Here is a 114,033-nt window from a genome sequence, read left to right on the forward strand (position 1 = left end):
GATGCGGAGCGTGTGGTGAAACCTGAAATCCGGCAGCGGCATCGGGAGACATTCCGGCAATCCGGGCGTTGATGCAACGCTGATAAACGTAGATGTGAGTTTGCCGCACACGCGGCGCGGGTAAAAAATACCGAAGGGAAAGGAGGGCCATCATGCACGACCGGCGGATCGGCGTGCTGCTGGAACGCCAGCGCGAGGCATTTCTGCGCGACGGCGCGCCCAGCCTCGAGGAGCGCCGCGAGCATCTGAAGGCGCTGGAGGATCTGGTGCGCACGCACCATCCGCGCATGGCGGAGGTTCTCAACGAGGATTTCGGGCAGCGCAGCGCGCACGAGACCATGATGGCCGAGGCGCTGGGCAGCATGCTGCTCATCAAGCACACGCGCAAGCATCTCGCCGGCTGGATGAAGCCGCGCCGCCAGCCGCTCAACCGGCTGCAGCATCCTTTCGCCAAGGCCTATGTGCAGTACCAGCCGCTCGGCGTGATCGGGGTGATGGCGCCGTGGAACTATCCGTACAAGCTGTGCCTGGTGCCGCTGGCGCAGGCGCTCGCCGCCGGCAACCGGGTCATGCTGAAACCGTCCGAGCTGACGCCCGGGGCCTCGGCGCTGATCCGCGAGCTGCTGGCGCAGGTGTTCGACGAGGACCGGGTCGCGGTGGTGACCGGCGGGCCGGACGTGGCCGCGGCGTTCAGCCGCCAGAAGTTCGATCATCTCATGTTCACCGGCTCGACGGCGACCGGGCGCCAGGTGATGAAGGCCGCCGCCGAGAATCTGGTGCCGGTCACGCTGGAGCTGGGCGGCAAGTCGCCGGCGATCATCGGCGCCGGCTGCGAGCTGTCCGAGGCGGCCGGCTCCATCGCCTTCGGCAAGCTCATCAATGCGGGCCAGACCTGCATCGCGCCCGATTACGGCTTCCTCCCAGAAGGCCGGATGGACAATTTCGCCACCGCCTTCGCCAGCCACGTCAACGCCATGTATCCGACCCTGGGGTCCAATGGCGATTATTCCTCGATGGTGTCCGACGGTCATTACGCGCGGGTGCGCGGGCTGATCACGGACGCGCAGGCCAAGGGCGCCGACATCATCGAGATCAATACCGCCCGCGAAGCCCTGGGCAACCGGCGCAAGATCGCGCCGACCCTGGTGCTGAACGCCACCGACGACATGGCGATCATGCAGGAGGAGGTGTTCGGTCCGGTGCTGCCGCTGCGGTCGTACCGGTCCATCGACGAGGTCATAACCTATATCAATGCGCGGCCGCGGCCGCTGGCGCTCTATCACTTCACCAATGACAACGAGGAAAAGCAGAAGGTGCTGTCGCGCACCCTGTCGGGCGGCGTCACCATCAACGACACCATGATGCACGTGGCGATCGAGGACCTGCCTTTCGGCGGCGTCGGCGCGAGCGGCATGGGCGCCTATCACGGCGAGGCCGGATTCCGCACCTTCAGCCATGCCCGCTCGGTCATGGAGCAGGGGCGCATTCACTTCACCCGCAACGCCCGTCCGCCCTTCGGCGCGCGAATCGAGCGAATCGGCCGCTTCCTCATCGGCGGCTGAGGCGCGCCGCGATCTGTCGCACGGATCAGTGACAGCCGGGGTAAAACCGGTATTATCGGGTCACTTACCGGCAGATTCGGAGTGCTTCATGCTGCGGAAAATCGGCCTAGCGGCCACCGCGTTCGCCATGGTCGCGGCGCAAACCACGCCTTCGCTGGCGCAGGAATGGCGCCATATCTACGCGCCGCAGGACAATACGCTGGCGGGCGTGCTGGACGACGACGCCGTGGCGGGCATGGCCTATCTGAAGATTCCGTTCGGCGGTCCGGCGCATCTGCGCAAGAACGACGTGAAGTACGGCGTGGCCCTGGCCGCCCGCATGCCCGACAATTTCAACGGCTCGTATGTGGAGACCCAGCGCAACCTGATGTCGCTGGTCGACCTGAAGTTCTCGCCGGACGGGTTCAACGACCTGAACATCAACGGCCTGAGCAGCCGCCAGGCCTTCGACCGCATCGCCTATCGCAGCGAGGGCGAGCCCTCGGCGTGGTGGACCTATGGCCTGATGGCGCTGGCGCTGGGCACCGCCGCGCTGATCGCCGTGGCCGCCACCAGCGACGGCGCGGCGCAGGAAGCCCCGACGAGCGGGCAGTGACCGAAACGGGCCGGAAAACGCCCTTTCGTGTGTTGACAACGCCAAATGTGGCCCATATGGTCCGCGCCTCAATTCAGCCGCGAGCGCGGTCCGGAGCAGAACAATGAAGATCAAGAACTCACTGAAGTCGCTGAAGGCGCGCCACCGCGATTGCCGCGTGATCCGTCGCAAGGGCCGGGTCTACGTCATCAACAAGACGCAGAAGCGCTACAAGGCACGCCAGGGCTGATCCCAGCCGCAGGCGAAGGTTTCAAAGGGCCGTGTCCGCAAGGACGCGGCCCTTTCCTTTTTTCCGGCCGCGTACCGGCCAGACGCGCAAAACCTTCATCTGCGCGTAAAACGTGTTGTCTCCTAAACCAGCAATGTTGTTTATTGTCTTTATAAATCATGACCTTAGGTTTTTGCATGCCTCGCTTGCATGCAAAATTGATTTGACGGTTTTTACAGGGGTGCTGCTCCCCTAGGTTGCGCCGGTCAAAAAATAAGCGCCGCAGAATAAGGCGCGTGGACGCAACAAAACCGAAGGGACTCCCATGAATCATCGCCACGGCGAAAGCCGTCGTCGTTTCAGACTCCGTCACCTGCTGTGCGCGGCCGCTCCGGTCGCGCTGATCGGCGCCGCCTCGCCGGCGCTGGCCCAGATCGACGAGATCGTCGTCCAGGCCCGCGGCCAGGAAGAATCGGTGCGCGACATTCCGGTCGCCATCACCGCCGTCGGCCAGGAGCAGATGGAGAAGTTCAGCCTGACCAGCCTGCAGGACGTGGCCGCCAACACGCCGCAGCTCTCGATCGTGCGCGGCAGCAGCGGCAGCGGCGCCAGCATCAGCATCCGCGGCGTCGGTTCGACCTACACCAGCATCGGCATCGAACAGTCGGTCGCGGTGATCCTGGACGGCGTCTACTATCCGCAGGGCCGCGTCATCGATGAAGGCATGTTCGACGTCAGCCAGGTCGCGATCCTGAAGGGTCCGCAGGCGCTGTATTTCGGCAAGAACGCCACCGCCGGCGCGCTGGCCATCACCACCAACGATCCGGGCAACGAGTTCGAGGCGCTGGCGCGCGTCGGCTACGAGTTCGAGCAGCAGCGCCTGGTCGGCGAGGCCATGGTCTCGGTGCCGGTCACCGACAAGGTCGGCGTCCGCCTCGCCCTGCGCGGCACCAAGATGTTCGGCGGCTACATCGAGAACAACGCGGCCGACACCACCTACACCACCCGCGACCGCGCCAACGGCAATCTGGCGACCGTGCACCAGAACCCGGCCTCGTCCGAGAAGCAGTATCCGGGCACCGAGTCGCTGTATGGCCGCCTGACCGTGAAGGGCACGCCCAGCGACCGCTTCACCTATACCCTCAAGGGCTCGTTCGCCGACGTCTACAACAACTCGCCGACCGGCCATTTCGAGCGCTGGCGCTGCCCGACCCTGAACGGCGTGCCGCACCTCAACGTGGGCGGCGTTCCCGTGCCGAACGCGCAGGCCGAGTGCAAGGGCGACTGGAAGCACGCCAACAACCCGATCCCGGGCACGCTGGCCGCCTCCAACCCGCTGCTGGGCCGTTTCGGCGGCGAGCTGGGCGACAAGTACAAGTCGTACGGCATTACCGGCAATTTCAACCTGGACATGGACTATGTGGACCTCACGGCCATCGTGAACTACCACAACCAGAAGAACGCCTGGGTCGGCGATCATGATGGCGGCGGCTCCACCACCACCATGGCGGCCGAGCGCAACTCGTTCGAGAACATCTCGACCGAAGTGCGCGCGGTGACCAAGCTGGACGAGCCGCTGAACTTCGTGCTCGGCTTCTACTACCAGAACACCACCCGCAACTTCCTGCAGGACGTCATCTTCGCCGGCGCCGAGGACAGCTCGGTCGCGCCGGAATACCGCTACACGGCCTACCGCAAGCTGTCGGCCACCGATGGCGAGACCGCGTCGGTCTATGCGGAAATGATCTGGGACATCACGGACGAGTGGCAGCTGACGGGCGGCGCGCGCTACCTGCACGAGACCAAGCGCTCGTTCTTCGAGCAGCCCTATGTGAACGGCAACCTGGTCGGCATCTTCGAGCCGAACACGCGCCTGAACTCGGACCTGGCGTTCAACGACGTCTCGCCGGAAGCGACGCTGCGCTGGCAGCCGACCTCGGATCTGACCCTGTACGTGGCCTACAAGCAGGGCTTCAAGTCGGGCGGCTTCTCCAATTCGGGCATCTACAGCGCCAGCTCGATCGACCCGCGCGAGGATTTCGAGTTCCAGCCGGAAGGCGTCGAGGGCTTCGAGGGCGGCGTGAAGACCTCGTTCTTCAACGGCAGCCTCGATTTCGAACTGGAAGGTTACTACTACAAGTTCAAGAACCTGCAGCTCGACTTCTTCAACTCGCCGACCTTCGCCTACCAGACCGAGAACGCCGGCAGCGCCAAGACCACCGGCGCGGAAATGCAGGCGACCTGGCGTCCGGACGGCATCGACGGCCTGACGTTCAGCGGCTCGCTGGCCTACAACATCGGCAAGTACATCGACTTCGAGGCGCCCTGCTACGCCGGCCAGACTCCGGCCCAGGGCTGCAACATCTTCGCCGGCTATGCGCTGCCGACGAAGCAGGAGCTGGGCGGTCACCCGCGCTCGTCCGCGCCGAAATGGTCGGGCTCGCTGATGGCCGACTATGAAACCCCGGTCGGCAACGGCCTGGTGCTGGGCGTCTCGGGCAACGTGCAGTTCAAGAGCAAGTATTTCCTCAGCGCGTTCGGCAATCCGTTCGACGTGCAGAAGAGCTACGCCACGCTCGACGCCGCCATCCGCCTGGGCACCGAGGACGGCGCCTGGCAGCTGGCCGTCATCGGCAAGAACCTGACCAACAAGTACGCCATGCTGGTCTCCAGCGAAGTACCGGGCACGGGCGGCCTCACCGGCACCCCGGGCGGCTTCGTCGCCGACCGTTACGGCGTCTCCACCCTGCCACGCACCATCGAGATCCAGCTGACCTGGCGCTACTAAGCCACCAGCTAGGTTAGGAAAATGGGGTCGGGTCCGCGTGTCGGGCCCGGCCTTTTTCTTTGGGGATGGGGGCGTCTGATCGGCTTCGCCTGCCCTGCCAGCAATTTTGTAAGTTGGTCCCGAAATCCAACTATTTGGCGTTCCAGTCAATCAACCAGCGAGACTCTACGAGATAATCTTCAACAACGCTCATATCCTCAGCCCAGTCATCATATCCTTCGTTATTGTCCGGGCCTAGACTTCGGACAGTTAGTATCAGATAGCCGCCAGTGTTCTCGCTATCATCCTGGATCATTAGATACCATCCCTTTTTATTCCCTGAAAGGATTCGTCCCCAAGTGTTAATGGGAATACTCATTTATTTCTCCTTATTATTGTCTAGTCTCCGACCATATGGCGTCCACAGAGCAATCTCTGGACTGGGGCACAAGTCGTTAGTTCCATGCGTTTTTAGATCGCATGCTGGGCAGCAGGGGCTCTATCAGATCAGCTGTCTGGCAGCCTGAAATTTTCAGTATGCATCGGTCATTGGTTCACGTCGGGGTATGGTTTAGGCCAGAAGACCCCAAGGATGCATTCATCCGTGCGTACGGCGATCTGGACGTGCGTTTGGTTATAAAAGCCGCTACCGGGATAAACACGGTTACCCTCAGTGAAAATTCCGCGCACCGTATCATAGGGTGGCGCCTTTGGATCGCCGGCCTCAACCAAGCCGGCATGCAAATGTCGGAATACGGCGCAATCGAGAAACCGCTGCGTCAGATCCTTCTCTGGTCGGCCGCTGGCCGGGAGGTTTTGCGGAATTTCGAGTCCAGATTCCTTCTGGACGGCTATGAAAGATTCATAGGCGCTTTCGAGCATGACTATATTTTCGCGGGCAGCGAGGTCGAGGCAATGCCGAAGATCAATCACCGCACCGATCACCGCCGCTTCCGCATAGGATCCCTGGCGGACCTTCCAATTCGCCCACTCCAGAGCGCGGAGCGGATCTCCCTCCCAGAAATAAACGCCCGCACCAAGCCAATCGCGAGATGTGTCACTCCATAAGAGCGTCAGTTCTCCCGCGATTGCCCTTTCAGCAGTCTCGCGCGAGCATCCATGGTAGCCGAGTACGAAAGAGGGAGATCGTGTCACCTGGGCTCGGAGCGGCCTAATTTTGTGATAGCCAGTACGCGATCTAACAAGCTCCGGCGCTTTGTCCGTATTCCCCGTGATCCCGTAAATTCAGGCAACGGCTTTCCGCCTCTGACCATGATATGTTGCGCCGGAGCTCTGCCGCCGAATTCGACCGTCAGTTCTCCAGTTGGAGAATAAATACCCTCGTCGATCAACATCTTACGAGCAGCTTCCGTGCTCTTGGTGCCTTCGATCGCCCGCCTTTTCATGATTGCGACAACTGCGTCGCGGCGCTCAGCGTCATTCCTCATTGCTGCCGATCCTTTGCTCTAACGAGCCAACTTGTAACATATGGTTACCATTTTTTGCGGGGCCACGCACGTCCCGTGAGTTCTTAGGGGCGCGATCCGGCTGGTGTTGGTGCCAGTAATCGTTTCAGAAAATAAAGCGCCCTGGGGATTCCCTCAATCCTCCTCGCGGACTTCGGCGATGCGCAGGACGTTGGTGCGGCCGGGGGTGCCGAAGGGGTCGCCGGCGGTGACGACGATGAAGTCGCCGGTGCGGGCGAAGCCGGTCTGCTTGGCGATGCGCCGGGCCTTTTCCACCATGTCGCTGAAATTGTTCGCGTCCTCGCCGATGAAGCCGTGCAGGCCCCAGCCGATGGTGAGGCGGCGCGCGGTCTCGATGCGGGGCGTCAGCACGAGGATCGGCGCGGTGGGGCGCTCGCGGGCGGCGCGCAGGGCGGTTGAGCCCGAGGTGGTGTAGGTGACGATGGCGGCGGCATCGAGGGTCTCGGCCACCTGGCGGGCGGCCTTGGTGATGGCGTCGGCGCCGGTCGCCTCGGGCATGGGGCGGATGCTGTCGATGTAGCTGCGGTAGTGGGGGTCGGTCTCGACCTTGGCGCCGACCCGGTCCATGACGGTGACGGCCTCGACCGGAAACTCGCCCGCCGCCGATTCCGCCGACAGCATCACCGCGTCGGCGCCCTCGAACACGGCGTTGGCCACGTCGGAGACCTCGGCGCGGGTCGGCACGGGCGACTTCACCATGGAATCCAGCATCTGGGTGGCGACGACCACCAGCTTGCCGCGCCGGCGGGCGGCGTCGATGATCTTCTTCTGCGCGCCGGGCACGTCCTCCACCGGCATTTCCACGCCCAGATCGCCGCGCGCCACCATCAGGGCGTCGGCGATGTCGGCGATGGCGTCGATGTCGCGCAGGGCCTGGGGCTTTTCGATCTTGGCGATCAGCCCGGCGCGGCCGTCGACGGCGTCGCGGGCGGCGGCCACGTCGGCGGCGCTCTGCACGAAGGACTGGGCGATCCAGTCGACGCCCAGATCCAGCGCGAAGGCGAGGTCGCGGCGGTCCTTGTCGGTCAGCGGCGGCAGCGCCAGCAGCGCCTCGGGCACGTTCACGCCCTTGCGGTCGGACAGGGCGCCGCCGACCATCACCACGGTTTCGGCATAGCCATCACCGATGTCCTGCACGCGCAGCCGGATCTTGCCATCATCGAGCAGCAGCCGCTGGCCGGGCGTCAGCGCGGCGAGAATTTCGGGGTGCGGCAGGCTGGCACGCCGCTGGGTGCCGGGCGCGTTGTCGAGGTCGAGCCGGAACAGGTCGCCCTCGTGCAGCACGACCCTGCCCTCGGCGAAGGCGCCGACGCGGAACTTGGGGCCCTGCAGGTCGGCGAGGATGCCGATCGGCCGGCCGGCCGCGTCCTCGACGCCGCGCACCGCCTGATAGAGCGCGGCGATCTGGCCGTGATCGCCATGGCTCATGTTGAGGCGGAACGCGTCGGCGCCGGCCTCGTACAGGGCGCGGATCATGGCGGGCGTGCTGCTGGCGGGGCCCAGGGTCGCGAGGATGCGGATGCTGCGGGAAAGGCGCATGGCAGGGTCTCCGGAGATTTGGCGCCCCGGCTTAGCACAGCGGCGCGGCGCGGGACAGGGCGGGCGGCGCGAAGACACGGCCACGCGCCTTGCAATCCCGGCCTGAGCCGCTAAGTTTCCCGCAACACAGGAACACACAGATACAGGGAGCGTTTCATGGCCGATGTCGGCGGTATCGCGGCGGGTCAACTCAAGTCCATCGTCGAGCGCATCGAGCGGCTCGAGGAAGAAAAGAAGGGCCTGCAGGAAGATATCAAGGACATCTATGCCGAGGCCAAGGGCAACGGATTCGACCCCAAGATCGTCCGTCAGGTGATTCGCCTGCGCAAGATGGAGCGGGCGGACCGTCAGGAACTGGAAGCCCTGGTCGAACTCTATCTCGCAGCCGTCGAGGGATAACATGGCCCAGCCCGCACGCTCCAACACCACCCTGCCCGAATGGGATCTGACCGATCTCTATCCCGGGCCCGAGTCGCCCGAACTGGCGGCGGCGCTGAAGGAACTGGAGCAGCGGGCGAAGGACTTCGAGGCGTCCTATCAGGGCAAGATCACCAGCCTGAGCGGCGACGCGCTCGGCGAGGCGGTCACCATCTATGAACAGATCGAGGAGCTGGCCGGACGCATCGGCAGCTATTCGGGCCTGTACTACGTCACCCGGCTCGACGATTCCGAGACCGCGCGCTTCGCGCAGGGCATCCAGGAGACGCTGACCGATATCAGCGCGCACCTGCTGTTCTTCACGCTGGAGATCAACCGGATCGAGGACGCGGCGTTCGAGACCATGCTGGAGAGCGACGCGCTGAACCACTACCGGCCGTGGCTGGACGAGGTGCGGCTGTTCCGCGAACACCAGCTGTCGGACGAGGCCGAGCATCTGCTGCACGACAAATCGGTGGCGGGCCGGTCGTCCTGGACGCGCCTGTTCGACGAGACCATCGCCGGCCTGCGCTTCACCGTCGACGGCGAGACGCTGACCGAGGAACAGGCGCTCAGTCTGCTGTCGGACAAGGACCCGGAAAAGCGCCGCAAGGCGGCCGAGGCGCTGACCGAGGTGTTCGGCAAGAACATCCGCCTGTTCGCGCTGATCATGAACACGCTGGTCAAGGACAAGGAAGTCGAGGACCGCTGGCGCAAGTACAAGACGCCGGCGGCGTCGCGCCATCTGGCCAACCAGGTCGAGCCGGAAGTGGTCGATGCGCTGGTCAGCGCCGCGCGCGAGGCCTATCCCAAGTTGGCGCACCGCTATTATGCGCTGAAGGCCAAGTGGCTCGGCATGGACACGCTGAACTTCTGGGACCGCAACGCGCCGCTGCCCGAGCAGGACGACGCGCATATTCCGTGGGAGCAGGCGACCTCGACGGTGATCGAGGCCTACCGCGCCTTCTCGCCCAAGCTGGCCGATGTGGGCAGCCAGTTCTTCAGTAACAACTGGATCGACGCGCCGGTGAAGGCCGGCAAGCAGGGCGGCGCCTTCGCGCATCCGACCGTGCCGTCGGCCCATCCCTATCTGCTGCTGAACTATCAGGGCAAGACCCGCGACGTGACCACCTTGGCGCACGAGCTGGGTCATGGCGTGCATCAGGTGCTGTCCGGTCCGCGCGGCGCGCTGATGGCCGGCACGCCGCTGACCCTGGCGGAAACCGCCAGCGTGTTCGGCGAGATGCTGACCTTCCAGGCGCTGCTCGCCCAGACCACGGACCCGGCCGCGCGCAAGGCGATGCTGGCCGGCAAGGTCGAGGACATGATCAACACGGTGGTACGCCAGACCGCGTTCCACACCTTCGAGGAGCGGGTCCACGCCGAGCGCCGCAGCGGCGAGCTGACGCCGACCCGGCTGGGCGAGATCTGGATGGAGGTCCAGGGCAACAGCCTGGGGCCGGCGATCACGCTGACCGAGGGGTACCGGGACTACTGGTGCTACATCCCGCACTTCATCCACACGCCGTTCTACGTCTACGCCTATGCCTTCGGCGATTGCCTGGTGAACTCGCTCTACGCGGTCTATCAGCGCACGCCCGAGGGGTTCGAGGACAAGTATCTCGACATGCTGCGGGCCGGCGGCACCAAGCGGCACAAGGAACTGCTCGAGCCGTTCGGCCTCGATGCGTCCGATCCGGCGTTCTGGCAACAGGGCCTCTCGGTGATCTCGGGCATGATCGACGAGCTGGAGCGGCTCTAACCTTTACGGAGGCTCCCGTGGACTGGCTGTTCCGCCTGCGCCAGCGCCTGTTGCCGACGCCCTGGGCGGCGGCGCGGCGGGCGCGGCAGGACGGCAAGGCCGAGTTCGAGTTCACCGGGATGCTGCGTCCGGCGCTGGTCCAGGCCAGCGCCGTCTATCTGTCCCTGCTCGAGCACATGGCGATCTCGCCCGACGCGCCGCCCGACGACGTGCTGGCGGACGCGGCGCGGCGCGGCGGCGACATCGGCCGCGCCCTCGCAACCCTGGCCGCGCCGGCGCTCGGCAATCCGCGCCGGGCCGCCTATCTGGCCCGCGTTCTCGATTATGCCCATGCCCTGCCCGGCGCGATCGAGCGGCAGATTTCGGTGTGCCGGCAATTGTGGCTCGCCCGGCAGGCGGGCGACGCGGACACGCAATTGCTGCTGCACGGCGCGCAGGACCGGCTGTTGATCGGGCTGCTGGAGCATGAGCGCGTGTTCCAGCAGGCGTCGGCGGCGGCGGCGCCGGCGTATCACCCGCAGCACTGGATCGCCCTGGCGCGCGCCACGCTCAACGCGGCCATGGTCCGCCTGCTCGATCACGCCAGCGATCCGGGGCGGGCGAGGAGCTGGGGCCGCGACCGGGCCGACGCCCTGCGCGGGCTCGACGCGGCGGAAGCCATGCTGCGGCGCGCCGGCGAGCTGGCGCCGCGCTACACCAGGGCGCTGACGCGGCGCTCGTCGGAAACGGGCGGCGCGCCCATGGAAACGGCGCTGCGGGCCTTGCGCGACGGTCTCGAGCACAGCATCGCGACGGAGCAGGCCATCGCCGGCGACGTCCGGCGGCTGGTGATGGGCCTCGACGCGCCGCCCATGGCCGTGACACGGGGCACCGCCGCCTATCAGGGACAGGCGCCACTCGCCATCGCGGGGCTGGTGGCGCGGCGCCTCTCGCCCCGCGCGTCAGCGGAAGAGGCCGTGCGCAAACCGTAAAGTCACGTGCGCTTGTACACAGCACTGATTGTTGCGGCGCATGGTTCGTCTGCTATAGTCCCGGCCAACGATAAACACGCCTGCAAAAACGGCATAACGGGACTTTTTCATGAAAATCGCTGTACCCAAGGAACGGCGACCGCACGAACGCCGTGTCGCGGTCTCGCCGGAAACCGTCAAGAAGCTGAAGGCCCTGGGCTTCGACGTTGTCGTCGAAACCGGCGCCGGCGAAGCCGCCGCCATGCCGGACCGCCTCTTCGCGGAAGCGGGCGCGACCATTGCCCCGGACGCGGCCTCGGCCTACGCGGACGCCGATATCGTCTTCAAGATCCAGCGCCCGCTGCGTGCCGGCGAAGGCGATCTGGACGAAATGAGCCTGATCAAGCGCGGCGCGTATCTGATCGCCTCGCTCAGCCCGTATCAGGATATGGAGGGTGTCGCCGCCTATGCAAGCGCCGGCATCAACGCCATGGCCATGGAACTGATGCCGCGCATCAGCCGCGCCCAGTCCATGGACATCCTGTCGTCGCAGAACAACCTCGCCGGCTACAAGGCGGTGATCGAGGCGGCGGACCATTACAACCGCGCCATGCCCATGATGATGACGTCGGCGGGCACCGTCGCCCCGGCCAAGGTCATGGTCTTCGGCGCCGGTGTTTCGGGCCTGCAGGCGATCGCGACGGCCAAGCGCCTGGGCGCCATCGTGTCGGCGACCGACGTGCGTCCGGCCACCAAGGAGCAGGTGGAATCGCTGGGCGGCAAGTTCCTGATGGTCGAGGACGAGGAGTCCAAGGCCGCCGAGACCGCCGCCGGCTATGCCAAGGAAATGAGCGACGCCTACAAGGCCAAGCAGGCCAAGCTGATCGCCGACACCATCGCCAAGCAGGACATCGCCATCACCACGGCGCTGATCCCGGGCCGTCCCGCGCCCAAGCTGATCGACGAGGCCATGGTCCAGTCCATGAAGCCGGGTTCGGTGATCTACGATCTGGCGGCGGAAACCGGCGGCAACTGCACGCTGACCGTGCCGGGCGAGGTCGTGGTGCGCCATGACGTGACCATCATCGGCCATTTCAACGTGCCCAGCCGCGTGCCGGTGGACGCGTCCAATTTGTTCGCCAAGAACCTGCTGAACTTCGTGTCACCGCACGTCAAGGACGGCGTCCTGTCCTTCACCTGGGACGACGAGACCGTCGCCGGCATCCTGCTGACCCGCGACGGCCAGATCGTCCACCCGCAATTCTCCGGCCAGGGAGCCTGACCATGGAACACCTCGTTGTTAGCCCCGTCGTCTTCCAGCTGGCGATCTTCGTGCTGGCGATCTTCGTCGGTTATTATGTGGTCTGGAGCGTCACGCCCGCCCTGCACACGCCGCTGATGGCCGTGACCAACGCCATTTCGTCGGTGATCGTGGTCGGCGCGCTGATCGCGGTCGGCGTGCAGATCCCCGAAATGGCCGACATCAACGTCGAGAAGATGACCTGGACGTCGAAAATCCTGGGCTTCCTGGCGCTCATCATGGCGTCCGTCAACATCTTCGGCGGCTTCCTGGTCACCCAGCGCATGCTGGCCATGTACAAGAAAAAAGAAAAGTAAGGGGCCGGGGAAATGTCCGCGAATCTCACCGCCATTCTCTACCTGATCTCCGGCGTCCTGTTCATCCTGGCGCTGCGCGGCCTGTCGTCGCCGGTCACCTCGCGCCGGGGCAACACGATGGGCATGATCGGCATGGCAATCGCCATCGGCACCACGCTGGCGAACATCGCCGGGCACGGGGTCGATCCGGCCACCATCGGGCTCATCGTCGGCGGCCTCGCCATCGGCGGCGGCATCGGCGCCGTGATCGCGCGCAAGGTCGCCATGACGGCCATGCCGCAGCTGGTCGCCGCGTTCCACAGCCTCGTCGGCCTCGCCGCCGTGATGGTGGCCGCCAGCGCCTTCTATTCGCCGGAAGCCTTCAACATCGGCGTGCCGGGCGCCATCCACACCGCCAGCCTGGTCGAGATGTCGCTGGGCATCGCCATCGGCGCGGTGACGTTCACCGGTTCGGTCATCGCCTTCACCAAGCTGCAGGGCCTGGTGTCGGGCGCGCCGGTCGTGTTCCCGGGCCAGCACCTGTTGAACGCGCTGCTCGGCATCATCCTGGTGCTGCTGATCGTCTATTTCTGCATCGCCCAGGAAGCCTGGGTGCTGTGGACCATCGCCGTGCTGTCGCTGGTCATCGGCATCACCCTGATCATCCCGATCGGCGGCGCCGACATGCCGGTCGTCGTGTCCATGCTGAACTCCTATTCGGGCTGGGCGGCCGCCGGTATCGGCTTCACCCTGTCCAACACCGCGCTGATCATCACCGGCGCGCTGGTCGGCTCCTCGGGCGCGATCCTGTCCTACATCATGTGCAAGGCCATGAACCGCTCGTTCTTCAGCGTCATTCTCGGCGGCTTCGGCGGCGATTCGACGGCTGCGGCGGCCGGGGCGGTCGAAACCCGCCCGGTGAAGCGCGGCTCGGCCGAGGACGCGGCCTTCATCATGAAGAACGCCGGTTCGGTGATCATCGTCCCGGGTTACGGCATGGCCGTCGCCCAGGCGCAGCACGCGCTGAAGGAAATGGCCGAGGAGCTGAAGAAGGAAGGCGTCACCGTGAAGTACGCCATCCATCCGGTCGCCGGCCGCATGCCTGGCCACATGAACGTGCTGCTGGCCGAAGCCAACGTGCCCTATGACGAGGTCTTCGAGCTGGAGGACATCAACTCGTCGTTCAGCCAGACCGACGTGGCCTTCGTCATCGGCGCCAACGACGTGACCAACCCGGCGGCCAAGACCGACAAGACCAGCCCGATCTACGGCATGCCGGTGCTCGACGTGGAAAACGCCAAGACCGTGCTGTTCATCAAGCGCGGCATGGCGGCCGGTTACGCCGGCGTGGAGAACGAGCTGTTCTTCCGCGACAACACCATGATGCTGTTCGGCGACGCCAAGAAGATGGTCGAAGAGATCGTCAAGTCGCTGTAAGGCAGGGTTCATCCCGACGACAAAGGGGCTGCTTCGGCAGCCCCTTTTTTGTGGCCGGCGCCTTATTCCGCCGGTTCGGCGACCCGCTGCAGCGCCAGATAGCGCGCGGCGTCATCGGCGGTCGCCGGGTCGTGCCGAACGTCGCCGGGCGCGCCCATGGGCCGCGTCCAGGCCGCGAATTCCAGCTGGATGCCGTCCGGGTCGAGGAAGTAGATCGAGCGCACGAAGGTGGAGGGGGTGAGTTCCAGGCTGGCCTGGCGCTCGGACTCGTCATGGTTGATGACGGGCGTGATCTCGATGCCCGCCGCTTCCAGCCTGCGGCGGTACTCGTCGATCCTGTCAGCGGGTACGTTGAACGCCAGATGGTTGAGCGAGGCGTGCGCCGTGGTGATCGATCCGCGCCCGACCAGATGGGCCGGATGGGTCACGCCGGGCACCGCCTCGGGCGCGTCGGGGAACCAGAAGAAGGCGAGCGAGTCGCCATTGCCGATATCGAAGAAGAAATGCTGGCCCATGCCGTTGGGCAGATCGATGGTCTTGGTGAGCGGCATGCCGAGCAGGCCGGAATAGAACGCCACCGTGCGCTTCATGTCCTTGCACACCAGCGCGAGGTGGTTCACGCCCATGATCTCGAACTTCTCGTTCTTCGGCGCCGTCATCCCGTCTCTCCCCATGGCTGAAGCCGTCGGTGAATTTTATACGCTCATACAAATTTTTCATCCGCTTTTCAGCGGCCGCGTCACGGCGCCGCCGCACGCCCCGGCTGCATTGCTGCCATGCGGCGCGCGATAGGGCGAAGCCGGCGACCGTTGATCGCGATCAAGGCTCCGGAGGCGTGCCCGGACGAAGGTCGGCGGTGCGGGCGCTCCACCCAGGCCATGACCGGCCGCGGCGCCGCCCGGCAGCCGAAAGGACAACCTGGCATGGACGATATCGGACCCAAGGCGCTGACGGGCGCGGCCCTGGCCGCCGCGATGATGGTGGCCGCGCCGGGCGCGCGGGCGGAGCCGCTGCGCTACATCCCGCCGGTCAGCAATCCCCTGTTCAACGAGAGCCCGCTGATCACCACCGAGGTGCGGCCGGTCTTCATTCACCACGACATTCCGAAAGGCTTCCTGACCGGCGGCGGCAACGTGGACGTGGCGGCGGTGCAGGCGCGCGTCGCGATCACCGACAGGCTGGCGATCATCGCCACCAAGGACGGCTATGCCGACGTGCATTTCGCCGGGGTGCTGCCGGACGACAACGGGTTCGCCAACATCGCCGCCGGCTTGAAATATGCGCTGGTGCTGACCGACGACGCGGCGCTGACGGTCGGCTTGCGCTACGAGGCGCCGCTGGGCAGCCTCAAGACGGCGGGCATCAGCCTGCAGGGCCATGGCGACGGCTTCATCAACGTCTTCGCGACGGCGGTGAAGCAGTTCGACAGGCTGCAGGTGCAGGCCAGCGTCAACGCCAACATGGCGCTCGATTCCGACGCGGACAGCTCGCTGCTGGTCGGCTCGCTGCATGCCAACTACGCCGTGACCGACTGGTTCTACCCGCTGGTCGAGTTCAACGTGTTTTCGGTCATCGACCATGGCGCGCGCATGAACGTGCCGTTCGAGGGCTTCGACCTGGTCAATTTCGGCGCCACCGATGGCGGCACCGTCGCGACCGTGGCCGCCGGCGCGCGCTTCCGGATCGCCTCCAACGTGCTGCTCGGCGCCGCCTACGAGGCGCCGGTCACCAGCCGCAAGGACATCACCAGCTGGCGCGTCTACGCCGACGCCGTCATCAGCTTCTGAGGATCACGGGCATGGGTGCGGGACTCTACCATGTGGTCATGGGGTTGGTGGCGATGCTGGCGATCCTCGCCGCCGGGCTGACCCATGACCCGAATTTCGCGGTGCACGCGTGGATCGTCGCGCTCGCGGCGGGCGTCGCCATCATCGCCGGCCTTCAGATCTTCGATCCGGAAGGCAAGCCGAAGCCGGTGACGGAGAAGTACCTGGACGGGGTCGTCCGGGCCGGCGTCGTCGCCACGGTGTTCTGGGGCCTCGCCGGGTTCCTTGTCGGCCTCGTCATCGCGCTGCAGCTGACCTTCCCGCAGCTCAACCTGGATCTGGCCTATACCAGTTTCGGGCGGCTGCGGCCGCTGCATACGTCGGCGGTGGTGTTCGCCTTCGGCGGCAACGCACTGATCGCCACCAGCTTCTACGTGGTCCAGCGCACGACGGGCGCGCGGCTGGCGCTGGGCAACACGGCCTGGTTCGTGTTCTGGGGCTATCAGCTGTTCATCGTGCTGGCGGCGACCGGCTATCTGCTCGGCATCACCCAGAGCAAGGAGTACGCCGAGCCCGAATGGTACGTGGATCTGTGGCTCACCGTCGTGTGGGTGGCGTATCTGGCGGTGTTCCTCGGGACGTTGTTCAAGCGCAAGGAACCGCACATCTACGTGGCCAACTGGTTCTATCTGGCGTTCATCGTCACCATCGCCATGCTGCACGTGGTGAACAATCTGGCCATGCCGGTCTCGCTGCTGGGGGCCAAGAGCTATTCGCTGTTCTCGGGCGTGCAGGATGCGCTGACCCAGTGGTGGTACGGCCACAACGCCGTCGGCTTCTTCCTGACCGCCGGCTTCCTGGGGATGATGTACTATTTCGTGCCCAAGCAGGCGAACCGGCCGATCTATTCCTACCGGCTGTCGATCATCCATTTCTGGGCCCTGATCTTCCTCTACATCTGGGCCGGGCCGCATCATCTGCACTACACGGCGCTGCCCGACTGGGCGCAGACGCTGGGCATGGTGTTCTCGATCATGCTGTGGATGCCGAGCTGGGGCGGCATGATCAACGGCCTGATGACGCTGTCCGGCGCCTGGGACAAGCTGCGCACCGATCCGGTGCTGCGCATGATGGTCATGGCCATCGCCTTCTACGGCATGAGCACCTTCGAGGGCCCGATGATGTCCATCAAGGCCGTCAACTCGCTCAGCCACTACACCGACTGGACCATCGGCCACGTGCATTCCGGCGCGCTGGGCTGGGTCGGCATGATCAGTTTCGGCGCGATCTATTTCCTGACGCCGAAACTGTGGGGGCGTCCGGCGCTCTACAGCGCGCGGCTGGTCAACTGGCACTTCTGGCTGGCGACCATCGGCATCGTGCTTTACGCGGCGTCCATGTGGGTCAGCGGCATCATGCAGGGCCTGATGTGGCGCGCCTACGACCAGCTCGGCTTCCTGCAATACAGCTTCGCCGAGACGGTGGCCGCCATGCATCCCTTCTACCTGATCCGCGCCGCGGGCGGCGGCCTGTACCTGCTGGGCGGGTTCATCATGGCCTACAACGTGGCGCGGACGATCCAGGGCCGCAGCCGGCGCGAGGCGCCCATGGGCTTCGCCGTCCCCGCCGCGCAGGGAGCGTGACATGAAGTTCAGTCACGCCATCATCGAGAAGAACGCGACGCTGCTGCTGGTGCTCAGCTTCATCGTGGTCAGCATCGGCGGCATCGTCGAGATCGCGCCGCTGTTCTACCTGCAGAACACCATCGAGAAGGTGCAGGGCATGCGGCCCTACACGCCGCTGGAGCTGGCGGGACGCGGCATCTACATCCGCGAGGGCTGCTACACCTGCCACAGCCAGATGATCCGGCCGTTCCGTGACGAGGTCGAACGCTACGGTCATTACAGCCTTGCGGCCGAGAGCATGTACGACCATCCGTTCCAGTGGGGCTCGAAGCGGACCGGGCCGGACCTGGCGCGGGTGGGCGGCAAGTACTCCGACGAGTGGCACGTCCAGCATCTGAAGGCGCCGCGTTCGGTGGTGCCGGAATCGGTGATGCCCGGCTATGCGTTCCTGGCCGAGACGCCGCTGCGCACCGACGACATCGCCGATCATCTGCGGGCGAACCATCAGGTGGGCGTGCCCTATTCGGAGGCCATGCTGGAGAACGCGCTGGCCGATCTGGCCGCCCAGACGGAGCCGGACGGCAAGGGCGCGGACGCGTTGCGGCAACGCTATCCCGGCGCGGTCATCCGCGATTTCGACGGCGATCCCAGGCTCGTCAGCGAGATGGACGCGGTCGTCGCCTACCTCCAGATGCTCGGCACGCTGGTGGATTTCAACGCCTATGACGAAGAAGCCAACCGGCGCTAGGGGATCATCATGGATTACAACGACCTTCGCCATCTCGCCGACAGCTGGGGCCTGGTCTACTTGCTGGTCATCTTCGTCGCCGTTGTCGCCTTCGTGTTCCGGCCGGGCGCGCGGCAGGCCTATGAGCGCATTGCCCGCATCCCGCTGGACGAGGACTGAGCCATGACCGACAAGGAACGGGACGCGCTGAGCGGTGTCGAGACCACGGGGCATGAGTGGGACGGCATCAAGGAACTGAACAACCCGTTGCCGCGCTGGTGGCTGTGGACGTTCTATGCCTGCATCGTCTGGGCGCTGATCTACACGGTGTTCTATCCGGCGTGGCCGCTGATCGACGGCGCGACCAGGGGCGTGCTCGGCTTCTCAAGCCGGGCGAACCTGACCGCCTCGGTGAGCGAGGCGCGCGCGGCGCAGTCGCGGTACCTGGCGCAGATCGAGGCTTTGCCGCTGGAGCGCATCCGGCACGATCCGGCGCTGTTCGATTTCGCCGTGGCCGGCGGGCGCTCGGCCTTCGCGGTGAACTGCGTCCAGTGCCATGGCGGCGGCGGCGCGGGCGCCAAGGGCTATCCCAACCTCAATGATGACGACTGGCTGTGGGGCGGCACGCTGGAGGAGCTCCACTTCACCCTTCGGCACGGCATCCGGTCGGAGAACGATGCGCAGACCCGCATGTCGCTGATGCCGGCGTTCGGGCGCGACGGCATTCTCGACCGCAAGCAGATCGCGGACACGGCGGACTACGTCCTGTCCCTGTCCGGGCAGGACCATGATCCGTCGGCGGCGGCGCGTGGCGCGGTGGTGTTCGCCGATCAGTGCGCCGCCTGCCACGGCGCCGACGGGGGCGGCGACCGGGCGCAGGGCGCGCCTTCGCTGAAGGACGGCATCTGGCTGTATGGCGGCGACCGGGCGACGGTCATTGAAAGCATCACCAACGCCCGGCGCGGCGTGATGCCGGCCTGGGGCGGCAAGCTGGACGAGGCGACGCTGAAACAGGTGGTGATCTACGTTCATTCGCTGGGCGGCGGCGAGCCTTCGGTAGCGGCGCCCTGACATGACGACGCCGCCCGACATCGAGCGGGTCGAGGTCGCGCCGGTCAACCGGCGCGAGCCCCAGTCCCTGTTCAAGGCGCGGGAGAAGATCTTTCCCAAGCGAGCGACGGGCTTCTTCCGCACCCTGAAATGGCAGGTCATGGCCGTCACCCTGGCCATCTATTACCTGACCCCGTGGATCCGCTGGGACCGGGGGCCGGGCGCGCCGGACCAGGCGGTGCTGATCGACATGCCGGTACGGCGGTTCTACTTTTTCTTCATCGAGATCTGGCCGCAGGAGTTCTTCTATGTGGCCGGCCTGCTGATCCTCGCCGGTATCGGCCTGTTCCTGCTCACCTCGACCGTGGGCCGCGCCTGGTGCGGCTACACCTGCCCGCAGACGGTGTGGGTCGACCTGTTCCTGGTGGTCGAGCGCTGGATCGAGGGCGACCGCGGCGCGCGCATCAAGCTGGAACAGGCGCCGTGGAGCGTCTCCAAGCTGCGCAAGCGGATCGGCAAGCATACGCTGTGGATCCTGATCGGCATGGCAACCGGCGGTGCGTGGGTATTCTACTTCGCCGACGCGCCGACACTCGCCGCGCGGCTGGCCGATTTCAGCGCGCCGCCCATCGCCTGGATCACCATCGCCATCCTGACGGCGACCACCTACGTGTTCGGCGGGCTGATGCGCGAGCAGGTCTGCACCTACATGTGTCCGTGGCCGCGGATCCAGGCGGCCATGCTCGACGAGGACTCGCTGGTCGTGACCTACAATGACTGGCGCGGCGAGCCTCGCGCCCGCCACCAGAAGACCCAGCAGGCTGGCGCGGGGGATTGCATCGACTGCAACCAGTGCGTCGTGGTCTGCCCCATGGGGATCGACATCCGCGACGGCCAGCAGCTGGAATGCATCACCTGCGCCCTGTGCATCGATGCCTGCGACGCGGTCATGGACAAGGTCGGCCGGCCGCGCGGCCTGATCTCCTACGCGACCCTGAAGGACTACAACGCCAGCACGCGCGAGCGGCCGGTGCATACCACGCTGCGCTCGCTGATCCGCCCGCGCACCATCCTCTATATCGTGCTGTGGACGGCGGTGGCGGCGGGCATGCTGTATGCCCTGCTGACCCGCGACCGGCTCGACCTCAATGTCCTGCACGACCGCAACCCGGTGGCGGTCCGCCTGTCGGACGGATCGATCCGCAACGGCTATACGGTGAAGATTCTCAACATGGCGCCGGAGGGCAGAACGTTCACGCTGACGACGGATGGCGTGCTGGGCGCTTCGCTCGTGCGCGCGGGCGCCGACGATCCGCCCGCCGCGATCCTGTCGCTGCCCGTGGCGGGCGATGCGGTCCGGAGCATGAAAATCTACGTCACGGCACCCGCCGCCTCGGTGGACGAGGCGGAGACGCCGCTGCGCTTCACGCTCCGGGATACCGGCGGCGCGGAGACGGCGGTCTACGACTCCCATTTCGCCCGGCCATGAAGGAGCGCTCCATGAAGGCTGTTCCAACACCGCATTTCTTCACGGGACGTCACATGCTGGCGGTCGTGCTGGGCTTCTTCGCCGTGGTGATCGCCGTCAACCTGACCCTGGCCTTCTTCGCCACGCGCAGCTGGACCGGGCTCGTCGTCGAGAACAGCTACGTGGCCAGCCAGCATTACAACGAGGAACTGGCCCAGGCACACCGGCAGCGGGCGCTCGGCTGGCATGGCGGATTGAGCTATGAGGGCGGAAGGCTGGTCTTTCGTCTGCGCGATGCCGCCGGCGCGCCGCTCCCGGGGATGCAGGTCAGCGCCACGGTGCGGCGCCCCACTCATGAGGGCGAGGACCGGGAACTGTTCCTCTCGCCCAGCGCGGCGGGCGTCTATGCCGTCCCTGTCGCCCTCATGCCGGGGACGTGGGCGGTCGAGGTGCATGCGCTGGGCCGAGATGGCCGGCCCTACCGCCGCGACTATCGTCTCTGGGTGGCCGAGGAGACCCGGCCATGACCACGCCCGCCGATGCGCGCGTCCGTGAGAGTGGCGCCGGACTGCTCCATATGGATATGCTCGCCCCGGGCATTCATTGCGGCGGCTGCGTCAGCCGTATCGAACGGTCGTTGATGGCGCATCCGGCGGTGACCGGCGCACGGGTCAATCTAAGTACCCGGCGGATCGCGGTGGACTGGCGCCCCGGCGCCGCCACGGCCGACGACATCATCGGCATCGTGGCCGGGTTGGGCTTCGAGGCCCAGCCGATCACGGCGGAGGTGGTCGCCGATGCCGGCAAGGTCAGCGGCGGCGCGGGTCTGTTGCGGGCCATGGCCGTGGCGGGATTTGCCGCCAGCAACGTGATGTTGCTGTCCGTCTCGGTCTGGTCGGGCGCCGACGAGGCGACCCGGACCCTGTTCCACTGGATTTCGGCGCTGATCGCGCTGCCCGCCGTGACCTATGCCGGCCAGCCCTTCTTCCGCTCGGCCTACGCGGCCCTGAAGGCGCGGGCGATGAACATGGACGTGCCGATCTCGCTGGCGGTCATTCTCGCCACGGCGCTCAGCGTGGTCCAGACTGTCCGCCATGCCGAGCATGCGTTCTTCGATGCCGCGGTCATGCTGTTGTTCTTCCTGCTCGTCGGCCGCTATCTCGACCACATGATGCGCGACCGCGCGCGCTCGGCCGTGACCCAGCTCCTGTCCCTGTCCGCCAGGACGGCCACGGTCATCCGCGAGGACGGGAGCCGAGAGCACGTGTCCGTCGGCGCCATCGAGACGGGCATGCTCGTCGCCGTGCCGGCGGGCGAGCGGGTGCCGGTGGACGGTGTGATCGCCGAAGGGACGAGCGAGGTCGACCGGTCGATGGTGACCGGCGAATCCGTGCCCGAGGCGGTCGGCGCCGGCGACATGGTCCATTCGGGCACCATGAACCTGTCCGGCGCGCTCAAGGTGCGGGTCACGGCCACCGGCGAGGACACGCTTCTGGCCGACGTGGTGCGCATGATGGAAGCGGCCGAACAGGGCAAGGCGCGCTACGTCCGTCTCGCGGACAGGGTGGCGCGGCTGTATGCGCCCGCCGTGCATGTCCTGGCGGGCCTGACCTTCACGGGCTGGCTGGCGGCGACTGGCGGCGATGCGTACGCGGCGATCATGGCCGCCATCGCCGTGCTGATCATCACCTGCCCCTGCGCCCTGGCGCTGGCGGTGCCAGCGGTGCAGATCGTCGCCAGCGGCCTGTTGTTCCGGCGCGGCATATTGCTCAAGGATGGCGCGGGGCTGGAGAAGCTGGCGGCCATCGACACGGTCGTGTTCGACAAGACCGGCACGCTGACGCTGGGGCGGCCCGTCCTTGTCGAACCGGTGGCGATCAGCACCGGCATGCTCGCCATCGCCGCGGGGCTGGCGCGCGAGAGCCGCCATCCGCTGTCGCGGGCCGTCGCGCAGGCGGCGCGCGAGCGCGGCATCGCGGCCGAGGCCGTGCATGCCGTCAGGGAAGTGGCGGGAGAAGGCCTGCAAGGCACGTCGGTCGAGGGCGAACTGGTGCGCCTGGGCAGCCGTCGCTGGTGCGGCGTGCTCCAGGGCGCCGCTCCGGGGGGCGATGCCCTGGAGCTGTTTCTCAAGATCGGCATTCGCGACGCCGTGGCGCTGCGGTTCAGCGACCGGCTGCGGCCGGAGGCGGCCGAGGTGGTGGCGGGCCTGCGCCAGCGGGGCATCGACACGGAAATCCTGTCCGGCGACCGGGAAGAAGCCGTCGAGGCGGTGGCCGACGCGGTCGGCATCTTCCGGTATGAGGGCGGGCAGACGCCGCAGGCCAAGCTGGCCCACATCAACCGGCTGGCGGCCCAGGGCCGTAAGGTGCTGATGGTGGGCGACGGCATCAACGACGCGCCTGCACTCGCCGCGGGACACGCGTCGATGGCGCCCTCCTCGGCGTCGGATATCGGCCGCACGGCGGCGGACTTCGTTTTTACCAGCGAGTCTCTCACCGCGGTGCTGGACGCCGTGGACATTGCCCGTCGGACGCGGCGGATGGTCACCCAGAACTTCCTGCTCGCCATCGGGTACAACATCGTCGCCGTCCCCGTCGCCATGGCAGGCCTGGTCACCCCGCTGATCGCGGCGCTGGCCATGTCCTCATCGTCGCTGATCGTGACCGGCAACGCGCTGCGCCTGAGGTTGATGCATCTCGGCCCGGCGTCGCCGAACGCCGCCGCACAGGAGACGGACAGCGCCGATGCGGGATCGCGCCCGCTCCGGAGCGCCGCATGACCAATCTGCTGGTTCTGATACCCTGTGCCCTGTTCCTCGGCGGGCTGGGGCTGGCGGCATTCCTGTGGTCGCTGCGCGCCGGCCAGTACGATGACCTGGACGGCGCGGCGGCACGCATCCTGGACGATGAGGACGACGCTTAGTCGCCCATGGCCTCGGCCAGTTCCTCGAGGGCGTCCTCGTCGACGATCACCACGTGGTTGGCGCCTTCCAGCCGGATGACGCCGTCATTGCGCAGTCTGGTGAAGGTGCGGCTGACGGTTTCGATGGTCAGGCCCAGATAATCGGCGATGTCGATGCGGCCCATCCCCAGATCGATCTGGTTGACCGCGCCGCCGCAGCGCATGTTCTCGCGGTGCAGCCGCCACAGGAACGACGCGACCTTCTCCACCGGCGATTTGCGGCCCAGCAGCAGCATCTGCTCCTGCGCCTCGCTCAACTCGTCGGCGGCGATGTCCAGCAGACGGGATTTCAGGTTGGGAAATTCGTTCAGCAGCTCCAGCAGCTTTTCCCGCGGGAACCGGCACAGCCTGACCGGACCGATGGCCTCGGCGGAGCAGGTATAGGCGCCGTGGCTGGCAAGGCCCAGCATGTCGCCCGGAAACACGAAGCCGACGATCTGGCGGCGCCCGTTCGGCAGCAGCTTGACCAGCCGGATCATGCCTTCGGTCAGATTGTAGATGAAGCGCGGCTCGTCGCCGCCTTCGAACACCGTCTGGCCGGGTTCGTAGTCCTTCGAGACGGTGATGGCCTCGAGCCGGGCCAATTCCGTATCGTCCAGCGAGCCGCAGGCCGCGACGCTGCGGACCTGGCACTTGTCGCACAGGCCACCCCTCGGCACGAGCCGAAGAGGCGAAGGGCGGCTGGTCGAGGTCTGCACGGGTGGACTCCTATTGCTGCGACGCCGAATAGGTGCCGAAGGCCATGGCGCCCATCAGATCGCCTTCAACGCTCAGCGCGCCGCTCATGAAGGCCTGCTGACCCTGGAGCTCGCCGCTGCGCAACTTTTCGAAATTGGCCAGCGAGATCGACATGGTGGTGTCCGCCTCGCGGTCTTCGTTGGACACCGAGTTCGGGGCGGATTTGGCGTCGATGAACACGACGCCGTCGGCGCCGAAATCCAGTTTCAGGGTCCGGTCGAGACCACTGTCCTTGCCCTCGAAAAGGCCGCGCATGGCCTGCGTTGCTTCATCCAGCGTCATGGCGCCTGTCTCCTGCAGCTTCCGTGCGCCCAAGTATGGCCCCCGACACTCTCTTGGCAAAGGATTTCGGCGCAGGACCGTTCTCAGGCGCCGGTGAACCGCGGCTTGCGTTTCTCGACGAAGGAGCGCACGGCCTCGGCATGGTCCTCGCCCAGCTGGGTGGTCAGCTCGTAGCTGATCCCGGCGTCGAAGGCGGCGTGCGCCAGCTGCTTGAGGGCGATATTGGCCGAGACCTTGGTCCAGCGGATGGCCTTGGTGGCGCCATTGACCAGTTTGTGCGCCAGCTTGTCGACGGCCGCATCGAGCTCCGCTTCCGGCACGGCCTGATTGATCAGTCCCATGCGCGCGGCCTCCGGCGCCTCGATCAGGTCGCCGGTCATCAGATATTGCTTGGCGCGGGCGAAGCCGATCAGCTGCGGCCAGATCACGGCGCCGCCATCGCCGGCCACCAGGCCCGCGCGGACGTGAGGGTCGCCGATGCGGGCATGATCGGCGGCTATGATCATGTCGCAGTACAGAGCGACCGTGGCGCCCAGGCCGATGGCGTCGCCGTTCATGCGGCAGATCACCGGCTTCTCGCAGTCCAGCAGGTTGAAGACGACGCGCTTGGCTTCGTAGCTGGACAGGCTGCCGACGGTCCGAGTCTCGAGGCCTTCAAGCAGCCAGGGATAATCGCCGCCGGCCGAAAAGGCGCGGCCGGCGCCGGTAAGCACGACCACGTCCGTGTCGTCGTCATACATGACGTCGTCCCAGATGTGCGCGAGCTCGTAATGCAGCCGGGCATTCACCGCGTTCAGCACGTCGGGCCGGTTCAGGGTGACCCGCAGCACGCGACCGTCCCGCGCGATCTCCATATGCTCGTAGGCGGTGTAGTCCATCCCATGCCCCTTGAGTTCCCGAACCACTGTCCCACGGTCAGTGTCCGCCGGTTTGAGTCGCCTGTCATGCAGTGTTGGGGTAAAACAGATAAAAGTCATCCTTGCCTAAAGAAATCCGCGCCGCCCTGTTGCGGCCGCTGAATGAACGTGACAAATTTTCAGGCGCCCGCGAATTGGCTAGACTCGGCGGGGCGTTTGACCAAGATATTCGAAATATGGAACGCGTTCAGCCTGAAGCGGCGGACGTGGCGAGCCGGGAAACGAGGAGAAGACCGCCATGAACATCGAAGATCCCAAGACGCTGAAGCCAGGCGAGGCGCGCTCGGAAGCGATTTCCGTGCAGGAGCTGCTGGATCGCGAACGGGTCGCCGTGCCGCCGGTGCTGCGCAAGAACTTCAACGTTCACATGGGCTCCGACCGGCTGCCGACCACGCGCTGGACCAGCCCGGAATTCGCCCGGCAGGAAATGGACAAGATGTGGTCCAAGGTCTGGCAGTTCGCCTGCCGCGAGGAACACATCCCGGACGTGGGCGACTACATCACCTATGAGATCGGCGAGTACTCGTTCCTGGTGGTGCGCACGGCGGAAGAGACCATCAAGGCCTATTACAATGCCTGCCTGCATCGCGGCAACCAGCTTAAGCCGGAAGGCACCCAGGGCAACGCCTCGGAGCTGCGCTGCACGTTCCATGGCTTCACCTGGACCATCGATGGCGAACTGGCCGACATTCCTTGCCGCTGGGACTTCCCGCATGTGGAGGACGCCGAATACAAATTGCCGCAGGTGAAGGTCGGCACGTGGGGCGGCTTCGTCTTCATCAACATGGATGACGACGCCGAGAGCCTGGAATCCTATCTGGGCGACCTGATCCCCGAGTTCGACCGCTGGGACTTCAAGAACAAGTACATCATGAACCACATCGCCAAGCGCGTGGACATGAACTGGAAGGTCGGCATCGAGGCCTTCGCCGAGAGCTACCACGTGGTCGCGACCCATCCGCAGATCATGCCGTCCACCGCCGACGCCAATACCCAGTACGACGTGGATCCGGACCGCAACTACAACCGCATGATCACGGCGATGGGCGTGCCCAGCCCGCACATCACCGGCGTGACCGAACAGGCCATCGTCGAGGCGATGACGCCGCGTTCGTACCGCATGGGCGTGAACATGGACGACTTCAAGGTGCCGGAGGGCGTGACCGCGCGCGAATTCGTCGCCGAGATGCGCCGCAAGTCGGTGGGCGCCATGTACAATCACGACTATTCGTCGGCCACGGACAGCGAGATGCTGGACGCCATCCAGTACTGGGTGTTCCCGAACTTCTTCCCCTGGGGCGGCTTCGGCACCAACATCGTCTACCGCTTCCGTCCCGATGGGTTGAACCCCAACTCGGCGTTGATGGAGGTGTTCATCCTCAGCGATTACGACCTCACCAAGCCGCGCCCCGATCCGGCGCCCATGCGCCTTCTGGGCGAGGACCAGGAATGGATCGTCGCCGAGGACGAGATCGGCGGCCTAGCCGGCGTGTTCCAGCAGGACATGGTCAACATGCCGCAGGTCCAGAAGGGCATGAAGTCGCTGAAGCGCGGCGTCACCCTGGCCAACTACCAGGAAAGCCGGCTGCGCCACCTGCACTGGAAGATCGACGAATACATCAACGCCGAATAGGCGGCGACCGAACCCCGGCCCAGCGCCGGGGTTTTTCGTTTTTTGCCCAACCCCGGCCCAGCGCCGGGGTTTTTCGTTTTTGCCCAACCCCGGCCCCGCGCCGGGGTTTTTCGTTCAGGTGAGTGCGGTAGCGCATCGCGTCCGCCGCCGCTAAGGTGCCTGCTCCCGCCCGACAGGAGCACGCCGTTTTGGATATCGCACCCCCGACACAGCCCGCGCCGTCGCACACGCAGGGCCGCTGGACCATCGTCGGCCTGCTGCTGGTGGTGCAGATCTTCGCCAACATCGACCGTCAGGTACTCAACGTGCTGGTCGAGCCCGTGCAGGCCGAGTTCGGCCTGTCCAACACGGTGATGGGCCTGCTGACGGGCGCGGCCTTCTCGGTCTTCTACGCCGTGCTGGGCGTGCCGCTCGCCATGCTGGCGGACCGCGCCAACCGCCGGAACATGATCGCCGCCGCCATCGCGGTCTGGAGCGCCATGACCGTGCTGTGCGGCATGGCCCAGAGCGCGGCGCATCTGATCCTGGCCCGGATCGGCGTCGCGGTCGGCGAGGCGGGCGCGGGGCCGGCGTCCCATTCCATCGTCTCGGATCTGTTCGCGCCCAAGGAGCGGGCGACGCCCATGGCCGTGCTGGCCATGGGACCGAATTTCGGCATCCTGTTCGGCTTCATCCTGGGCGGCCTGATCAGCGCGGCGTTCGGCTGGCGCGCGGCTTTCATCGCGGTGGGCGTTCCCGGGCTGCTGGTGGCGCTGATCGTCGTGCTGGGCATGCGCGAGCCCAAGCGCGGCATGGCCGACGACATCCTGGTCGACACGGACGCGCCGTCGCTGGGCCTGGGCGACCTGATGCGCACCATCGCCGCCAAGCCGTCGCTGTTGTTCATCATCATGGGCTTCTCGTGCGCCGGCATGTTCGGCTATGGCACCATTGCCTGGATCACGCCGTTCTTTCACCGTTCCTACGGCCTGTCGGAAGGCGAGATCGGGCCGCTGATCGGCCTGATCGTCGGCATCGCCGGCGCGGTCGGCACTTTCGCCGGGGGCTTCCTGGCCGACCGGCTCGGCAGGCGCGACGTGCGCTGGCGGCTGTGGATCATCTGTATCGTCGGGCTTGGCTCGGTGCCGCTCGCGGTGGCTGCCTATCTGGCGCAGAATCAGTGGCTGACGCTGGCGCTGATGGTTCTCCCCGCGTCCATCGCCGTGTTTCACGCGGGACCCAGCTTCGCGCTGCTGCAGGGGCTGGTCCATGTCCGGCTACGGGCAGTGGGGGCCGCGTTCCTGCTGTTCTGCCTCAATGTGGTCGGCGGCGGCCTCGGGCCGCTCTATGTAGGGATCATGACCGATCTGCTCGAGCCCAGCCTGGGGCTGGAGGCGCTGCGCTACGCGCTGCTCAGCCTCGCGGTGCCCATGCTGTTCAGCGGCCTGTTCTATTTCCTCGCGACCCGCACGCTGGTGCGCGACCTCGCCGCGCCGCATCCCGAGACGTAGACGTCAGATCTGCTGCGGCGCCGACGGCCGCGCCGAGGGCATGGAGAAGACTGGCGATTCGATGTTGAGGCCATGCAGCCGCAACTGCCCGTCCTCGCGCCGCAGGGTCATTTTCAGCAGGGCCGGTCCCCGTTCGAAGCGCGCGGCGACCTCGACGCTGATCTGGGTGCCCTGGCCGGTCGAGCTGGACCAGCCCACCGTCCTCGGCGGCTCGAAGCTGGCGAGGTCGCCCAGTCTGGAGAAGACCGTCATCATCCGTGCCTGGCCGGGCTCCGCCAATGTGCGGTTGAACGCCTCGGTGCCGTAGGGCGCCAGTGCCTCGCCGCGCCATTCGGCGATGACGGGCATGATGTCGACGACGAAATTCTCCACATCCTCGCTGGAAGGGCCGATCACGCCGCACGCCGTGACGAACAGGATCATGGCGGCGGCGAGGAGCGATCTCGCGAGGGACGGTGCGAAAGAGGGTGTGATGGCGCGACCTGCGGCTTGGCTGGGTGAGACGCCAGTGTCGGCGGCGGCGCCGTGGAAGGCAAGCCCAACCCCGGGTGTAAAATTCAAGCTTCGCCGCTGAATTATTTGTCGCGGGAAAATCGGGCGGTCTATAGTGCGGGTCTCAACGGAGGAATTGCCCCATGGCCGAGAATTACGACGACGTCACCCAGTACACGCTCGACCCGGAACGGGAACAGGAGTTGCTGGAAACCCAGCATGAATGCACCTTCATCTGGGCCAACAAGGAAGGCCATCCGATCGGCGTCATCATGGCCTATGTGCCGAAGGACGGAAAAATCTGGCTGACCGCCGCGCGCCACCGCGCCCGCGTCCCGGCAATCCGGCGCGATGCGCGTTCATCCGTGGTCATCACGTCCGTCGGCACCCGGATGGGCGGCGGCAAGACCATCACCTACAAGGGCACGACCATCGTCCATGACGACAATCCGGAGGTGAAGGCCTGGTTCTACCCCAAGCTGGCCGCCGCCATGGCCGCGCCGGCCGATGCCGCCAACGCGGGTGATTTCAACCGGGGCCTGGTGCCCGACCTGTTCGTGAAGTTCCTCGACACGCCCGAGCGCGTGATCCTGGAATTCACGCCCGAGATGAGCATTCCCTTCGACGGCGACAAGATGGCCAAGGGCACGGCCAAGGCTTATGCCGAGTTCGCCGCCCAGCACGCCAAGGGCTGAGCCCTAGGCGAGCCGCTCGATCAGGGCCATGGCGGCCGCCGGGTTGGCGACCTTGTGGCCGCTGATGACATAGAGATAGACATCGCGCGCCGCCGGCGGCCTGGCTTCCGGCGGCGCGACGCTCTCCAGGTCGGCGGGCGTGCCGCCCGCGGCATAGGTGCGCGCCCGTTCGGCCCAGGCGTCGAGGGCCTGCTTCGAATATCCCGCCGCCTCGCCTTCCGCCGTGCCCATGATCCGGGCATAGACGAAGGGCGCGGTCGGGTCGGCGATCTGGGGATATCTGGAATCGCCGGCCATGACGATGGCGATGCCGGCCGCGCGGGCCATGTCGATGAACTCCGGCGTGCGAAAGCTGTCGTGGCGGACTTCCAGCGCATGGCGCAGCGGTCTTCCATCCAGCGCGTCCGGCAACAGGGCGATGAAGGCGGCCATGTCCTCGGGATCGAATTTCTTGGTCGGCGGCAGCTGCCAGTTGATGGCGCCGAGCGTCTCGCCGAGCGGGGCGACGCTGGCGAGGAACCGCTCGATGGACTCGCCGGCCTCGGCCAGGACGCGGCGGTTGGTGGCGAAGCGCGGTCCCTTCAGCGAAAACACGAACCCGTCGGGCGCCTCGTCGCGCCATTTGGCGAAGGTCTCGGGCTTCTGCGCGCCGTAGAAGGTGCCGTTGACCTCGATGGACGTCAGCTTGCGGCTGGCATATTCCAACTCGCGCTTTTGGGTCAGGTCGTCCGGATAGAACACGCCGCGCCAGGGCGCGAACGTCCAGCCGCCGATACCGATCCGGATCGAGGACGTCGTCTTGGGCATGATCGGCTCCATGGTCTCGGCAGTGATTGCGCTTACGGGAATCTCGGCGCGGGCAGACCGGATTGCAACCGGCATGTCGGACAGCGGCCGGCCAGCCGCGGCGGGCCAGATTTGTCTTGCCGCCCCACGCCGGGTCGGCGGAAGCTTCTAGTTCCCCAACGCTGAAGGAGGACAGCATGCCCCGGTTGAGACAGGTGCCGCGCGCCGAGGCGGCGCCCGAGGTGCTGAAATATTACGACGCGCTGTTTCCTGGCCGGGATCCCGTCACCGAGCCCGGCACCGCGACGGGGACGCCCGGCAACTGGTGGACCGTCTTCGCGCTGCGGCCCTATATCTTCAGCCATGCGACGGCGCATTTCGGGATGTTCGGCATGTTCGCCAACGCCTCGGTCAGCCAGCTCGATCCGGCGATTCGCGAAATCGCCATCCTGCGCGCGGGCTATGTGGCCGGCAGCCAGTTCGTCTTCTCGCAGCACTGCAAGGCGGGACGCAAGAACGGCCTGGCCGAAGAGAAGATCGCCGCCATTCCTCATTGGGCCGTGGCCGATGTCTGGACGCCCCTGGAACGGGCCGTGCTGGCCTGGACCGATGGCCTGATCCAGGATCGGGGCCGGGTCGCCGACGGCGTGTTCGAGGCGCTGAGCGCGCTGATGTCGGACGAGGACATTCTGGAACTGACCTATCACGTCTGCGGCTACAACACCCATGCCGTGATGTGCCGGGCCCTGCGCCTCGAATATGACGACGTGCCCGAGCGGATCGAGGAAGTTCCCATGCCGGACGGGCCGGGCGTGCAGGACTGGGCGGGCCGCGCATGGTCCAAGCCGGCGTGAAGGCGGTCCTGCAATACCGGGCGAGCGCGGGGTTTCGCGCCCAGCTGGAGGCGGCGCGCCCGTCCTGGCTCTCGCTCGCCATCGTCGAGGAGACGGACCGGGACGGCTTCGCGCGGGAGATGCGGGACGCGGAGGTGCTTTTGCATGTGCTGGAGCCGGTCACCGGGACGGTCATGGCGTCGGCGCCGCGGCTGCGGCTGATCCAGAAAATCGGCGTCGGCGTCAACACCATCGACGTGGACACCGCCAAGGCCCGCGGGATCGCCGTGTGCAACATGCCCGGCAGCAACAGCCAGGCGGTGGCGGAAGCGACCCTGCTGCTGATGCTGGCGACCCTGCGGCGCCTGACGGTGCTGGATGCCATGACCCGCGCGGGCGCGGGCTGGCAGCTGCCGATGGACAGTTTCGACGGAATGGGCGAGATCGGCGGCCGCACGGTGGGCCTGGTCGGTTATGGCGACGTGCCCCGGCGCCTGGCGCCGGCGCTGCGCGCGCTGGGCGCCGACATCGTCTATACGGCCCGTTCGGAAAAGCCGGACGCGGTGGGCCGCTGGCGCTCGCTGGACGCGCTGCTGTCGATGTCGGACATCGTCTCGCTGCATGTGCCGCTGACTCCCGAAACCGCCGGGCTGCTGTCGCCGGCGCGACTCGCCGCGATGAAGCCGGGAGCGGTCCTGGTCAACACGGCGCGCGGCGGGCTCGTCGACGAGCCCGCGCTGGTCGAGGCGCTGCGCGGCGGACACCTGCGCGGGGCGGGACTCGACGTCTTCGCGGCGGAGCCGACCGGCGCCGGAAACCCGCTGTTCGGGATGGACAACGTGGTCGTCGCGCCTCACGTGGCCTGGCTGACGCCGGAGACGCTGGCCCGCAGCATTCATGTCGCCATGGACAATTGCGCCCGGCTGCGGTCAGGCGAGGCGCTGGTGCACCGGGTCGCCTGACGTCACGGCCCCATGTTCAGCGGGCCGTAGTCCGGCAGCCCGTCATCCTGTGGCTCGGTCTGCGGTGTCTCCGGGAGCTTGAGGCGCTTGCCGTCGCGCCATTCCCAGGGCGTGATGTGCTCGCTGGACCACAGACCTTCATTGTTCACCCGCGCCGCGTCTTCGGCGGCGGCGTAGTCGCCGCCGGTCGCGCGGTCGGCGAAGGCCCAGCCGCTCCCGACCATCCATGCGGCCAGATCCTCGCCATTCAGGTCGCAGACGGCCAGGATGTAGCCACTCACGTTGCGGATGGTCTGGCACCGCACCGGCTGGCCGCCGATGAAGGAGGACAGCGAATTGCGTGATTCTTCCCCGCATGGCCAGGGCCGGTTGCCGTTCAGGCAGATCTGGTCGGGCTCGAGGGCATCGATCCCGAACAGTTTCACCATCTGCCCCTGCATTTCCAGGGTTTCGCCGTCGATCACGTTCACGGGACTGGTCGTGTCGGCCATCGCCAGCGATGGAACAACGGCGAGGCCGCAGGTCACAATTGCGTGTTTGAAAAGTGTCCGGATAGCCATGCGACGGCGCAACCCCCTGGCCTGTATGTACGATCGCACAAGATATAGATCATTCGCCGGTCATTGGCGACACAGGCAGGGACCACGGGCTTTAGCGGTGCATATGCTCCGCGTAGCACGCTTCGGGCACCGGTAAGACTCCGTAACTATCCTTGCCGCGCCTTGCCGCGTCCGTGGTACTATCGGGTGCGGAGCCATGGCGGCGGACAAAAACTCAAGTGATAATCCCGCGTTAGGTGGCCGCCAGAGCCAGCTGTCCCGAAAAATTCCGTTGCCGCTCAAGGCCCGCGATGGTATGGCTTCTGGCAGGTAACCGAAGCCTTTGTGGGTTTGGAGGGGGTATTATGAAGAGTGCCAACAAGTTGATGGCGGCTGCCGTCTGCTCGGCAGTCAGTGTCGTCATGGGCGCGTCGGCCGCGCTCGGCAATGGCTTCCTCGAGAATCGTCCGTGGCAGTTTGACACCGCCAACGACAAGATCGCCAAGGCGTCCATCGCCGATCTTCGCGAGAAGAAGAAGGGCGGGTATTACGACGGTTTCGACACGACCATCAACAACAGCTATGCCACCAACATCGCGGGCGATCAGATCAACTGTAATCTAACGGCGTCCGCGATCGGCAATACGGCGTCCAACGGCGTCACCAGCAACGCATCGTCGCCCACCGTGGATACGCCCGGTTCGATCGGCGCGGATGCGACCGGTAATATCAGCACCACCTCGACGAACGGCACCAAGCCGACCAACGGGGCGAACAGCTCGGCGACGAGCAGTTCGACGGGCCAGTCGTCGGCCGTGGGACAGGCGGGTCAGCTGAGCAACACCTCGCAGGGCAATACGGGAAGCCCGCAGACCGCGAGCGTGGATAATTCGACGATTTCGAGCAGTGTCGACAACATGAACACGTCCGGGGGGACTTCGGAAGTCGCGCTCAACTCGAATATGGGCAATGAAGACAGCCCGCAGACCGCCAGCGTGGCGGACAGCCAGGCATGTGGGTTTAGTGAGTCGGCGTCCGCGCCGCTCAACTAGACGCGAAGTCGGTGGCCGGGAGCTTGACTTCCGGCGCCGTGGGGCAGGAGGGGGAATACCGTGATCGTTAGCTGGTCTAAGAAGATCGTCACATGTGGTGCCATCGTGGCGCTGACTGCCTGTACGGCGTCGGTTGACCACTACAAGCGGCACTCCGATGAGGCGCCAACCGTGCAGGGTCCGCCCGTCACCGATAATACGACGCCGCTCGAAGGCTCTTATCAGTGCATGGCCGAGAAGATCCGCGAGACAGGCCGGAACAAGATCCGTGTCGCTGTCGGCAACATCAAGGATTACACGGGCAAGTTCAGCGAATCGGAAGGCGGTAACCCGATCACCCAGGGCGGCGCCCTGATGGTGATGTCGGCGCTCGGCAAGCTGGGCGACGCGGTGCGCCTGCAGGAACGCTTCGACACCCAGGTGACGGAACTGGAATTGCGCTACCTGGACCGGCGCTATCTGGGCGACGGTTCGGTGCATGAAGTCCGCGGCAAGACCGGCGGTTCGCAGAAGGTTCCGTGGAAGCCCTATTACGGCGGCACGGTCATCGAATCCGACTACTTCATCGTCGGCGGCATCACCGAGCTGAACTACAACGTGCATTCCGGCGGTCTCGAAGTCGTCGTCGACGGCATCGGGGGCAAGGGCCGCGTCTTCACCGTCAACGTGGCCGTCGATCTGCGTATCGTCGATACCTCGTCGCTGGAAGTGCTCAAGACGGTCAGCCTGCAGAAGCAGATCACCGGCTATGAAGTCGGCGTGAACGTGTTCGAGTTCTTCAAGAACACGCTGGTCGACGTGAGCGGTGGCCTGAAGAGCCAGGAGCCCCTGCAGCTCGGCGTGCGCACCACGCTCGAACTCGGCGTTCTGGAACTGATCGGTTCGGTCGCCGGCGTCGACGAAAAGCCGCTGGTCAATTTCGACGGCGTCAACCCGTGCCCGACCGTGGGCGGCGTACCCGCCGCCGTCGTGCCGACGCCGGTCGCCGAGGTTCCGCCTCCGGTCGAGGCGCCGGCCCCGGCTCAGTCGAGCAATTTCACGGTCTACTTCGCCACCGGCAGCGCCGAGCTGACGCCCGAAGCGCTCAAGACCATCAAGGATGCCGCCGCCGCCGCCAAGGCCGGTCAGGCCGCCAACCTGCTGCTCGAAGGCCATACGGACACCCAGGGTGGCGAGCTTTACAACCTGGATCTCTCGCGCCGCCGTGCCGTGGTGGTTCAGGGCGCGCTTGTCCAGGAAGGCATCGTGAAGAACCGCATCTCGCTGGTGTGGTATGGCGAGAGCCAGCCGGCGGTGAAGACGGCCGATGGTGTGGCCGAGCCGCTGAATCGCCGCGTCGTCATCCAGATCCTGGAAGATACCGCGCTGTTGAAGTAGGTCCCGATACGAACCACAGGAGGTTGCTGTGACACTGACGTGGTTCGGTACGGGTTTGTTGATTGCCGGGGTGTCCGCGTTGGTCTCAGCGCCTGTCGCGGCCCAGCCACTCAACATTGCCTCGCCCCAGGAAGCAGCGCCGGTCGATGCCGGCCTGCCCCTGGGCGGTGAGGAAGAGACGGATCAGTCTCCTTCATTCGTGACCAGGCCTCCTGCGTCCGCCTCCCAGACACCTGCTCCGGGTACATACGGCGTGGAGTGGGCGGATCATGTCTCGCCCTCGTTCCGGCGCTGGGTTCAGGGCGGCGATGTGGTTGCCGCCCCGCCCGCCGATCCGGCGATTCGCAACCGGCCGGACGCGGAGCAGACGGCCAGCGATCTGAATACGGTCGAGAACGCTCGGGAAAGAGTAAAGACCGCTTCGGCGGGCGTCCCCGCCTCGGCCGCCGCAACGCGGTTTCTCAAGAGGATCAGCCGCTCGCATGCCCGCGCGATCGTGGGACCCGAGGGCGCCCTGATGGGCGCGGAACTGGCGGACGGTATCCAGATGACGCCGCTCACCCGCAGCCGCAGCAAGGGGACCCTGTTCGACCGGTCGTTGCCCGACGCCGGTGCGCCGCCCAAATTGGCCCAGGCGCCGTTACCCGGCCCGGGACCGTTGCAGGACATGCCGGCGCCGGAGACCTATGACGGCGCGCCCCTGTTCGGCATGGAGGGCGATCAGCCGCGGGAAAAAGGGTATACGCTCGCGGTCCGCGATGGCGCGGTCATCGGCATGGAACTGGGCGATCACGTCAGCGTGGTCCATGTCTCCCGTTTCGCCAAGGGCGAGGCGCCGGACTCGGGCGAGGTGGCCATCTATCCCCGGTCGCGCTACCGGCCCTTCGGTCCGATCAATTCCTTCGAACATCTGGATCCGTTTCTCGCGATCAATGTGGAGCCGCTCCAGACCGCGGCCGATCCCAGCGATCCCGCCCCTGTCGCGCGCAGCGCCTACGCCATCGGGTTCTGGGACCTGCCAGGCGACGTGCCCATGCCGCTGTCCGACAAATCCATGTACGAATTCCGCGACCGTCTGATCGCCGATCAGCGTGATCCGCGCAATTGTTGCGGTCCGACGCGGATCACGGTGATGCACAATCCGCTCGCCATCGCCATCCTGCCGAACTCGTTCAATTCCATGCCGGGCCAGACGGCGCAGGTCGTGCCGCTAGCGCCGGGCATGCCGGCCTGGTAATCGGGCGCGGCCGGGCCTGACGCGCCCATCTCCTTACGAATATTACGGTTTCAAAACACCCAGTCTGGGTAGAGCCGCCCTTTTCCTCTGGCCCTTCGTTGCGGCTTTGGGTTAGCATATCGTTACGGCTGCGAGAGGGGCTGCCGTTCCGCGTGCTTTTGTCGGCTAACCAAGGCATGCGGGAAATGTGGGCTATTATGGGGGCTACCAAATGAAGATGAATCGCGTACTGGCGACGGTGAGTGTCGTTGCCTTGACCACGGCTGCCGGCATGACTGGCGCCCGGGCCGACAACGTGCTCTATGATCTGAGCGCCATTCCGCCGACCATCACGGCCGCGGCGGCCAGCGCTTCGGTGATCACCAGCAACCAGCTGGACAGCGTAACCTCCATCACCGCCACCAACTCGGTCACCCTGATCGGCGCGCCGCTCGTCGGCACCCACGACCTTGAAGGCGGCACCGATTCGGTCTTCGTCGACATCAACGACATCTTCGCCGAAGCCACGGGCAACACGAAGACCAACAGCGTCGACCTCAACACCGCTACCGGCGCGCCGACCCTGAACGCGGCCACCGCCGCGACGCTGCAGGTCAATTTCGGCGGCGGCACCGCGACGCTGGATGCGGCCGTCACGACCGCGACCATCCGCGCCGACTTCGAGGATGCCGGCACGGGCAGCAATCTCGTCGTTGACGCCAACACGGTGCGTGCCGACGCGGTGGTGAACGAGGCCACGAACACGGTCGCCGGCGACATCAACCAGCTGCTGACCAGCACGGAAGCCGGTGGCTCCGTGGTCTCTCTGCCGGGCACCCCGAACGAACTGACGGCCGGCGCGACGGTGCTGACGGCGAACGCCCAGCTGATCGACAATCTCGCTTCCCCGATGGCCAGCGTCGATGAGACGCGCATTGGTCTCGGCGCCACGGTCGACGGCACGCCGGCCTCGCTGGTCGGTGTCAATCTGGACGTCACCGACAACCTGGTGCGGGCCCGCTTCAACGGCAACGACGCCACCAACCGGGTCGCGGTCGCCGATGGCGGCGCGGTCACGCTCAATGGCACGGCCGGCGTCGCCAATCTACAGAGCGCGGCAGGCGTGGACGCCTTCGCCGCAAGCATCACGAACACGGTGATCGAACTAGGCGACACGTCACCCGTCACCGACGAAGCGATCGCCGACCTGACCGGCAGCACGGCCGAGTTCACCGGCAACGACATTCTCGGCGCGGTCGCGTCCAACAGTTCGGTCAACTCGGTCGCGCTGGCGGACACGGTCAGCCAGAACCCGGTCAACGGCACCCAGGTCAACGCGGTCGATTTCACCGGCGGCACCCTCCTGCAGGTTGGCGCCGATCTGTTCGTCCAGAACGTCCAGTATGCCGAGGTGGACGCCAACGCCAACGTGAATGGCGATCTCAACGTTCTGATCGAGGACGTGTCCGGCTCGACGGTGCTCGCGGATGGCAACAGCGTCGGCGCGACCGCGACGGGAAATGCGACCGTCAATGCCATCGGCGTGGGCGATGCGACCACCTTCTCGTCCATCACCGCCGTGCAGTCGGTGCAGTATGCGGAAGGGGCGCAAATCGCCAATTCGGGCGCGAGCATTAACGGCTCCAACCTCAGTGTCTCCATTGCCAGCCTCAACGCCAATGGCGATATCGTCTCGACCGCGGTATCGACCACGGACAACCGCCTGTATACCGAGGCGATGGGCAACACCCATGACAGCAGCATCGCCATCGACGGCACCACGCTCAATTCCGTGGGGGGCCTCAATGGCGCGGGCGTCGACAGAAGTCTGTCCGAATCCTCCATTGCCGCCGATACCAGCCTCCTGACTGGTCAGGTGCTGGATGGCGGCGGCGCGCAGGCGACGACCATCTCGCGCATCCGCGTCGATGCCTCGCTGGCCGGCACGCCGACGTCCGACATCACCTCGTCGACCATCGATACGTCGGAGAACGAGATTTCGGCGCTGGCGATCGGCAACCTGTCCACCGAAGCCAGCATCGCCCTCGACGCGACCAGCGTGGGGTCGGGCGCGGCGGTGGTGAGCGTGCAGACGGTCGAGGACGGCGCGTCGCTGAGCGCTCGGACCGACTCGCCCATCGGCAATCAGAGCCAGGTCGAAGTGTGGGGCTTCCCCGCGCAGATCGTCGACTCGTCCATCAACACCGACGGCAACGTGTTCAGCGCGCGGGTTTTCGGCAATCTGGTCGACGGCACGGGTAACTCGCTGGATGTCGATGCGACCACGATCACCAGCAACAATCTGGTTCCTGGCAACGGGTCGGCGAACAATCGTAGCCTGCCGGGCAACACCGCATTCGCCGACATGCTCGTGATCAACGACCAGTCGGTCGAGGATCTGGAAGGCTCGGTCGTCACGGCGGTCAACGGCCAGGCGGCCGATGCCGGCCAGGGGGATTTGGTGTTCGTGCGGATCGGCCTCAGCGATCAGTTCGCGCTGAGCAACACGGATTTCACCATCAACGACAATCAGGGCGTGGTCGCCGCCACGCTCAACCAGGCGGTGTCCTCGGCCACGGTCGCTGCCGTGACGAACAACGCGGGAACGGCTCTGCTCAACGTGCAGTCGGTGCGCGACGAAGACGGCAATGGCAGCTCGGCCGGCCTCGTCGCCAACCAGTATGACGCGGACATGACGCTGAGCATCGGCGCCAATGCGGACGGCGCGCCCCTATCCATCGCCGATGGCAATTTCGAGATCGTCAGCAATGATCTGCTGGCGTCGGGCCGTGTCAATCTGGCGACCAACACGGTCGCGGTCTCCGGCCAGAGCCAGACCATCGTCGGCAAGCAGACCGCCGGCCAGGAAACCGCGGTGCTGGACGTGCAGGTGGAGACGTTCGGCGTGACGTCGCTGTTGAACGACCAGTCCTTCGTCGATCTGTCGCCCACGGGAATCGGCAGCGGCGTGGGCGTGGTGAACGACAATTCCGACTTCAGCATGGTGATCGCGACGGACGGCGCTTTCGCCAACAGCGTCGCACAGATCGATGACAACACCATGCGCGTCCAGGCCCTGGGCAACGATGCCAGCAACAGCCTGACCGTGGCGATCGACACGTTCGACCTGTCGCAGGCGGCGGTCGGTGCGACTCCGCTCAACCTCTCCCTCGGCAGCCTCGTCTCGCGTCAGGAAGGTATCACGGACACCGCGGCCGATGGCGAGATGCTGGCCAACGCCATCAGCGTGCGCGCAATTCTGGACATGAGCGACGTGACCGGCTCCATCTCCGGCGCCGACATCACCACCGATGGCAACAGCATGCGCACCATCGCGCGGACCAACAACGTCACCAACGTGCTGACCGCCACGGGCACCACCCTGCCGGACGTGGAAGGCGTGACCGCGCCGTCGGCGGCCGTGCTCGACGACACGAGCGGCGTCGCCATCGTGTACACGGACGCGGTATTCGGGGTCGCCTCCCAGCAGACCAATGGCATCGACATCACGTCGGTGATCGAAGGCTCGGGCGGCGGCACGCCGTCAGGCATGCGCATCGTCGCCGATGGCGCCGCCACCATCGACGGCACCGATCTGTCGGCCAGCGGCAACGCCATCGTGGCGGAAGCGCGCGGCAACGACTCGGGCAACGGCGCGTCGCTGAATTACACCAGCAACAGCGCGCAGGTCTTCGTCACCAACGTTCAGCAGGTCACCGACTACGATCCGTTCATCGAGGCGCGCGTGTTCGATGCCGAGATTCTCGTCGACGTGGATGGCGACACGATCGGCATCGCGCCGGTGATCAACGCGTCCAGTGTCGTGCTGGACGGCAACGCCATCGCCGCGCTGGCCTCGTCCAACCGCACCACCAACAGCGTCAGCGTCAGCGGCACCAACGTGCTCAGCGGATCGGACGCGGCGTCGCGAGGCGTGGTCATTGATAACGGCCTGTCGCCGCTGATCGGCGTCACCGGCGACATCGCCCTGATCAATGCGCAGGGCGCGACCGCGTTCACCTCGCCCGACCAGGACGAGGAACTGCTGGCGGTGGTCGATACCGCGAACATCGTGGCGGACGTCGCGACCCTCAACACCGGGTCGGTGAGCATCGACAACAACGTGGTGCTCAGCCAGGGCATCGTCCAGAACGCCAGCAACACGCTGGCGCTGAACGCCTCGGCCAATGTGGGCGCGGTGGGCGATACCCCGAACGCGCTCCTGATGTCCTACCAGGCCTTCGCGGATGATTCCGAGGTCAACACCGATACGTTCGACGTGACGATCGGCGTCATCGACGCGGCCAACACGGGCGCCGTCGAGGGCATCGCGGACATGGCGGATCTGGGCAGCGCCTCGGCGTCTGTCGCCGGCAACTCCGTCTCCGGCGTCGCCATGGGCGGCACCGCGACCAACCGTCTGACGGTGACGGCCGGCGCCGAAATCGTCGGCGGCACGGCCGCGCCGGTCCTGACGGTGGGCAACCCGGAGAATGATCCGGTCACGTTCCAGAATGCCGATTACACGGTGGTCAACCTTCAGGTCGGTCTGACTGACGGCAGCGACATCGAAGCCGACGTCGACAACACCCTGATCGGTGTCAGCATCGCTTCCGACATCGCCAATGACAGCCTGACGGTCGACAACAATCTGGTGCAGGCGCAGGTCCGCGGCTTCGCCTCGACCAACACGCTGGCGTTGACCGCCGGCTCGTCGAGCGACGCGACGGCACAGGTCGGCAACCTGCAGTTCGTCGACGGCTTCGACGATATCCAGGGCGAGATCACCGACACCACGATCATCGCCACGGTCGATGGCGGCGCGCTGAACAGCGGCGTCAGTGTCTCGGACAATCTGGTGTCCGCCTCCACCGCGGGCAACACGGCGCTCAACGCCCTGTCGACCACGGCGCAGGCGACCCTTCAGGAATCCAGCGGCGCGGGCTCGGTGCTCACACCGGGCGGCGCGGTCGAAATCGCGGTGACCGGCACCGATTACGCGGTCCTCAACCGCCAGTCGGTGAGCGATGTGGGTGAAATCGACTCGACCATTGGCAACGCGGCGGTCGGCATCGACGACCTGTCTGGTGCCGGCGGTGTCGACGCCACGGCGCTCGACGTGAATGGCAACACCCTGCTCGCATCGGCGACGGCCAATGACGCGGTCAACTCGCTGGTCCTGAACACGGGTACGTTCCAGCACCCGTCCTCGTCCATCGCCAGCCTGCAGACCACCAGCGATACCACCGTCAGCGCCTCGGCGAGCAATGTGAGTGTCGGTGTCGGCCTGGGCGGCGGCCTGCTCTCGGGCACCAGCAGCAACAGCAGCGTGACCGTTCGCGGCAACGTGGTGGGCGCCACGGCCATCGGCAACAGCGCGGTCAGCGCCATCAGCGGCAACTGATCCGCCAGAACTGGAAATGTCGCGGGCCGGCGTGCGAACGCCGGCCCGTTTCTTTTCCGCGAGGCTTCTATGGGAAGCCGGTCCACGATCTGTATGATGTGGCCGCGATTCATCCACGGTGAAGGAGAGCGCCCATGCGCATCGGCATTCTGACGGGTGGCGGCGACGTTCCCGGTCTCAACCCCTGCATCAAGGCGGTGGCCGGCAGCGCCGCCGAACTGGGCTGGGAGACCATCGGCTTTCGCCGGGGCTGGTCCGGTCCCCTCGAAATCGATCCGGACGATCCCGAATCCGTGGATGCTCACACCATCATCCTGGACCGGGGCCGCGTGCGCGGCATCGATCGTACCGGCGGCACGATCCTGCACACCTCGCGCACCAATCCGGGCCGGGTCGCCGTGAAGGACCTGCCGCCCTTCATCGAGGCACCTTACGCCGTCGATGACAATGCGCGCATCGATTGCACCGACCACGTGCTCGAGGTGATCGACCGTCTGGGCATCCAGGCGCTGATCGCGATCGGCGGCGACGACACTCTGTCCTATGCGGCGCGGCTGCATCAGGAGGGCGTGAAGGTCATGGCGTGTCCGAAGACCATGGACAATGACGTCTATGGCACCGATTACTGCATCGGCTTCGGCACCGCCGTCAGCCGCAGCGTCGACGCCATCGACGCGCTGCGCACGCCGACCGGCAGTCACGAACGGATCGCCGTCATCGAGCTGTTCGGCCGCAACAGCGGTGAGACCGCGCTGATCTCGGGCTATCTGGCGGCGGCCGACCGGGTGCTGATCAGCGAAGTGCCCTTCGACGTCGAGAAGGTCGCCGAACTGATCATGCAGGACAAGGCGGCCAATCCCGCCGGCTACGCCATGATCGTGATTTCCGAGGGCGCCACCATCCGCGGCGGCCGCACCGTGGAAAGCGGCGAGGAAGACCCGTACGGCCACCGCAAGCTCGGCGGCATCGGCAATATCCTGGGCGAGGAAATCAAGCGGCTGACCGGTCAGGGCATCGTCAACCAGTCGCTGGCCTATCTGATGCGCGCCGGTGCGCCGGACGCGCTGGACCGCATGGTCGCCTCGGCCTATGGCACCATGGCGGTGCAGAAGCTGGCGGCGGGCGAAAGCGGCCTGATGATGGCGATCCGCGACGGCAACTACGAGACCGTGCCCATCGACACCTGCATCCAGGGCAAGAAGCGCGTCGACGTGGCCCAGCTCTATGATGCCGACGCCTACCGCCCGGTGATCCGCCAGGTGCAGGGCAAACCCATGTTCCTGTACTGACGCGCCTCAGGGGCGCATGTGGAACAACGTCTTCCCGGCGGTCCTCAGCGGGGCCGCCAGGTTGGCGAACTCGCACAGCAGTGGCCGCGTCTCGCGCGGGTCGATGATGTCCTCGATCAGGAACGCCTCGGCGGTCCGGAATGGCGACCGCACCCGGTTGAGCCGTTCCTCGATATCCCGGCGCATGGCGGCCGGGTCCTCGGCCTCGCTCAATTCCTGGGTGTAGGCGGCCTCGATGCCGCCTTCGATGGGCAGCGAGCCCCAGTCGCCGGACGGCCAGGCATAGCGGTAATGCAGCCGTTCATGATTGGTGTGGGCCGATCCCGCGACGCCGAACGCCTTGCGGATGACCACGGAACACCAGGGCACCGTGGCCTGATAGACCGCCGCCAGGGCGCGCGAGCCGTGGCGGATGGTCGCCGCCATCTCGTGCTGCACGCCGACCGCGAAGCCCGGATTGTCGACCAAGTGGACCACCGGCAGATGGAACGTCTCGGCCATGTCGACGAAGCGGATACATTTGTGCGAGGCATCGGCGGTCCAGCCGCCGCCATAATGATACGGGTCGCTGGCCAGCACGGCGACGGGCCAGCCGTCGAGGCGGGCCAGGCCGGTGATGAGGGGGCGGCCGTTGAACTTGCCGATCTCCATGAACGAGCCCTTGTCGAACACAGCGTCCAAAATCTTGCGCATCTTGTAGACCTTGCGCCGGTCGCGCGGGACGACGGAAATCAGCGATTCCTCGCGCCGGTTGACGTCATCCTCCTGGGGGCCGCGCGGCGGCAGCTCGTGCACGCTCGGCGGCAGATAGGACAGGAAACGCCGGGCGCAGGCCAGCGCGTCGTCCTCGCTGGCGACCTCGTCATCGACCGAGCCGTTGCGGGTGTGCATCCAGCTGCCGCCCAGCTCCTCCTTGGTGACGTCCTCGCCCACATGCCGCGCGACGGGCGGGCCGGCGACGAAGACCTGGCTCATGTCCTTCACCATCACCGAATAATGGCTGGTGACCAGACGCGCCGCGCCGAGGCCCGCGACCGGGCCGAGCGCCAGGCCGACGACGGGAACCTGGGCCATGTTCGCCACCACATAGTCCCAGCCGGGATTGCGGGGCAGATAGGTTCTTCCGTCCTTCTCCAGCGTCTTGACCGATCCACCGCCGCCGGTGCCGTCGATCAGCCGGACCAGCGGCAGACGCAGCTCCAGCGCCATCTGTTCGGCCATGGCCTGCTTGGCCCAGATCGCCGCGTCCGAGGCGCCGCCCCGAACGGTGAAGTCGTCGCCCTGCACCACCACGGTGCGACCGTCGATGCGGCCGCGTCCCATGACCGTGTTGGCCGGCATGAAGTCGACGAGATTGCCGTCCTCGTCATACTGCGCCTTGCCGGCGATACCGCCGACCTCGCGGAACGAGCCGGGATCGAGCAGCTTGTCGATGCGCTCGCGCACCGTAAGCTTGCCGCGTGATTTCTGTTTGAGAACCTTGTCCTCGCCGCCCATTTTCAGGGCCATGGCCTCGCGCCGGCGCAGTTCTGCGACGTCAGCTTCCCAGCTCATCCGTGTCTCCCCATGTGACGGAGGACCATTCTCACGGATAACGCCGGGGCATGCAATTGGGCAGCTGCTACCGGATTTTCCTTACCCGGTCACCCCGGCGTTGTTCCGGGACCTGCCGATATGCCAGGCGCGATGATGATGCAGGTCTGCCGGCGTCAACGCGCGCTCACACACGATCATTTCCGGACAGGCGCAGGCCCGGAACGAGTCCGGGGTGACGGCAGAGGCCGCTAGAGCGGCTTCGGCTGCTCCAGCGGTTGATCCTCGCCGTCGAGCGGAATGTCACCGGGATGACGCAGGGCGTGCACGAGGTGCTGTATCGTATGGGTGGCGCCGTCGCCGGCCCGGTCCGCCGCCGCGACCGTGTCGAGCGCTTCCCTCATCTGGGCCTCGGTCACCACGCCACTGCGCAGTAGCGCGATCCAGATGGCCGCGATCTGCCGGTCGGCGTTGGTGCCTGGTGGGGTTCCGGTATTCATGATGTCTCCTGAAAGGTGGGCGTGCGCGGCGCGGCGAAAGGTCCGCCGGCTACTGCACGAGCTTGGCGGCGGTCGCCAGCGTGTCCTCGGTCTGCGCGGTCGCCTGGTCGAGCGTATCCGCGACCAGTTCGCTCGCTCCGGTCGCGGCGGTTCGGGTCTGGCCGCTCAGGGCGCCCCATAACTCCGCCTGCGCCTTGCGCCCGATTTCCGCCAGTTCGCCCATGTTCTGGATGATCAGCATGGTGTTGGCGCGTGTCGCCTCCATGGACTGCTCGATCACGTCGCTCGGCTTGCCGGTCGCCATGGCCGCGGTCCGCATGTTGTTCAGCGCCGCGAGCGCGATGCCCTGCTGTTGCTGCATGACCTCGCGGGCGGTGTTGGCGCCGATGCGCGCCATTTCGCCCATGGCCTGAAGCGGCCCGCCCGTGGACAGGCCGCTCATGGGCTTGAACGCGTCGAAGAAGTTGGGAAAGGGGGTCGCAACCATGGGATTCTCCTCAATCGAGCCTGGCCGCGTGCGCGGCGTCCTCTGAGAGGAACACGCGCCGGCTCCAATCGATCCTGAACCGCCACCGATTTCATAAAAAATCCCCGCGACTCCGGTCGCGGGGATCGTGTCTCCACCAGCCTCGGGGCCGGGATTACTTCTTGCCCAGGTTCTTTTCGAACTGGGTGCTCAGGACCGACCAGATATCGGTCTGGGCCTTGCGGGCGATTTCCGACAGATCGCCGAAATTCTTTGCGGCGGTCTCCGCGTTGGCGCGGAAGGTGTCCAGCGACTGGGCCATGACGGCCTGGGCTTCGCCCTTGGCGAGCTTGCCGGCGGTCTGCTGCCACTCGGCGACGGCCTGGGTGGCGATCGCCTGCTGCTGCTGGACGATCTCCTGCAGCGCGTTGGCGGCGATCCGCGCCACTTCGCTCATGGCCTGCATGTTGCCCTGGCCCGCCTGGGTCAGCGACTGCATGTCGAAAGTGGGGAGGCCGCCGCCGGCGGTCATCTTCTGGACGGTCTCATACCATTCGGCGAACGGGTTCGTGGTCTTTGCCATCATCGGCTCCTGTGTGTCGCCTTGCGGCGGTTGACCCCGAGTTCAGCGATCGGAAACGCGCCCAAGACGGCCGGGGCTGCCGTTTGTGCTGCACTGCAACATAATGGCGATTTTCTTCATTGCAAGAGCGAAATCGCCCCGAGCGCCGCTACGGCTTGGGCGGTAGCTGCGCGACATTCTCGTCGAACACCTCGTAGATCTCGATCACGTTGCCGAACGGGTCGCGTCCATAGGTCGCGGCGGCGGACCCCATGTTCTGCGGCGGACAATGGAAGGTCATGCCGCCGGCCAGCAGACGTTGGTATTCGTTGTCGATGTCGGTGACCTGCAGGCAGAAATGGGTGTAGCCGTGATGGTTGACCGGATAGTTGGGATCCTTGGGGTCGCCGCGCGGCGTCTCGTACTCGAACAGCTCGATATAGGCGTTCGACCCCTTGAGCATGCGGCCCTTCGCACCCGAGTTGCGAATGCCGACGATGGCGTCATTGACCGGATTGCCCGGTTCCCAGCGGCCGCCTCCCAGATCCTGAAAGCCCAGGACGTCGCAATAGAAGCGGACGGCGGAGTCCATGTCCGGCACGGAAATGGCGGTGTGATGAATACCGACGATCATGGCGCTCTTCCTCTCGTCAGGTGAATGAAGGCAGCCGGTAGACCCGGCTGGCGGTTCCGGAAAACAGGGCGGTCTTCTCGCCGGGCGTGAAATCCGCGGCGATCCGCTTGAAGGAATTCCACAGCACGCCGTAGGAACAGGACAGCTTGTCGACCGGGAAGTTGCTCTCGAACATGCAGCGCTCCGGCCCGAACACATCGATCATGTGGAGATACCAGTCGCGGGTGGCCGCGGTCAGTTGCGCCGAGGTCGGCGGCTTGTCCAGCTTGTGCCAGCCATAGCCGTTGACCGCCATGTTGATGCCGCCGAGCTTGGCGTGGACGTTGGGGCATCGGGCCAGCTCGGCCACGTCCTTTTTCCAGCGGACGAAAATCTCGTCGCGCTTGCCCTCGTAGGGACCGATGCCGAGCGGTCCGCCGAAATGATCGAAGATCACCGGAATGTCCGGAAACGCCCGGGCCAGGTCGGTCAGCTCGGGAATCTGCGGGTGATAGAGCCAGGAATCGAAGCTCATGCCGTAGCGCCCGAGCTGCGCGTAGCCGCGCCGGAACACTGGATCGAGAAGCATGCCCTCGCGCGGGTTGGTGTGCGAGCGCCGGACGCGGTCGTCCTTGTCCCAGCCCGCCGCGTGGCGGATGCCGCGGAAGCGGTCGGGGGCGGCGGCCTGATGCGCCTCCAGCACCTCGGCGACCTCTTCGCCCAGGGTCAGGTCCGCGAAGCCGACGATGCCGGCGCAGGCGCGGGTCCGGCCATAAATGCCGCTGGCGCTCATGGCGGCGATGCCGTTGACGAACTCGGTCTCGCCGACCGGCCGCAGCCGCACGGGTCCATCGGCGCGGTACATGGCGGCGCATTCCATGAAGACGGTGGCGACGATATTATGGCCGCTGCCGGTGTCGGCGAGCAATTCGTCGAGCAGATAGCGCGAGCCGGGGTGATCCCACAGATGGTGATGGGGGTCGACAATCGGCAGATCCGGCTCCAGAGCCGCTTCCTCCACCAGCGCCAGCCACGCCGCGTCTCCCGCCATCGCTCTCCCCTTTTCCGGTTCCCCAACCGTTCGAGCCTACTCCATGCAGCGGTGCAGAAAAAAGAGCCTAATCCGCTTCGGCGCAGGGTTCCGCGCGCGCGAGACCGCCAAACAGATCCAGCATGCGCTGGCGCCAGGCCTCGACGGGGTCGGCCGGATCGAGGAGGCCGCCAACGGTCATCCGTGCCCACATGAAGCCGCCGAAGGCGCAGTAATCCGCATAGGCGGGGGCGTCGCCGGACAGGAAATCGCGCTCACGCAATGTCAGCCGCAGGGGCTCGATCGCCGCGCGCAGCTTCTTCACGCTGCCTGCCTCGGCCATCTGCTCGATGCTCATGCCGGTCCAGTCGAAGCGGCTCTGGCGAAAGTAGGGCTGGTCCGCTTCGGGCGTCAGGGCATAGGTCGCGGGCGTGCACAGCAGGAACAGGGCCGACAGTTGCTGACTGTCGCACCAGTGATTGACGAGGCGGGCGAGCGCGCGGCCGCCGTCGCCGCCGAACAGGCTGGGACGGTCGGGATAGGTCTCTTCCAGATGACAGGCGATGCGCCACGAATCGCTTACGGCGGTCTCGCCATCGACCAGGACGGGCACCCGGTCCTGTCCGGAAAAGGCGATGACATGCTTGCCGCCATAGCCGATGCCGATCCGCTCGGGCGTCAGGCCCTTATGCGCCAGCGCCATCCGGGCGCGCCAGACGAACGGACTGACCGAGCGCCCCTGGTTCAGCACGAGTTCGTAGAGCCGCACGTCCATCTCCCCGGTTCGCGTGTGCGCCGGCGCCATCACGCCCGAGGAGAACTCAATAGTCCAGCTTGTACTGCACCCGGAACTTCTGGTTGCCGGTGCTGGTCGCCTCCGTCCCCACGCTCAGGTTCTTGGTGAGATCGATCTCGACCGACGCGGAGGTCGCGTCCTCCTCTTCGGTGGCGCTGCCGAATTCCACATAGATGTCCTTGGTGATGTATTTGCCGCCGCGAATGACGGGGGAGCCGGCCTCGTCCTCGTCATCGGCGCCGGGACGGTCGAGCGTTCCCACGGTCAGTCGGTCGAGGCTCAGCGCGCCGCGCAGCTTGCCGATCACGTCGAAGCCCGAGCCCGATGAACCCAGCGAGGCCACGGCGGTCGCCAGCTGGGCGGCCTCGAAGGTCGACAGGTTCGCCTTGCCGGTGCCGAACAGAACCCGGGAGATGATTTCGTCCTGGGGCATTTCCGGATTGGACGACAGCTTGATCTGCGGGTTGGAGGCACGGCCGCTCAGGGCGATCTCGGCGCTCAGCGAGGGGACGGTGTAAACCGCCCGCGCGTTGATGACCGGGTCGAGGTCGCCGCCGCCCACCAGTTCGATCCGCGATCCGTCCTGCAGCACGAAGGTGCGGCCCGCGAAATCGAATTCACCCTTCACCAGCTCGATGCGGCCCTGAAGCGCCAGATTGTCCGTCGTGCCGCGCACCCGCACCTGGCCCTGCCATTCGGAGTCCAGGCCGCGGCCGCGCACGAACAGTCGGTTCTCGGCGCTGACGTTGATCCGCAAACGGGTCTTGAAGGGAGTCTCGGCGGGCTTTTCCGGCAGGGTGATCAGCCCGGGCGGCCGGTTCAGCTCGACCACGTAGAGTTTGATCACATCATCCGAGGCCCGCGCGTTCAGCGTGTATTCGGCTTCGTTGACGCGCGCATCGCCGGTGATCTCGGCATATTCGGCCGTCTGGACATAGCGGATCTTGCCGGTCGCTCGCGCGGTCATGTCCCGCAGCTTCAGCACGCGCGCCCTGTCGAAGGCGGCGTTCAGGTCGGCTTCCATGCCGCCGGGCGCCAGGGGCTTGATCCAGCCGGACAGGGTGATGACGCCCTTGCCGCCGTCGCTGGCTGCGGTGGACGGAATTTCCAGGAGATTGTCGCGCAGGACGAAGCGCATCTCGGGCGTCTGGGCGCGGAAACCCGTCGACAGGTTGCGATAGGTCATATTGGTGATGCCGAACTGGCCGTTGAGCGTCGGCGCGGCGATGCTGCCCGAGACGGTGGCGTCCACCCGGGCGGTGCCGCCCAGAATATGCTCGTAGGCGCCGGTCAGCGGCCAGATATAGGCCAGTTCCGCGTTGCCCTTCACGGCGGCCTGCAACGGCGCGTTCTCGTTCACGGTCAGGGCGAACGGGCCGTCGCCGCGGCTGACCGGTACTTCCGCGGTGGCCTCCAGCGCCCGTTGGCCGCCGGTGTCGATGGTCAGCGTGCCGCTTGCCCGGCTGCCACCCAGGCGTCCATTGGCCGCGATGGTGACGGGCCGCCGGTCCAGGCTGTCGGCGACCAGAAGATCATCGACCCGCAGGCTGAAGGTGCCTTGCGGCGCGCCGCTCAGGTCGATCCGGCCATCAAGGCTCAGCTTGCCGGTCATGTCGACGCCGCCGAGCATCTTGGACAGGGCGGCGACATCCAGATCACTGGCGCGAAGCCGCGCGGTGCCGCCCTGTTCACGAATGCTCGCCTGCGCTTCGACGGGCGAGCCGTTGTACGACAGGCGAATCGGGCCGACCTCGGTGCCGGCTTCGGCCAGCACCACGGTCGCGGGGGAAGAGAGGGTCACCTTCTGGCCCACGATGGTGCCGTTCAGCGCCTCCAGCGTGATGGTGTTCGGCGCCGCCAGAACCGGCCGGTCGGCACGGCCTTCCAGTGTCACCGACAACGGCCCGTCGTAATCGCCGGTGATCGTGGCGTTCAGCGCCAGGCCGGTCCCGCTCGGCGTGACCGTCGCGGCGACCTGGTCCAGCTTGGCGCGGTCCCAGACGATGTCCGTGCCTTTCAGGCTGAGCGTGCGGATGTCGAGCGCCTCGCCCGCCAGCAGGTCACCCTGCAGCCGCGCCTGGGCCATGGTGATCTCGTTCTCGCCAGATGGCGAGAGAGCGGCGTCGCGCGCGCTCATGTCGATGCGGATCCGCTGGGCATCGCCTTCGGGGGCGAAGGCGACGGTGCCGTCGAAGTTACCCGATGCCGGCATCCCGGCCAGCGCCGTCGGCACGTCCTTGCCGGCGACGCGCAGCTCGAGCGTGCCGCTCATGGGCGATGCCAGACTGTCGGCGGCAAGCGCGCCCGACAGCGAGAGCGACTGGCCGGTGACGGCGATCGGGTCGGCGCGCCATGCGCCATCCTCGCCCATGGCGAAGGGGACCGCGACCTGGATGGGCTCGCCATTCAGGCCGAAATTCGCGTCCAGCCTGCCTTCGGGGGCGGCGACCACATCGCGGAACGCGGCGCTCAGCGAGACGTCGGTCAGGTTGAGCCCCGACACGGTGGCGGCGGCGATCCCGGTGCGCATCGTCACGTCTGGCGAGGCGGTCTCGCCGGTGATGGTGCCGGTCACCGCCAGCGGGCCGCTCGCGGTCACCGCGTCGCCGGCAAGGTCGGCCACGTCGGCGAAGCGGGCTTCATAGGTCGCATCGATGGTATCGCCGATCCGCCCGTTGATCCCCGCGGTCACGCGCGCGCCCTTGATCGTGCCGTTCAGATCGCCCTGTCCCGCGCCGGCGGGATCGTCCAGCGTCAGGCTGAAGCGGGGCGAGGCGCCGATCAGGGCGGACAGGCGGGCGTCCTGCAGCGCGAGCGCCGCCGCCTCGCCGGTCGCCTTGACCAGCAGACGTCCGGCATCCGGCCGCCAATCGACGTTGGCGGATGCGTTCAGGCGGCCCGCGGCGCCCAGCGCCGGCACGCGCCGCAGATCGTTCAGCGCGATCCTGGCCTCGCCCTTCACCGACAGGGGCGACAGCACGACATCGCCGCTCGCCGTCAGCGACGATCCGGCATCCGAGAGGGATGCCTCGGCGATGGCGATCCGTCCCGCCGCCGTGTCATAGGTGGCATTCACGGCCCAATCGGCTCGAAGCGTCTGGCCCGAGGTTGCGACGTCCTCGAGCGCGCCCTTGCCCTCGATGCCGTAGGTCTCGCCATCTCCGGCGGTGGCGACGATCTCGCCGCTGACCTGCCGCGCGGTGAGGTCGGGGCCGCTGAGTCGATCCAGCGTGACGGTGGCCGCCATGCTGGTGCGCGCGCCGTCGCGGGTCACCGAGCCGTCGGCCGCCAGCGTTCCATAGCGCCAGTCGCCCAGCAGCGCCGCGAACCACTCGGCGTTGCGCGAGCGCAGGGAAAAACGCGGCGACATCATCTCGTCGCCGCCCGTCAGCGTCCCTTCGAGGCGAATCTCGGCGCCCGGATTGATCAGCGTCGCGCCGTAGCTCTCGGGCAGGCCATCCTCGAACGCGATGTCGATGGTCACGGCCGGCGCGCCGATCAACGCCGTGGTCTCGTTTTTCGGCAGGAACGGACGCGGGTCCATCACCCCGGCGATCCGCAGCCGGTCCGTGAAGAGGATGGTCAGGTCGGCGATGGTCTTGCCGCTCCGGGTTCCGTCCAGCCGGCCGCGCCAGTTGTTCACCGAGCCCTGGCCGCCGAGCGTCATCTCGATATCGCCATCCTCGCCGGGGAACAGGAAGCCGCCCAGCCCGCCGCCTGCCTTGCTGACCAGCTTGCCGTCCAGCGCCAGCCGGTCCCGGGCCGGTTCGTAATCGGCCACGAGCCGGATGGATTCGCCGCGCGCGTCCTGCGGGGCCAGCGCCAGCCTGATCTCGATGGCGGGCGACCTGGTCCAGCGGAGCGCGCCCATCAGGGTGAACGGCGTCTCCTCGCCTTCGAACAGGACCTCATCGACCTTCAGCCGGTCCAGCCTGAGATCGACGGGCAGGTTCGGCAGGGCGAGGGGTTCGGTGGTCTCGGTGGGCGGCGCCTGCGCCAGCGTCAGCCGCGCCGCGCTCAGGCTCTCCACGTGCACGGTGCCGGCCAGCAGCCCCAGATGCCGCCAGCGGACGGCGACGCGCTCCGCCATGACCACGGTCTTGCCTTGCTGGGTCAGGGTGAAACGGCCGATGGTGAGGTCGGACAGCGGGTCGCCGCTCAGATCCGTGATGACGGCGACACTTTGCGTGGCCGGGTCGCCGATGGCGTCCTCGGCGATGCCGGCGATCAGGCCGTTGAACGCGCCCGCGCGCAGCAGCACGTAGAGCATCAGCACGATCCCGACGACCAAGGCGGGGGTCCAGGCGCGTTTCAAGGTCCACCAGGGACGCGAGGTCTGTTCCATGTCCTGTGTCATCAGAAGGCCTGCCCGATGCTGACATAGATCTGGAAGTCGTCATCCGCGGGGGTGCCGTTGATGGGGAACGCCACGTCCAGTCGCACGGGACCGAAGCCCGTGTAATAGCGCACGCCGATGCCGGCGCCCCAGCGCAACTTCTGCGAGAAATCCGGCAGCGCGCTGTCGAACACGCTGCCGCCCTCGAAGAAGGGAACGACGCCCCATGTATCGGTGACCTTGATGCGCACCTCCGCGCCGACCTCGAACAGCGATTTGCCGCCGATGGGTTCGCCGGCCGGATCGACGGGACCGATGGCCTGATAGCCATAGCCCCTGATCGAGTTGCCGCCGCCAGAGTAGAACCGCTTGCTGGCCGGGATGTTCCGGATGTCGTTGGCGCCGAACAGCGCGCCCAGCTTCACGCGCCCGGCGACGACGTATTTGCCGGCGTCGTCGAGCCGCAGATAGGCGCTCGCCGTCCCTTCCATGGTGACGAAGTTCTTGGCGTCGCCGAACACCAGATAGGGCGCAGCCTTGAGGCCCAGACGGAAGCCGGTGGTCGGGTCCAGAAGATCATCGGAGCGGTCGTAGGCGACCAGGGCCGGGAGCCCGAGCAGGATCGATTTGGTCGGCGCGAAGGCGTCGCGCGTATCGAGATAGGACGCCTCGGTCCCCAGGCGCACCCGCAGACGCTTGGTGACTTCCCGTTCGACGCCGGCGCGCAGCACGCCGCGATATTCCAGGAACGCGTCCGTGTCCTCGCGGGCCACCTCGGCGCCGATCAGCAGCTTCTGGTCGTTGCGCAGGAAGCGCGGCTTGGTGAGGTCGCCGGTGAACTGCTGCAACTTTTGGTCCGCCTCGGCTTCCACGATCAGCCGTTCGCCGGCGCCGAAGATGTTGCGGTGTTCCCAGAACACCGAGCCGCCGAAGCCGTTGACGGTGGAGTAGGAGGCGGTGGCGCCGATCGACCGGTGGTCGCGCTCGCGCAGGCGAACCTTCATGGGCTGCTCGTCGCCGTCCACCAGCGGATCGTCCGAGTCGATCCGGATGGTGGAGAACAGGTTCATGGCGGTCAGTTCCTCGCGGAACTTGGCGACCTTGCGGCTGTCATATTGCTCGCCTTCCTCCCAGGTGATCACCTTGAGCACGGCGTTCTTCTTGACCGTCTCGAGGCCGTCGACGGTGGTGGCGCCGAATCGGATCCGGGGGCCGGTCTCGATGCGGACCTTGGCCGTCAGCTTGCCGTCGAGGTGGTTCGCCTTGAAATCCTGGTCGGCCAGCTTGGCGCGCGGATACCCCAGCTGAGGCAGCTCCTGCATGACCTTGCCGAAGGCCGCGACCACGATCTCGCTGCGGGCGGGCTGCCCGACCTGCTCGGTGGCGACCTTGTCGGCCATTGCCTGAACCTCGGGCGGCAGCGAGGCCGGCCCGACCAGTTGCATGGAATAGGCGCCGATGGTGAAACGGTCACCGGGCGTGATCGTGATCGTCACCGCGATGGGTTTGCGGTCCCGGGCGACGGTGTAGTTGATGCGCGCCCCGTAATATCCCTCGGCGCGCAGCACGTCGGCGAAGCCGTTGATATCGCGCCGTATGCGGGCACGAAGATCCCAGATCGAGGCGGGATCCTCCTTGCGCAGCCGGACCAGGTCGGAACGGTCCTTCAGGCTGGATTCGAGGCCGGTCCCCTTGAGGCCCTCGATATCGACATCGTAAGCGTAGGAGGGAATGCCGGCCGCCCGACGCGCCGCTTCCTCGGCCTCCTCCTCCTGCGCGCGGAGTTTTTCCTCCTCCTTGCGCGCGGCCTTGTCGGCCTTGCGGGCCTTTTTCTCGGCCTTGCGCTGGGCTTTCTCGGCCTGACGTTCCGCCTTGGTCAGAGGCGGGCGCTCGGCCTCTCCTCCCCATTCGTCGGCGGATACCGGATCGACCTGCGCCGACGCCGGAGCGGTAAGTACCAGCGTCAGGACAAACAGGGTGGTGACGATGCTCAAGGCCGGCCGGATCGCCGCTCTCCCATGCTCGGCGGCACAGGCCGCCATGCCGCCCGACAGAGGCGGCCACTTCGTGGACAACGCGCGGACGCTCCATAAGTTTCACGCCGCGTGCAAGCCCGGCGGCGACAGCCAAGTGTGGCACGGGATGGCCGTCCGCGCCAAGCGTCCACGCCCGTCCATGACGGGCAACCAAGGCCCGATGAACCCTTCGTGAACGCCACTTTGCGCTGTTGTAAGCATAACGGGCGTGAGGTAGTATCTCGATTGAGGTGGGCGAGCGCTACGAGAGGGTGTGGTGTGTCGTCTGCGTTCGGACGGAGGGCTTATGGCCGTCTGGGCGCGTGAGCCAACAGCTTTTTTTAGGGGGGCTACCAATGCGTAAGAGTCAGGTACTGGCTACGGTCAGTGTAATCGCGCTTGCTTCGGCTGGCATCACGAGCGCGGCATTCGCCGTGGATCAGTTCAACGCGACGGTCAACTGGGTCACGGAAGTGCCGACCGTCGTCGCGGGCTCGAGCTCGGTCGACATCAACAACAATCAGAACAACACCAATACCGACCCGACCGCCAACATCACCAACGTGATCATGGGCGTGCCGGCGGTTCTGGGCACCCAGGATTACAACGGCCTCGATTCCGTGATCGTGGAAGAGAACATCGTCTCGGCCATCGCGGTGCTGAACACCTCGGTCGATTACGACAATGTCTCCCCCACCTATGTGGATCCGCTGCAGCTGGACCCGATCGCGTGGAACAGCATCGACCTGTGGACGGCGACCGGATCGGGCGCCAGCGCCGCGGCGACGCTGGTTTCGCTGCAGAGCAGTGATGGCGGTTCCATCCTGACGGCCTCGGTCTCGAACGTGGACGTTCAGGCCGATTCGTCCGACCTGTTCGCGGGCAGCTCGCAGCTGGTCAACGACAACACGGTCCGCGCGCAGGCGATGGGCAACGAGACCATCAACACGATCTCCGGCGACATCAACCCGCTGCTGAGCAGCACGGAAATCGGCCACGCGGGCATCAGCGGCGGCCCGAACCTGGCCGGTAACGCCGGCACGGGCTCCGGCCTGGGCGCCAGCGCCACCGTTCTGGTCGCGTCGGCGCAGGAAAACGACAATCTGGGCGCGTCTTCCGCGACGGTCGACAACACCCGCATCGGCTCGCTCGCCGTCGAACTCGACACCACCACGACCATCGAAGGCATTCCGCTGGAAGTGACGGGCAACGACATCGGCGCCGTCTTCATCGGCAACAGCGCGACCAACCAGGTCAACCTGGACGATGATCTGGACCTGGCCAACACCAGCGCCGTCACCCTGGACGGCACCGCCGGCGTCGCCAACGCGCAGCGCAACACCACGGTGGGCATGACCTTCCTGGCGCAGGTGACCGAATCGCAGATCGAGGCCGGTGAGAGCGGCGCTGTCGCCACCCCGATCAGCAACCTGACCGGCAGCTCCATCGATTTCTCGGCCAACACCATCACCGCCCAGGGCACCGGCAACGGGGCCGACAATCTGGTGCGTCTGGGTGACGGCATCAGCCAGTCGGGCAACTTCCCGGGCGGCGGCATCATCAATCCCCTGGCCTCGACGGCCCTCGTCAATGGCGGCGGTCCGGACGGCAACGCCAACGCGGTCGGCGACCTGTTCATCGCCAACCACCAGTTCGGCGAAGTGGCGATCAGCGCCCTGGTCGGCGGCGCGACCGCCGCCGATGACGGCGACATGAACGTCCTCGTCGAGAGCGTGCTCGATTCGAGCGTCGATGCCGTCGGCAACCTGATCGGCGCCAGCGCGCTGGGCAACGATGTCGGCAACGCCATCGTCGTCGAGGGTGCCGCCACCTTCGACAGCCTGGTCAGCATCGCCAGCGCCCAGATCCTGAACAATGGCAGCAGCTCCACCGCGACGACCAATGGCGACATCACCGTCAGCGTCGCGACCCTCGGCACCGTGAACGGCGATATCGCCACCAGCTCGGTCACCGTCGACCGTAACAGCCTGTCCAGCCAGGCGAGCGGCAATGTCGGCTCGAACACGATCGATATCGAAGGCACCAACATCAATGGCGTCGGCGTCGATCCGGACGCCAATTTCGCGCTGAGCAGCCACACCAACATCGCCCCGCGTGTCGCGGCGGACTTCGGTATCGTCAGCGGCCAGTTCACCCGCGAGGCCGAATACACCGCCACCACCACCGGCAGCGTGCTCGTCGACGCGGCCGATGTGAGCGGCGCGGTTGGCTCCTCCATCCTCGATTCCGACATCAGCGCCTCGACCAACAATGTCAGCGCGCTCGCCGTCGCGAACCGCATCACCGAGAACAGCTTCATCGTCGGCGACGAAGGCCCGACCGCCAGCTTCACCGGCACGGTCGGCGTCATCAACGCCCAGCTCGCCCAGGGGTCCGGCAACACCGCGACCGATCACCTGAGCATGTCGGCCACCGTCGCGCCGAGCAACGACGGCGGCGCTCCGGCCATCATCAACGTCGATGCCACCGCGCTCGCGACCGACCAGTCGGACATCAGCGCCGATTCGAACAGCATCAGCGCCCGGATCTTCGGCAACCTGGTCGACGCCAACACCAACTCCATCGACATCAGCGCGGTCACCGTCGGTGACGGCGTGGTCGCCGGCGTTCAGGCGTCCAACCCGACGGCGGTCGTCTACCGCTCGGTCGCCGATGCGTCCATCGGCAACGGCACGCCGGATGGCCTGCCCGACACCGTGGTCCAGGGCGGCTTCGTGCTGATCAACGACCAGAGCGTCGAGGACATTTCGGCCAACGCGCTCGGCGACGTGCCGTGGGTGGCCAACGTGACCGGCAATTTCGTCGACGTGCAGGTGGGCAGCACCAATGCCGCCGCCACGATCACCGCAACCGACGTCAGCACCAGCCTCAACGCGGTGACCGGCTCGATCACCGGCAACCAGGGCAGCAACGCCCTGTCCATCGACGCCGTGACGCTCGATGGCACGTCCACCCTGGTCAACACCCAGACCTTCGCCAACGAAACCACCGGCTTCACGAGCTTCTCGGGCAGCATGGACGTGAACGTCGCCGGCGACATCCTGAACACGGTGTCGGCGGGCGCGACGACCATCTCCGACGTCAATGTCGAGGCCAACAGCAACACGGTGATGGGCTCGGCGCGCGTCAACAACGCCTCGAACACAGTTTCCGTCGCGGCGCAGACCCAGGTCGTGACCGATATCGTCACCGGCAACGACGTGAACTCGGTCGAGATGAGCTACGGCACCGCCGGCACGCACACGGTCAGCAACGTGCTGCTCCGCTCCGAAACCGGTCTGCTCAACAGCCAGGAATTCGGCTCGCTGCGTCCGTCCGGGCTCGACGTGCTCCTCAGCGACACGGATGTGCTCGTCACCGTCAACACGGCTGACGGCGCGCTGGCCGACAGCGTCGTCGCGGCCGACCTGAACAGCTTCACGGCCCAGTCGCTCGGCAATGACGCGGGCAACCTGCTGACGCTCGAAGTCGGCACCTTCGACCTGACCGATGCCGGCTCCGCCACGGCGACCAATGGCCCGCTCGGCATCATCGCCAACCAGCAGCGCGGCAGCGACGCCGACAACACCGGTTCGGTCTCTTCGCTGACCGGCGGCGTGAACGTGACCGTCGATGTCAGCGGGATCGATACCTCGATCACCGGTACGGACGTGACGGCCGATGGCAACAGCATCCGCTCGCTGTCCCGCATCAACAACGCGGTGAACGTGCTGGACGCGTCGGGCACCACCTATGAGAACGCCGTCACGGCCGCCTCTTCGGTGGAAATCCTCGACGTCGCCGAGATCGTCAGCACCTCGGCGGCCAGCGTCGAGATGACGGTCGAGGATCTGGCCTTCGGCATCGCCTCGTTCCAGGTCAACGCCATCGACGTGAACAGCACCGTCACCGGCGGCGGCATTCTGGTCAACGCCGACAACGTGGACGCGATTTCCGACTCGTCCCTTTCGGTCAGCGGCAACCTGCAGGTCGCCGAAGCGCGCGGCAGTGACGTGACCAGCGTCGCCACGCTGGACTTCGGCACCAACCACGTCTCTGGCTTCGTCGCCAATCTGCAGCAGACCGACGCGGGCGGCGCCACTCTGACGTCCAACGCGACGGGCAACGTTGTTGTCCTCGAGGCCGATACCGCGACCCAGACGCTGACCGACAGCAGCTTCGCCGCGGACAGCAACGCCATCGCGGCGATCACCTCGGCCAACCGCGCCACCAACAGCGCCTCGGCTCTCGGCACCAACCTCTACAGCGGCACCGGCCAGACCACGCCCAGCGGCGTGATCAATCCGGCGGTCACGTCCGACATCACCGTCAGCGCCGATCTCAGCGTCGTCAACGTGCAGGGCGCCGAAGCGGTCGTGTCCACCCAGGACGACATTCTGACGGCCAATACGGCCGGCAACACCGTCGTGGCGGTTCTCGACGATCTCGACAGCGGTTCGGTCAGTGTCGACAACAACCTGGTCCTCAGCCAGGGCACCATCCACAGCGCCACCAATGCGGGCCGGCTGGATGCGGCCGCCAACGTCGGCACGACGGGTGACACCGTCAGCGCCATCGTCCTGTCGCAGCAGATCGTCACCAGCGGCAGCAGCGTCACCACCACCACCGCCGGCAACGCGGTCCTTGGCCTCGTCGATGACATGTCCGATGCGGGTTCGGCCTCGCTGTCGGTTTCCGGTAACGATATCCTCAGCCAAGCGGCTGGCGGCACGGCGTCCAACCGTCTCGACGTCCTGGCCGATGCGGCCATCGTCGGTGGCGCGCCGGCGGCCACCCCCAGCTTCGTCAGCGCCATCCTGACGGTCAACGCCGACTTCTCGGTGCTGAACGCCCAGTTCGGTGAAACCGACATCAGCGCGACCACCACCGGCACCGGCATCGCCGGCGACGTCGGGACGGTCGACACCACGCCGCTCAACAACGACGCGGTCGATGTCAACGCCAACCTGGTCTCGGCCTCGTCGACGGGCTTCTCGGCCGCCAACATCCTGGTGCTCGACGCGGGCTCGTCCAGCGATGCCACCGGCCAGGTCGGTAACCGCCAGTCCATCGTGACCGGCTCGACTCTCAGCTCCACCACCACGGGCACGGGCGTCGGTGCCGACATCGCCGGCGGCGCGCTGAACAGCAGCATCGAAGTCTCGGGCAACGAGGTTTCGGCTGTCACCACCGGCAGCACGGCGCTCAACGCCCTGCAGACCAGCGCCGACTCCACCCTGCAGGAGAGCAGCGGTGCCGGCGGCGCGATCGATCCGGCGACCGGCATCACGGTCAGCGGTGCGGATTACGCGGTGCTGAACTGGCAGTCGGCGGCGGGCAGCAGCTTCGGCTCGACGGTCGCGGGCACGTCCATCGGTGTCGACGATCTGGCCGGCGGCCAGGGCGTGGACAACAGCTCGGTCGAGGTGAACGGCAACGCGGTCATCGCGTCGACCGTCGCCAACAACTCGGTGAACAGCCTGGTGCTGAACACCGGTACCTTCCAGCACCCGAGCGCGTCGGTCTCCAACCTGCAGACCACGTCCGACTCCACCGTCAGCGCCAGCGTCAGCGGCACTTCGGTCGGTATCGGCCTGGGTGGCGGTCTGATCAACAACGCCAGCAGCAACAGCTCGTTCACCGTCCGCGGCAACTCGGTCGGCTCGAGCGCCATCGGCAACGGCGCGATCAGCAGCATCTCGGGCAACTGATCTCTCGCCTTCTCGTAACGGGATCGAAGGGCCGGAACGCAAGTTCCGGCCCTTCTTCTTTGGGCGACAGTGCCGACCTGCTTCCGGCGAGGGGCCGCGATGATATTCCGCCAGCTGTTCGATCCGCAGTCGTCCACCTACACCTGTCTGCTCGCCGACGCCGCGAGCCGGGACGCTGTGCTGATCGATCCGGTTTTCGAGCAGGTTCGGCGTGTGGCCGCTATGGTCGGGGAACTGGGCGCGCGGCTGGTGCCGCTGGGCGACCTGAAAAAGCGCACATGCCGCGGATCGACAGGGACCGGCCGGTCGTGACCGTCTGCCGGTCCGGCGCCCGGTCGGCGCAGGCCGCTCTCATGCTGGAGAAGGAAGGCTTTGGCCGGGTGGCCAATCTGGCGGGCGGCATGCTGCGCTGGCGGGCGCAGCGCCTGCCGGTCGAAGGGCTCGACGCCTGACCGGCAGGCCGCGTCGGATCAGCCGCGCTTGCCGGCTTCGCGCAGGATGGTCGGCTCCTGGCTGTGGAATGCCGGATTGCCCGCGCCGGTGGTCGCGCCGGCGTCGACGGCCAGCGTCTGTCCGGTGACATAGCGGGCCTCGTCGCTGGCCAGATAGAGCAGCGCGTTGGCGATATCGACCGGATAGGCGGCGATGCCCAGCGGCGAGGAGGCCTTGAACGCCGCGGCGGTCTTTTCCTCGTCGTTGACGTCACCGGTGACGGCGCTCGCGGTCATTGGCGTGACGGTGCCGGCCGGCGCCACGGCGTTGACCCTGATCCCGTGCTGGGCCAGCTCCGACGCGACCGATTTGGTCAGACCGACCACGCCATGCTTGGCGGCGGTGTAGGCATGCGGGCCAAGACCGCCCAGGATGCCGGCGGTGCTGGCGAGGGACAGGATGACGCCGCTGCGGCGCGGCTGCATCACCCGGGCGCCGTGTTTCATGCCGAGGAAGACACCGCGCAGCAGCACGGCGATGGTGCTGTCCCACGCGTCGACCGACGTCTTCGCGATGGGCCCGATGGCGCCGACGATGCCGGCATTGTTGACCATGATGTCGAGCTGGCCGAATTCGGCCACGGCCAGATCGACGGCGGCGGCGACATCGACCTCGCTGGTCACGTCGGTGCGGATGAACCGCGCCCGGTCGCCGAACTCCTCGGCCGCCTTGCGGCCGATGTCGGCCTGCAGGTCCGCCAGCACGAGGCGCGCGCCTTCCTCGGCGAAGCGCCGCGCCGTGCCCAGTCCGATGCCGCTCGCGCCGCCGGTGATGACGGCAATCTTGCCTTCCAGTCTCGCCATGTTCTTTCCCCTGTTTGGTGGTTCCGCGTGATCCTAGAGGCGATCGTTCGGCGAGGGAATCGGAGAACGATTTTTTCAGCGGTGGCGGCGCGCGGCGTCCCGCACTGCAAGAAAAGCACTGGATTTCCCTTCGCGTCCGCGTCAGAAAACTCCCGCGCCGGAGTCCCCTTCACCGGCCTGCGAGGAATGCCATGAGCCCGATCAAGGCTGAAGATTTTCTGGGGCTGCGCCCCACCCACAATCCGCACCGCTGGATATTGCCAGTGACCGAGGCGGTGTCGACGCCCGGCAACTTCCTGTTCGGGGGCTGCGGCCTCGCCGCGGCGATTTCGGCCATGGAGCAGACCTGCGGCCGCCCCACCGTCTGGGCCACGGCGCAATATCTGTCCTATGCCCGGCCACCATCCATCATGGATCTGGACGTCATCGTGCCGGTCAGCGGCAAGCAGAATACCCAGGCGCGCGTTGTGGCCCATGTGGGGGATACGGAAATCCTCACCGTGAACGCGGCGCTGGGCGCGCGCGCCATGGATATCAGCGGTCAATGGACGCAGCGTCCCGACGTCGCGCGGCCCGAGGACTGCGAAGTGGTGCCGCGCTGGTCGAAGAAGGAGGGCTACATCGACGGCCGTGTGGAATTTCGCGCCGCCAAGGGGCGCTGGGGCCAGCACGACAATGGCGAGCCCGGCGATGGGCGTTCCATCCTGTGGGCCCGGATTTCCGAAGGCGCCGAAATAAGCGCCGCCATGCTGGCCGTGATCGCCGACTGGATGCCCTCGGGCATCAGCGGCGCGCTTGGGCGCCGGGGCGGCGGCAACAGCCTGGACAACACCATCCGGGTGCACAAGCTGGTCCCCACCGAATGGGTGCTGTGCGACATCCAGGTGCACGGGGTGCATGGCGGGCATGGGCATGGGCGCATGCATTTGTGGAGCCAGGACGGGGTGTTGCTGGCGACGGCGAGCCAGTCCGTGATCCTGCGGCTCTGGGACGAGACCCCGAAGGGATAAAATCCCGCCATGCCTGAACTGCGTATTGTAAGCGGTCACCCGTAAGTTTTAACATACGGGATGTAACCGATGGGCTGGGGGAACGCCTTCGGGTCAGGCTCTTGCGTTAGATTATTCTGAATCCGGCACGGAGGCGAAGGCCATGGTGACGCACGCCACCGCTCTGCGGACGGCCGTCGCCTCGATCTGTCTGCTGACAGCAGGCAACTGGACTGGGACAGCGAACGCGCAGGCCGCCGACGCAGCAGACCCGCGACCGGCGCTGACCGGTATCGAACAGGTCATCACCAGCGCCCGTCGCCGCGAGGAAACGGTGCAACAGGTGCCGGGGACGGTCTCGGTCCTGCCCGAGGACACACTGCGCAAGCTCGGCGTCGAAAGCCTCGACGACCTGTCGGCCATCGCGCCCAATCTGATCGTCGCGCCCGACAACGTCTCGAGCCGGACCTCGCGCATTACCCTGCGTTCTCAGGTGCAGAACGACACGCTGATCACGCTCGATCCCGCGGTTGGCCTCTACCTCGACGGCGTCTATGTGGCACGCAGCGCTGGCGCGTTGTTCGATCTGGTGGACGTGGAACGGGTCGAGGTGCTGAACGGACCGCAAGGCACGCTCTATGGCCGCAACACCACCGGCGGCGCCATCGGCATCGTCTCGCGCAAGCCCACCGATGAATTCGAGGGCCGCGTGAGCGCCGGCGTCGGCCTGTATACGGACGGGCCGGGTCGCCATAACGGCCTCAATCACGATCTGGCCGCGATCCTCAACGTTCCGGTGTCGGACAAGCTGGCCGCGCGTTTCGTGCTGCAATCCACCGGCCTTGCCGGTTACAGCGAAAACACGCTGCTCGGCATCGACATGGATAATGACCGGACCTTGTCGTGGCGCGCCAGCGTGTCGTGGCGGCCCAGTGACCATGTCGACGTCCTGCTGATCCATGACGGCATGCGCTCGCGCGGCAACGAACGTCTGTCGCAGGTCTCGCAGGTCGTGCCCGCCGGCCTCGATCCGGCCTGCAACCCGCTCGATCCCGATCCGGTGGCCTCGGCCGCCTGCGCCGCCAACCTGCTCCTGACCGGCGGGCAATGGGCAGGCGCCTTCGACGGCGATCCCCGCCGTAACGAGCAGAACGTGCTGGCGCTGACCGGCGAGCCCGGACGGCTGGCCGCCGACGCCCACGGCGTGGCGCTGATCACGACCGCGCGGTTCGACGGCGTGACGCTGAAGAACATTTCGGCGTGGCGCCGCATGGACCAGTTCAGTTCCTTCGACTTCGACGGGACCGGATTCGACCTTGGCGAAGCGGTCCAGACCGACCGGCAGAACCAGCTGTCCACCGAATTCCAGGCGCTTGGCGACACGGGCAAGTCGATCGAATGGCTGGCCGGGCTGATGCTGCTGCGCGAGAGCGGCCGCACGGACAACACCGCCCGCGCCTTGTCCTTCCTGAATCCGACGAACCCGTTCAGCGCCACGGGGCGCGGGGTGAACGCGGCGGCCGGGATTTACGGCCATGCCGTCTGGCATCTGAACGAGGTCGTCTCGCTGGTGGCCGGTGCGCGCTACACGTGGGAGCGCAAGGAACTCACCGCCGACAGCACCAACGCCCTGGTCGGCTGCCTCGTCCCTGACGCGTTGAACCTCGATCTGGAGACGGGCGGGTGCCGGGGCGAGTTCGGCAAGAATTTCGCGCGCCTGACCTGGGAAGCCGGCGTCAACGCGCAGGTGACCCCCGATACGCTGCTCTTCGCCAAGCTCGCGACCGGCTTCAAGAGCGGCGGCTTCAACCTGCGGGCCAATGCGGTCAAGGCGTTCGAGCCGTTCAAGCCGGAACGGGTGCTCAGCGTCGAAACGGGCGTGAAGACCGCCATCCTGGGCAATCGCGGCCACGCGAATCTGACGGCGTTCTATGCGGATTATACCAATATCCAGCGGACCGATTTCACCATCGAAGGCGGCAACCTGACCACCTTCATCGCCAACGCGGCCAGCGCCGGCATCTGGGGCGGCGAACTGGAGGTCGACGTGGCGGCCACGGACGCGCTTCGCCTGCGCGGCACGCTGGGCGTCTCCGTCGCCCGTTACCGCGCGTTCGATTTCGGCGGCGCGGATTTCTCGGACAAGCGCTTCCCGCTGGCCCCGGACTATTCGGCGGCCGTCGCGGTCATCTACACCCTGCCGGTCGATTGGCTGGACGCGGACTGGACCGTGACGGGGGACTTCACCTGGCGCGCCAAGGCCTATGGGGATGTGGCCAACACGGCGAGCCTGATGCAACCGGCTTATGGACTGCTCGACCTGCGGCTCGACATCGAACCGCGCGACACGCGGGTTCGGCTGGCGCTGTTCTGCAAGAACGTCACCGACAAGGCGTACCGGGTGACCGGAACCACCTTCCTCGACCAGTTGGGCTGGGCGTTCAACCAGTACGGCGAGCCGCGCCGCGTTGGACTCCAGGTCGATATGGACCTGTAGCGGTTCGCGCCTGCGAGGGCGGCGGAGAACGCACTGGATCGCGACGACCGGACTTGATAAGACGGAGCCCCCTCCGGAGTAACGAAATCGTGAATAACGATCACAAAATGCTGAGCGACACCGAGATCGAGGTCTGCGCGCAGGCGTCCGCGATCTGCCCCAGCTTCAACCTGCGAAAATCCGCCCGCGCCGTGTCGCGCATCTTCGACGAGGCGCTGCAGCCGTGCGGCCTGCGGTCGGGCCAGCTCGCCATGCTGCTGGCCATCGCCACCGGCCGCGAGCCGACCTATGCGCAACTGGCGCGCGATCTGGTGATGGATACCTCCACCATCGCCCGCAGTCTCCGGCCGCTGGAACGCGAAGGCCTGCTGGAAATCGTCGCCGGCCTGGACCGGCGGCGTAAATCCGTCCGGCTGACGCCTCTTGGCGCCGAGCGCATCCGCCAGGCCGTGCCGCTCTGGGAAAAGGCGCAGGGCTGGTTCAATGGCCGGGTCGGCGACGATGAATGGACGCGCACCCTCGCCGATCTGGACCACGTCCTGGGCCGCATCCGCGGCTACTGAGCTCAGGCGGCGCGCGGCGCGAACAGGATGACGCCGGCGCCGACGAGGGCGATGGCGGCGCCCAGCACGTCCCAGCGGTCGGGCCGGATGCTCTCGGCCAGCCACAGCCAGGCCAGCGACGCCGCGATGTAGACGCCGCCATAGGCGGCATAGGCGCGGCCGGCGGCCTCGCTTTCCACCAGGGTCAGCAGCCAGGCGAAGATGGCGAGCGCGACCATGCCGGGCAGCAGCCACAGCGCCGAGCCATCCTTGCGCAGCCAGACCCAGAAAGCGAAGCATCCGGCGATCTCGGCCAGGGCCGCGCCTACATAGACCGCGATGGACTGCATCAGTACAGCCCGTCCAGCGCGTCCTTGTAGCGGCGCACGATCATGTGCCGGCGAATCTTCATGGTCGGCGTCATCTGCTCGTTGTCGATGCTGAACGGCTCGGACGCGACGGTGAAGCGCCGCACCTTTTCCGTCGCCGCGAGCCTCTGGTTGACCCGCGTGACGGCCCTGTCGAGCACCGCGTGGAAAGCGGGATCGTGGGCGAGCGACGGCATGTCGGCGGGCTTGCCGTTCTCCGCGGCCCATCGGGCGGCCCATTCCATGTCCGGCACCAGCAGCGCGACCATGTGCGGGCGGCGGTCGCCATAGATCATCGCCTGGGCGATTTCCGGCTCCAGGGTCAACAGGCCCTCGACGCGCGCGGGCGCCACATTGTCACCCTTGTCGTTGATGAGGATGTCCTTCTTGCGGTCGGTGATCTGCAGATGGCCGTCCGCGTCGATGATGCCGATGTCGCCGGTGTGCAGCCAGCCATCGACGATGGCGCGCGCGGTCGCGGCCTCGTCGCGCCAGTATCCCTGCATGACCAGCTCGCCCCGGATCAGGATTTCGCCATCCTCGGCGATGCGGACCTCGGTGGCCTTCAGCGGCGGGCCGACGGTGTGGATCTTCACCAGCCCGACGCGGTTGACGCTGACCACCGGCCCCGATTCGGTCTGGCCATAGCCCTGCAACAGCCGCAAGCCGAGCGCATGGAAGAACATGCCCACATCGGCGTTCAGCGGCGCGCCGCCCGACACCAGCGCCTTCACCCGTCCGCCGAAGCGCTGCTGCACCTTGCGGCGGACCAGCCGGTCCAGCGCCCAGTTTTCCGTCCGCTCCTTCAGGCTCAGCGACTTCCTGTCGGTAAACCGTTTCTCGCCCAGCACCAGCGCCCGGTGGAACAGCCGGGCGCTCGCGCCGCCCTTCTCCTCGATGGCGCGCGTCACCCGGGTGCGCAGCATCTCGAACAGGCGCGGCACCACGGTCATGATGGTCGGCCGCGCCTCGGCCATGTTGACCGCCAGCTTGTCGATACCCTCGGCGTAGTAGATCTGCGCGCCGATGGAGAGCGGAAAGAACTGGCCGCCCGAATGCTCATAGGCATGGGACAGCGGCAGGAACGACAGGAACACCTCGGTCTTGTCCAGACCGTCGTCCAGCCCCAGTTCGGCGATCACTTCCTCGGCGCCGGCGCAATTGTGCAGGATGGCGCCGTGGCTGATCATCACGCCCTTGGGCGCGCCGCCCGTGCCCGAGGTATAGATCAGGCAGGCTGTCTGGTCGCGACCGACGCCTGCCATGGCCTCGCGCACCTGGGCGACGGTGCCGGTGCTGCCCGCCAGCAGCGCGTCCCACAGATGGATGTCGACGCTCTGCGACCGGCGCGGCTCCTCCATGGCGATGACGAAATCCAGCGTGCCCAGATCGGTCACCGCCGGCAGCAATTCCTTCGCCAGTTTCGCGGTGGACACGATGGCGCCGCGCGCGCCGCTGTCGCGCAGGATATGGGCGTGGTCGCGCTCGGTATTGGTGGTGTAGGTCGGCACGGTGATCGCGCCCGCCGCCATGATGCCCAGATCGGCGACCAGCCATTCCGGCCGGCTTTCGCTGACCAGGGCGACCCGGTCGCCCGGCTGCACGCCCAGCGTCTTCAGCGCGGCGGCCAGCCTTGCCGTCTGCTCGGCGACGGCGCGCCACGACACGGGCCGGTAAGGCTTGCCGCGCTCGGCCTTGTGCCAGACACAGGGGCGGTCGCCCCGGCGGTCGGCCTGATCGAGAAACATATCCACGAGATTGCGCGCGTTCTGCGCCGTCATCCGGCTCCCCCCTTGCTCAGGAGGGCTTACGTTACGGCAGCCGCCCGACTCGGGCAACTACAGGCGGTAGACGCAGTATTCGTTGCAGCTGGGGCGGGCGACCTTGACCCAGGCGAGGCCGGGGAAATCGCGGGCGATCTGTCCGGCGATCCAGCGCGAGATGTTCTCCAGCGACGGATTTTCCAGACCCTCGACATCGTTCAGGGTGTTGTGGTCCAGCGTGTCGCGCACACCCTGCAGCGCCTTGGCGACCTCGGCGAAATCGGCGATCCAGCCGGACACCGGATCGGGCTCGCCGGTCAGCGCGACTTCCACATGATAGGAATGGCCATGCATGCGCTGATAGCCATGCCCCACGGGCATGTGCTGGAAGTGGTGCGCCGCCTCGAAGGTGAACGCCTTGACGATTTCAAGCCGACCGGTCATGGCGCGGCTATGTACGGGAAAGGCGGGTTTTAGGCAAGCGGGTTTGGGTTTCGCGCGGCCATGCCTAGCGGTTTCAGAGAAGTTCGCCAGCGTCGCATGGCGTCACGAATCGAGAGGGCTCTCGTCGTAACAAACAAATTCGATGGTGTGCCCGTCAGGGTCGGAGACATAGATTGACCTCCAACCGATCCATTGGTGCGTTTGCGTATTTGGATTCAGGTTCTGTCGAACGAGGTATTCGAGAATGGCGTCGTGCGCGTCGAGGGATATCTCGATCGCGAAGTGGTGCAATGTCGAACGCTCTGGGCTGCTTCCATTCCAGATCTTACCCTCGCGGTTCGATGGCCAGGCGGTGCTGAAAAGCCCGATGATTTGTGTGTGTCCTTCCACGCCATCGGCGATGCGCATGAATGCAATGGCATGATCTATTGTCCGGATAAGCCGGAATCCGAGCACGTCTCTGTAGAAACTGATGGATTTTTCAAGGTCGGTGACCCGTAGCACGACCTCTCCGAGACCAAGCGGCCTGATCGGGTTCTCCACGTTAGTAGTGGGCCTTTTGTCTTCCATTGCGTCCCGATCCGCTGTTATCCGAGCCGTTTACCCAAGCTGACGCGTGGTTCGATCGTGTAGCCGAGGCTCTTGTAAAACTCGATGGCAGCGTCGTTCCCGCATCGGACCTGGATGTTAAGCTTCGGGCAACCAAGCTTGGTGAGTTCCGCTTCCGCAACCGCCATGAGACGAGACGCAACTCCCCGTCTTTGGAAGTCGGGCGTGGTCGCGACTTTGTTGACCCACCCGCGGAAACCATCGTACCCGGCCAATACCGTGCCGACGAGACGTCCGTCCGATAGGCAGACCAGGAGCAACTCGGGCTGAACGGTCAGCTTTCGGCGGAGCACATCATTTGGCTCGTTCCATGGCGGGTCGTCAGGGAAACATGTTTCCCACAGCCTCACAACAGCTGCCATATCCGTCAGCTCATAGGGGCGAACCTCGAGTTGAACGGTCATTTCCACCTCTTGCAAAACGAGATGTTACGCGAGCGAGCTGAACTCAGCAATCCGCCTGGGTTCAGACCGGCTCCAGCCTCTGGTGTGGCGGCGGCGGCAGGTCGATGCGGATCGGATCGCCCGGCTTCACGACACCGCCCTCGATGACTATGGCCATGATCCCGGCCTTGCGGATCAGAGTGCCATCCGGCGTGCGGTCCAGCAGGGCCTTCATCAGGCCGGACCGATGCTTGTCCAGTTGCGCGCAGGGGTTGCGCAGGCCCGTGATCTCGATGATCGCGGTTTCTCCCAGCAGCAATCGTGTGCCGCGTGGGAGATCGAGCAGGGCGATTCCCTGCGTGGTGATGTTCTCGCCCATGGCGCCGGGCCGCACGTCGAAGCCGCCCCGGTGCAGTTCCTCCAGCAGTTCCTGGTGGATCAGATGAACCTGCCGCAAATTGGGCTGGTCGGGGTTGGCGGCTACCCGGGAGCGGTGCTTGACGGCCGCGCCTTGATGGGCGTCACCCTCCACGCCGAGGCCGGCGACCAAGGATATTTCGGCGACATTCGCTTTCGAGAATTTATGCTCCCGCTGCCGTGATACGGCGACGACCTGTGGCGGCTCTGGTCCCTTGTCTGGCGGAAGCTCGCTCTCCGCCATGCGCCTTAGCTCCGTCCGGCGAATCTTGACGCCGTTGGCGCTTTCCGTCACCGGAAACGCCTCGATCCCGATGAACCGCACCGGCTGCTTGTAGCGGGCCAGCGGGGCGCAATGGGCCAGCAGCGCGGCGTCGTCCAGCGTCTGTCCGTCCGCCGGGATGATGAACGCCACCGGCCGCATGCCTTGCGCGGTGCCGATCGCCACCACCTGCGCGGCGCGGACCGAGGGATGGGCTTGCAGGTGCTCCTCGATCTCGGCGGGGTTCACCAGGAAGCCGCCCAGGCGCAGCACGTCGCCCATGCGGCCGAGGAACTCGAACGCGCCGTCCGGCTCCAGGCGGGCCAGGTCGCCGGTGCGGAAGAAGCCGTCCGCCGTGAAGGCCGCCGCACTGGCCTCGGGGTTGCCCTCGTAGCGGGCGAAGAGGCTGGGGCCGGCCACTTCGAGGGCGCCGGTCTCGCCAATTGGCAGGGTCTCGCCCGTATCCGGGTCGGTGACGCGCACGCGGGCCTCGGGCGACACCGGGGTGCCGCCGCCCTTCTTGCGCTCGGCGACGGGCGCGGCGAGCGGCCGGACGCTGTAGAGCGCCATGCATTCGCTCATGCCGTAAAGGCCGCGCAGGGTGATGCCGCGCGTGTCGGCGCGCTCGGCGATGTCCGCCAGCGCGGTGTTGAAGGCGGCGTGGCCGATGAAGTTCAGGCTGGGAAAGTCCTGCCCGGTGTCCAGCAGGCGCTGGACCATGTCGTCGCTGGCGAACAGGCTGTCCACCTCCCATTGCCGGATCAGGCCGGCGGCGCGCTCGCCATCCCATTTGGCCAGCATCACCAGCCGCCCGCCCGACGCCAGCACGGCCATGGCCTGGGCGAAGCCGAACACGCCGCACAGCGGCAGCGCCTGCAGCGACACGGTGCGCGGCCCGAAGCCGAAGGCGGCGGCCACGTCCTGCGCGTGATGGGCGATGGCGTGCTGGGGCTGGACCACGATCTTGGGCGCGCTGGTGGTGCCCGAGGTGGTGAAGGTAACGCAATCGGCGTCCGGCATGGCCAGCGTGCCTTCATAGGTGTCGGCCGCCAGCAGGCTCTCCAGCGGAATGCGCGGCGCGTTTTCCCAGCCGCCGGCCCGCACCGCGCCGCCGCCGACCTCGATCAGCGCCTCGAGGCGCGGCAGGCTGGTCGCGTCGATCGCGGTCATCACGGCGTCGCTGGCCAGGCCGCCGAAATCGGGCCACAGCGCCAGCGCCCGCGCGCCGCTGCGCCGGACGATGTCGCTCACCTCGCCGGGGCCGAACCGCGTGTTCACCGCCACGGCGGCGACGCCGAGCCGGGCGCAGGCGATCAGCAGCACCACATAGGCGGGCACGTTGGGCAGCCAGAACGCGATGCGGTCGCCGGGGCCGAAGCCCCGCGCCTTCAGGCCGCCGGCGACGTGCTCGGCCTGCTTCATCATCTGGCGATAGGTGATAAGCTCGTCGTCCCATACCAGGGCGACGGCGTCGGGATGCCGTTCACAGGCGGCGTCGAACAGATCGGGGAGGGTCTTCCATCGTGTCATCCACAATAGTTAGCGACCGCATGCAGCGGACAACAAGGGGAGAGATCATGCTGCTCGAAGGAAAAGTCGCCATCGTCACCGGCGCGGCGTCCGGCATCGGCCGGGCGAGCGCCCAGCTCTTCGCCGAACACGGCGCCAAGGTGCTGGCCGTCGACCTGCCGGGCCACGGCCTGGTCGACGCGCACCGGGAGTTCGACGACATCATCGAGCTGGAACACGACATCACCGACGCCGACGCGCCCGAGAAGATCGTCGATACCGCCATCGCGACCTGGGGCCGGCTCGACATCCTGTTCAACAATGCGGGCGTGTCCGGCCGCTACAACACGGCCGACATGTCGGACGAGCACTGGAACAAGGTGATGGGGGTCAACGTCACCGCCCAGTTCCGCCTGTCCCGGGCGGCGATCCCGCATCTGCGCGAGTCGGGCGCTGGCCGCATCATCAACACGGCCTCGGTGATGGCGCAGGGCACGGATTTCGGCCTGTCGGCCTATTGCGCGTCGAAGGCGGGCGTCGCCGGACTGACCCGGACGATCGCGCTCGAGGAAGGCCGCCATGGCATCACCGCCAACTATATCGAACCGGGCGCCATCGCGACGGGGATGACCAAGGCCATGACCGAGGACGAGACGGTCGCCGCCATCTGGGCGAAGAAATCGCCGCTCAAGCGCCTCGGCCAGCCCATCGACATCGCCAAGGGCGCGCTGTTCCTGGCCTCGGACCTGGGCGGCTTCGTCACTGGCCACGGCCTGCGCGTCGATGGCGGGCTGATGCTGCGGGTCTAGCCTATCCCAGCTCGAAGCTGGTGATGCCGAACACCTCGCCCAGCGGCAGCAGCGGCTGGGCGCCGGTGTACATGCGGGCCGTCTCGAAGGTGGGGGTCATGCCCTTGCGCGCGGCCAGCGCCAGCGCCGGCTCGTTGGTCTCGGGCACGTCGAGGAAGACGGGGCCGGTCGCGCCCGTGGCCGCGGCGTCGAACAGGCGTTCGGCGACCTCTGGCGCGACGGCGAACAGCGGCGCGATCTTGGTGCCCTCTAGGCACGGCCGCGCCACGGCGAAGCCATCCAGCCGCGCCCCGGCGAAACAGCCCAGTGGGCGGTGACCCTCGGTCCACAGCCAGGCGTCGAGGAAGGCGTGCCGCTCGTAACCGAAGCAGGCCATGTCCATGGCGCGCACGGCGTGCATGTCGTCGCGGGTCAGCGGCCGGATGTCCGGCGCGATGGCCGCCGCCGCCGGTTGACCGGCGAAGCGGATGTCGCGGTGGGCGAGGACGAAGCCCGACTTGCCGTAGTTTTCCTGCTGCGCCACCACGCCGTCGAGGCCGATGGTATGGGACTTCAGCGCCGCCAGCGCCGCGTCCCAGGTCTGGATGCCGTAGCCCTTGCCGCGATGCTCGGGCAGGCAGAGATAGAGGCCGAGGAAGCCGAAGGACGGGCCATAGGAAATGGCGGAGATCGCCGTGACCGGCACGCCGTCCAGCAGGCCGACGAAGAATCCCTCGGGATCGGCGGCCCAGAAGCACTCGGCGTCGCGCAGGCCCGGATTCCAGCCTTCCCGCGCCGCCCAGCCGAGGATCATGTCCAGTTCGTCGCGGGTAGCGCGGCGTACGGTGAAGTTCGGGTCGTTCATGGACATCCTCATCTGTCTTGCTGGCGGCGGGGCGCGGTCATGGTGACCCCGCGATAACGCGTCCTCAAGCGGATCGTTCACCAGGATCGGCGTCCGGCGGATAGAGATGGCGTCCGCCGCGAAAATCCGTGACCTCGTAGCGGCCGCCGCCGATGTCGCGCACGGTATCGTCGCCGATGACCATCTTGCCGTGTCCGCCCGGAATATCCAGCACATAGGTCGGCTGGCACAGGCCCGAGACGCGCCCGCGCAAGCCCGCGACCAGCGCCCTTCCCTCGGCCAGCGACAGGCGGAAATGCCCGGTGCCCGGCGCCAGATCCGGATGGTGCAGATAGTATGGTTTCACCCGGCTTTCGACGAAGGCGCGCATCAGCGCCGCCAGGACCTCCGGATCGTCATTCACGCCGCGCAGCAGCACCGACTGGCTGAGCAGGCCGATCCCGGCATCGGCCAGCCGGGCGCAGGCCGCGCGCGCGTCCGGTGTCAGCTCGCGCGGGTGATTGGCATGCAGCGCCAGATTGACCGGCCGGCCCGCGGCCTTGATGGCGGCGATCATGGCCGCGTCGATGCGCCCGGGCTCGACCACCGGGACGCGGGTGTGAATGCGCACGGTCCGCACATGGAAGATGGCGGACAGCCGGGCCATGATCTCGTGCAGGCGCCGGGGCGAGAGAACCAGCGGGTCGCCGCCGGTGAGGATCACTTCCCAGATGTCCGGCCGGGACTCGATATAGGCGAACGCCGCCTCCAGCGCGTCCGGCGACAGGGTGCCCAGACCGTCGGGGCCAACCATTTCGCGGCGGAAGCAGAAGCGGCAATAGACCGGGCAGACATGCACCGCTTTCAGCAGCACCCGGTCCGGATAGCGGTGGACGATTCCCTCGACCGGGCTGTGGGCCAGATCGCCGATGGGATCGGCGCGCTCCTCGGGCAGGGCGGTCAGTTCGGCGGCATCGGGCACGAACTGCCGGGCGATGGGATCGGCGGGATCGGCCGGATCGATCAGCGCCAGCATGGCCGGGCTGATCGCCATGGCATAGCGGCTTGTGACATCGTTCGCCGCGGGGAGTTTGTCCGCTGGCATCAGGCCGGCGGCCACGAGCGCGCCGGGCGCGGTCATGGTGCGGCTGTCGCTCACCGCGCGGCCTCCGCGACGGGCGCCCACAGCACATGCTCGATGCGCGGCGCGCCGGTCGCCAGCATGACCAGCCGGTCGAAGCCAAGCGCGATGCCGCTGGCCTCGGGCATCAGCGGCAGGGCGGCGAGGAAATCCTCGTCCAGCGGATACCGCTCGCCATAGAGCCGCGCCTTTTCGGCCATCTCCAGCTCGAAGCGGCGGCGCTGCTCGCCCGCGTCGCGCAGCTCGCCGAAACCGTTCGCCAGCTCCACGCCGCAGGCATACAGCTCGAAGCGCTCGGCGACGCGCGGATCGTCCGCCGCCGGCCGCGCCAGCGCCGCCTCGGCGACCGGATAGCGATCGAGAATGGTGACGCGGCCGATGCCCAGCCGGTGCTCGATCCGTTCCACCAGCACCCGGCTGAACAGATCGGCCCAGGTGTCGCCCTCGGCGACGCGGATGCCGGCGGTCCGGCACTGGGCGGCCAGATGGGCCATGTCGGTGTCGCCATTGGCGGCGACCGAGGCCAGCAGGTCGATCCCGGCGAAACGCTCGAACGCTTCGGCCACGGTCAGGCGCTCGGGCTCGCGGAACGGGTCGGCCTGCCGGTCGCGGAACATTAGCCGGTGCGCGCCCGCCGTCTCCGCCGCCAGCGCGAGCAGGGCGGAGCAATCGGCCATCAGCGCGTCATAGGTCTCGTGCGCCCGGTACCATTCCAGCATGGTGAATTCGGGGTGGTGCAGCGCGCCGCGCTCGCGGTTCCGGTAGACATGGGCGAAACAGGCGATGCGCTGCTCGCCGGCGGCCAGCAGCTTCTTGCAGGCGAATTCGGGCGACGTGTGCAAATAGAGCGGCGTGACAGCGCCGTCGCCAGCCACCGCCTCGGTGGCGAAGGCGTGAAGATGCGCCTCGTTGCCGGGCGATACCTGCAACGCGGCCGGGTCCACCTCGATGAAGTCGCGCGCGGCGAAATAGGCGCGCATCGCCGCCTGGATACGGCCGCGCGCCAGCAGGAAGCCGCGCCGGTCGGCGTGGACATGGGGCGTCCACCAGGGCGAGGCGGCGGGTATGGTATCGGGGCGGTCCAAGCGGTCTCCACGTCGGCGAATGGCCAGGGTTCGAGGTCAAGGCTGGCGATTTGCGCCAACATAGGCTAAATGCGGCACTGAAAAACCAACTTTGCAGTCGAGGCTCCGGCGTCTGAACCGCGCCCGCCTCCGTCACAAGGATCAGACATGGTCAAGGTCATCGCATCCCAGATTCGCAAGGGCAACGTCCTCGACGTGGACGGCAAGCTCTACGTCGTGCTCACGGCGGACAATATCCACCCGGGCAAGGGCGCCTCGGTCACCCAGATCGACATGCGCCGCATTTCCGACGGCACCAAGGTGTCCGAGCGCTACCGCACCACCGAGCAGGTGGAGCGCGCCTTCGTCGAGGACAGCGACTTCACCTACCTGTACGAGGACGGCGAAGGCTTCCACTTCATGAATCCGGAAAACTACGACCAGGTCGTGGTGGCCAAGGAACTGATCGGCGATCAGGCGGCGTACCTGCAGGAAAACATGACCTGCATCCTGAAGATGCACGACGGCAACGCCATCGCCGCCGAACTGCCGGCCCGCGTGACCCTGGAAATCGCCGAGACCGAGCCCGCCGTGAAGGGTCAGACCGCGTCGTCCTCCTACAAGCCGGCCATCCTGTCGAACGGCGTGCGCACCAACGTGCCGCCGCACATCTCGGCCGGCACGCGCGTCGTGATCCAGACCGAAGACGGCTCCTACGTCGAACGCGCCAAGGACTGACATGTCCGATCCCGTCCGCATCGGCATTCTGGGCGCAGGCGCCGTCGCCAAATACGCCCTGATCGCCCCGGCGCGGCGGGACAATGGGATCGTCGTGGCCTCGGTCGCGGCGCGCGACGCGAACCGGGCGGCCGCCTATGCGGCGGCGAACGGCATTCCACGCGCGTCCACCTATGACGAGATGCTCGCCGATCCCGAGATCGAGGCGGTCTATGTGGCGACGCCCAATTCGCTGCACTGCGAGTGGACGCTGAAGGCGCTGGACGCCGGCAAGGCCGTGCTGTGCGAGAAGCCGCTGGGCTCCAACGCCGCCGAGGCGCGCCGCATGGCGGACGCGCCCGGTCTGCTGGTCGAGGCGCTCCACTGGCGCTATCACCCGCAGTCCGACCGGATGCGCCAGCTGATCGAGGGCGGCGCCATCGGCGCGCTGACCGAGATCGATTTCACCTTCCTGGTGCCGGGCAAGTACTTTCAGCCCGACGATATCCGTTTCCGCCGCGACCTGTCGGGCGGCGCGGTGATGGATCTGGGCTATTACGCCATCAGCTTCCTGCGCTTTGTCGCGGGCGCCGAGCCCGAGGCGATCCTGCGCGCCGAAGCGGTCCAGATCGCGCCGGACGTGGACGGCGCCATGAAAGCCGAAATGCGTTTCCCCGGCGGCTGTATCGCCCGGATGAACCTGTCGCTGGTGGATGAGGCGGATGATTTCACCATCGCGGCCGAGATCACCGGCGAGCGCGGTAGCATCAGCATCGTCAATCCCGTCCATCCGCAGAATGGCGGCGGCCTCGATGTCATCGTCGATGGGGCGGCCCGCAACTATCCGCCTGAAAAGCCGGCGACCTATGACTGGCAGGCCCGCGCGTTCGCCCGCAATGTGCGCGAGGGCGCGCCCGTTCTGACCACGGCGCGCGAGGGCGCGGCGATCATGAAGGTGATCGACGATGTGTACCGTGCCGCCAGCATGAACCCACGCGGCGTCTGAAGCCGTTCAACCTTCCGTCTTTTCCCGGCCTGCGTCTGTGCTAGGCTCTCCCGCCACATTCATGTGTGACTTGAAAAGGGGGAGACACGCGATGACAGATACGGCATTCAGCGCCGAGGAAATCCAGGAGCTGCGCAAGCTGCTGGAGATCGAGAAGATCCGGAAGGTGAAGTCCATGTACTCGCACCTCATGGACAGCCGGGATATCGATGCCCTGGCCCAGATCGTCGCCGAGGACGCCGTGTGCGAATTCGGTCCGTACGGCACGTGGACCGGCCGCGACGTGATCCACAAGGGCTGGGCGGCGGTGTTCAAGGACGCCATTCCCTATGGCGGCTTTCACGCCACCACCAACATGTGGATCGAGATGACCGGGCCGACGACGGCCATGAGCCGCACCTACCTGCACGACATCTCGAACGAACCCGATCCGCGGGCCAATCCCGTGGTCTGGTACGGCATCTATGACGAGGATTACGTGAAGGTCGATGGCCAGTGGAAGATCAAGTACTGCCGCCTGCAGTTCCTGTGGCCCAAGCGCCTCGTCGCCGATGACTTCCCGCGGCCGATGACACCGACCGCGTTCGGCTGAGACAAAGAAAAAGGGGCGATCCCTCGGGACCGCCCCTTTTACACCCCGGCGAAGCAGAGCTCACGCCAGGGGCGACGTCACGCGAGCTGCAGGTTGCAGGCCGAATTCTTGCCGCTTTTCTTGTCACGCTCCAGGTCGAACGCCAGCTTCTGGCCTTCGTCGAGGCTGGAGTGACCCGCGCGCTCGACGGCCGAGATGTGCACGAACACATCGGTGCTGCCATCGTCCGGCTGGATGAAACCAAAGCCCTTCTGGGCGTTGAACCACTTCACGGTTCCTTGAGTCATAGTACGTTCCTTGTAGAATATAATCATCAACCGGAACTGTTCCGGTCGAACCAAATTTCGATGTGGAGAGGAGGCAGGGCGGCGCTTGTAAAAGCGTCCAAAAAGCACCCGTACCAGAGCGAATTCTGATAGCGGATAAATAGTGCGGATTTCGGGTTAATACAAGGATATTGTGAATTTATTCTTGCGGGCACGGCCGCGCACATTAAAACGTGGCAAAATAAATGCTTCTACCCATATAATAAGGACTGGTTCGAGCGCGGCGTTGGTCGTCCGTCCAGTCTGATTGGCGGTTGCGCGAAAGTATGACGGCCACGATTTCAGGGGCGACGATGCCCCGGCGACGGGCGGCGATTTCCGCCCCTCCCAAGGAAAGCGAGCCTATGTCGAGCGACTCCAGAAAACGACGTGAAGAACTGTTCCAGATGGAGCCGGAACTGCATGGCTGGGCGGCGACCTATACGCCGGACGCCAATCTGGCCTATGCCCTCGTTCATCATACCCTGCTGAAATCCTATACCGACCCGGCGCGTCCCGACGAGGGCACGCCGACGCGGACGTGGCTCGCCAGCGTGATGTGGAACAGGGTCTGCACCATGCAGTGTTTCCGATCCCTGCGGTATTCGGGAGGGCAGGTCCATTGAGCGACCTGGTCACGTTTGACTATCAGGCTCCCGCCGACCTGTTCCTGCGCAGCATTGGCGCGCGGGGCAAGCAGCTGGCCTACAAACGCTTCGATTCGGCCGCTTCGGCCATCCAGTTCGTGGTCGAAGGCCGTCAGGCCTATGCGCTGACGACGCTCGAGGTCGGAGAGGATCGCTTCGAGAAGGCCGATATCGAGCGCCTTTACGAGGCCGGCGACTATCCGTTGGCTCGCAAGGCCGCCGCGCGCTAACGCCGCGGCGTCACGCTCACATCGACATCCATGGCCGCGAACGCGTCGGTCATGCCGACGAAGCTGCCGGTGACCGGCATGATCTGGCCCACATGCCGCGCCACCGCGACAGGGATCAGATTGGCGCCGCCGACACTGCGGTTTGTCGGATCGAACGTGATCCACCCGGCGCCGGGCACGTAAACCTCGGCCCAGGCGTGGGTCGATCCGTCATCCGGCCCTGCGGCGTCTTGCGCCCCGCGCTCCGGGATGTACAGATAGCCGGACACGATGCGGGCGCCGAAGCCCAGGCAACGCGCGGCTTCGGCGAACAGGACCGCGAAATCCCTGCACGATCCCCATCCCCGGTCCAGCGTTTCCACCGGCGACTGCGTGCCTTCGGCTTCGCGGCTCTGGTAGGAAATCCACGATGACACGCCCCGGCTGAGATCGTAGAGCAGCGCCAGCGTGTCCGTCCGGCGTCCCGCGACGAAGCGCCTTGCCCATTCCCGCAGCCGACCCGCGCGATCGACATATTGCGGCCATGCCAGCGCTCCCAGATCGGTCCATTCGGCGTCCGAATACCGGAACGGGTAACGGACCGCCTGCTTGGCCACGTCAAAGACCGGATCGGTGGGACTGCGAAGATCCAGCTCGGAAGTGCTTTCGATGGTCAGCGCGTCCGCCCAGGTCGGAAAGCTGGCGGTAGCCACGGCGTTGCCGAAGACATCATGCGCCCAGGAGACCTCGGCCTCGGGAGACACGGTGATCTGGATCGAGATCAGCCGAAGGTCGCGGCTTTCCCGGGGGCGCAGCATCAGCCGGTGGCGGCCGAGCATGACCGGGCGGTGATAGCGGTATGTCGTACGGTGCCGGATGCACAGCTCGACCATCTCAGAGGGATCTGGAATGGGCGGGCGCCGCGGGGCGATAACCCTGTCTGGGACTGGAGATGCTGTTCGCCTGCTGGAGGAGCGGTGGGCGAAGTCTAGCACGGAACCGGCCGTGCGTACGCCCGCCATGAACCGATGTCGCCCGTGCGCTTCCATGCTAGCCTTCGCCGGAACATGAAGCTTGGGGAGGCTTGATCATGGATGAAATCAACCGGATGGCGAATCCCGTGGTGCCGGATCGGATCGAGGATGCGCGTCTCGCCGATCCCGAAGTGCTGGAGTGCCCCTATCCGACCTATGACATCCTGCGCGAGCAGGCGCCGGTCTGGCAGGATCCGCTGACCGGGCTCTACGTCATCACGCGATATGACGATCTGCGCGCGATTCTCGTCGATACCGAAACCTACAGCAACTGGCGGCCCAGCAATGACCACGCCAACCTGCAGGGCATCGCCCGCACCGTGCGCGACCTGTTCGAGGAAAAAGGCTGGGTGCCGGCCGCGTCGCTGGCGGGGCGCGACGATCCCGAGCACAAGCAGATGCGCGCCATGTTCGACAAGGCGTTCCGGGCCGGCAAGATCAAGGAGATGGACCCTTTCGTCGAGCAGCTGGCCTATGGGTTGTTCGACGGCTTCATCGAGGACGGCCGGTGCGATTTCGTGCGCCAGTACGCCGTGCCGCTGCCGCTGACCATCATCTGCCGCCAGATGGGCGCGCCGGACGAGGACATCTGGCGGATCAAGGCGTGGACCGACGCATGGATCAAGGGCGTGGGGTTCGGCCTGACCGAGGCCGAGGCGATCTGGGCCGCCGAGATGGAAATCGAGGCGCAGCATTATTTCCAGCGCATTTTCGAGCGCCTGCGCCGCGCGCCCGACGATACGCTGCTGTCCGATCTGGTGAATACGGTGATCCCGGAATGGGGCCGCACCCTGACCGACAACGAACTGCACGCCGAGATGATGCAGGACACCTTCGTCGGCGGGTCGGAGACCACGACCAACGCGCTGTCGGCGGGCATCATGCTGCTCTCGGAGAATCCGCGCGCCTGGGACATGCTCAAGTCCGACCCGGACAAATATCTCAAGACCTTCTGCGAGGAGGTGCTGCGACTCGAAGGCCCGGTGCAGGGACTGACGCGCATGGCCAAGCGGGACATCGAGCTGCACGGGGTGCGGATTCCCAAGGGCGCGATCCTGAATGTGCGTTTCGGCGCGGCCAACCGGGACCCGGCGCATTTCGACTGCCCCAACCAGCTCGACCTGGAGCGCCGCAACGCGGGCTCGCATCTGGCGTTCAGCTCGGGCACCCACCATTGCCTGGGCGCGCCGCTGGCCCGGCGCGAGCTGTACTGGGGCTTCCGGGCCTTCATCGACCGGGTGGAGGACTTCGCGCTCGCGCCCGGCAACACGCTTCGTCACCAGCCCAACTACATGCTGCGCGCCCTGAAGGAGCTGCACATCACCTTCACGCCGCGCCGCTGAAGCGTGCTATGTCCGGCCTTGAAAGGCCGGGCCTCCGCCCGCGTAGGGACCAGAGATGAGCGACGAGATCGATGTCAGGGACAGCAACGGCACCAGGCTGGCGGACGGTGATTCCGTCACGCTGATCAAGGACCTGAAGGTGAAGGGGACGTCGGTCACCTTGAAACGGGGCACGCTGGTCAAGAATATCCGCTTGACCGGAACCGCCGACGAGATCGAATGCAATGCGGAGAAGGTCAAGGGTCTGGTGCTGAAGACCCAGTTTCTCAAGAAAGCCTGAGACAACCTGTCCGAACGTGAAAAAGGGCGCCGGTTGCCCGGCGCCCTTTTCCGAAATCCAGCGAAAGCCGATCAGGCGTTCTTCAGATTTTCCGCGGAAGTCTTGCCGCGCTTGGGATCGCGCTGCTCTTCGTAGGAAATCTTCTGGCCCTCGTTCAGGGTGCCCAGACCGGCGCGCTCGACGGCCGAAATGTGAACGAAAACGTCCTGGCCGCCGCTATCCGGCTGAATGAAACCAAAACCCTTGGTGCTGTTGAACCACTTAACGGTGCCGACCGGCATGATGTATCTCCAAGTTCCAAAAAGCGCGCTCACGGAATGATGAGCGCATAAACCTGCCCTTTGGAACGGCAGCAATCTACACACGGTTTTGGCGCGATAGGCCGCCAAACCGCAGTGGCGTGGTCGCGGATACCATAGGGTATTCCGCCAGGAACGCAAGAAGAAGCTTCGGCGCCGGGTTCAGGCGCGACCGGACATGGTGAACGATCGCGAAAAAGTCTCGGTGCTGAAGCGGTTGGCGCGGAAACCGTCCGACCAGTGATCGGCGGCCAGACCCGCTTTCCGTTTAAGCTGCGAGAGGAAATCACGAGCGTGGGGCAGTGTCTGCCAGACCTTGGGCAGGAACAGGGCGCGGCGATCTCCATCGGCGATGACCAGACCGTCCCGGTCGGGGCGCAGCGCGTTCAACAGGGCCTGTTCGCCGTCGAAGGGAATCGGGCGCTGCTGGCTGAGAATGGACACCTCCACATCCAGCCGCTCCAGTTCGGTCGCGGTCAGCGGCTTGAACCGGGGATCGGCGAAGGCGGCCTTGTAGGCATTCTCCATGACGTCCAGCACCAGAGACCGGTGAGGTGTCACCGATCCGATGCAACCCCGCAACTGGCCGTCCAGGGTCAGGGTCACGAAGGTGGCGCGCATGGCGAGCAGCGCCCGAGGCATGTTCTTCAGGGTGATCGCCGGCATCTTGCCGTGCTGGATGCCATAACGGATCGCGGTCACCGCCGCGTCCAGCAACAGGCGCCGGTGCGGTTCGGCCAGCCGCGCCGATTCGGCATATTCGAACGCGAAGCTGCCATAGCCGACGACTCGGTCCCTGTTGCCGGCCGTATCCCCGGAGTTACGCAGGTCCAGCGTCGTGGCCCGCAGGTCGCGCCGCTGGGCTTCCAGCAACAGTCCGCGCAGCGGCCGGTTGCCGCAGGCCTGTTCGTCGCGCAGCAGGTCGGGCCGCAGCATCTCGATGGCGCGCGCCGCATCGCCGTCCAGCGTGCCGGCGGTATCGTAATCATGGAAATGGCTCAGATCGGACGAGATGACGATCAGCGTCTCGGGACCGCCCCAGCATTCGGACAGTACACGGGCCACGGTCTGCGGCGCGGCGTCGCCCACCAGCACCGGCACCAGGGTGAACTGGCCGAGCACCGTCTGCAGGAACGGCAGGTGGACTTCCAGGCTGTGCTCCTGGGCGAAAGGCGCATCGGCGACGACTGAGTCGGGCAGCGCGCGAAGGCGCGCCATGGTTTCCATATCCACGGGAATCTCGCCCAGCGGCGTCGCCCAGCTTCGGGCGGTCGAGAGGGCGATGCCGCGAAAGCCGACCCTGTGGTTCGGCCCCAGCAGCACGACGCGGGTGATCACGGCGCGGCGGGCGCGCAGCGTGGCATAGGCGGTGGCGGCGACGGTGCCTGAATAGATGTATCCCGCATGAGGCACGACCAGCACCTTGGCCGCCACCGATGCCGGCAAGGCGGCGTTGAGGCACGCGTTGACCTGGGCGGCGCAGGCCGCACGGTCGGCGGGATAGAACATCCCGGCGACTCCCGGCTGCTTGACGAGGCTGGCGTCGACGCTCATGTGCGGTTCCCAATGATTGTCCTCGGGCCTAGGATAAGCCGATGACGAGCGCAGTCCAGACGGCAAACGCGACCGGCCATCCGACCCGCTACTGGCATGCGCTGGATGACGGGCGGGTGCAGTGCGATCTGTGTCCGCGCGCCTGCAAGCTGGCGGAGGGACAGGCGGGTCTGTGCTTCGTGCGCGCCGCGCGGGGCGGCGCGGTGGTGCTCGACACCTATGGCCGCTCGTCCGGCTTCATGATCGATCCGATCGAGAAGAAGCCGCTGAACCATTTCCTGCCCGGCACGCCGGTCCTGTCATTCGGGACGGCGGGCTGCAATCTGGCCTGCACCTTCTGCCAGAACTGGGACATCTCGAAATCGCGCGAGACCGACACGCTGTCGGCGGTGGCGTCGCCCGAGGCCATCGCCCGCGCCGCGCGCGCCACCGGCTGCCGGTCCGTCGCCTTCACCTACAACGATCCGGTGATCTTTCACGAATACGCCATCGACATCGCCCAGGCCTGCCACGAGGTCGGGGTCAAGGCGGTCGCCGTGACCGCCGGTTACGTCATGCCGGCGCCCCGGGCCGAGTTCTACCGCCACATGGACGCGGCGAACGTGGACCTGAAGGCCTTCAGCGAGGATTTCTACTGGCGCGTCACGAAGGGACATCTGCAGCCGGTGCTGGAGACGCTGGAATATCTCAAGCGGGAAACCGATGTCTGGTTCGAGATCACGACCCTGCTGATCCCCGGCGAGAACGATTCGGACGCCGAGTTGCACGCCATGACCCAATGGATCATGGACAGGCTGGGGCCGGATGTGCCGCTGCACTTCACCGCGTTCCATCCCGACTACCGCATGCGCGACAAGGCGCGCACGCCGCATGGCTCGCTGATCCGGGCCCAGCGCATCGCCCACGCCAACGGGATTCGCCATGCCTATGTGGGCAACGTCCATGATCTGGGGCGCCAGAGCACCCATTGCCCCTGCTGCGGCGAGCGGGTGATCGGACGCGACTGGCACCAGCTTTCCGACTGGCGCCTCGATGCATCGGGCCAGTGCGGCAATTGCGGCACCGCCATCGCGGGCGTGTTCGAGGCGCGGCCGGGTGTCTGGGGCCGCAAACGGCAGGCGGTGGACGTATCCCGGTACGCCCTCACCGTCTGAGCGACGCGCGCCGGAGACGTGATTGTCCTCCGCGTTCCCGACTCGGGCATGAAAGGCTCTGGGGTAAGAGTAATCAGCCAAGGAGACGCTTTTGGTTCCGTCCATGCGGACAAGAAGTCATCTTGTGGTTTTGATCGATTACTCTTGGGGCATTTGCATAGGAATTGACCATAAAAATAAATCTCCGTGGACGATTCCATATTATTTTCCGGTTGTCTCTGCCGCCAGTGATGAGCGTGATTGACGCCGGCACCAAAGCTCTGGAATTCTTGTCGCATTGGAGCGAGCGAGGGCCGCGCCGCTCTCCAGTCTGACAAGGGACTGCGCGATGAGCGATATCAAGGGAACGCATGGCGTCTCCTACAAGGCGGTCGACGACCAATATTTCCAGAAGCGCGGCCTGCGGCGATATGCGGGCGTGTTTTCACTGTGGGCACTTGGCGTCGGCGCCGTGATCTCCGGTGATTTCTCGGGCTGGAACTTCGGTCTGGGGTTCGGATGGGGCTCCATGTTCGTGGCCGCGATCATCATCACGGTGATGTATCTGGGGCTGACCTATTCCATCGCCGAAATGTCGCCGGCCCTGCCGCATACGGGCGGCGCCTATTCCTTCGCGCGGTCGGCCATGGGGCCCTGGGGCGGGTTCGTGACCGGCATCGCCGAGAATATCGAGTACATCCTGACGCCCGCCGTCATCGTCTTCTTCATCGGCTCGTATGTGGGCGCGATCCTGGGCACGGATGCCGCCATCCAGCCCCTCTACTGGGTGATCGGTTATCTGGTCTTTCTGGGCCTGAACCTGTTCGGCGTCGAGTTGTCCTTCAGGGTCACGGTCGTCGTCACGCTGGTCGCGCTCGCCGTGCTGGCGGTGTTTTTCGTGAGCGCCATCCCCAGCATCGACTTCAGCCGCTGGGCGCTGAATATCGGGGTCGGCCCGGATGGTACGATGGTGGCGTTGCCCGAGGGCGGCGGCCCCTGGTTTCCCGATGGCGTGCACGGCGTGCTTGGCGCGCTGCCTTTCGCGGTCTGGCTGTTCCTTGCCATCGAACAGTTGCCGCTGGCCGCCGAGGAAGCGGTCGATCCCAAGCGCGACATGCCCAGGGGCATCCTGCTGGGCATCTTCACCCTGATCTTCACCGGTTTCGGCGTGCTGTTCTTCAACGCCAGCATCGGACCGGGATCCTGGGGGCTGAAGGAGTCGGGCGAGCCGCTGCTGGACGGTTTTCGCACCATCTACGGCACGGACATCGCCAATCTGCTGTCGCTGGCGGCCATTCTCGGTCTGATCGCGTCGTTCCACGCGATCATGTACGCCTTCGGCCGGCAGATCTATTCGCTGTCGCGCGCCGGCTATTTTCCGCGCGGTCTTTCCATCACCCATGGCACCCACAAGACACCCTATCTGGCGCTGATCTTCGGCAGCCTGGTCGGCCTGGGCGTGATGCTGGTGATCTGGTTCCTCTACGGGGCCGAGACCGGCGGCGCCTTCATCGGCGCGGCCCTGCTGAACATGGCCGTGTTCGGCGCCATGCTGTCCTATGTCTATCAGGGCATTTCCTTCATCCTGCTGCGGATCAACATGCCGCATATCGAGCGGCCGTTCCGCAGTCCGTTCGGCATTCCCGGCGCGCTCGCCACCATCCTCATCGGCCTGGTCACGATCTATTTCCAGATCACCGATCCGGCGTTCCGCGCGCCGGTCATCGCCGTGGCGATCTACTATGCGGTCATGATCCTCTACTTCGCCCTGATCGGGCGTCATCACCTGGTGCTCTCGCCCGAGGAGGAATTCGCCATGACCAAGGGTGCGTCGGGCGGCGCGCACTGATAGGCTTTCGATGCCGGGCAGGTTCTCTCGCGCCGGCTTCCTGTCTCCGGATGGTGCCGTCATGGACCCAAGACACGTCAGAACCGCCGCCGATGCGCGGGCCATTGTCGAGCACCGCGGTCTCGATCATGTCAAGATCGGCGTCTTCGACATCGACGGCATCATGCGCGGCAAGTACATGGCGCGGGACAAGTTCTTCGCCGCGCTCGAATCCGGTTTCGGCTTCTGCGACGTGGTGCTGGGCTGGGACAGCAACGACCAGCTCTATGACAACGTCAAGGTGACCGGCTGGCATACCGCGTATCCGGACGCCATGGTCCGCATTCTGCCCGAGACGTGCCGCGCGGTGCCGTTCGAAGGCGACATGCTGCTGTTCCTGGCCGAGTTCACCGGCGAGGCCGAGGCGGTCTGCCCGCGCGGCGTGCTCCGCCGGGTGCTCAAGCGCGCGGCCGACATGGGGTACAAGGTCGAGGCGGCCGCCGAATTCGAATTCTTCATGTTCGAGGAGACGCCCCATTCGGTGCGCGCGAAAAGTTACCGCGACCTGAAGAACGTCACGCCGGGCTTCTTCGGCTACTCCATGCTGCGCAATTCGGTGCACGCCGAATTCTACAAGGAGTTGCTGGACCTTGGCGCCGGCATGGATTTCCCCATCGAGAGCCTGCACACCGAGACCGGCCCCGGGGTGATCGAGGCCGCCATCGTCCATGACGAGGCGCTCGCCGCCGCCGACAAGGCGGCGCTGTTCAAGACCTTCACCAAGATCATGGCGCAGCGGCGGGGCTGGATGGCCACCTTCATGGCCAAATGGTCGCCCGACTGGCCTGGCCAGAGCGGCCATCTGCACATGTCGCTGTCGGCCGGGGATGGCGGTTCGGTGTTTTTCGACGCCGCCGCGCCCCACACCATGTCCGATACCATGCGCTGGTTCGTCGGCGGCCAGCAGCACTTGATGCCCGAGCTTCTGTCCATGATCGCCTGCACGGTCAACAGCTACACCCGGCTCATACCCGGATTCTGGGCGCCGACCGAGGCCAACTGGGGCGTCGAGAACCGCACCTGCGCGCTGCGGATCATCTCCGGCTCGCCCAAGAGCCAGCGGATCGAGTACCGGATCGCGGCGGCCGACATCAATCCCTACATCGCCCTCGCCTGCGCCATCGGCTCCGGGCTCTGGGGCATCGAGCACCGGCTCGATCCAGGCGATCCGGTGCCGGGCAACGCCTATGCCATGGCGTTCCCGCCCGAGCGCGGCCTGCCCCGCACCTTGTCCGAAGCGGCGGGCCGGCTGCTGGAATCGGCAGCCGCCCGCGACCTGTTCGGCGACGCCTTCGTCGATCACTACGCGGCCACGCGGGACTGGGAAGAGCGCGAGTTCCGCAAGGCGGTGACCGACTGGGAACTGGCGCGCTATTTCGAGATCATCTGATGCGCCCGATCCTGCAATGCATCAGCCCCGTCGACGGGCGCGTCTATGTGGAACGGCCGCTCGCCGACCGGCAGGCGATCGACATGGCTTTGGATCGCGCCGCGGGTGCCTTGCGCGGCTGGAAGACGGCCACGCTGGTCGAGCGTCAGGCGGTCCTCTCCCGCGCGGTGGATGGCGTCGTGGCGCACGGGGCGGCCATCGCCGAGGAACTGACCTGGATGATGGGCCGCCCCATCGCCCAGACGCCCGGCGAAGTCCGGGGATTCGAGGAAAGGGCGCGCTACATGATCGGCGCCGCCACCCAGGCGCTGGCGCCGCTGGACCCGGGGCCGAAGGAGGGCTACAGGCGTTATGTCCACCACGAGCCGCTGGGTGTGGTGGTGGTCGTGGCGCCGTGGAACTATCCCTACCTGACGGCGGTCAACGCCGTCATCCCGGCGCTCGCGGCGGGCAACGCCGTCATCCTCAAGCATTCGCACCAGACGCCGCTCTGCGCCGAACGTCTTTCCGGGGCCTTTCGCGCGGCCGGTTTGCCCGACGGTGTCTTCCAGCACCTGCATCTCGGCCACGAGGACACCGCGCTGCTGATCGGTGACGGGCGGGTCGGCGGGGTGTGCTTCACCGGTTCGGTCGAGGGCGGTCACGCGGTCCAGCAGGCGCTGGCCGGCAAGTTCGTCGCGGCCGGACTGGAACTGGGGGGCAAGGATCCGGCCTATGTCCGCGCCGACGCCGACCTGGCCCACGCCGTCGAGACTCTGGTCGATGGCGCCATGTTCAATTCCGGCCAGAGCTGCTGCGGCATCGAGCGCATCTATGTCCATGAGCGGCTGTACGACGACTTCGTCGCCGGGGCGCTCGAGCTGACCCGGTCCTATGTGCTGGGCGATCCGACCCGGCCCGAGACCACGCTGGGCCCCATGGTGCGGAGCTCCGCGGCGGCTTTCGTCCGGGGGCAGGTCGCCGAAGCGGTCCGTCAGGGCGCCGCCGCGTTGCTGGACCCGGCGCATTTTCCCGCCGATGCCGCTGGAACGCCCTATCTGGCGCCCCAAATCCTGGTCAATGTGGATCATTCCATGCGGATCATGACCGAGGAAACTTTTGGCCCCGCCGTCGGCATCATGAAGGTGACCTCCGACGAACAGGCCATCCGGCTGATGAATGACAGCGCCTACGGGCTGACCGCCGCGATCTGGACCGCTGATGTGGGGGCGGCCGAGCGCATCGGCCACCATCTGGAGACCGGCACCGTGTTCATGAACCGCTGCGACTATCTGGATCCCGCCCTGGCCTGGACCGGGGTCAAGAACAGCGGCCGGGGCTGCAGCCTGTCCGTTCTGGGCTATCAATACCTGACCCGTCCGAAATCCTTCCATCTGCGCACACGCACGCGCTGATCTCACCAGGGTAGCCTTCATGACCGTGCTGACCGCCGCCTGGAATTATCCGACCCGTATCCTGCACGGGCCGGGCCGCATCGCCGAACTGGCCCAGGCCTGCCGGACACTGGGAATCTCCCGGCCGCTGCTGGTGACGGATGCCGGCCTGAGGGAGGCGGCGATCACCCGCGAGGCCCTGGCCGCCCTGGCGGCCGATGGCATGGATGTGTCCGTGTTCGCCGAGGTCAAGCCCAACCCCGTGGGCGCCAATATCGAGGCGGGCGTCGCCGCCTACAAGGCGGGCGGTCATGACGGGGTGATCGCCTTCGGCGGCGGATCGGGTCTCGACGCCGGCAAGGCCATTGCGTTTATGAGCGGCCAGACCCGGCCGATCTGGGATTTCGAGGATATCGGCGACTGGTACACCCGTGCCGATCCGGCAGGCATCGCACCCATCGTCGCCGTGCCGACCACGGCCGGCACCGGCTCGGAAGTCGGCCGTGCCTCGGTCGTGGTGAACGAGGAAACGCACGAGAAGAAGATCATCTTCCATCCCCGGATCATGCCGGGCATCGTGATCGCCGATCCCGCGCTGACGGTCGGGCTGCCGCCGCATGTCACCGCCGCCACCGGCATGGACGCCTTCACCCATTGCTTCGAAGCCTACTGCGCGCCGGGCTTTCATCCCCAGGCCGACGGCATCGCGCTCGAAGGCATGCGGCTGATTCGGGACTACCTGCCGCGCGCCTATCGTGACGGCGGCGATATGGAAGCCCGCTCGCGCATGCTGGCGGCGGCCTCCATGGGCGCGGCGGCGTTCCAGAAGGGGCTCGGCGCGGTGCACGCCGTCTCGCATCCGGTCGGCGCGCTCTACGACACGCATCATGGGCTGACCAACGCGATCGTGCTGCCCTACGTGATGGTCCACAACCGCGCCGCCATCGACGACAGGATGCGCCATCTCGGCCGCGTCCTGGATCTCGCCGCGCCGGGCTTCGACGGCGTGCTCGAGGCGGTGCTCGACATGCGCGCGGCGCTGGGCATCCCGCATGGGCTGGACGCGATCGGGGTCGACGATGAACGCGCGGCCGAGATCGGCCGGTTCGCCGAGGCCGATCCGTCCGCCGGCGGCAATCCGGTCGCGGTCAAGGCGCCGGCCCTTGAGCGCATCTTCCGCGCCGCCGTGGCCGGATCCCTCGGCGACGCGGCGTGAGATGACCCGCGTTCTGATCGTCGAGGGCAACACCGCCGAGGCACGCGACCGGTCGGTCGCCGCCGGGGGCACGGTGGCCAACCAGCTCTATGCCGCCGCGCTGCGCCGCGTGCGCGGCGATCTGTCCCTGGAGGTCGTATTTCCGGCCGATTCGGGCGCCGTTCTGCCCGACTCCGCGGCCTTGCGCGGCTTTGACGGCATCGCGTGGACCGGCTCCTCGCTCAACATCTATCATGGCGGCCCCGAGATCGAGCGTCAGCTCGCCTTCTGCCGCACCTGCTTCGCCGCCGGCGTGCCCCAGTTCGGCAGCTGCTGGGGGCTTCAGGTCGGCGCCGTGGCGGCTGGCGGCACGGTCGAGGCCAATCCGCTGGGGCGCGAGATCGGCCTGGCCCGAAAGATCGTCCTGACCGGGGCGGGGCGCGTTCACCCCTTGTATCGCGGCCGTCCCGATGCGTTCGACGCCATCGCGGTGCACCGGGATATCGTGACCGCGCTGCCGGAGGGCGCCCAGATCCTGGCCCATAACGCCATGGCCCATGTCCAGGCCGCCGCCTTCAGCCGCGACGGCGGGGTTTTCTGGGGGGTCCAGTACCATCCCGAGTACACATTCACCGAGATCGCCGCGTCCATGCGACGCTATACGGAGGGGCTGGTCGCAGAAGGTCTCTTCGACAGTGTTGAGTCGGCGCGGTCCGCCGCGCAAGTGTTCGCGTCGTTCGACCAAGGCGGCGCACCGGAAAACCGCTGGCTGGCGGGTATCGATGGGGATGTGCTCGACCCGGCGGAAAGACTACGGGATCTGCGTAACTGGCTGGATTTCATTTCGGGCATATAATGATGGTGGGTTTGCGTGCAACGCACTTCCTGCTTGCGTTGTTGCCCTTTGCTTTTATCCTTGTGGCGTCATGCTGCTGCGGTTTGCCGGCCCGTCTCGCCACCCGGGATAGATTGCTGCCAATCCAAGGTACAGGTTGATGCGCTGCTCATCCGATGCGGCGCCACACATTGATTGGAGAACAGCGATGCCCGTCGGTACCGTGAAGTGGTTCAACAGCACTAAAGGTTATGGTTTCATTCAGCCGGACGCCGGTGGTCCGGATGTATTCGTGCATATCTCGGCCGTCGAGCGTGCCGGTCTTGGCAGCCTCAATGAAGGCCAGAAGATCTCTTACGAAGAGCAGCGCGATCCCAAGCGCGGCAAGACCTCGGCCGAAAACCTGAAGAAGGCCTGAGCGGGTCTTCTATGGACTGAATTGAAAGGGCGCCGACGAGTCGGCGCCCTTTTTCATGGCGCGGGCGCCGGAACCGGCGTGCCGATGGCGCTGTGGAAGTCGATGATGGCCCGCGCGAGGTCGGCATCGGCCTCGACCAGCGCCTCGCGATTGGAAATCAGGGTGCGCTGGGCATCGAGAATATCGATGAAACTCGCCAGTCCTTCCTTGTACAGCGCGTTGGCCTGCTGAAACGCCGTATCGCTGGCCCGCGCCGCCTCGCGATAATCCTTCTGGCTCAGACGCGCGCTGCGGATCGCCACCAGCGCCGTCTCGGCGTCGCGCAGCGCCAGCAACAGCGTCTGCCGATAGACCAGCAGCGCTTCCTGCGCCAGCGCCTCGGCGGTCCGAACCTGGGCGCGCCGTCCGCCGGCGTCGAACAGAGGAATATCCAGCGTTGCCGACAAAAGGCCGATCACCTGCTCGACCACCATGCCGCTGCCGATATCGGTGGCCTGGGCGGTCAGGCGGCCGGGCAGGCTGAGGCTCGGATACAGCGCCCCGGCGGCGACACCGATTTCGGCGGTGGCGCGCGCCAGGTTCGCTTCCGCCGCCGCCAGATCCGGGCGGCGGCGCAGAATGTCGCGCGGCGCGCCGGGCTCGGGGCCTCCCGCATACACCGGCACCCGCATCTCGCCCGGCAGCGCCGGTGCGGTCAGGCCCGGCGCGTCGCCCAGCAGCACGGCGACCGAGTTGCGGGCCGCTTCCAGCGACAATTCCAGCGGACCCTGGATCGCGCGGGTTTCCGCCACTTCGGCGGTCGCGCGGTTGACGTCCAGGTCGGCCGCAAGACCGGCTTCCTGCCGGCTGCGCACGATGTCGAGAGTCTGGTTCTGCAGCCCCAGGGACGTCTCGAGCAGCGCGAGCCGCGCACCCGCGCGCCGCGCTTCCACATATTGCCGGGCCACGTCCGCCACGGTCAGCCGCTGGATGTCGGCCACCAGCGCCGCGCGCCGCCGGGCTTCGGCCTGTGCCGCTTCCAGCGCCCGCGTCTGGGCGCCGAACAGGTCGGGCGTCCAGTTGAAGATCGCCGAACCGTCAGCCGATCCGGTGGTGGCGCGTCCCGCGTCGCCGCGACCGGCCAGAACACTGTCCAGACCGGCGCCCACCTGCGCATCCAGGGTCGGGAAGCGGGCGGAATTGGCCACCCGTGCCTGCTCGCGGGCCTGCGCAAGACGCGCGGCGGCGGCGGCGACGTCCAGATTGTCGGCCAACGCGTCGGCGATCAGGCTGTCGAGCACCGGATCCTCGAAGCCGCGCCACCAGCCGTCCTCGCGCGCGACGGTCTGCCCCAGCGACGCGCGGGCGGGGCCGAACGCCTCGGGCGCCGCCAGCGCCGGCGGGGTATACTCTGGCCCCGCCTTGACGACGCAGCCGGCCAGCAGCACGCCGATGGACAACAGGCCGAGCGCCCGCGCCAGACCGGTCATGTGGGGCGCTCCATGTCCTTGTCGGCGATGGTGCTGGCTCGTTCCAGTTCGCTGGCGAGTCTGTCCCCTTCGGCGGCGCGCGGCTTGCTGAAGCGGGCAAGGCCGAGATACATCACCGGGGTGAGGAACAGGGTGAAGATGGTGGCGAGACCGAGGCCGCCGAAGATCACCCAGCCGATGGCGACGCGTGCCTCGGCGCCCGGCCCGGTCGAGAGGATCAGGGGCAGCGCGCCCAGGACGGTCGACAGGATGGTCATGCCGATGGGACGAAGGCGCACCCAGGCGGCCTGCTCGATGGCCTCGCGAATCGGCAGGCCTTCGTCGCGCAGCTGGTCGGCGAACTCGACGACGAGAATGCCGTTCTTGGCCATCAGGCCGATCAGCATCACCAGTCCGATCTGCGAATAGATGTTCAGGGAGATCCCGCTGAAGAACAGCGCGTAGACGGCGGCGGCGATGCCGAAGGGGACGACCGCCATGACGACGAGCGCGCTGCTCACGCTCTCGAACTGGGCGATCAGCACCAGCAGCACGACGACCAGCGCGATGATGTAGGTCAGCGCGAGTTCCTTGGAGGTCTCTTCCAGTGTCGCCGCCTCGCCCAGCATGATCATGTCGATACCGGGCGGCAGATCGGCGGCCAGCCGGCGCAGATCGTCGACCGCCGATTGCAGCGGATAGCCCTGCGCCACCTCGGCTTCCACCTCGATGGCGCGGCGCTGGCCATGACGGTCGAGTTCAGCGGCGACGCCTTCCTCGCGCACGGTGGCCAGACTGTAGAGCGACACCAGGCCGCCGCTGTCGTTGCGCACGAACAGGTTGCGCAGGTCGGACGGGTTCTCGATGGCGCCGGTCCGGGATTCCAGAATGACCGGAACGGCCTGATCGTCCACATTGAGATCGACCAGATCGTCGCCGTCGATCATCGCCCGGAGCGTGCTCGATATATCCTCGAGCGACACCCCCAGATCGGCGGCGCGCCGGCGATCCAGGTCGAACGACAATTGCGGCTGGGTCGGCTGATAGGAAATCTCGACGTTGGAGAGATTGTCCAGTTCGGATTCGATCCGCGCCGAGAGCGCTCGCGCGGCATCGTAGATTTGCGCGTAGTCCGGTCCCGTGAGCGCCACCTCGATGCCGCCGATTCCTCCGCCCACATCCAGACTCGACGAGCCATGGACATTGACGCGGGCGCCGGGGATACGGGCCATGGGGCCCTGCAATTCCTCGATGATGGCCTGCTGGTCGCGGTCGCGCTCTGACCAGTCGGCCAGCGGCGCGGTGACCGACACTCGGTTCGGGTCCCAGCGGCCGACGACCGTGTAGAGCGACTCGATCTCGCCGCTGTCCAGATAGGGCCGCAGGATCGTTTCGATCCAGTCGGCCTGCCGCTCCGAATAGCTCAGTCCGACGCCGTCGGGTCCGGTCGCCCGGATGTTGATGACGCCGCGATCCTCCGGCGGCACCAGTTCCTGGTCGAGGGCGCTGAACAGCAGGGCGGCGCCGATCGCCGCCGCCAGTCCGATCCCCAGCGCCGCCAGGGGCGCGGCCAGCGCGAGGTGCAGAATCCGCCGGTAGAACGATGAGGCCCGCTGGCCGGCGGTGTTCAGCCCGCGGCGCAGTTTCGTATCCTTCGGCGGACTGTCCGACAGGCGCGCGGCCATGGCGGGGACAAGCGAGAGGGACACGAACGAGGAAATGGCCACGGCGATGGCCAGCACGAAGCCGAATTCACGGAACAGGCGGCCTGCCGTGCTGGGCAGGAACGAGATCGGCAGAAAGACCGAGATCAGCACCGAGGTGGTCGCCACCACGGCAAAGAACACCTGCTGTGTTCCCAGCACGGCCGCCGCGCGGCCGCCGATCCCTTGGGCGCGGCGGCGCTGGATATTCTCCAGCACGACGATGGAATCGTCGACGACCAGCCCTGTGGCCAGCACCAGGGCCAGCAGGGTGACGATGTTGATGGAGAAGCCAAGCGCCCAGATCGCCGCGACGGTGCCGATCAGCGAAATGGGAATGGCGACGCTGAGCACCACGGTCGCCGGCCACGAACCCATGAAGATCCAGATCGCCAGGATCACGATGGCGACGGTGATGGAAAGGCTCAGCAGCACCTCCGTCACGGACCCCCGGATGAACACCGCGTCGTCCGAGGTGACGACGATGTTGACGTCCTCGAACCGCTCGTTCAGGCGTGCCGCGACGCGCTGGGCCTCGTCGGAAATCTGGATGGTGTTGGACTGGGCCTGACGCACGATGCCCATGCCAATGACCGGCCGTCCGTCCAGCCGGACGTAGGATGTCGCGTCGGCCGGGCCGAAGAACACATCGGCCACGTCGCCGATGCGGATCCCGCCGCGGATGATCATCTCCTCCACGGCCTCGGGCGTGACCGTGCTGGCGTCCGCGCGTACGACCAGCTCCTGGTCGTCGGACCGGAAGCTGCCCGCCGGCACGTCGAAGGAGGCGGTCCGCAGCACGGTCGCCACGTCGGTCATGGACAGGCCATGGCCCGCCAGCCGCGACGGGTCCACCATGACCCGCATCTGTCTTTCCCGGTTGCCATTGAGCGGGACGTCGGCGACGCCGTCGATGGAAATGAATTCGGGAACGATGTCCTGCTCGACGATGCGGGTCAGTTCCTGCTCGTCCAGCGTCGCGCTCCAGACGGCAAGGCGCACGACCGGGTCCGCGTCATCGTCCGCCTTGATGACGAGCAATTCCTCCACATCCTCGGGCAGGTCGCGCTGGACGCGGCTCACGGCCTCGCGCACGTCCGAGGCCGCCGTGTCCAAATTGGCGCCGGGCCGGAATTCGATGCGGACGCGCCCGCTGTTCTCCTCGCTGGAGGATTCGATGGATGAAACGCCGGACACCCGGGCCACCGCGCCCTCGATGATGCGCGTGACCTCGGCATCCATGGTCTCGGGCGATGCGCCGGGGAAGGTGGCGCGGACCACGACGATGGGCCGGTCCACGTCGGGCAGTTCGCGAACCTCCACCGCCAGGATCGCGGCGATGCCGGCGATGGCGATCAGCAGGTTGATGACCAGAACCAGCAGAGGACGGCGTACGCCCAGTCCCGGGAGACCGCCGCCTTCTGCGCTCACGGGGCTGCTCCCGGGCGCTGTCTGGCGGTCGCCCCGGCTGGCGCGGGACGGTCGACGATGTCGACCGGCGTGCCGTCCCGGAGTCGCTGGACGCCTTCGACCACCACGGTCTCGCCCTCACGCAGCGCCGCGTCGACCAGCACGCGGCCTTCGCGCCGCTCGACGATCACCGCCGGAACGCGAACGGCCTTGCCCTCCCGGACCGCCCAGAGGTAGGAGCCTTCGCCGCCCCAGATGATCGAGGCTTCGGGTATGAAGGGATAGGCCCGGCCGGAGATTTCGATGATCATCCGGAAGCTCATGCCGGGGCGGAGCAGATCGTCTTCGTTATCGAAGGCGGCACGCACCGTGAAGCTGCGGTCGACCGGATCGATGCGGCTGCCCACATGCTGTACCTCGCCCTTCCTGGGCGCGGCATCCGTCGTCCAGGGTTCCGCCGTGATCGGCGTACCGGGCGTGACCTCGCCGATGAAGGCTTCCGGCACGGCAAAGTCGACCAGGATCACCGCGCGGTCGTCGAAGGGCGCGATTTCTGTGCTGGTGTCGACGCGGTCGCCGGGATCCAATTCGCTCAGTCCCACATGGCCGGTGAAAGGCGCCCGAACCGTCCGGTCGTGGAGCGCCACCTGGGCCTGTTTCAACTCGACCTGCGAGCCGTCCAGCGCGGTGCGGACCTCGTCGATCTGGCTTTCGCTCACCGCGCCGGTGTTCTTGATGCGCTCGTAGCGGGCCAGCAACTGCCGGTTGTTGCGCACTTCCACCTCGGCGCGTTCCACGGCGAGACGTTCGCGGCGGGCGTCGAGTTCGACCAGCGCGGCGTCCTTGGCCACCTTGTCTCCGGGGCTGAACAGCACTTTCGAGACCTCGCCGGCGGCGGCCGCGAACAGCATCACCGATTGCCGGGCACGCGCGGTACCGACCGCTTCGACGCGGGCCTGTTCGCCGGAGAAAGCGATTTTCTCCACGATCACCGGCGCCACCGGAGTCTCGCGCGGCGCATCCTCGCCGCCGCCGGTCAGCAGAAGGACGGCGCCGATGATGCACGCGCCGACCACGCCGACGATCAGCAGGGGGCGCAAGCGCTGAAGCGTCGGCGTTTTTTCAGGCGGCATGGAATGTGAAATGGGCTGGCACTCGGGAAAGGGTATGGTCGGTGACTGTGCCGCGCCACCCTATTGCTGTTTCATGACGCAATTGTAATCGGGCGGAGCGGCTATTGTCGGGAATCCGCTCCTTTCACCACGGGAATGACTCATGCGACTGACCCTTCTCTGCTTTTTTGTCCTGAATGTTCTGGTCCTGTCTCTCCAGGCCGCGCCGGTGCGCGCCGAGGAGGTGGGCTGCGTGTCGACGACCTTCCGCATGCTGGGACTGGCCAACGACAAGGTCTGCGTGGATTCCTTCCGCGATCCCAAGGTCGAGGGCGTGGTCTGTCACGTCAGCCGCGCGCGCACCGGCGGCGTCAAGGGCGCGGTCGGTCTGGCGGAGGATACGTCCGACGCGGCGGTCGCCTGCCGCCAGGTGGGACCGATCTCGTTCAAGGGCAAGCTCAAGGATGGCGAGGACGTGTTCAAGGAAAGCCGGTCCTGGCTGTTCAAGCGGCTGCAGGTGGTCCGCTTCTACGACAGGCCCAACAACACGCTGGTCTACCTGGTCTACTCGGACAAGCTGGTCGATGGCTCGCCGAAGAATTCCATTTCCACCGTGCCCGTCATGCCCTGGCGCTGAGGACCCAACCTCTCGAATCCGCCAGCTATCAGACTCACCAGTTTCGGCCGGCCCGATTTATTTATAACGTTTGTTGTGTGCCGCGAGCCGCGCACATCGGGAACGGCGCCACTCCCCGGGCGCCATTTCCCGCGGGCCGCGGCGGTCGATGAAGGCGCGCCGCGCGCCGCCTAGCTCCCCGCGGGCAGGCGTGCGGCGCCCCATCGTCAGGCAGTCAGCAGCGCTTTCGCCTGTTCCGCGCGCTCGCCGTGGCGGCGTTCTTCCTTGCCGTTCTGGCGCAGCAGCTTGGCCACTTCGGCATCGGTCATCTTCTGCGCCCAGCCCTCGTACATCAGCTCGCCGCCGAACTCGCCTTTGGCCATGTTGTCCAGCAGCGCCTCGTCGACCGGCAGGCTCGCGGGCGCCGTGTCGTACGGGTTCGTCTGCGGCGACGGGATCTCGAACATCTCGCCGGTCATCAGCTGGATCGCCTTCTGAAGCCGCTTGGCATGGGCCATCTCCTCCCGGCCATTGGCGGCGAGCAGGTCGGCGATCTCCTTCGAGGGCGCACCGGCGGCGAGCGCGTTGTAGAAGCTCAGGCCACTGGCCTCGAGGCAGATCATCAGCTTGAAATCATCGACCGTCGGCGTGCCGATGGTGCCGATATAGGCAAAGGCCTCTTCCGATGTCTGCGGCAGCGACGCGGGTAATATGCTCATGGCATCCTCCTGTTCCCTGGCGGTAACCTACTCTGGCCCGCGCCCGCCAACAAGCTGGCTTGATTGTTGACTCGGACGCCGATTACCCCTGTTCTAGAGGCCGGGAAGATCAAGGGGATGACCATGAACAGGGAAACGCTCGACATGACCGCCATTCTCGACCGGCTGCACCGGGTCGAGGCGGTACTGGAGATTCACAACCTCAAGTCGCGCTACTGCGCCGGCTGCGACGACAACCACAATGCCGATTCGCTGGAAGCCATTTTCGTGCCGGAAGGCCGCTGGAAGTGCGATGCCATGGGCGTGGACGCGCAAGGCCATGCCGAGCGGCGCGTGTTCTTCGACGGTCTCGCCAATTCGGGCCGCATCCGCAACTCCCAGCACATGGTGACCAATCCCCACATCGTCGTGGATGGCGACCGGGCGACCGGCTACTGGCGCATGATGATGGTCTATGCGGGCAACGCGCCGGACGGCAGCGTGCAGTTCCACCGCATTCTCGGCCACTACCAGGACGATTTCGTGTTCCGCGACGGCCACTGGCTGTTCGAGACCATCCGGCCGATGGTCGAGGACACCGAGGCCTACACCGTGGAGCCCAGCAAGTTCCGCTGAACCGGCCGCCCGCCGTCAGGGGTTTGCAAAGCCCCCGAACCGGGCGATCATGCGGCGCGGTCTTGGGGAAGACGTGTCGGGGATCAAACGGGGAAATGGCATGAACAGGCTTTGCGAGGGACGTGTCTGCGTCGTCACGGGCGCGGGGCGCGGCATCGGCCGCGAGTACGCGAAAATGCTGGCGTCGCAGGGCGCCAGGGTGCTGGTCAACGATCTGGGCGCCGCCGCCGATGGTGTCGGCGCCGACCGGACGCCAGCGCAGCTGGTGGTCGACGAGATCAAGGCGGCGGGCGGCGACGCGGCGGCCAATTATGACGACGTCTCCGACTTCAAGGCTGCCAAGCGGATGATCGACCAGGCCATCGAAACCTGGGGCAAGCTGGACGTGGTCATCAACAATGCGGGCATCCTGCGCGACCGCATGCTGGTGAACATGACCGAGGAGGAATGGGACGTGGTCATCAAGGTGCATCTGAAAGGCACCTTCGGCCCGGCCCATCACGCCGCCGCCCACTGGCGCGACGTGGTCAAGGCGACCGGCGCGCCGGTCGATGCGCGGATCATCAACACCTCGTCGGTGTCGGGCATCTACGGCAATATCGGCCAGACCAATTACGGCGCGGCCAAGCAGGGCATCGCCGCCTTCAGCATCATCGCCGCGCGCGAGTTGCGCCGCTACGGCATCACGGTCAACTGCATCGCGCCCGGCGCGCTGACCCGCCTGACCGAGAACCTGCGCGAGCGCACCGAGGAGGAAAAGAAGCAGGGCGATCCGTTCTGGATCGCGCCCATCGTGACCTGGCTCGCCAGCACGGAATCGCGGGACGTGACGGGCCGGATGTTCGAGGCCTCGGGACGGATCCTCGCCATCGCCGAAGGCTGGCACCGCGGCCCGGTCACCGAACCCATCGCCGATCCCACCCGGCTGGGACCGGTGGTCGAAAGACTCGTCGCCAAGGCCCGCCTGAACGCGGGCATGGACGGCATGGACCTGGATTAGACTTACACACCAAGGAGATCGCGCATGTCGGGTGAATTCACGGCCGAAGAGGTCAAGCGGCTGAGGACCCTGCTGGATATCGAGGACATCAGGAAGCTGGGCCTGCTCTATTCCCAGCTGCAGGACCACGCCTATCTGGATCAGCTGGCCGACATCTTCACCGAGGACGCGCTGTGCGAGTTCGGTCCCTACGGCACCTGGAACGGGCGGCAGGAAATCCGCGAGAACTACGCCAAGGTGAAGGAAGCCAATGGCGGCAGCTCGTTCAGCGCGCTGCACGCCAATTCCCACCACTGGGTCGAGATGACCGGCCCGAACACGGCCGTCGGCCGCCGCTACCTCCTCGACCTGATGACCACCCGCCCGAAGGACGAAAGCCCGTTCATCTGGCTGGGCCTCTATGACGAGGAGTACCGCAAGGTCGATGGCCAGTGGCTGATCGCGCGGACCACCCTGCAGTTCCTGTGGCCGGAAAAGCACCTGACCGGCGATTTTCCTGGCACGTTCCCGCCCAAGAGCTGAGAGGTTCGCGCGGGGCAAGAAAAAAGGGCGCGGACCGCGAGGTCCGCGCCCTGCTTTTATCCCGTCTCGGCCTTACGCCAGATCGAAGCGGTCGGCGTTCATCACCTTGGCCCAGGCCGCCGCGAAATCCCGGGCGAACTTCTCGCCGGCATCCGCCGCGGCATAGACTTCCGCGAAGGCGCGCAGCTGCGAGTGCGAGCCGAAGATGAGATCGACGCGGGTGCCGGTCCATTTGACCGAACCGGTCTTGCGGTCGAGGCCTTCATAGACGCCTTCCTTGCCGGCGACCGGCTGCCATTCGGTCGCCATGTCGAGCAGGTTGACGAAGAAGTCGTTGGTCAGCCTGCCGGCGCGATGGGTGAAGACACCGTGGGCCGACTGGCCCACATTGGCGCCGAGCACGCGCAATCCGCCCAGCAGCACGGTCATCTCCGGACCGGAGAGGCCGAGCAGCTGGGCCTTGTCGACCATGGCTTCCTCGGGCGTCATCAGCTTGTTGGCGGTGTAATAGTTGCGGAAGGCATCGGCCCTGGGCTCCAGCGGCGCGAAGGACTCCACATCGGTCTGCTCCTGGGAGGCATCCATGCGGCCCGGCGTGAACGGGACCTTCAGCGCGATTCCGGCGTCGCTGGCGGCCTTTTCGATGGCCGCGCCGCCCGCCAGCACGATCAGATCCGCCAGCGAGACCTTCTTGCCGCCGGAGGCGCCGGCATTGAAGTCCTGGCGGATGCGCTCCAGCGCGCCCAGCACCTGCGCCAGCTGAGCCGGCTGGTTGACCTCCCAGTCCTTCTGCGGCGCGAGGCGGATGCGCGCGCCATTGGCGCCGCCGCGCTTGTCGGATCCCCGGAAGGTCGACGCCGACGCCCAGGCGGCGGAGACAAGCTGCGAGACCGGCAGGCCCGACGCCAGGACGCGCGACTTCAGCGTCTCGATATCCGCCTCGCCGACCAGCGGATGGTCGACGGCCGGGATCGGGTCCTGCCAGATCAGCGTCTCCTTGGGAACGAGCGGTCCCAGATAGCGCTGGATCGGCCCCATGTCGCGATGGGTGAGCTTGAACCACGCGCGGGCGAAGGCGTCGGCGAACTGGTCGGGGTTCTCGAGGAAGCGGCGCGAAATCTTTTCGTAGGCCGGATCGAAACGCAGCGCCAGGTCTGTGGTCAGCATGGTCGGCACCCGCTTTCTCGACGGGTCGAACGGGTCCGGGATGCTGGCCTCGGCGTTCTTGGCGCGCCATTGCTTGGCGCCGGCCGGGCTGGTCTCCAGCTCCCATTCGAAGCTGAACAGGTTCTCGAAGAACAGATTGCTCCAGCGGGTCGGCGTCTGGGTCCAGATCACCTCGGGGCCGCCGGTGATCGCGTCGGCGCCGATGCCCGTGCCATGCCGGCTTTTCCAGCCCAAGCCCTGATCCTCGATCGCGCCGCCTTCCGGCTCCGCGCCGATCAGCGACGGATCGCCCGCGCCATGGGTCTTGCCGAAGCTGTGACCGCCGGCGATGAGCGCGACGGTTTCCTCGTCGTTCATGGCCATGCGCGCGAAGGTGTCGCGAATATCCCGCGCCGCGGCGACCGGGTCCGGATTGCCGTTGGGGCCTTCCGGATTGACGTAGATGAGGCCCATCTGCACCGCGCCGAGCGGATTCTGCAGCTCGCGCTCGCCGCTGTACCGGCTGTCGCCCAGCCAGGTGCCTTCCGGTCCCCAGTAGAGTTCCTCTGGCTCCCAGGTGTCGGCGCGGCCGCCGGCGAAGCCGAAGGTCTTGAAGCCCATGGATTCCAGCGCGACGTTACCGACGAGGACGAATAGATCGGCCCAGGACAGCTTGCGGCCGTACTTCTGCTTGATCGGCCACAGCAGGCGGCGCGCCTTGTCCAGGTTGGCGTTGTCCGGCCAGCTGTTGAGCGGCGCGAAGCGCTGTTGCCCGGCGCCGGCGCCGCCGCGGCCGTCCGCGATGCGGTAGGTGCCCGCGCTATGCCACGCCAGACGGATGAACAGGCCGCCATAATGGCCGAAATCGGCGGGCCACCACTCCTGCGAGTCGGTCATCAGCGCGTGGAGATCCTGGATCACCGCATCCAGATCGAGGGTCTTGAACTCCGCCGCGTAATCGAATTGCTCGCCCATCGGGTCGGCACGTTCCGACTTGTGGTGCAGGACCTGAATGTCCAGCTGGTCCGGCCACCAGTCGCGATTGGTGGGCGCGCGGTTGCCCCCGGACATCGGACACTGGCTTTCATTCGACATGATCATTCCCCTTAGCGGCACTGTGAAATCTATCTTTTCAGGTAGTCCGTCACCTCAGCCCGTCCACCGTTTTCGCGAATTCGACGCATGAAAGTTCTGTGTCGTCTCGTTCACGGGGCAAAAGAAAAGGCGCGGACCTCGCGGTCCGCGCCTTGGATCTTGCCCGGGGCGGCGCTTATTCGGCCGCCTGGCGCTCCGGCTGTCGGAAGAGGGCATTCAGGCCGTCGTCCGGCGTCTCCAGCAGGCGCTGGACCCAGCCGTGAAAACGCTGGCCGCCAAATTCGTTGCGGCCGAACAGCGAGTGATTGCGCGCCCCCGAGGCGAGCGCTTCCTGGACCTGCAGGCCGGTCTTGTAATCCTCGTCGCGGACCACGTTCTCCAGCAGGTCGAACTGCTTGCGCGCCCCGTCCTTGCCTGCCTGGTCCGGCTCCTTTTCCATCATGTAGTACTGGGTGGTGAAGGACTCGCCCACATTGTCGCCGGGGAACAGTTGCGAGATCATCACGCCGCGCCCACCGCCCTTGAACGAGGCGATGGAGATGTGCGGGAAGATGGTCCACACGCCCGTCATGATGTCTTCCATCGGCCATTCGGCCTCCGGCAGCTTGTCCAGGTGGGCATAGCGATCCGGCGAGGTGACGCGCTGGTGCGGGCCCCAGGCGTAGTAATTGGCCTGCGGCGAGCGGTCGCCGCCGATGGTGGTCTTGTGCAGCACCGGGAGATGGTAGAAATCCAGGTAGCCGTCATAGGCGATCTTCCAGTTCGGGCCGCGCAGAGTGCGCGAATCGAACAGATACCAGTTGTCGAAGTTGAAGTTGGCCAGCATGTCGTCATAGCCCGACAGGAAGGCGTCCATATCGATGGTCGAGTTGGGGTCCAGCACCGCCCAGATCAGGCCAGCGCGCTCCAGGGTCGGCAGCTCGGGAAGGCCGTATTCCTCGCGGTCGAATTCGCCGAACTCGCTGCTCGCGGCCACGCCCACCAGCTTGCCTTCATTGTTGTAGGTCCACCCGTGGTAGGGGCACACGAAACGCGACGCCTTGCCGGTGCCGCAATCGCGCAGCGGCGCGCCGCGATGGCCGCAGGAATTCATGAAGACGCGGGCCTTGCCGTCCTTGCCGCGCGTGATCAGAAGCGGCGTGCCGAACGGGTTCATCGCCTTGTAATCGCCGGGCTCCTTGACCTCGGCGCTGGGCGCCAGCATCAGCGGCATGCGCTTGAAGATCAGGTCGATCTCCTGCTTGAAGCGCGCTTCGTCCGTGTAGGCCGAAGCCGGCACCTTGTAGACGCCTGGCGCCTGCTCGATCGTGCCTGCCTTGAAATGCGCGATGTTGTCGCGCACGATTTCGACCAGTTTCTCTCTCGACATGAAAAACCTCTTTTCCCTGAGCGTGGCGCGGAGCGGCTCCGCGGAGCTGGCTTAGCGTATCACGGCGCTCCCGCGCAATGCATCGTGAGACGCTCGTTATATTATGCAGACTAGCATAAATCCAGCGGACCAACAAATGGGCCGTATTGCCGGGGTGGCCCGGGAAGGGTACGGTTTCGGCAACCTTGGGGAGGGTCGAGATGCCGTTTCACCGCTCGCGCCGACACATTGCCTGTTCTGTGGCCCTGCTGCTTTCGCTTGCCGCCCCCGCCGCATGGGCGACACCGCAGCCGGCGCCGCCGGGCGGCCCGCTCACCCAGTTCGAGGCGCACGATCCGAATGCGGAAGTGAGCGTCTATTACGATGTCTGGGCCAACATCCTGTCGACGGTGATGGAAGAGAAGGCCGGCCGCGTCGAGCCCAATTACGGCGGCCTCGGCCAGACCGGACGGGAGGCCATCGACATTGTTCTCACCGAATGGCAGGGCATCAAGGTCACGGCTCTGGGACGCGACGAACAGTTGGCCTACTGGCTCAATCTCTACAATCTGGCGTCGCTGAAGATCATGTTCGAGACCTTCGCCTCGACCGCCAAGGCGTCGCAAGACATAGCCGGGCGCAATCCCTGGGCGAACGACAAGTTCAACGTCAAGAGGTTCTACACCGCCGAGGGTAATCCCTGGGCCACGCCGATGCTCACGGTCGAAGGCGTCAGCCTGTCGCTCAACGACATCGAACATCGCATTCTCTACGCGTTCTGGCCCGCCGAACAGGTGCTCTACGGCCTCGGCTGTCCGGTCAGGGGCTGTCCGGACCTGCCCTTGAAGCCCTATGCGCCGGCCGTCGTGCACAAGCAGCTCGCCGCCGCCGCCACCCGCTTCGTCGCCGACCCCGAAAATGCCAAACTCAAGGGCACGGCCGTACGTCTGTCCGAACTCTACCGCTGGCATCAGGGTGTACTGGGCGGCGAGGCCAAGGTGCTGGAGCATGTGACCAAGCTCGCCGGCCGGCGGCTGGCCGGCGCGACGAGTATTTCCGGCTACGACTTCGACTGGAAACTGGCGGGCAAGCAGCCGCCCGCCAACTGGACCATGCCCCGCGGCCAGATGAACCGGGGCGCCGGCGCGGGCGGCATGATCTCCGAATAGTTTTCTGAAAGGACGCGCATGAACCATCCAGCGATTGCTCCCGGCCATGTGGCGGTCGTCACGGGCGGCGCCAGCGGCATCGGCCTTGCCGCCGCCCGGCGTTTCGCCGAAGCCGGCATGAAAATCGTGCTCGCCGACCGGGACGAGGCGAGGCTGGCCGATGCGCGCGGCGTGGTCGCCGCCCTGGCCGGCGCGGCCGCCGACGTGCTGGCGGTGCCGACGGATGTGAGCCGGATGGAGGATCTGGAGCGCCTCAGGGACGCGGCGTGGCAAACCTTTGGCGGCGTGCACCTGCTGATGAACAATGCGGGCATCGGCGCCGGCGGCGGTCCGCTGGAGAATTACGAGGGCTGGCGCAAGGTGATGGAGGTCAATCTCTGGGGCGTCATCAACGGCGTCCACGCGTTTGCCCCCGGGATGATCGCCCAGGGCGCGCCGGGCGCGATCATCAATACGGGCTCCAAGCAGGGCATCACCTGTCCGCCCGGCAATACGGCCTACAATGTCACCAAGGCCGGCATCAAGGTCCTGACCGAAGGCCTGCAGCACGAGCTGCGCAACACGCCCGGATGCCGGATCAGCGCCCATCTGCTGGTGCCCGGCTTCACCTATACCGGCATCACCCGTACCGATGGCCCCGGCAAGCCGCCTGGTGCCTGGACCGGCGAACAGGTCGCGGACTTCATGCTGACCGCCATGGCGGCGGGCGATTTCTACATCATCTGCCCCGACAATGACGTGACGCGGGAGCTCGACAACAAGCGCATCCGCTGGGCCGCCGACGACATCGTCCGGAATCGCCCGCCGCTGTCCCGCTGGCATCCCGACTACAAGGATGCGTTCGCGGCGTTCTCCATCGATTGATCGCCGCGCCAACGATTTCGCTCCACATGGGTTGACGCAGGTCCATCCGTCGGAGACAAGGCCGCTCACCGGACTGGGGGAAACTGTTTCATGCTGCCATCGATCCACGCGGCCGCCACGATCCTGCTGACCATCGGCACCTTCTGGCTGTTCGCGACGGGAAAGCTGCGGATCGAGCTGGTGTCGATGGGGGTGATCGGCATCCTGGCCCTCGGTTTCTACTTCTTTCCGCTGGAGCATGATGGCGCGCTCACCGGCATGGAGGTGGCGTTCGGCGGTTTCGGCCACGAGGCACTCATCGCCATCTGCTGTTTGATGATCCTGGGGCGGGGGCTGGTCGTCACCGGCGCCCTCGAGCCCGCCGGGCGGCTGCTCGCGCGACTGTGGCGGGCGAACAAGCCGCTCGGGATGCTCTTTACCCTGATGATCGCCGCCGGCATGAGCATGGTGGTCAACGATACGCCGGTCATGGTGCTGACCATGCCGATCCTGCTGAATCTGGCGACGCGGGTCGGTGTTCCGGCGTCGAAGACGTTGATGCCGGTCAATTGCGCTGTCCTGATCGGCGGCATGGCGACCACGATCGGAACCTCGACCAATCTGCTCGTCACGTCCATCGCCACGGATATGGGGCTGCCTCGCATGGGCGTGTTCCATTTCGCCGATACGGCGCTGCTGGCCGCCCTGATCGCCCTGCCATACCTATGGTTCGTGATGCCTCGGCTGCTACCGAGCAATTCATCGGTGGCCGTGCAATCGCCCCGCTTGTTCGAGGCCGCCCTGCATATCGGCCCGGAAAGTACCGTCCTGGGGGCGCCGGCAAGCGAGCTCGAACGCCGCATCGGCCATGAGCTGAAGATCGTCTCCGTGGTGCGGCCCTACTTCGCCAACGCCGCCGTGCCGCCGGTGGGCAAGCTGGAAGCCGGGGACCTGGTGCGGGTGGAAGGCACCATGGCCCATCTGCGCGAGGCCAGCGAGGATCTCAAGGCGCCGCTGGCGCATCCGACCGTTCTGGAGACGTTGCGGGCGCTGGAGGGCAGTCCCGAGGACGACGACATCATCGCGGAACTCGTGATCGGCTCGGATTCGCCCCTCACCGGCAAGAGTATCAAGTCGGCGCAGATCGCCGACCGCTACGGCGTCGTCGTCATCGGCCTGCACCGGCCCAATCGCGCGTTGTTTTCGGAGCCGCGCCATTCCGCCGACGAGGTGCTGGAACTGGGCGACGTGGTGCTGGTCCGTGGCACGCCGGAGCGTCTGAAGGCCATGGAGCTGGGGGAAAGCGCCATGGTGCTGGAGGGAGCGGCCGAAATGCCGCGCACCACCAAGGCGCCGATCGCGCTCGCCATCGTCGGCGCGGTGGTGTTCCTCGCCTCGTTCAAGCTCATGCCCATCGCCATCGCGTCCCTGGGCGGCGCCATCGCCATGCTGGCGACGGGCTGCATCAAGTTCGACAGGGTGGGCCGGGCGCTCAGTACCCAGGTGATCGTGCTGGTCGCCGCCAGTATCGCGCTGGGCCGCGCGCTGCTCGAAACCGGCGCCGCTGGCTGGCTGGGGGAGATATTCGCGTTCGTTCTCCAGCCATTGCCCGCCGCCGCGGTGCTGGCCGCCATGATGCTGTTCGCGACCCTGCTGACCAACTTCGCTTCGAACACGGCCGCCGCCGCCGTCAGCACGCCCATCGCCGTCAGTCTGGCGGCGACGCTGGGCATCCCTGCCGAGCCGCTGGTGCTGGCCGTGCTGTTCGGCTGCAATCTATGCTACGCGACGCCGTTCGCCTACCAGACCAACATTCTGATCATGTCGGCTGGTGGTTATCAGTTCCGCGATTATCTGCGGGCCGGTCTGCCCTTGGTGGTGATCATGATCGTGTCGCTCTCGATCCTGCTGGTGCTGCGCTACAATCTGTAGGGCGGCGCCGGATCAATGGCTGCGGCGACGCCGCCGCAGCCCGGCCAGCAGCGCTAGGCCGGCGGCGGACAGTGCCAGCATGCCCGGCTCGGGCACGGACACCGCGAACGAGACCTGGTCCACATGGGGCGATACCGCCGACGTGCCGCCAAAGGCCTGAAACAGCAGGGTGACCATTTCGCCAGCGGCGACGGTCACGTTGAACACGTTGGGCGTCCACAGGCTGCCATTCATGGCGATGGCGCTGGGGGCCAGGATCTGACCGGATACCGTACCCTGCAGCGAGACGGTGCCCAGCGCGTTCTCGCGCGGCCAGGCATCGAAACTCAGCACGGCGGCGCCGGACGTGATATCGAGCGGCACGGTGAAGGTCTGGAAGACCGAGGCGCCGCCCATATTGGCGTTCAGCTCGAGGCTCTGTCCGGTGGGATTGCCGTCACTGCCATAGCTCGGCGAGCCGGAAAAACCCTGTCCCCAGATCTCGATGCCGCTGTCCGTCGTCCCCCAACCCGGGACGCCGTTGGTGGGCAGGATGTTGTAGCTGGTGATCCCGGCGGGATACTCGAACTCGCCATTGCTGATCAGATTGACCGACATGGCGCCGGAAGGGCTCGGCATGAGCGCGCCGGCCAGCGCCGCCAGCAGCAGGGCGGGGACGAGCGGGACTCCGGCGCGTGTCATGGGCATGGCCTTAGCTATGCCCCCGGAAAGGGCAAAGATCAATCGCTGCCTGCCGTGCGGGCCGGCGCTGGGTCATGCGACCGTGATCTCGTAGCGGGCGACGGCGTCCTCGTTCCACGCCACGCCCGTGCCCGGCGTTTCCGGCACCACGTAGACGCCATTCTCCTGCCACGCCGGTTCGACCAGGATCGGGCTTGCCCATTCCAGGAACTCCAGCCAGTGCGCCGTGGGCGTGACGCACATCAGATGGGCGCTGATCTCCGGAAAGAAATGGCTCGACAGCGGCAGGCCGTGCGCCTCGGCGAGGGCGGCGCATTGCAGCCATCCCGTGACGCCGCCGATGCGGGCGATGTCCAGCATGACGCAGTCGGTGGCGCCGGCCTTCACCGCCTTCAGCATGTCGGGCGCGTTCCACCAGTTCTCGCCCATCTGGATCGGCGTGCGGAAATCGCGCGCCAGGGCGGCATGGCCGTCCAGATCGTTGAAGTCCAGCGGCTCCTCGATCCACAGCAGGCCTTCCGGCTCCAGCAGCGCCATGCGCGCGGTGGCTTCCACATTGGTCAGCCGCTGATTGTAGTCGACCATCAGCTGCATGCCCGGCACGGCCTCGCCGATGGCCCGAATGACGGCCAGATCGTCGGCCCCGGTCGCGTAGCCCAGCTTGATCTTGATGGTGCCGAAGCCCGCATCCGCCAGCTCGCGCGCTTCCCGCGCCACCGAGGCGGGACCGCCAAGGCCGGTGCTGTCATAGGTCGGCAGCGGGCGGGGTGCCCCGCCCAGATAGCGCGCGAGCGGCAGGCCCGCCGCTTTCGAGGCCGCGTCCCAGGCCGCCATGTCGATGGCCGACGCGATGATCTGCATCAGTCCCTGCATGCCCAGATAGCGGAACCGGCCGGCAATAGCGCGGTTCAGCGCCAGCGGCGCGAGCTCGGCGCCGGTCACCACGTCCGCCATGTTGCGGGCCAGCGCGACCATCGGCTGCACGGCCTCATCGTGGTAGCAGAACAGATAGGCATGGCCGGTGACGCCGGCGTCCGTCTCCAGGTCGAGCAGCAGCAGCGGCGATTCCGAGAATACCGCGGTGTGGAAGATCAGCGGTCGGGGTCGCGGAACCATCGCCGCGCGGACCCGCAAGCCGGTGATCTTGATGCCTGTTGCCGTCATGAGCCTTCTCCCTGCCGAAGGCGCATTGATAGACCGGCGGCGGCGACGTGGCAAAGGCGCTTGCGGATAAATATATCATGATATAGTAAATGGCATTCACAACGGTGGAGCCTCCCATGGAACTGGATTTCGCGACTCTCTCCCGCGCCGAGCGCTACAAGCTGCTGGTCTCCACCGTGGTGCCGCGGCCGATCGCGCTGGTCACCACCGTCAGCAAGACCGGTATCGTCAATTCGGCGCCGTTCAGCTTCTTCAATGCCATGAGCAGCGAGCCGCCGCTCGTGGTGCTGGGGCTCGAGGTGACCGACTACGCGCCGCGCAAGGATACCGGTGACAATATCCGTGACACGGGCGAGTTCGTCGTCAGCCTGGTCAGCCAGGCGATCGCCCCGCACATGAATCTGTGCGCCATGGACTTCCCCGCCGAGGAGGACGAGCTCGAGGGCGCCGGCCTGACAGCGGTGCCCAGCGTCAAGGTGAAGGCGCCCTACATCAAGGAATCGCCCGTCAGCTTCGAGTGCAGGCGCATGACCACGCTGGAAGTGGGGACGGGCAACCGCATCGTGGTCGGCGAGGTTCTCTACATGCATATCGACGACGCCTGCTTCGATCCCGCCACCTTCCACGTGGACGCGCCCATGATGCAGCTGATCGGCCGCATGCATGGTGGCGGCTGGTACACCGACACAACCGGCACCTTCAACATGCCGCGCATCGCCTATGCCGACTGGGCGGTGGAGCGCCGCAAGGCGGGCGAATAGGCCGGTTCCCGACGCGTTCGCGCCACGGCACCTTGGAACCGCCGCGCGGCGGCCCCATGTAGCGTGCGACCTTCACACGCGGCACAGGGCATCCCATGCGCCTTCCAGGCTTCTTCTACATCGCGCTCGGGCTGACCGCCCTGCTGCACGCCTATATCGGCGCGAGGCTGCTGCCTGATTTGTCCCTGGGCACGCCCGGCGTGCTGCTGGGCGCCGCGGCGTTGCTGGCCTCCGTCGTGCTTCTGCCCTTCGCCGTGCTGGGCCGATACATCCGTCACCAGCCCCTGGGCGACCGCCTCACTTGGGCGGGCTCGCTGGCGATGGGCGTGTTCTCATGGCTGCTGCTGTTCACCCTGCTCCGGGATGTCCTGCTCCTCGTCGCCTGGATGGCCGTGTCGCCGGCGCTGCTGGCGGCCATCACCACCTGGTCCGCCCTGGCCGTGCTGGCGCTGACCCTGGTGGTCAGCATTGCCGGCTTCTTCTCGGCCCGGCGCCTTGCCCGGATCAAGCATGTGGACGTTCCCATCGCCGGCCTGGACGGGGCGCTGCACGGGTTCGTCATCGCCCAGATCAGTGACATTCATGTCGGGCCCACCATCAAGCGCGGCTATCTGGACCGGATCGTCGACGCGGTGAACCGGCTGGAGGCCGACATGATCGCCATCACCGGCGATCTGGTCGACGGAAGCGTCGGCGATCTGGCGCATCATACCGCGCCGCTCGCCCGGCTCGGCGCGCGTCATGGCACCTATTTCGTCACCGGAAACCATGAATATTACGCCGGCGCCCATGCCTGGATCGACGAACTCCATCGCCTCGGGCTGACCGTGCTCGGCAACCGGCATGTGGTGCTGTCCCATGACGGCGCCTCGCTCGTCGTCGCCGGCGTGCACGACTATACCGCGCACCAGTTCGACCCGGACCACCGCAGCGATCCCGCCGGGGCGCTACACGGCGCGCCGGCCCACGCCGCCACGCGCATCCTGCTGGCGCACCAGCCGCGTACCGCGCACGCGGCGGCGGAGGCGGGCTATCATTTGCAGCTCTCCGGCCACACCCATGGCGGCCAGTTCTGGCCGTGGAACTTCTTCGTGCCGCTGCAGCAGCCCTTCACCGGCGGCCTCAACCGCCTGCGCGACCTGTGGGTCTATACCAGCCGGGGCACCGGCTACTGGGGGCCGCCGAACCGGTTCGGGGTCCCGTCGGAGATCACCCGGATCCGGCTGGTCACGGCCTGAGCGGCCGGGCCAAGAAAAAGGGCGGCCGAAGCCGCCCTTTCGCGTGTCATGCGGGCTGGATCAGCCGGCGATGTACTGGGCGCCGTTGATGGTCAGCGTCGATCCGGTGATGAAGCCGGCATCGTCCGCGGCCAGATAGACCACGCCGCGCGCGATGTCTTCCGGCTCGCCCAGGCGGCCGACGGGGATCGTCGCGATGATGCTCTCCAACACCTTCTCCGGCACGGCGGCGACCATCTCGGTGTTGATGTAGCCCGGCGCGATCACGTTGACGGTGATGCCCTTCTTGGCGGTTTCCTGCGCCAGCGCCTTGGTGAAGCCGATCATGCCGGCCTTGGCGGCGGAGTAGTTGGTCTGGCCCATCTGACCCTTCTGGCCATTGATGGAGGTCATGTTGATGATGCGGCCGAAATTGCGCTCGCGCATGCCGTCGATCAGGTGGCGGCACATGTTGAAGACCGAGGTGAGGTCGACGTTGAGAACGTCGTCCCACTGCTGCTTCGACATCTTGTGCAGCATGGCGTCGCGGGTGACGCCGGCATTGTTCACCAGGACGTCGATCGGGCCCAGTTCGGCCTCGATCTGCTTGATGCCCTCGCCGCAGGCGTCGAAGTCGCCGACGTTCCATTTGTAGACGGCGATGCCGGTTTCCTTCTTGAACTCGGCGGCCGCCTCGTCGTTACCGGCGTAGTTCGCCGCGACGGTGTAGCCGGCGTTCTTGAGGGCGATGGAAACCGCCGCTCCGATACCGCGAGTCCCGCCCGTAACCAGCGCAACACGTGCCATAGGTCGTCTCCTGAAGTGTTCTTGTTGATGTTTCTGGATTAGTCGCGCTCGACGCACAGGGCGATGCCCATGCCGCCGCCGATGCACAGCGTGGAAAGACCCTTCTTGGCGTCGCGGCGGGCCATTTCATGCAGCAGCGTGGTCAGCACGCGCGCGCCCGAGGCGCCGATGGGATGGCCGATGGCGATGGCGCCGCCATTGACGTTCACCTTGTCCGTGTCCCAGCCCATGTCCTTGTTGACCGCGCAGGCCTGGGCGGCGAAGGCCTCGTTGGCCTCGACCAGATCCAGGTCGCCAACCTTCCAGCCTGCCTTCTCCAGCGCCTTGCGGCTCGCCGGGATCGGGCCCGAGCCCATGATCGCCGGATCGACGCCCGCCTGCGCCCACGAGGCGACGCGTGCCAGCGGC

At 66.5% G+C, this 114,033-nt stretch carries 101 protein-coding genes and 2 pseudogenes (2 of these 103 cut by a window edge); 59 read left to right on the forward strand and 44 right to left on the reverse strand.

What is annotated here, in order from left to right:
- On the reverse strand, positions 1 to 42 hold the start of the coding sequence (locus tag WJU17_RS13250) for a thioesterase family protein (RefSeq protein WP_346327872.1). It extends 399 nt beyond the left edge of the window; the window shows 42 of its 441 coding nt (coding positions 1-42); its start codon is at positions 40 to 42; its stop codon lies off the left edge, out of view.
- Positions 43 to 152: 110 nt separating this feature from the next.
- On the opposite strand from WJU17_RS13250, the gene WJU17_RS13255 reads away from it, so the two are divergent.
- The 4 genes from WJU17_RS13255 (at position 153) to WJU17_RS13270 (ending at position 5,153) form a co-directional block, all read left to right on the forward strand.
- Entirely contained in the window at positions 153 to 1,562 is a 1,410-nt protein-coding gene (locus tag WJU17_RS13255; RefSeq protein ID WP_346327873.1) for a coniferyl aldehyde dehydrogenase, read from the forward strand.
- 88 nt (positions 1,563 to 1,650) lie between these two features.
- Positions 1,651 to 2,157: a hypothetical protein gene (locus WJU17_RS13260; protein WP_346327874.1), complete on the forward strand. Its 507-nt coding sequence runs from the start codon at positions 1,651 to 1,653 to the stop codon at positions 2,155 to 2,157.
- A 103-nt stretch (positions 2,158 to 2,260) separates the two neighbouring features.
- Positions 2,261 to 2,386 (forward strand): type B 50S ribosomal protein L36, encoded by a 126-nt coding sequence (gene ykgO, locus WJU17_RS13265; protein ID WP_346327875.1) that lies wholly within the window; start codon positions 2,261 to 2,263, stop codon positions 2,384 to 2,386.
- A gap of 304 nt (positions 2,387 to 2,690) precedes the next feature.
- Positions 2,691 to 5,153, forward strand: a complete 2,463-nt coding sequence (locus tag WJU17_RS13270; RefSeq protein ID WP_346327876.1) for a TonB-dependent receptor — start codon at positions 2,691 to 2,693, stop codon at positions 5,151 to 5,153.
- 130 nt (positions 5,154 to 5,283) lie between these two features.
- On the opposite strand, the gene WJU17_RS13275 is transcribed toward WJU17_RS13270, so the two are convergent.
- From WJU17_RS13275 to pyk, 3 genes are all read right to left on the reverse strand, one after another.
- A complete protein-coding gene (locus WJU17_RS13275; protein ID WP_346327877.1) occupies positions 5,284 to 5,511 on the reverse strand; it encodes a hypothetical protein in 228 nt (75 codons plus the stop codon).
- A 167-nt stretch (positions 5,512 to 5,678) separates the two neighbouring features.
- Positions 5,679 to 6,287, reverse strand: coding sequence for a hypothetical protein (locus WJU17_RS13280; RefSeq protein WP_346327878.1), 609 nt, complete (start codon positions 6,285 to 6,287; stop codon positions 5,679 to 5,681).
- Positions 6,288 to 6,733: 446 nt separating this feature from the next.
- Positions 6,734 to 8,158, reverse strand: a complete 1,425-nt coding sequence (gene pyk, locus WJU17_RS13285) for a pyruvate kinase (RefSeq protein ID WP_346327879.1) — start codon at positions 8,156 to 8,158, stop codon at positions 6,734 to 6,736.
- A gap of 156 nt (positions 8,159 to 8,314) precedes the next feature.
- Here pyk and WJU17_RS13290 point away from each other — a divergent pair, with 156 nt between their 5' ends.
- From WJU17_RS13290 to WJU17_RS13315, 6 genes and pseudogenes are all read left to right on the forward strand, one after another.
- Complete coding sequence (locus WJU17_RS13290; RefSeq protein WP_346327880.1) at positions 8,315 to 8,557, forward strand: DUF2312 domain-containing protein; 243 nt, start codon at positions 8,315 to 8,317, stop codon at positions 8,555 to 8,557.
- Between the two features lies 1 nt (position 8,558).
- Positions 8,559 to 10,337 (forward strand): M3 family oligoendopeptidase, encoded by a 1,779-nt coding sequence (locus WJU17_RS13295; protein WP_346327881.1) that lies wholly within the window; start codon positions 8,559 to 8,561, stop codon positions 10,335 to 10,337.
- Between the two features lie 17 nt (positions 10,338 to 10,354).
- Positions 10,355 to 11,308: a hypothetical protein gene (locus WJU17_RS13300; protein ID WP_346327882.1), complete on the forward strand. Its 954-nt coding sequence runs from the start codon at positions 10,355 to 10,357 to the stop codon at positions 11,306 to 11,308.
- Between the two features lie 109 nt (positions 11,309 to 11,417).
- Complete coding sequence (locus tag WJU17_RS13305; RefSeq protein ID WP_346327883.1) at positions 11,418 to 12,569, forward strand: Re/Si-specific NAD(P)(+) transhydrogenase subunit alpha; 1,152 nt, start codon at positions 11,418 to 11,420, stop codon at positions 12,567 to 12,569.
- Between the two features lie 29 nt (positions 12,570 to 12,598).
- Positions 12,599 to 12,904: pseudogene (locus WJU17_RS13310) on the forward strand (proton-translocating transhydrogenase family protein); the annotation flags it as partial.
- A 12-nt stretch (positions 12,905 to 12,916) separates the two neighbouring features.
- Positions 12,917 to 14,320 carry an NAD(P)(+) transhydrogenase (Re/Si-specific) subunit beta gene (locus WJU17_RS13315; protein WP_346327884.1) on the forward strand — a complete coding sequence of 468 codons (1,404 nt, stop codon included), beginning with the start codon at positions 12,917 to 12,919 and terminating at the stop codon, positions 14,318 to 14,320.
- Between the two features lie 62 nt (positions 14,321 to 14,382).
- Here the strand turns inward: WJU17_RS13315 and WJU17_RS13320 are convergent, their stop codons facing one another.
- A complete protein-coding gene (locus tag WJU17_RS13320) occupies positions 14,383 to 14,979 on the reverse strand; it encodes a VOC family protein (protein ID WP_346327885.1) in 597 nt (198 codons plus the stop codon).
- Positions 14,980 to 15,243: 264 nt separating this feature from the next.
- Between WJU17_RS13320 and WJU17_RS13325 the strand changes: the two genes are divergently transcribed.
- The 9 genes from WJU17_RS13325 to ccoS are packed head-to-tail and all read left to right on the forward strand — an operon-like array spanning position 15,244 to position 23,878.
- A complete protein-coding gene (locus WJU17_RS13325; RefSeq protein ID WP_346327886.1) occupies positions 15,244 to 16,107 on the forward strand; it encodes a hypothetical protein in 864 nt (287 codons plus the stop codon).
- 11 nt (positions 16,108 to 16,118) lie between these two features.
- The gene (gene ccoN / locus WJU17_RS13330) at positions 16,119 to 17,729 is read left to right on the forward strand and encodes a cytochrome-c oxidase, cbb3-type subunit I (RefSeq protein WP_346327887.1); all 1,611 of its coding nucleotides are present in this window, start codon (positions 16,119 to 16,121) and stop codon (positions 17,727 to 17,729) included.
- Position 17,730: 1 nt separating this feature from the next.
- On the forward strand, positions 17,731 to 18,459 hold the full coding sequence (gene ccoO / locus WJU17_RS13335) for a cytochrome-c oxidase, cbb3-type subunit II (protein WP_346327888.1): 729 nt from the start codon (positions 17,731 to 17,733) through the stop codon (positions 18,457 to 18,459).
- Positions 18,460 to 18,468: 9 nt separating this feature from the next.
- Positions 18,469 to 18,618: a cbb3-type cytochrome c oxidase subunit 3 gene (locus tag WJU17_RS13340; RefSeq protein WP_346327889.1), complete on the forward strand. Its 150-nt coding sequence runs from the start codon at positions 18,469 to 18,471 to the stop codon at positions 18,616 to 18,618.
- Positions 18,619 to 18,621: 3 nt separating this feature from the next.
- Complete coding sequence (gene ccoP, locus WJU17_RS13345; RefSeq protein ID WP_346327890.1) at positions 18,622 to 19,509, forward strand: cytochrome-c oxidase, cbb3-type subunit III; 888 nt, start codon at positions 18,622 to 18,624, stop codon at positions 19,507 to 19,509.
- A 1-nt stretch (position 19,510) separates the two neighbouring features.
- Positions 19,511 to 20,977 (forward strand): cytochrome c oxidase accessory protein CcoG, encoded by a 1,467-nt coding sequence (gene ccoG / locus WJU17_RS13350; protein WP_346327891.1) that lies wholly within the window; start codon positions 19,511 to 19,513, stop codon positions 20,975 to 20,977.
- Positions 20,978 to 20,988: 11 nt separating this feature from the next.
- Positions 20,989 to 21,483, forward strand: coding sequence for a FixH family protein (locus WJU17_RS13355; protein ID WP_346327892.1), 495 nt, complete (start codon positions 20,989 to 20,991; stop codon positions 21,481 to 21,483).
- Entirely contained in the window at positions 21,480 to 23,735 is a 2,256-nt protein-coding gene (locus tag WJU17_RS13360; RefSeq protein ID WP_346327893.1) for a heavy metal translocating P-type ATPase, read from the forward strand. Before WJU17_RS13355 ends, WJU17_RS13360 begins: the two co-directional genes overlap by 4 nt.
- Positions 23,732 to 23,878 carry a cbb3-type cytochrome oxidase assembly protein CcoS gene (ccoS, locus tag WJU17_RS13365; protein WP_346327894.1) on the forward strand — a complete coding sequence of 49 codons (147 nt, stop codon included), beginning with the start codon at positions 23,732 to 23,734 and terminating at the stop codon, positions 23,876 to 23,878. The genes WJU17_RS13360 and ccoS overlap by 4 nt, the downstream gene beginning before the upstream one ends.
- Here the strand turns inward: ccoS and WJU17_RS13370 are convergent.
- From WJU17_RS13370 to WJU17_RS13380, 3 genes are all read right to left on the reverse strand, one after another.
- Positions 23,875 to 24,615: a cyclic nucleotide-binding domain-containing protein gene (locus WJU17_RS13370; RefSeq protein ID WP_346327895.1), complete on the reverse strand. Its 741-nt coding sequence runs from the start codon at positions 24,613 to 24,615 to the stop codon at positions 23,875 to 23,877. The genes ccoS and WJU17_RS13370 overlap by 4 nt on opposite strands.
- A gap of 10 nt (positions 24,616 to 24,625) precedes the next feature.
- Entirely contained in the window at positions 24,626 to 24,937 is a 312-nt protein-coding gene (locus WJU17_RS13375; protein ID WP_346327896.1) for an SCP2 sterol-binding domain-containing protein, read from the reverse strand.
- Positions 24,938 to 25,020: 83 nt separating this feature from the next.
- Entirely contained in the window at positions 25,021 to 25,815 is a 795-nt protein-coding gene (locus WJU17_RS13380; RefSeq protein ID WP_346327897.1) for an enoyl-CoA hydratase-related protein, read from the reverse strand.
- 277 nt (positions 25,816 to 26,092) lie between these two features.
- Between WJU17_RS13380 and WJU17_RS13385 the strand changes: the two genes are divergently transcribed.
- Positions 26,093 to 27,487: an aromatic ring-hydroxylating dioxygenase subunit alpha gene (locus tag WJU17_RS13385; RefSeq protein WP_346327898.1), complete on the forward strand. Its 1,395-nt coding sequence runs from the start codon at positions 26,093 to 26,095 to the stop codon at positions 27,485 to 27,487.
- 188 nt (positions 27,488 to 27,675) lie between these two features.
- Positions 27,676 to 28,977: an MFS transporter gene (locus WJU17_RS13390; protein ID WP_346327899.1), complete on the forward strand. Its 1,302-nt coding sequence runs from the start codon at positions 27,676 to 27,678 to the stop codon at positions 28,975 to 28,977.
- Between the two features lie 3 nt (positions 28,978 to 28,980).
- Here WJU17_RS13390 and WJU17_RS13395 read toward each other — a convergent pair whose 3' ends face one another.
- Entirely contained in the window at positions 28,981 to 29,400 is a 420-nt protein-coding gene (locus tag WJU17_RS13395; protein WP_346327900.1) for a hypothetical protein, read from the reverse strand.
- Positions 29,401 to 29,612: 212 nt separating this feature from the next.
- On the opposite strand from WJU17_RS13395, the gene WJU17_RS13400 reads away from it, so the two are divergent.
- Complete coding sequence (locus tag WJU17_RS13400) at positions 29,613 to 30,164, forward strand: hypothetical protein (RefSeq protein ID WP_346327901.1); 552 nt, start codon at positions 29,613 to 29,615, stop codon at positions 30,162 to 30,164.
- Between the two features lie 3 nt (positions 30,165 to 30,167).
- Here the strand turns inward: WJU17_RS13400 and WJU17_RS13405 are convergent, their stop codons facing one another.
- Entirely contained in the window at positions 30,168 to 30,971 is an 804-nt protein-coding gene (locus WJU17_RS13405) for a DUF72 domain-containing protein (protein WP_346327902.1), read from the reverse strand.
- A gap of 176 nt (positions 30,972 to 31,147) precedes the next feature.
- Between WJU17_RS13405 and WJU17_RS13410 the strand changes: the two genes are divergently transcribed.
- Positions 31,148 to 31,804: a carboxymuconolactone decarboxylase family protein gene (locus WJU17_RS13410; protein WP_346327903.1), complete on the forward strand. Its 657-nt coding sequence runs from the start codon at positions 31,148 to 31,150 to the stop codon at positions 31,802 to 31,804.
- Positions 31,786 to 32,745 (forward strand): 2-hydroxyacid dehydrogenase, encoded by a 960-nt coding sequence (locus WJU17_RS13415; protein ID WP_346327904.1) that lies wholly within the window; start codon positions 31,786 to 31,788, stop codon positions 32,743 to 32,745. Before WJU17_RS13410 ends, WJU17_RS13415 begins: the two co-directional genes overlap by 19 nt.
- A gap of 2 nt (positions 32,746 to 32,747) precedes the next feature.
- Here WJU17_RS13415 and WJU17_RS13420 read toward each other — a convergent pair whose 3' ends face one another.
- Complete coding sequence (locus tag WJU17_RS13420; RefSeq protein ID WP_346327905.1) at positions 32,748 to 33,305, reverse strand: thermonuclease family protein; 558 nt, start codon at positions 33,303 to 33,305, stop codon at positions 32,748 to 32,750.
- A gap of 344 nt (positions 33,306 to 33,649) precedes the next feature.
- Here WJU17_RS13420 and WJU17_RS13425 point away from each other — a divergent pair, with 344 nt between their 5' ends.
- The 5 genes from WJU17_RS13425 (at position 33,650) to WJU17_RS13445 (ending at position 43,622) form a co-directional block, all read left to right on the forward strand.
- A complete protein-coding gene (locus tag WJU17_RS13425) occupies positions 33,650 to 34,336 on the forward strand; it encodes a hypothetical protein (RefSeq protein ID WP_346327906.1) in 687 nt (228 codons plus the stop codon).
- A 60-nt stretch (positions 34,337 to 34,396) separates the two neighbouring features.
- Entirely contained in the window at positions 34,397 to 35,713 is a 1,317-nt protein-coding gene (locus WJU17_RS13430; RefSeq protein WP_346327907.1) for an OmpA family protein, read from the forward strand.
- Between the two features lie 253 nt (positions 35,714 to 35,966).
- The gene (locus WJU17_RS13435; RefSeq protein ID WP_346327908.1) at positions 35,967 to 36,950 is read left to right on the forward strand and encodes a hypothetical protein; all 984 of its coding nucleotides are present in this window, start codon (positions 35,967 to 35,969) and stop codon (positions 36,948 to 36,950) included.
- A gap of 211 nt (positions 36,951 to 37,161) precedes the next feature.
- Positions 37,162 to 42,333 carry a hypothetical protein gene (locus WJU17_RS13440; protein ID WP_346327909.1) on the forward strand — a complete coding sequence of 1,724 codons (5,172 nt, stop codon included), beginning with the start codon at positions 37,162 to 37,164 and terminating at the stop codon, positions 42,331 to 42,333.
- 134 nt (positions 42,334 to 42,467) lie between these two features.
- Positions 42,468 to 43,622, forward strand: coding sequence for an ATP-dependent 6-phosphofructokinase (locus WJU17_RS13445; protein WP_346327910.1), 1,155 nt, complete (start codon positions 42,468 to 42,470; stop codon positions 43,620 to 43,622).
- Positions 43,623 to 43,628: 6 nt separating this feature from the next.
- Here the strand turns inward: WJU17_RS13445 and WJU17_RS13450 are convergent, their stop codons facing one another.
- The 9 genes from WJU17_RS13450 to WJU17_RS13490 all read right to left on the reverse strand — a co-directional run bounded on the left by WJU17_RS13450 (position 43,629) and on the right by WJU17_RS13490 (position 55,533).
- Positions 43,629 to 45,176 (reverse strand): carboxyl transferase domain-containing protein, encoded by a 1,548-nt coding sequence (locus WJU17_RS13450; protein WP_346327911.1) that lies wholly within the window; start codon positions 45,174 to 45,176, stop codon positions 43,629 to 43,631.
- Between the two features lie 230 nt (positions 45,177 to 45,406).
- Positions 45,407 to 45,655, reverse strand: a complete 249-nt coding sequence (locus WJU17_RS13455; RefSeq protein ID WP_346327912.1) for a hypothetical protein — start codon at positions 45,653 to 45,655, stop codon at positions 45,407 to 45,409.
- A 49-nt stretch (positions 45,656 to 45,704) separates the two neighbouring features.
- Positions 45,705 to 46,142 (reverse strand): hypothetical protein, encoded by a 438-nt coding sequence (locus tag WJU17_RS13460; protein WP_346327913.1) that lies wholly within the window; start codon positions 46,140 to 46,142, stop codon positions 45,705 to 45,707.
- Positions 46,143 to 46,296: 154 nt separating this feature from the next.
- On the reverse strand, positions 46,297 to 46,704 hold the full coding sequence (gene phaP / locus WJU17_RS13465; protein ID WP_346327914.1) for a TIGR01841 family phasin: 408 nt from the start codon (positions 46,702 to 46,704) through the stop codon (positions 46,297 to 46,299).
- Positions 46,705 to 46,852: 148 nt separating this feature from the next.
- On the reverse strand, positions 46,853 to 47,317 hold the full coding sequence (locus WJU17_RS13470; RefSeq protein WP_346327915.1) for a VOC family protein: 465 nt from the start codon (positions 47,315 to 47,317) through the stop codon (positions 46,853 to 46,855).
- Between the two features lie 16 nt (positions 47,318 to 47,333).
- Positions 47,334 to 48,347 carry an amidohydrolase family protein gene (locus tag WJU17_RS13475; RefSeq protein WP_346327916.1) on the reverse strand — a complete coding sequence of 338 codons (1,014 nt, stop codon included), beginning with the start codon at positions 48,345 to 48,347 and terminating at the stop codon, positions 47,334 to 47,336.
- Between the two features lie 67 nt (positions 48,348 to 48,414).
- Positions 48,415 to 49,101, reverse strand: coding sequence for a glutathione S-transferase N-terminal domain-containing protein (locus tag WJU17_RS13480; RefSeq protein WP_346327917.1), 687 nt, complete (start codon positions 49,099 to 49,101; stop codon positions 48,415 to 48,417).
- 46 nt (positions 49,102 to 49,147) lie between these two features.
- A complete protein-coding gene (locus WJU17_RS13485; RefSeq protein WP_346327918.1) occupies positions 49,148 to 53,479 on the reverse strand; it encodes a translocation/assembly module TamB domain-containing protein in 4,332 nt (1,443 codons plus the stop codon).
- Entirely contained in the window at positions 53,479 to 55,533 is a 2,055-nt protein-coding gene (locus tag WJU17_RS13490) for an autotransporter assembly complex family protein (protein ID WP_346327919.1), read from the reverse strand. Before WJU17_RS13490 ends, WJU17_RS13485 begins: the two co-directional genes overlap by 1 nt.
- 296 nt (positions 55,534 to 55,829) lie before the next feature.
- Between WJU17_RS13490 and WJU17_RS13495 the strand changes: the two genes are divergently transcribed.
- The 3 genes and pseudogenes from WJU17_RS13495 (at position 55,830) to WJU17_RS13505 (ending at position 61,636) form a co-directional block, all read left to right on the forward strand.
- Complete coding sequence (locus WJU17_RS13495; RefSeq protein WP_346327920.1) at positions 55,830 to 61,184, forward strand: hypothetical protein; 5,355 nt, start codon at positions 55,830 to 55,832, stop codon at positions 61,182 to 61,184.
- 99 nt (positions 61,185 to 61,283) lie between these two features.
- Positions 61,284 to 61,436, forward strand: a pseudogene (locus tag WJU17_RS13500) (MBL fold metallo-hydrolase); the annotation flags it as partial.
- A gap of 56 nt (positions 61,437 to 61,492) precedes the next feature.
- Positions 61,493 to 61,636: a rhodanese-like domain-containing protein gene (locus WJU17_RS13505; protein WP_346327921.1), complete on the forward strand. Its 144-nt coding sequence runs from the start codon at positions 61,493 to 61,495 to the stop codon at positions 61,634 to 61,636.
- An 18-nt stretch (positions 61,637 to 61,654) separates the two neighbouring features.
- On the opposite strand, the gene WJU17_RS13510 is transcribed toward WJU17_RS13505, so the two are convergent.
- The gene (locus tag WJU17_RS13510; RefSeq protein ID WP_346327922.1) at positions 61,655 to 62,479 is read right to left on the reverse strand and encodes a glucose 1-dehydrogenase; all 825 of its coding nucleotides are present in this window, start codon (positions 62,477 to 62,479) and stop codon (positions 61,655 to 61,657) included.
- Positions 62,480 to 62,670: 191 nt separating this feature from the next.
- On the opposite strand from WJU17_RS13510, the gene WJU17_RS13515 reads away from it, so the two are divergent.
- From WJU17_RS13515 to WJU17_RS13525, 3 genes are all read left to right on the forward strand, one after another.
- A complete protein-coding gene (locus tag WJU17_RS13515) occupies positions 62,671 to 63,489 on the forward strand; it encodes a thioesterase family protein (protein ID WP_346327923.1) in 819 nt (272 codons plus the stop codon).
- A 142-nt stretch (positions 63,490 to 63,631) separates the two neighbouring features.
- Positions 63,632 to 65,965 (forward strand): TonB-dependent receptor, encoded by a 2,334-nt coding sequence (locus WJU17_RS13520; protein ID WP_346327924.1) that lies wholly within the window; start codon positions 63,632 to 63,634, stop codon positions 65,963 to 65,965.
- 89 nt (positions 65,966 to 66,054) lie between these two features.
- Positions 66,055 to 66,528: a MarR family winged helix-turn-helix transcriptional regulator gene (locus WJU17_RS13525; RefSeq protein WP_346327925.1), complete on the forward strand. Its 474-nt coding sequence runs from the start codon at positions 66,055 to 66,057 to the stop codon at positions 66,526 to 66,528.
- 2 nt (positions 66,529 to 66,530) lie between these two features.
- Here WJU17_RS13525 and WJU17_RS13530 read toward each other — a convergent pair whose 3' ends face one another.
- The 6 genes from WJU17_RS13530 to WJU17_RS13555 all read right to left on the reverse strand — a co-directional run bounded on the left by WJU17_RS13530 (position 66,531) and on the right by WJU17_RS13555 (position 72,283).
- Positions 66,531 to 66,857 carry a YnfA family protein gene (locus WJU17_RS13530; RefSeq protein WP_346327926.1) on the reverse strand — a complete coding sequence of 109 codons (327 nt, stop codon included), beginning with the start codon at positions 66,855 to 66,857 and terminating at the stop codon, positions 66,531 to 66,533.
- Positions 66,857 to 68,656, reverse strand: coding sequence for a long-chain fatty acid--CoA ligase (locus WJU17_RS13535; protein ID WP_346327927.1), 1,800 nt, complete (start codon positions 68,654 to 68,656; stop codon positions 66,857 to 66,859). Before WJU17_RS13535 ends, WJU17_RS13530 begins: the two co-directional genes overlap by 1 nt.
- A 57-nt stretch (positions 68,657 to 68,713) precedes the next feature.
- Positions 68,714 to 69,082 (reverse strand): 6-carboxytetrahydropterin synthase, encoded by a 369-nt coding sequence (locus WJU17_RS13540; RefSeq protein ID WP_346327928.1) that lies wholly within the window; start codon positions 69,080 to 69,082, stop codon positions 68,714 to 68,716.
- A gap of 102 nt (positions 69,083 to 69,184) precedes the next feature.
- Positions 69,185 to 69,652: a VOC family protein gene (locus WJU17_RS13545; protein WP_346327929.1), complete on the reverse strand. Its 468-nt coding sequence runs from the start codon at positions 69,650 to 69,652 to the stop codon at positions 69,185 to 69,187.
- 17 nt (positions 69,653 to 69,669) lie between these two features.
- On the reverse strand, positions 69,670 to 70,095 hold the full coding sequence (locus WJU17_RS13550; RefSeq protein WP_346327930.1) for a GNAT family acetyltransferase: 426 nt from the start codon (positions 70,093 to 70,095) through the stop codon (positions 69,670 to 69,672).
- A 61-nt stretch (positions 70,096 to 70,156) separates the two neighbouring features.
- A complete protein-coding gene (locus tag WJU17_RS13555) occupies positions 70,157 to 72,283 on the reverse strand; it encodes an AMP-binding protein (protein WP_346327931.1) in 2,127 nt (708 codons plus the stop codon).
- A 47-nt stretch (positions 72,284 to 72,330) separates the two neighbouring features.
- Between WJU17_RS13555 and WJU17_RS13560 the strand changes: the two genes are divergently transcribed.
- Positions 72,331 to 73,071, forward strand: coding sequence for an SDR family NAD(P)-dependent oxidoreductase (locus WJU17_RS13560; protein WP_346327932.1), 741 nt, complete (start codon positions 72,331 to 72,333; stop codon positions 73,069 to 73,071).
- Position 73,072: 1 nt separating this feature from the next.
- Here the strand turns inward: WJU17_RS13560 and WJU17_RS13565 are convergent, their stop codons facing one another.
- The 3 genes from WJU17_RS13565 to epmA form a co-directional block, all read right to left on the reverse strand.
- On the reverse strand, positions 73,073 to 73,915 hold the full coding sequence (locus tag WJU17_RS13565) for a GNAT family N-acetyltransferase (RefSeq protein WP_346327933.1): 843 nt from the start codon (positions 73,913 to 73,915) through the stop codon (positions 73,073 to 73,075).
- A gap of 64 nt (positions 73,916 to 73,979) precedes the next feature.
- Positions 73,980 to 75,035: a lysine-2,3-aminomutase-like protein gene (locus tag WJU17_RS13570; protein WP_346328953.1), complete on the reverse strand. Its 1,056-nt coding sequence runs from the start codon at positions 75,033 to 75,035 to the stop codon at positions 73,980 to 73,982.
- Positions 75,036 to 75,049: 14 nt separating this feature from the next.
- Entirely contained in the window at positions 75,050 to 76,102 is a 1,053-nt protein-coding gene (epmA, locus tag WJU17_RS13575) for an EF-P lysine aminoacylase EpmA (protein ID WP_346328954.1), read from the reverse strand.
- Positions 76,103 to 76,267: 165 nt separating this feature from the next.
- Between epmA and efp the strand changes: the two genes are divergently transcribed.
- The 3 genes from efp (at position 76,268) to WJU17_RS13590 (ending at position 78,414) form a co-directional block, all read left to right on the forward strand.
- Positions 76,268 to 76,837 (forward strand): elongation factor P, encoded by a 570-nt coding sequence (gene efp / locus WJU17_RS13580; RefSeq protein ID WP_346327934.1) that lies wholly within the window; start codon positions 76,268 to 76,270, stop codon positions 76,835 to 76,837.
- A gap of 1 nt (position 76,838) precedes the next feature.
- Positions 76,839 to 77,822 carry a Gfo/Idh/MocA family oxidoreductase gene (locus WJU17_RS13585; RefSeq protein WP_346327935.1) on the forward strand — a complete coding sequence of 328 codons (984 nt, stop codon included), beginning with the start codon at positions 76,839 to 76,841 and terminating at the stop codon, positions 77,820 to 77,822.
- A gap of 91 nt (positions 77,823 to 77,913) precedes the next feature.
- The gene (locus WJU17_RS13590) at positions 77,914 to 78,414 is read left to right on the forward strand and encodes a nuclear transport factor 2 family protein (protein WP_346327936.1); all 501 of its coding nucleotides are present in this window, start codon (positions 77,914 to 77,916) and stop codon (positions 78,412 to 78,414) included.
- Positions 78,415 to 78,491: 77 nt separating this feature from the next.
- On the opposite strand, the gene WJU17_RS13595 is transcribed toward WJU17_RS13590, so the two are convergent.
- Positions 78,492 to 78,701, reverse strand: a complete 210-nt coding sequence (locus WJU17_RS13595; protein WP_346327937.1) for a cold-shock protein — start codon at positions 78,699 to 78,701, stop codon at positions 78,492 to 78,494.
- Positions 78,702 to 79,084: 383 nt separating this feature from the next.
- Here WJU17_RS13595 and WJU17_RS13600 point away from each other — a divergent pair, with 383 nt between their 5' ends.
- Together WJU17_RS13600 and WJU17_RS13605 are read left to right on the forward strand one after the other, a co-directional pair.
- Positions 79,085 to 79,345 (forward strand): hypothetical protein, encoded by a 261-nt coding sequence (locus WJU17_RS13600; RefSeq protein ID WP_346327938.1) that lies wholly within the window; start codon positions 79,085 to 79,087, stop codon positions 79,343 to 79,345.
- Entirely contained in the window at positions 79,342 to 79,596 is a 255-nt protein-coding gene (locus WJU17_RS13605) for a hypothetical protein (protein ID WP_346327939.1), read from the forward strand. The genes WJU17_RS13600 and WJU17_RS13605 overlap by 4 nt, the downstream gene beginning before the upstream one ends.
- On the opposite strand, the gene WJU17_RS13610 is transcribed toward WJU17_RS13605, so the two are convergent.
- Positions 79,593 to 80,468, reverse strand: a complete 876-nt coding sequence (locus WJU17_RS13610; RefSeq protein ID WP_346327940.1) for a transglutaminase family protein — start codon at positions 80,466 to 80,468, stop codon at positions 79,593 to 79,595. The two genes, WJU17_RS13605 and WJU17_RS13610, sit on opposite strands and share 4 nt — an antisense overlap.
- Before the next feature lie 197 nt (positions 80,469 to 80,665).
- Between WJU17_RS13610 and WJU17_RS13615 the strand changes: the two genes are divergently transcribed.
- Together WJU17_RS13615 and WJU17_RS13620 are read left to right on the forward strand one after the other, a co-directional pair.
- Complete coding sequence (locus tag WJU17_RS13615) at positions 80,666 to 81,952, forward strand: cytochrome P450 (RefSeq protein WP_346327941.1); 1,287 nt, start codon at positions 80,666 to 80,668, stop codon at positions 81,950 to 81,952.
- A gap of 55 nt (positions 81,953 to 82,007) precedes the next feature.
- A complete protein-coding gene (locus tag WJU17_RS13620; RefSeq protein ID WP_346327942.1) occupies positions 82,008 to 82,232 on the forward strand; it encodes an alkylphosphonate utilization protein in 225 nt (74 codons plus the stop codon).
- A 71-nt stretch (positions 82,233 to 82,303) separates the two neighbouring features.
- Here the strand turns inward: WJU17_RS13620 and WJU17_RS13625 are convergent, their stop codons facing one another.
- Together WJU17_RS13625 and amrB are read right to left on the reverse strand one after the other, a co-directional pair.
- Positions 82,304 to 82,513 (reverse strand): cold-shock protein, encoded by a 210-nt coding sequence (locus WJU17_RS13625; protein ID WP_346327943.1) that lies wholly within the window; start codon positions 82,511 to 82,513, stop codon positions 82,304 to 82,306.
- A gap of 180 nt (positions 82,514 to 82,693) precedes the next feature.
- A complete protein-coding gene (gene amrB / locus WJU17_RS13630; RefSeq protein WP_346327944.1) occupies positions 82,694 to 84,085 on the reverse strand; it encodes an AmmeMemoRadiSam system protein B in 1,392 nt (463 codons plus the stop codon).
- A gap of 41 nt (positions 84,086 to 84,126) precedes the next feature.
- Between amrB and amrS the strand changes: the two genes are divergently transcribed.
- The 7 genes from amrS (at position 84,127) to WJU17_RS13665 (ending at position 92,317) form a co-directional block, all read left to right on the forward strand.
- A complete protein-coding gene (amrS, locus tag WJU17_RS13635; RefSeq protein ID WP_346327945.1) occupies positions 84,127 to 85,239 on the forward strand; it encodes an AmmeMemoRadiSam system radical SAM enzyme in 1,113 nt (370 codons plus the stop codon).
- A gap of 328 nt (positions 85,240 to 85,567) precedes the next feature.
- On the forward strand, positions 85,568 to 87,067 hold the full coding sequence (locus WJU17_RS13640) for an amino acid permease (RefSeq protein WP_346327946.1): 1,500 nt from the start codon (positions 85,568 to 85,570) through the stop codon (positions 87,065 to 87,067).
- A 61-nt stretch (positions 87,068 to 87,128) separates the two neighbouring features.
- Positions 87,129 to 88,496, forward strand: coding sequence for a glutamine synthetase (locus WJU17_RS13645; protein WP_346327948.1), 1,368 nt, complete (start codon positions 87,129 to 87,131; stop codon positions 88,494 to 88,496).
- Complete coding sequence (locus WJU17_RS13650; protein ID WP_346327949.1) at positions 88,496 to 89,890, forward strand: aldehyde dehydrogenase family protein; 1,395 nt, start codon at positions 88,496 to 88,498, stop codon at positions 89,888 to 89,890. The genes WJU17_RS13645 and WJU17_RS13650 overlap by 1 nt, the downstream gene beginning before the upstream one ends.
- 19 nt (positions 89,891 to 89,909) lie before the next feature.
- A complete protein-coding gene (locus WJU17_RS13655) occupies positions 89,910 to 91,085 on the forward strand; it encodes an iron-containing alcohol dehydrogenase (RefSeq protein WP_346327950.1) in 1,176 nt (391 codons plus the stop codon).
- Position 91,086: 1 nt separating this feature from the next.
- Positions 91,087 to 91,920, forward strand: coding sequence for a type 1 glutamine amidotransferase (locus tag WJU17_RS13660; protein WP_346327951.1), 834 nt, complete (start codon positions 91,087 to 91,089; stop codon positions 91,918 to 91,920).
- Positions 91,921 to 92,107: 187 nt separating this feature from the next.
- A complete protein-coding gene (locus tag WJU17_RS13665; protein ID WP_346327952.1) occupies positions 92,108 to 92,317 on the forward strand; it encodes a cold-shock protein in 210 nt (69 codons plus the stop codon).
- Between the two features lie 53 nt (positions 92,318 to 92,370).
- Here WJU17_RS13665 and WJU17_RS13670 read toward each other — a convergent pair whose 3' ends face one another.
- Genes WJU17_RS13670 through WJU17_RS13680 form a run of 3 tightly spaced genes read right to left on the reverse strand, consistent with a single transcriptional unit; the run spans position 92,371 to position 97,978 of the window.
- Complete coding sequence (locus WJU17_RS13670; protein ID WP_346327953.1) at positions 92,371 to 93,786, reverse strand: efflux transporter outer membrane subunit; 1,416 nt, start codon at positions 93,784 to 93,786, stop codon at positions 92,371 to 92,373.
- Entirely contained in the window at positions 93,783 to 96,899 is a 3,117-nt protein-coding gene (locus tag WJU17_RS13675) for an efflux RND transporter permease subunit (protein ID WP_346327954.1), read from the reverse strand. Before WJU17_RS13675 ends, WJU17_RS13670 begins: the two co-directional genes overlap by 4 nt.
- A complete protein-coding gene (locus tag WJU17_RS13680; protein WP_346327955.1) occupies positions 96,896 to 97,978 on the reverse strand; it encodes an efflux RND transporter periplasmic adaptor subunit in 1,083 nt (360 codons plus the stop codon). Before WJU17_RS13680 ends, WJU17_RS13675 begins: the two co-directional genes overlap by 4 nt.
- A gap of 175 nt (positions 97,979 to 98,153) precedes the next feature.
- Here WJU17_RS13680 and WJU17_RS13685 point away from each other — a divergent pair, with 175 nt between their 5' ends.
- The gene (locus tag WJU17_RS13685) at positions 98,154 to 98,627 is read left to right on the forward strand and encodes a CreA family protein (RefSeq protein WP_346327956.1); all 474 of its coding nucleotides are present in this window, start codon (positions 98,154 to 98,156) and stop codon (positions 98,625 to 98,627) included.
- 206 nt (positions 98,628 to 98,833) lie between these two features.
- Here the strand turns inward: WJU17_RS13685 and WJU17_RS13690 are convergent, their stop codons facing one another.
- The gene (locus WJU17_RS13690; protein WP_346327957.1) at positions 98,834 to 99,325 is read right to left on the reverse strand and encodes a ferritin family protein; all 492 of its coding nucleotides are present in this window, start codon (positions 99,323 to 99,325) and stop codon (positions 98,834 to 98,836) included.
- A 123-nt stretch (positions 99,326 to 99,448) separates the two neighbouring features.
- Here WJU17_RS13690 and WJU17_RS13695 point away from each other — a divergent pair, with 123 nt between their 5' ends.
- The 3 genes from WJU17_RS13695 to WJU17_RS13705 all read left to right on the forward strand — a co-directional run bounded on the left by WJU17_RS13695 (position 99,449) and on the right by WJU17_RS13705 (position 101,462).
- Entirely contained in the window at positions 99,449 to 99,940 is a 492-nt protein-coding gene (locus tag WJU17_RS13695; protein ID WP_346327958.1) for a nuclear transport factor 2 family protein, read from the forward strand.
- Between the two features lie 100 nt (positions 99,941 to 100,040).
- On the forward strand, positions 100,041 to 100,940 hold the full coding sequence (locus WJU17_RS13700; protein WP_346327959.1) for an SDR family NAD(P)-dependent oxidoreductase: 900 nt from the start codon (positions 100,041 to 100,043) through the stop codon (positions 100,938 to 100,940).
- Between the two features lie 24 nt (positions 100,941 to 100,964).
- On the forward strand, positions 100,965 to 101,462 hold the full coding sequence (locus WJU17_RS13705) for a nuclear transport factor 2 family protein (protein ID WP_346327960.1): 498 nt from the start codon (positions 100,965 to 100,967) through the stop codon (positions 101,460 to 101,462).
- 72 nt (positions 101,463 to 101,534) lie between these two features.
- Here WJU17_RS13705 and katG read toward each other — a convergent pair whose 3' ends face one another.
- Positions 101,535 to 103,703, reverse strand: coding sequence for a catalase/peroxidase HPI (katG, locus tag WJU17_RS13710; RefSeq protein WP_346327961.1), 2,169 nt, complete (start codon positions 103,701 to 103,703; stop codon positions 101,535 to 101,537).
- A gap of 175 nt (positions 103,704 to 103,878) precedes the next feature.
- The gene (locus tag WJU17_RS13715) at positions 103,879 to 105,072 is read right to left on the reverse strand and encodes an aromatic ring-hydroxylating dioxygenase subunit alpha (RefSeq protein WP_346327962.1); all 1,194 of its coding nucleotides are present in this window, start codon (positions 105,070 to 105,072) and stop codon (positions 103,879 to 103,881) included.
- Between the two features lie 200 nt (positions 105,073 to 105,272).
- Here WJU17_RS13715 and WJU17_RS13720 point away from each other — a divergent pair, with 200 nt between their 5' ends.
- The 3 genes from WJU17_RS13720 (at position 105,273) to WJU17_RS13730 (ending at position 108,995) form a co-directional block, all read left to right on the forward strand.
- Positions 105,273 to 106,220, forward strand: coding sequence for a DUF547 domain-containing protein (locus WJU17_RS13720; protein WP_346327963.1), 948 nt, complete (start codon positions 105,273 to 105,275; stop codon positions 106,218 to 106,220).
- An 18-nt stretch (positions 106,221 to 106,238) separates the two neighbouring features.
- Complete coding sequence (locus WJU17_RS13725) at positions 106,239 to 107,084, forward strand: SDR family NAD(P)-dependent oxidoreductase (protein WP_346327964.1); 846 nt, start codon at positions 106,239 to 106,241, stop codon at positions 107,082 to 107,084.
- 90 nt (positions 107,085 to 107,174) lie between these two features.
- Entirely contained in the window at positions 107,175 to 108,995 is a 1,821-nt protein-coding gene (locus WJU17_RS13730; RefSeq protein WP_346327965.1) for an SLC13 family permease, read from the forward strand.
- A gap of 12 nt (positions 108,996 to 109,007) precedes the next feature.
- Here WJU17_RS13730 and WJU17_RS13735 read toward each other — a convergent pair whose 3' ends face one another.
- A complete protein-coding gene (locus WJU17_RS13735) occupies positions 109,008 to 109,676 on the reverse strand; it encodes a PEP-CTERM sorting domain-containing protein (protein ID WP_346327966.1) in 669 nt (222 codons plus the stop codon).
- Positions 109,677 to 109,748: 72 nt separating this feature from the next.
- A complete protein-coding gene (locus WJU17_RS13740) occupies positions 109,749 to 110,840 on the reverse strand; it encodes an enolase C-terminal domain-like protein (protein WP_346327968.1) in 1,092 nt (363 codons plus the stop codon).
- Between the two features lie 116 nt (positions 110,841 to 110,956).
- Here WJU17_RS13740 and WJU17_RS13745 point away from each other — a divergent pair, with 116 nt between their 5' ends.
- Positions 110,957 to 111,601, forward strand: a complete 645-nt coding sequence (locus WJU17_RS13745) for a flavin reductase family protein (protein ID WP_346327969.1) — start codon at positions 110,957 to 110,959, stop codon at positions 111,599 to 111,601.
- 95 nt (positions 111,602 to 111,696) lie between these two features.
- A complete protein-coding gene (locus tag WJU17_RS13750) occupies positions 111,697 to 112,839 on the forward strand; it encodes a metallophosphoesterase (RefSeq protein WP_346327970.1) in 1,143 nt (380 codons plus the stop codon).
- 60 nt (positions 112,840 to 112,899) lie between these two features.
- Here the strand turns inward: WJU17_RS13750 and phbB are convergent, their stop codons facing one another.
- Both phbB and WJU17_RS13760 read right to left on the reverse strand, forming a co-directional pair.
- On the reverse strand, positions 112,900 to 113,625 hold the full coding sequence (gene phbB, locus WJU17_RS13755) for an acetoacetyl-CoA reductase (protein ID WP_346327971.1): 726 nt from the start codon (positions 113,623 to 113,625) through the stop codon (positions 112,900 to 112,902).
- A 38-nt stretch (positions 113,626 to 113,663) separates the two neighbouring features.
- A protein-coding gene (locus tag WJU17_RS13760; protein ID WP_346327972.1) for an acetyl-CoA C-acetyltransferase crosses the window boundary here: on the reverse strand, positions 113,664 to 114,033 show its 3' end. It continues 809 nt past the right edge of the window; 370 of the gene's 1,179 nt are visible here — the last part of the coding sequence; the start codon falls outside the window, past its right edge; the stop codon is at positions 113,664 to 113,666.

Source organism: Iodidimonas sp. SYSU 1G8, from assembly GCF_039655775.1.
GTDB lineage: Bacteria > Pseudomonadota > Alphaproteobacteria > SMXS01 > SMXS01 > RI-34.

What these genes read in the sequence shown, in the direction of transcription:
- WJU17_RS13255 (WP_346327873.1), top strand. Translation starts at nt 153, where the DNA reads ATGCACGACCGGCGGATCGGCGTGCTGCTGGAACGCCAGCGCGAGGCA.
- WJU17_RS13260 (WP_346327874.1), top strand. Translation starts at nt 1,651, where the DNA reads ATGCTGCGGAAAATCGGCCTAGCGGCCACCGCGTTCGCCATGGTCGCG.
- ykgO (WP_346327875.1), top strand. Translation starts at nt 2,261, where the DNA reads ATGAAGATCAAGAACTCACTGAAGTCGCTGAAGGCGCGCCACCGCGAT.
- WJU17_RS13270 (WP_346327876.1), top strand. Translation starts at nt 2,691, where the DNA reads ATGAATCATCGCCACGGCGAAAGCCGTCGTCGTTTCAGACTCCGTCAC.
- WJU17_RS13275 (WP_346327877.1), bottom strand. Translation starts at nt 5,511, where the DNA reads ATGAGTATTCCCATTAACACTTGGGGACGAATCCTTTCAGGGAATAAA.
- pyk (WP_346327879.1), bottom strand. Translation starts at nt 8,158, where the DNA reads ATGCGCCTTTCCCGCAGCATCCGCATCCTCGCGACCCTGGGCCCCGCC.
- WJU17_RS13290 (WP_346327880.1), top strand. Translation starts at nt 8,315, where the DNA reads ATGGCCGATGTCGGCGGTATCGCGGCGGGTCAACTCAAGTCCATCGTC.
- WJU17_RS13295 (WP_346327881.1), top strand. Translation starts at nt 8,559, where the DNA reads ATGGCCCAGCCCGCACGCTCCAACACCACCCTGCCCGAATGGGATCTG.
- WJU17_RS13305 (WP_346327883.1), top strand. Translation starts at nt 11,418, where the DNA reads ATGAAAATCGCTGTACCCAAGGAACGGCGACCGCACGAACGCCGTGTC.
- WJU17_RS13315 (WP_346327884.1), top strand. Translation starts at nt 12,917, where the DNA reads ATGTCCGCGAATCTCACCGCCATTCTCTACCTGATCTCCGGCGTCCTG.
- WJU17_RS13320 (WP_346327885.1), bottom strand. Translation starts at nt 14,979, where the DNA reads ATGACGGCGCCGAAGAACGAGAAGTTCGAGATCATGGGCGTGAACCAC.
- WJU17_RS13325 (WP_346327886.1), top strand. Translation starts at nt 15,244, where the DNA reads ATGGACGATATCGGACCCAAGGCGCTGACGGGCGCGGCCCTGGCCGCC.
- ccoN (WP_346327887.1), top strand. Translation starts at nt 16,119, where the DNA reads ATGGGTGCGGGACTCTACCATGTGGTCATGGGGTTGGTGGCGATGCTG.
- ccoO (WP_346327888.1), top strand. Translation starts at nt 17,731, where the DNA reads ATGAAGTTCAGTCACGCCATCATCGAGAAGAACGCGACGCTGCTGCTG.
- WJU17_RS13340 (WP_346327889.1), top strand. Translation starts at nt 18,469, where the DNA reads ATGGATTACAACGACCTTCGCCATCTCGCCGACAGCTGGGGCCTGGTC.
- ccoP (WP_346327890.1), top strand. Translation starts at nt 18,622, where the DNA reads ATGACCGACAAGGAACGGGACGCGCTGAGCGGTGTCGAGACCACGGGG.
- ccoG (WP_346327891.1), top strand. Translation starts at nt 19,511, where the DNA reads ATGACGACGCCGCCCGACATCGAGCGGGTCGAGGTCGCGCCGGTCAAC.
- WJU17_RS13355 (WP_346327892.1), top strand. Translation starts at nt 20,989, where the DNA reads ATGAAGGCTGTTCCAACACCGCATTTCTTCACGGGACGTCACATGCTG.
- WJU17_RS13360 (WP_346327893.1), top strand. Translation starts at nt 21,480, where the DNA reads ATGACCACGCCCGCCGATGCGCGCGTCCGTGAGAGTGGCGCCGGACTG.
- ccoS (WP_346327894.1), top strand. Translation starts at nt 23,732, where the DNA reads ATGACCAATCTGCTGGTTCTGATACCCTGTGCCCTGTTCCTCGGCGGG.
- WJU17_RS13375 (WP_346327896.1), bottom strand. Translation starts at nt 24,937, where the DNA reads ATGACGCTGGATGAAGCAACGCAGGCCATGCGCGGCCTTTTCGAGGGC.
- WJU17_RS13380 (WP_346327897.1), bottom strand. Translation starts at nt 25,815, where the DNA reads ATGGACTACACCGCCTACGAGCATATGGAGATCGCGCGGGACGGTCGC.
- WJU17_RS13385 (WP_346327898.1), top strand. Translation starts at nt 26,093, where the DNA reads ATGAACATCGAAGATCCCAAGACGCTGAAGCCAGGCGAGGCGCGCTCG.
- WJU17_RS13395 (WP_346327900.1), bottom strand. Translation starts at nt 29,400, where the DNA reads ATGATCCTGTTCGTCACGGCGTGCGGCGTGATCGGCCCTTCCAGCGAG.
- WJU17_RS13400 (WP_346327901.1), top strand. Translation starts at nt 29,613, where the DNA reads ATGGCCGAGAATTACGACGACGTCACCCAGTACACGCTCGACCCGGAA.
- WJU17_RS13405 (WP_346327902.1), bottom strand. Translation starts at nt 30,971, where the DNA reads ATGCCCAAGACGACGTCCTCGATCCGGATCGGTATCGGCGGCTGGACG.
- WJU17_RS13410 (WP_346327903.1), top strand. Translation starts at nt 31,148, where the DNA reads ATGCCCCGGTTGAGACAGGTGCCGCGCGCCGAGGCGGCGCCCGAGGTG.
- WJU17_RS13415 (WP_346327904.1), top strand. Translation starts at nt 31,786, where the DNA reads ATGGTCCAAGCCGGCGTGAAGGCGGTCCTGCAATACCGGGCGAGCGCG.
- WJU17_RS13420 (WP_346327905.1), bottom strand. Translation starts at nt 33,305, where the DNA reads ATGGCTATCCGGACACTTTTCAAACACGCAATTGTGACCTGCGGCCTC.
- WJU17_RS13425 (WP_346327906.1), top strand. Translation starts at nt 33,650, where the DNA reads ATGAAGAGTGCCAACAAGTTGATGGCGGCTGCCGTCTGCTCGGCAGTC.
- WJU17_RS13440 (WP_346327909.1), top strand. Translation starts at nt 37,162, where the DNA reads ATGAAGATGAATCGCGTACTGGCGACGGTGAGTGTCGTTGCCTTGACC.
- WJU17_RS13445 (WP_346327910.1), top strand. Translation starts at nt 42,468, where the DNA reads ATGCGCATCGGCATTCTGACGGGTGGCGGCGACGTTCCCGGTCTCAAC.
- WJU17_RS13450 (WP_346327911.1), bottom strand. Translation starts at nt 45,176, where the DNA reads ATGAGCTGGGAAGCTGACGTCGCAGAACTGCGCCGGCGCGAGGCCATG.
- WJU17_RS13455 (WP_346327912.1), bottom strand. Translation starts at nt 45,655, where the DNA reads ATGAATACCGGAACCCCACCAGGCACCAACGCCGACCGGCAGATCGCG.
- WJU17_RS13460 (WP_346327913.1), bottom strand. Translation starts at nt 46,142, where the DNA reads ATGGTTGCGACCCCCTTTCCCAACTTCTTCGACGCGTTCAAGCCCATG.
- phaP (WP_346327914.1), bottom strand. Translation starts at nt 46,704, where the DNA reads ATGGCAAAGACCACGAACCCGTTCGCCGAATGGTATGAGACCGTCCAG.
- WJU17_RS13470 (WP_346327915.1), bottom strand. Translation starts at nt 47,317, where the DNA reads ATGATCGTCGGTATTCATCACACCGCCATTTCCGTGCCGGACATGGAC.
- WJU17_RS13475 (WP_346327916.1), bottom strand. Translation starts at nt 48,347, where the DNA reads ATGGCGGGAGACGCGGCGTGGCTGGCGCTGGTGGAGGAAGCGGCTCTG.
- WJU17_RS13480 (WP_346327917.1), bottom strand. Translation starts at nt 49,101, where the DNA reads ATGGACGTGCGGCTCTACGAACTCGTGCTGAACCAGGGGCGCTCGGTC.
- WJU17_RS13485 (WP_346327918.1), bottom strand. Translation starts at nt 53,479, where the DNA reads ATGACACAGGACATGGAACAGACCTCGCGTCCCTGGTGGACCTTGAAA.
- WJU17_RS13495 (WP_346327920.1), top strand. Translation starts at nt 55,830, where the DNA reads ATGCGTAAGAGTCAGGTACTGGCTACGGTCAGTGTAATCGCGCTTGCT.
- WJU17_RS13510 (WP_346327922.1), bottom strand. Translation starts at nt 62,479, where the DNA reads ATGGCGAGACTGGAAGGCAAGATTGCCGTCATCACCGGCGGCGCGAGC.
- WJU17_RS13515 (WP_346327923.1), top strand. Translation starts at nt 62,671, where the DNA reads ATGAGCCCGATCAAGGCTGAAGATTTTCTGGGGCTGCGCCCCACCCAC.
- WJU17_RS13520 (WP_346327924.1), top strand. Translation starts at nt 63,632, where the DNA reads ATGGTGACGCACGCCACCGCTCTGCGGACGGCCGTCGCCTCGATCTGT.
- WJU17_RS13530 (WP_346327926.1), bottom strand. Translation starts at nt 66,857, where the DNA reads ATGCAGTCCATCGCGGTCTATGTAGGCGCGGCCCTGGCCGAGATCGCC.
- WJU17_RS13535 (WP_346327927.1), bottom strand. Translation starts at nt 68,656, where the DNA reads ATGACGGCGCAGAACGCGCGCAATCTCGTGGATATGTTTCTCGATCAG.
- WJU17_RS13540 (WP_346327928.1), bottom strand. Translation starts at nt 69,082, where the DNA reads ATGACCGGTCGGCTTGAAATCGTCAAGGCGTTCACCTTCGAGGCGGCG.
- WJU17_RS13545 (WP_346327929.1), bottom strand. Translation starts at nt 69,652, where the DNA reads ATGGAAGACAAAAGGCCCACTACTAACGTGGAGAACCCGATCAGGCCG.
- WJU17_RS13550 (WP_346327930.1), bottom strand. Translation starts at nt 70,095, where the DNA reads ATGACCGTTCAACTCGAGGTTCGCCCCTATGAGCTGACGGATATGGCA.
- WJU17_RS13555 (WP_346327931.1), bottom strand. Translation starts at nt 72,283, where the DNA reads ATGACACGATGGAAGACCCTCCCCGATCTGTTCGACGCCGCCTGTGAA.
- WJU17_RS13560 (WP_346327932.1), top strand. Translation starts at nt 72,331, where the DNA reads ATGCTGCTCGAAGGAAAAGTCGCCATCGTCACCGGCGCGGCGTCCGGC.
- WJU17_RS13565 (WP_346327933.1), bottom strand. Translation starts at nt 73,915, where the DNA reads ATGAACGACCCGAACTTCACCGTACGCCGCGCTACCCGCGACGAACTG.
- WJU17_RS13570 (WP_346328953.1), bottom strand. Translation starts at nt 75,035, where the DNA reads ATGACCGCGCCCGGCGCGCTCGTGGCCGCCGGCCTGATGCCAGCGGAC.
- efp (WP_346327934.1), top strand. Translation starts at nt 76,268, where the DNA reads ATGGTCAAGGTCATCGCATCCCAGATTCGCAAGGGCAACGTCCTCGAC.
- WJU17_RS13585 (WP_346327935.1), top strand. Translation starts at nt 76,839, where the DNA reads ATGTCCGATCCCGTCCGCATCGGCATTCTGGGCGCAGGCGCCGTCGCC.
- WJU17_RS13590 (WP_346327936.1), top strand. Translation starts at nt 77,914, where the DNA reads ATGACAGATACGGCATTCAGCGCCGAGGAAATCCAGGAGCTGCGCAAG.
- WJU17_RS13595 (WP_346327937.1), bottom strand. Translation starts at nt 78,701, where the DNA reads ATGACTCAAGGAACCGTGAAGTGGTTCAACGCCCAGAAGGGCTTTGGT.
- WJU17_RS13600 (WP_346327938.1), top strand. Translation starts at nt 79,085, where the DNA reads ATGTCGAGCGACTCCAGAAAACGACGTGAAGAACTGTTCCAGATGGAG.
- WJU17_RS13610 (WP_346327940.1), bottom strand. Translation starts at nt 80,468, where the DNA reads ATGGTCGAGCTGTGCATCCGGCACCGTACGACATACCGCTATCACCGC.
- WJU17_RS13615 (WP_346327941.1), top strand. Translation starts at nt 80,666, where the DNA reads ATGGATGAAATCAACCGGATGGCGAATCCCGTGGTGCCGGATCGGATC.
- WJU17_RS13620 (WP_346327942.1), top strand. Translation starts at nt 82,008, where the DNA reads ATGAGCGACGAGATCGATGTCAGGGACAGCAACGGCACCAGGCTGGCG.
- WJU17_RS13625 (WP_346327943.1), bottom strand. Translation starts at nt 82,513, where the DNA reads ATGCCGGTCGGCACCGTTAAGTGGTTCAACAGCACCAAGGGTTTTGGT.
- amrB (WP_346327944.1), bottom strand. Translation starts at nt 84,085, where the DNA reads ATGAGCGTCGACGCCAGCCTCGTCAAGCAGCCGGGAGTCGCCGGGATG.
- amrS (WP_346327945.1), top strand. Translation starts at nt 84,127, where the DNA reads ATGACGAGCGCAGTCCAGACGGCAAACGCGACCGGCCATCCGACCCGC.
- WJU17_RS13640 (WP_346327946.1), top strand. Translation starts at nt 85,568, where the DNA reads ATGAGCGATATCAAGGGAACGCATGGCGTCTCCTACAAGGCGGTCGAC.
- WJU17_RS13645 (WP_346327948.1), top strand. Translation starts at nt 87,129, where the DNA reads ATGGACCCAAGACACGTCAGAACCGCCGCCGATGCGCGGGCCATTGTC.
- WJU17_RS13650 (WP_346327949.1), top strand. Translation starts at nt 88,496, where the DNA reads ATGCGCCCGATCCTGCAATGCATCAGCCCCGTCGACGGGCGCGTCTAT.
- WJU17_RS13655 (WP_346327950.1), top strand. Translation starts at nt 89,910, where the DNA reads ATGACCGTGCTGACCGCCGCCTGGAATTATCCGACCCGTATCCTGCAC.
- WJU17_RS13660 (WP_346327951.1), top strand. Translation starts at nt 91,087, where the DNA reads ATGACCCGCGTTCTGATCGTCGAGGGCAACACCGCCGAGGCACGCGAC.
- WJU17_RS13665 (WP_346327952.1), top strand. Translation starts at nt 92,108, where the DNA reads ATGCCCGTCGGTACCGTGAAGTGGTTCAACAGCACTAAAGGTTATGGT.
- WJU17_RS13670 (WP_346327953.1), bottom strand. Translation starts at nt 93,786, where the DNA reads ATGACCGGTCTGGCGCGGGCGCTCGGCCTGTTGTCCATCGGCGTGCTG.
- WJU17_RS13685 (WP_346327956.1), top strand. Translation starts at nt 98,154, where the DNA reads ATGCGACTGACCCTTCTCTGCTTTTTTGTCCTGAATGTTCTGGTCCTG.
- WJU17_RS13690 (WP_346327957.1), bottom strand. Translation starts at nt 99,325, where the DNA reads ATGAGCATATTACCCGCGTCGCTGCCGCAGACATCGGAAGAGGCCTTT.
- WJU17_RS13695 (WP_346327958.1), top strand. Translation starts at nt 99,449, where the DNA reads ATGAACAGGGAAACGCTCGACATGACCGCCATTCTCGACCGGCTGCAC.
- WJU17_RS13700 (WP_346327959.1), top strand. Translation starts at nt 100,041, where the DNA reads ATGAACAGGCTTTGCGAGGGACGTGTCTGCGTCGTCACGGGCGCGGGG.
- WJU17_RS13705 (WP_346327960.1), top strand. Translation starts at nt 100,965, where the DNA reads ATGTCGGGTGAATTCACGGCCGAAGAGGTCAAGCGGCTGAGGACCCTG.
- katG (WP_346327961.1), bottom strand. Translation starts at nt 103,703, where the DNA reads ATGTCGAATGAAAGCCAGTGTCCGATGTCCGGGGGCAACCGCGCGCCC.
- WJU17_RS13715 (WP_346327962.1), bottom strand. Translation starts at nt 105,072, where the DNA reads ATGTCGAGAGAGAAACTGGTCGAAATCGTGCGCGACAACATCGCGCAT.
- WJU17_RS13720 (WP_346327963.1), top strand. Translation starts at nt 105,273, where the DNA reads ATGCCGTTTCACCGCTCGCGCCGACACATTGCCTGTTCTGTGGCCCTG.
- WJU17_RS13725 (WP_346327964.1), top strand. Translation starts at nt 106,239, where the DNA reads ATGAACCATCCAGCGATTGCTCCCGGCCATGTGGCGGTCGTCACGGGC.
- WJU17_RS13730 (WP_346327965.1), top strand. Translation starts at nt 107,175, where the DNA reads ATGCTGCCATCGATCCACGCGGCCGCCACGATCCTGCTGACCATCGGC.
- WJU17_RS13735 (WP_346327966.1), bottom strand. Translation starts at nt 109,676, where the DNA reads ATGACACGCGCCGGAGTCCCGCTCGTCCCCGCCCTGCTGCTGGCGGCG.
- WJU17_RS13740 (WP_346327968.1), bottom strand. Translation starts at nt 110,840, where the DNA reads ATGACGGCAACAGGCATCAAGATCACCGGCTTGCGGGTCCGCGCGGCG.
- WJU17_RS13745 (WP_346327969.1), top strand. Translation starts at nt 110,957, where the DNA reads ATGGAACTGGATTTCGCGACTCTCTCCCGCGCCGAGCGCTACAAGCTG.
- WJU17_RS13750 (WP_346327970.1), top strand. Translation starts at nt 111,697, where the DNA reads ATGCGCCTTCCAGGCTTCTTCTACATCGCGCTCGGGCTGACCGCCCTG.
- phbB (WP_346327971.1), bottom strand. Translation starts at nt 113,625, where the DNA reads ATGGCACGTGTTGCGCTGGTTACGGGCGGGACTCGCGGTATCGGAGCG.